This is a genomic window from Flavobacterium tructae (genome assembly GCF_001853485.1).
Lineage (GTDB): Bacteria > Bacteroidota > Bacteroidia > Flavobacteriales > Flavobacteriaceae > Flavobacterium > Flavobacterium tructae.
Map to the genome: position 1 here is coordinate 287,811 of NZ_MIKE01000022.1, position 115,343 is coordinate 403,153.

At 35.8% G+C, this 115,343-nt stretch carries 93 protein-coding genes (2 of these 93 cut by a window edge); 49 read left to right on the forward strand and 44 right to left on the reverse strand.

The genetic code is table 11. The features are described from left to right. Positions 1-205 carry the final stretch of a hypothetical protein gene (locus BHE19_RS09025; protein ID WP_083342498.1) on the forward strand. 269 nt of this gene lie to the left of the window's left edge, so the window shows 205 of its 474 coding nt (coding positions 270-474); its start codon lies off the left edge, out of view; it ends in the stop codon at positions 203-205. Positions 206-256: 51 nt separating this feature from the next. Here the strand turns inward: BHE19_RS09025 and BHE19_RS09030 are convergent, their stop codons facing one another. Next, the gene (locus BHE19_RS09030; protein ID WP_070906810.1) at positions 257-661 is read right to left on the reverse strand and encodes a hypothetical protein; all 405 of its coding nucleotides are present in this window, start codon (positions 659-661) and stop codon (positions 257-259) included. A gap of 171 nt (positions 662-832) precedes the next feature. On the opposite strand from BHE19_RS09030, the gene BHE19_RS09035 reads away from it, so the two are divergent. From BHE19_RS09035 to BHE19_RS09055, 5 genes are all read left to right on the forward strand, one after another. Continuing rightward, a complete protein-coding gene (locus BHE19_RS09035; protein ID WP_070906811.1) occupies positions 833-1,246 on the forward strand; it encodes a ribosomal maturation YjgA family protein in 414 nt (137 codons plus the stop codon). After that, positions 1,212-1,790: a non-canonical purine NTP diphosphatase gene (locus BHE19_RS09040; protein WP_070906813.1), complete on the forward strand. Its 579-nt coding sequence runs from the start codon at positions 1,212-1,214 to the stop codon at positions 1,788-1,790. The genes BHE19_RS09035 and BHE19_RS09040 overlap by 35 nt, the downstream gene beginning before the upstream one ends. A 204-nt stretch (positions 1,791-1,994) precedes the next feature. Then, positions 1,995-3,896 (forward strand): DEAD/DEAH box helicase, encoded by a 1,902-nt coding sequence (locus BHE19_RS09045; RefSeq protein WP_070906815.1) that lies wholly within the window; start codon positions 1,995-1,997, stop codon positions 3,894-3,896. A 249-nt stretch (positions 3,897-4,145) separates the two neighbouring features. Further along, a complete protein-coding gene (locus BHE19_RS09050; RefSeq protein ID WP_070906817.1) occupies positions 4,146-4,919 on the forward strand; it encodes a carboxypeptidase-like regulatory domain-containing protein in 774 nt (257 codons plus the stop codon). A gap of 197 nt (positions 4,920-5,116) precedes the next feature. Continuing rightward, positions 5,117-6,427, forward strand: coding sequence for a DUF389 domain-containing protein (locus BHE19_RS09055; RefSeq protein ID WP_070906819.1), 1,311 nt, complete (start codon positions 5,117-5,119; stop codon positions 6,425-6,427). Between the two features lie 266 nt (positions 6,428-6,693). Here BHE19_RS09055 and BHE19_RS09060 read toward each other — a convergent pair whose 3' ends face one another. Continuing rightward, positions 6,694-8,154, reverse strand: coding sequence for an aminoacyl-histidine dipeptidase (locus BHE19_RS09060; RefSeq protein WP_070906821.1), 1,461 nt, complete (start codon positions 8,152-8,154; stop codon positions 6,694-6,696). 178 nt (positions 8,155-8,332) lie between these two features. Between BHE19_RS09060 and BHE19_RS09065 the strand changes: the two genes are divergently transcribed. The 3 genes from BHE19_RS09065 to BHE19_RS09075 all read left to right on the forward strand — a co-directional run bounded on the left by BHE19_RS09065 (position 8,333) and on the right by BHE19_RS09075 (position 10,745). Continuing rightward, the gene (locus tag BHE19_RS09065; RefSeq protein ID WP_070906823.1) at positions 8,333-9,394 is read left to right on the forward strand and encodes a DUF3810 domain-containing protein; all 1,062 of its coding nucleotides are present in this window, start codon (positions 8,333-8,335) and stop codon (positions 9,392-9,394) included. 215 nt (positions 9,395-9,609) lie between these two features. Next, complete coding sequence (locus BHE19_RS09070) at positions 9,610-10,104, forward strand: RNA polymerase sigma factor (protein ID WP_017497354.1); 495 nt, start codon at positions 9,610-9,612, stop codon at positions 10,102-10,104. Between the two features lie 8 nt (positions 10,105-10,112). Next, positions 10,113-10,745, forward strand: a complete 633-nt coding sequence (locus tag BHE19_RS09075; protein WP_017497353.1) for a hypothetical protein — start codon at positions 10,113-10,115, stop codon at positions 10,743-10,745. Positions 10,746-10,862: 117 nt separating this feature from the next. On the opposite strand, the gene BHE19_RS09080 is transcribed toward BHE19_RS09075, so the two are convergent. Then, positions 10,863-11,672: a lysophospholipid acyltransferase family protein gene (locus BHE19_RS09080; RefSeq protein ID WP_017497352.1), complete on the reverse strand. Its 810-nt coding sequence runs from the start codon at positions 11,670-11,672 to the stop codon at positions 10,863-10,865. Between the two features lie 125 nt (positions 11,673-11,797). After that, positions 11,798-12,448 (reverse strand): NUDIX hydrolase, encoded by a 651-nt coding sequence (locus BHE19_RS09085; RefSeq protein ID WP_070906825.1) that lies wholly within the window; start codon positions 12,446-12,448, stop codon positions 11,798-11,800. A 90-nt stretch (positions 12,449-12,538) separates the two neighbouring features. Between BHE19_RS09085 and BHE19_RS09090 the strand changes: the two genes are divergently transcribed. After that, positions 12,539-12,976 carry a DUF4268 domain-containing protein gene (locus BHE19_RS09090; RefSeq protein WP_070906827.1) on the forward strand — a complete coding sequence of 146 codons (438 nt, stop codon included), beginning with the start codon at positions 12,539-12,541 and terminating at the stop codon, positions 12,974-12,976. Between the two features lie 179 nt (positions 12,977-13,155). Here BHE19_RS09090 and BHE19_RS09095 read toward each other — a convergent pair whose 3' ends face one another. The 14 genes from BHE19_RS09095 to BHE19_RS09160 form a co-directional block, all read right to left on the reverse strand. Then, positions 13,156-13,566, reverse strand: a complete 411-nt coding sequence (locus BHE19_RS09095) for a hypothetical protein (protein WP_017497349.1) — start codon at positions 13,564-13,566, stop codon at positions 13,156-13,158. 21 nt (positions 13,567-13,587) lie between these two features. Further along, positions 13,588-14,532, reverse strand: coding sequence for an NAD(P)H-dependent flavin oxidoreductase (locus tag BHE19_RS09100; protein WP_070906829.1), 945 nt, complete (start codon positions 14,530-14,532; stop codon positions 13,588-13,590). A gap of 12 nt (positions 14,533-14,544) precedes the next feature. Further along, the gene (locus BHE19_RS09105; RefSeq protein WP_070906831.1) at positions 14,545-16,146 is read right to left on the reverse strand and encodes a S8 family serine peptidase; all 1,602 of its coding nucleotides are present in this window, start codon (positions 16,144-16,146) and stop codon (positions 14,545-14,547) included. Positions 16,147-16,189: 43 nt separating this feature from the next. After that, entirely contained in the window at positions 16,190-17,377 is a 1,188-nt protein-coding gene (gene mnmA, locus BHE19_RS09110; RefSeq protein ID WP_070906834.1) for a tRNA 2-thiouridine(34) synthase MnmA, read from the reverse strand. Positions 17,378-17,481: 104 nt separating this feature from the next. Then, positions 17,482-19,224: a T9SS type A sorting domain-containing protein gene (locus BHE19_RS09115; RefSeq protein ID WP_070906836.1), complete on the reverse strand. Its 1,743-nt coding sequence runs from the start codon at positions 19,222-19,224 to the stop codon at positions 17,482-17,484. 309 nt (positions 19,225-19,533) lie between these two features. Continuing rightward, complete coding sequence (locus tag BHE19_RS09120) at positions 19,534-20,250, reverse strand: toxin-antitoxin system YwqK family antitoxin (protein WP_070906837.1); 717 nt, start codon at positions 20,248-20,250, stop codon at positions 19,534-19,536. Between the two features lie 99 nt (positions 20,251-20,349). Further along, positions 20,350-22,263, reverse strand: a complete 1,914-nt coding sequence (gene yidC / locus BHE19_RS09125) for a membrane protein insertase YidC (RefSeq protein WP_070906840.1) — start codon at positions 22,261-22,263, stop codon at positions 20,350-20,352. An 80-nt stretch (positions 22,264-22,343) separates the two neighbouring features. Then, positions 22,344-23,957 carry a CTP synthase gene (locus tag BHE19_RS09130; RefSeq protein ID WP_070906841.1) on the reverse strand — a complete coding sequence of 538 codons (1,614 nt, stop codon included), beginning with the start codon at positions 23,955-23,957 and terminating at the stop codon, positions 22,344-22,346. 618 nt (positions 23,958-24,575) lie between these two features. Further along, entirely contained in the window at positions 24,576-24,986 is a 411-nt protein-coding gene (locus tag BHE19_RS09135; protein ID WP_070906843.1) for a DUF4190 domain-containing protein, read from the reverse strand. 162 nt (positions 24,987-25,148) lie between these two features. Next, complete coding sequence (locus BHE19_RS09140; protein WP_070906845.1) at positions 25,149-25,385, reverse strand: DUF3820 family protein; 237 nt, start codon at positions 25,383-25,385, stop codon at positions 25,149-25,151. A gap of 393 nt (positions 25,386-25,778) precedes the next feature. Then, the gene (nagB, locus tag BHE19_RS09145) at positions 25,779-27,707 is read right to left on the reverse strand and encodes a glucosamine-6-phosphate deaminase (RefSeq protein WP_070906846.1); all 1,929 of its coding nucleotides are present in this window, start codon (positions 27,705-27,707) and stop codon (positions 25,779-25,781) included. A gap of 31 nt (positions 27,708-27,738) precedes the next feature. Beyond that, positions 27,739-29,112 carry a sugar MFS transporter gene (locus BHE19_RS09150; protein WP_070906848.1) on the reverse strand — a complete coding sequence of 458 codons (1,374 nt, stop codon included), beginning with the start codon at positions 29,110-29,112 and terminating at the stop codon, positions 27,739-27,741. 184 nt (positions 29,113-29,296) lie between these two features. Then, positions 29,297-30,172 (reverse strand): sugar phosphate nucleotidyltransferase, encoded by an 876-nt coding sequence (locus tag BHE19_RS09155; protein ID WP_070906849.1) that lies wholly within the window; start codon positions 30,170-30,172, stop codon positions 29,297-29,299. Between the two features lie 111 nt (positions 30,173-30,283). Continuing rightward, on the reverse strand, positions 30,284-31,375 hold the full coding sequence (locus BHE19_RS09160) for a mevalonate kinase family protein (RefSeq protein ID WP_070906850.1): 1,092 nt from the start codon (positions 31,373-31,375) through the stop codon (positions 30,284-30,286). 230 nt (positions 31,376-31,605) lie between these two features. Between BHE19_RS09160 and BHE19_RS09165 the strand changes: the two genes are divergently transcribed. Next, positions 31,606-32,646 (forward strand): LacI family DNA-binding transcriptional regulator, encoded by a 1,041-nt coding sequence (locus BHE19_RS09165; protein WP_070906851.1) that lies wholly within the window; start codon positions 31,606-31,608, stop codon positions 32,644-32,646. 142 nt (positions 32,647-32,788) lie between these two features. Here the strand turns inward: BHE19_RS09165 and BHE19_RS09170 are convergent, their stop codons facing one another. Next, on the reverse strand, positions 32,789-33,427 hold the full coding sequence (locus BHE19_RS09170) for a sugar-binding protein (RefSeq protein ID WP_070906852.1): 639 nt from the start codon (positions 33,425-33,427) through the stop codon (positions 32,789-32,791). A gap of 671 nt (positions 33,428-34,098) precedes the next feature. On the opposite strand from BHE19_RS09170, the gene BHE19_RS09175 reads away from it, so the two are divergent. From BHE19_RS09175 to BHE19_RS09235, 13 genes are all read left to right on the forward strand, one after another. After that, a complete protein-coding gene (locus tag BHE19_RS09175) occupies positions 34,099-37,197 on the forward strand; it encodes a SusC/RagA family TonB-linked outer membrane protein (protein ID WP_070906853.1) in 3,099 nt (1,032 codons plus the stop codon). 36 nt (positions 37,198-37,233) lie between these two features. Further along, positions 37,234-38,742: a RagB/SusD family nutrient uptake outer membrane protein gene (locus tag BHE19_RS09180; RefSeq protein WP_070906854.1), complete on the forward strand. Its 1,509-nt coding sequence runs from the start codon at positions 37,234-37,236 to the stop codon at positions 38,740-38,742. Positions 38,743-38,884: 142 nt separating this feature from the next. Continuing rightward, positions 38,885-40,297, forward strand: coding sequence for an aryl-sulfate sulfotransferase (locus BHE19_RS09185; RefSeq protein ID WP_070906856.1), 1,413 nt, complete (start codon positions 38,885-38,887; stop codon positions 40,295-40,297). 25 nt (positions 40,298-40,322) lie between these two features. Then, positions 40,323-41,312, forward strand: a complete 990-nt coding sequence (locus BHE19_RS09190) for a c-type cytochrome (RefSeq protein ID WP_070906858.1) — start codon at positions 40,323-40,325, stop codon at positions 41,310-41,312. Between the two features lie 139 nt (positions 41,313-41,451). Next, entirely contained in the window at positions 41,452-44,457 is a 3,006-nt protein-coding gene (locus BHE19_RS09195) for a glycoside hydrolase domain-containing protein (protein WP_070906860.1), read from the forward strand. 187 nt (positions 44,458-44,644) lie between these two features. After that, a complete protein-coding gene (locus BHE19_RS09200) occupies positions 44,645-47,740 on the forward strand; it encodes a DUF5107 domain-containing protein (protein ID WP_070906861.1) in 3,096 nt (1,031 codons plus the stop codon). A 301-nt stretch (positions 47,741-48,041) separates the two neighbouring features. Further along, on the forward strand, positions 48,042-50,222 hold the full coding sequence (locus BHE19_RS09205) for a M1 family metallopeptidase (RefSeq protein ID WP_070906862.1): 2,181 nt from the start codon (positions 48,042-48,044) through the stop codon (positions 50,220-50,222). Positions 50,223-50,927: 705 nt separating this feature from the next. Continuing rightward, positions 50,928-54,008 carry a SusC/RagA family TonB-linked outer membrane protein gene (locus BHE19_RS09210; protein WP_070906863.1) on the forward strand — a complete coding sequence of 1,027 codons (3,081 nt, stop codon included), beginning with the start codon at positions 50,928-50,930 and terminating at the stop codon, positions 54,006-54,008. Between the two features lie 13 nt (positions 54,009-54,021). Further along, the gene (locus tag BHE19_RS09215; RefSeq protein WP_070906864.1) at positions 54,022-55,719 is read left to right on the forward strand and encodes a RagB/SusD family nutrient uptake outer membrane protein; all 1,698 of its coding nucleotides are present in this window, start codon (positions 54,022-54,024) and stop codon (positions 55,717-55,719) included. Between the two features lie 93 nt (positions 55,720-55,812). Then, positions 55,813-56,433 (forward strand): hypothetical protein, encoded by a 621-nt coding sequence (locus BHE19_RS09220; RefSeq protein ID WP_070906865.1) that lies wholly within the window; start codon positions 55,813-55,815, stop codon positions 56,431-56,433. 105 nt (positions 56,434-56,538) lie between these two features. Next, a complete protein-coding gene (locus BHE19_RS09225; RefSeq protein ID WP_070906866.1) occupies positions 56,539-57,864 on the forward strand; it encodes a DUF3472 domain-containing protein in 1,326 nt (441 codons plus the stop codon). A 260-nt stretch (positions 57,865-58,124) separates the two neighbouring features. Next, positions 58,125-59,480, forward strand: coding sequence for a Gfo/Idh/MocA family protein (locus BHE19_RS09230; RefSeq protein ID WP_198288053.1), 1,356 nt, complete (start codon positions 58,125-58,127; stop codon positions 59,478-59,480). An 87-nt stretch (positions 59,481-59,567) separates the two neighbouring features. Beyond that, a complete protein-coding gene (locus BHE19_RS09235; RefSeq protein WP_070906867.1) occupies positions 59,568-61,424 on the forward strand; it encodes a beta-galactosidase in 1,857 nt (618 codons plus the stop codon). Between the two features lie 125 nt (positions 61,425-61,549). Here BHE19_RS09235 and BHE19_RS09240 read toward each other — a convergent pair whose 3' ends face one another. The 4 genes from BHE19_RS09240 to guaA all read right to left on the reverse strand — a co-directional run bounded on the left by BHE19_RS09240 (position 61,550) and on the right by guaA (position 67,671). Continuing rightward, positions 61,550-61,951, reverse strand: a complete 402-nt coding sequence (locus tag BHE19_RS09240) for an OsmC family protein (RefSeq protein ID WP_017497321.1) — start codon at positions 61,949-61,951, stop codon at positions 61,550-61,552. Next, entirely contained in the window at positions 61,951-64,065 is a 2,115-nt protein-coding gene (locus BHE19_RS09245; RefSeq protein ID WP_070906868.1) for a PBP1 and LysM peptidoglycan-binding domain-containing protein, read from the reverse strand. Before BHE19_RS09245 ends, BHE19_RS09240 begins: the two co-directional genes overlap by 1 nt. 94 nt (positions 64,066-64,159) lie before the next feature. Further along, on the reverse strand, positions 64,160-66,079 hold the full coding sequence (locus BHE19_RS09250; protein WP_070906869.1) for a LysM peptidoglycan-binding domain-containing protein: 1,920 nt from the start codon (positions 66,077-66,079) through the stop codon (positions 64,160-64,162). 62 nt (positions 66,080-66,141) lie between these two features. After that, on the reverse strand, positions 66,142-67,671 hold the full coding sequence (guaA, locus tag BHE19_RS09255; RefSeq protein WP_017497318.1) for a glutamine-hydrolyzing GMP synthase: 1,530 nt from the start codon (positions 67,669-67,671) through the stop codon (positions 66,142-66,144). A 219-nt stretch (positions 67,672-67,890) separates the two neighbouring features. Here guaA and BHE19_RS09260 point away from each other — a divergent pair, with 219 nt between their 5' ends. Then, positions 67,891-68,418: a hypothetical protein gene (locus BHE19_RS09260; RefSeq protein ID WP_070906870.1), complete on the forward strand. Its 528-nt coding sequence runs from the start codon at positions 67,891-67,893 to the stop codon at positions 68,416-68,418. Positions 68,419-68,696: 278 nt separating this feature from the next. On the opposite strand, the gene BHE19_RS09265 is transcribed toward BHE19_RS09260, so the two are convergent. After that, a complete protein-coding gene (locus BHE19_RS09265; RefSeq protein WP_070906871.1) occupies positions 68,697-69,410 on the reverse strand; it encodes a hypothetical protein in 714 nt (237 codons plus the stop codon). Between the two features lie 454 nt (positions 69,411-69,864). On the opposite strand from BHE19_RS09265, the gene BHE19_RS09270 reads away from it, so the two are divergent. The 15 genes from BHE19_RS09270 to BHE19_RS09340 all read left to right on the forward strand — a co-directional run bounded on the left by BHE19_RS09270 (position 69,865) and on the right by BHE19_RS09340 (position 82,990). Beyond that, positions 69,865-70,788 (forward strand): DnaJ C-terminal domain-containing protein, encoded by a 924-nt coding sequence (locus BHE19_RS09270; RefSeq protein WP_070906872.1) that lies wholly within the window; start codon positions 69,865-69,867, stop codon positions 70,786-70,788. Beyond that, complete coding sequence (locus BHE19_RS09275) at positions 70,778-71,083, forward strand: chaperone modulator CbpM (protein WP_017497313.1); 306 nt, start codon at positions 70,778-70,780, stop codon at positions 71,081-71,083. The genes BHE19_RS09270 and BHE19_RS09275 overlap by 11 nt, the downstream gene beginning before the upstream one ends. 163 nt (positions 71,084-71,246) lie before the next feature. After that, the gene (locus BHE19_RS09280) at positions 71,247-71,630 is read left to right on the forward strand and encodes a RidA family protein (protein ID WP_070906873.1); all 384 of its coding nucleotides are present in this window, start codon (positions 71,247-71,249) and stop codon (positions 71,628-71,630) included. A gap of 125 nt (positions 71,631-71,755) precedes the next feature. Next, positions 71,756-73,012, forward strand: a complete 1,257-nt coding sequence (locus BHE19_RS09285) for a voltage-gated chloride channel family protein (protein ID WP_070906874.1) — start codon at positions 71,756-71,758, stop codon at positions 73,010-73,012. 147 nt (positions 73,013-73,159) lie between these two features. Further along, entirely contained in the window at positions 73,160-74,164 is a 1,005-nt protein-coding gene (locus BHE19_RS09290; protein WP_070906875.1) for a DHH family phosphoesterase, read from the forward strand. 7 nt (positions 74,165-74,171) lie between these two features. After that, positions 74,172-74,813 carry a gliding motility-associated peptidyl-prolyl isomerase GldI gene (gene gldI, locus BHE19_RS09295; protein WP_070906876.1) on the forward strand — a complete coding sequence of 214 codons (642 nt, stop codon included), beginning with the start codon at positions 74,172-74,174 and terminating at the stop codon, positions 74,811-74,813. 16 nt (positions 74,814-74,829) lie between these two features. Then, positions 74,830-75,906, forward strand: a complete 1,077-nt coding sequence (locus BHE19_RS09300) for a peptidylprolyl isomerase (RefSeq protein ID WP_017497308.1) — start codon at positions 74,830-74,832, stop codon at positions 75,904-75,906. A 44-nt stretch (positions 75,907-75,950) separates the two neighbouring features. Beyond that, entirely contained in the window at positions 75,951-77,093 is a 1,143-nt protein-coding gene (locus BHE19_RS09305; RefSeq protein WP_070906877.1) for a peptidylprolyl isomerase, read from the forward strand. Between the two features lie 211 nt (positions 77,094-77,304). Continuing rightward, positions 77,305-78,204: an EamA family transporter gene (locus BHE19_RS09310; protein ID WP_070906878.1), complete on the forward strand. Its 900-nt coding sequence runs from the start codon at positions 77,305-77,307 to the stop codon at positions 78,202-78,204. An 86-nt stretch (positions 78,205-78,290) separates the two neighbouring features. After that, positions 78,291-78,647: a DoxX family protein gene (locus tag BHE19_RS09315; RefSeq protein ID WP_070906879.1), complete on the forward strand. Its 357-nt coding sequence runs from the start codon at positions 78,291-78,293 to the stop codon at positions 78,645-78,647. Between the two features lie 29 nt (positions 78,648-78,676). Beyond that, positions 78,677-79,384, forward strand: a complete 708-nt coding sequence (gene aqpZ, locus BHE19_RS09320; RefSeq protein WP_070906880.1) for an aquaporin Z — start codon at positions 78,677-78,679, stop codon at positions 79,382-79,384. A gap of 32 nt (positions 79,385-79,416) precedes the next feature. Next, a complete protein-coding gene (locus BHE19_RS09325; protein WP_017497303.1) occupies positions 79,417-79,659 on the forward strand; it encodes a GlsB/YeaQ/YmgE family stress response membrane protein in 243 nt (80 codons plus the stop codon). Positions 79,660-79,804: 145 nt separating this feature from the next. Then, positions 79,805-80,632 (forward strand): sterol desaturase family protein, encoded by an 828-nt coding sequence (locus BHE19_RS09330; RefSeq protein WP_070906881.1) that lies wholly within the window; start codon positions 79,805-79,807, stop codon positions 80,630-80,632. Positions 80,633-80,752: 120 nt separating this feature from the next. After that, positions 80,753-81,031 carry a DUF2805 domain-containing protein gene (locus tag BHE19_RS09335; RefSeq protein ID WP_017497301.1) on the forward strand — a complete coding sequence of 93 codons (279 nt, stop codon included), beginning with the start codon at positions 80,753-80,755 and terminating at the stop codon, positions 81,029-81,031. 99 nt (positions 81,032-81,130) lie between these two features. After that, positions 81,131-82,990 carry a M61 family metallopeptidase gene (locus BHE19_RS09340; RefSeq protein ID WP_070906882.1) on the forward strand — a complete coding sequence of 620 codons (1,860 nt, stop codon included), beginning with the start codon at positions 81,131-81,133 and terminating at the stop codon, positions 82,988-82,990. A 269-nt stretch (positions 82,991-83,259) separates the two neighbouring features. Here BHE19_RS09340 and BHE19_RS09345 read toward each other — a convergent pair whose 3' ends face one another. Together BHE19_RS09345 and BHE19_RS09350 are read right to left on the reverse strand one after the other, a co-directional pair. After that, the gene (locus BHE19_RS09345; protein WP_017498720.1) at positions 83,260-83,706 is read right to left on the reverse strand and encodes a hypothetical protein; all 447 of its coding nucleotides are present in this window, start codon (positions 83,704-83,706) and stop codon (positions 83,260-83,262) included. A 216-nt stretch (positions 83,707-83,922) separates the two neighbouring features. Further along, the gene (locus BHE19_RS09350; protein ID WP_070907139.1) at positions 83,923-86,250 is read right to left on the reverse strand and encodes a GH92 family glycosyl hydrolase; all 2,328 of its coding nucleotides are present in this window, start codon (positions 86,248-86,250) and stop codon (positions 83,923-83,925) included. A gap of 178 nt (positions 86,251-86,428) precedes the next feature. Between BHE19_RS09350 and BHE19_RS09355 the strand changes: the two genes are divergently transcribed. Next, entirely contained in the window at positions 86,429-87,052 is a 624-nt protein-coding gene (locus tag BHE19_RS09355; protein ID WP_070906883.1) for a M949_RS01915 family surface polysaccharide biosynthesis protein, read from the forward strand. Between the two features lie 359 nt (positions 87,053-87,411). On the opposite strand, the gene BHE19_RS09360 is transcribed toward BHE19_RS09355, so the two are convergent. From BHE19_RS09360 to BHE19_RS09405, 10 genes are all read right to left on the reverse strand, one after another. Then, the gene (locus BHE19_RS09360) at positions 87,412-88,017 is read right to left on the reverse strand and encodes a GNAT family N-acetyltransferase (RefSeq protein WP_070906884.1); all 606 of its coding nucleotides are present in this window, start codon (positions 88,015-88,017) and stop codon (positions 87,412-87,414) included. Positions 88,018-88,135: 118 nt separating this feature from the next. Further along, the gene (locus BHE19_RS09365) at positions 88,136-88,492 is read right to left on the reverse strand and encodes a hypothetical protein (protein WP_070906885.1); all 357 of its coding nucleotides are present in this window, start codon (positions 88,490-88,492) and stop codon (positions 88,136-88,138) included. A 192-nt stretch (positions 88,493-88,684) separates the two neighbouring features. Beyond that, positions 88,685-89,863: an AIR synthase related protein gene (locus BHE19_RS09370; protein ID WP_070907140.1), complete on the reverse strand. Its 1,179-nt coding sequence runs from the start codon at positions 89,861-89,863 to the stop codon at positions 88,685-88,687. A gap of 156 nt (positions 89,864-90,019) precedes the next feature. Beyond that, entirely contained in the window at positions 90,020-91,507 is a 1,488-nt protein-coding gene (locus BHE19_RS09375) for a carboxypeptidase regulatory-like domain-containing protein (protein WP_233431367.1), read from the reverse strand. Positions 91,508-91,598: 91 nt separating this feature from the next. Then, positions 91,599-92,969, reverse strand: coding sequence for a CsgG/HfaB family protein (locus tag BHE19_RS09380; protein ID WP_070906887.1), 1,371 nt, complete (start codon positions 92,967-92,969; stop codon positions 91,599-91,601). A 61-nt stretch (positions 92,970-93,030) separates the two neighbouring features. After that, complete coding sequence (locus BHE19_RS09385; protein ID WP_070906888.1) at positions 93,031-93,483, reverse strand: curli assembly protein CsgF; 453 nt, start codon at positions 93,481-93,483, stop codon at positions 93,031-93,033. A gap of 88 nt (positions 93,484-93,571) precedes the next feature. Continuing rightward, positions 93,572-94,306 (reverse strand): CsgE family curli-type amyloid fiber assembly protein, encoded by a 735-nt coding sequence (locus tag BHE19_RS22285; protein ID WP_083342502.1) that lies wholly within the window; start codon positions 94,304-94,306, stop codon positions 93,572-93,574. A gap of 4 nt (positions 94,307-94,310) precedes the next feature. Continuing rightward, positions 94,311-94,790 carry a hypothetical protein gene (locus BHE19_RS09395; protein WP_070906889.1) on the reverse strand — a complete coding sequence of 160 codons (480 nt, stop codon included), beginning with the start codon at positions 94,788-94,790 and terminating at the stop codon, positions 94,311-94,313. A 66-nt stretch (positions 94,791-94,856) separates the two neighbouring features. Continuing rightward, entirely contained in the window at positions 94,857-95,483 is a 627-nt protein-coding gene (locus BHE19_RS09400; protein WP_081603555.1) for a hypothetical protein, read from the reverse strand. A gap of 395 nt (positions 95,484-95,878) precedes the next feature. Then, complete coding sequence (locus BHE19_RS09405; protein WP_070906890.1) at positions 95,879-98,068, reverse strand: glutamine synthetase III family protein; 2,190 nt, start codon at positions 98,066-98,068, stop codon at positions 95,879-95,881. A gap of 429 nt (positions 98,069-98,497) precedes the next feature. Between BHE19_RS09405 and BHE19_RS09410 the strand changes: the two genes are divergently transcribed. From BHE19_RS09410 to BHE19_RS09420, 3 genes are all read left to right on the forward strand, one after another. Next, positions 98,498-99,514: a glutamine synthetase beta-grasp domain-containing protein gene (locus BHE19_RS09410; RefSeq protein WP_017498734.1), complete on the forward strand. Its 1,017-nt coding sequence runs from the start codon at positions 98,498-98,500 to the stop codon at positions 99,512-99,514. Positions 99,515-99,734: 220 nt separating this feature from the next. Next, complete coding sequence (locus tag BHE19_RS09415; RefSeq protein ID WP_070906891.1) at positions 99,735-100,700, forward strand: TerC family protein; 966 nt, start codon at positions 99,735-99,737, stop codon at positions 100,698-100,700. A gap of 180 nt (positions 100,701-100,880) precedes the next feature. Further along, positions 100,881-102,704: a T9SS type A sorting domain-containing protein gene (locus BHE19_RS09420; RefSeq protein ID WP_070906892.1), complete on the forward strand. Its 1,824-nt coding sequence runs from the start codon at positions 100,881-100,883 to the stop codon at positions 102,702-102,704. Positions 102,705-102,768: 64 nt separating this feature from the next. On the opposite strand, the gene BHE19_RS09425 is transcribed toward BHE19_RS09420, so the two are convergent. The 4 genes from BHE19_RS09425 to BHE19_RS09440 all read right to left on the reverse strand — a co-directional run bounded on the left by BHE19_RS09425 (position 102,769) and on the right by BHE19_RS09440 (position 106,364). Continuing rightward, a complete protein-coding gene (locus BHE19_RS09425; protein ID WP_026110203.1) occupies positions 102,769-103,293 on the reverse strand; it encodes a hypothetical protein in 525 nt (174 codons plus the stop codon). 102 nt (positions 103,294-103,395) lie between these two features. Next, on the reverse strand, positions 103,396-104,265 hold the full coding sequence (locus tag BHE19_RS09430; RefSeq protein WP_070906893.1) for an alpha/beta hydrolase: 870 nt from the start codon (positions 104,263-104,265) through the stop codon (positions 103,396-103,398). A gap of 91 nt (positions 104,266-104,356) precedes the next feature. Further along, the gene (locus tag BHE19_RS09435; protein WP_070906894.1) at positions 104,357-105,046 is read right to left on the reverse strand and encodes a response regulator transcription factor; all 690 of its coding nucleotides are present in this window, start codon (positions 105,044-105,046) and stop codon (positions 104,357-104,359) included. After that, positions 105,039-106,364, reverse strand: a complete 1,326-nt coding sequence (locus BHE19_RS09440) for a sensor histidine kinase (RefSeq protein ID WP_070906895.1) — start codon at positions 106,362-106,364, stop codon at positions 105,039-105,041. The genes BHE19_RS09435 and BHE19_RS09440 overlap by 8 nt, the downstream gene beginning before the upstream one ends. Before the next feature lie 192 nt (positions 106,365-106,556). On the opposite strand from BHE19_RS09440, the gene BHE19_RS09445 reads away from it, so the two are divergent. After that, on the forward strand, positions 106,557-108,554 hold the full coding sequence (locus tag BHE19_RS09445) for a S9 family peptidase (protein WP_394332174.1): 1,998 nt from the start codon (positions 106,557-106,559) through the stop codon (positions 108,552-108,554). Positions 108,555-109,052: 498 nt separating this feature from the next. On the opposite strand, the gene BHE19_RS09450 is transcribed toward BHE19_RS09445, so the two are convergent. Continuing rightward, positions 109,053-109,925, reverse strand: a complete 873-nt coding sequence (locus BHE19_RS09450; protein WP_070906897.1) for an AraC family transcriptional regulator — start codon at positions 109,923-109,925, stop codon at positions 109,053-109,055. 447 nt (positions 109,926-110,372) lie between these two features. On the opposite strand from BHE19_RS09450, the gene BHE19_RS09455 reads away from it, so the two are divergent. From BHE19_RS09455 to BHE19_RS09465, 3 genes are all read left to right on the forward strand, one after another. Further along, positions 110,373-110,786, forward strand: a complete 414-nt coding sequence (locus BHE19_RS09455; RefSeq protein WP_070906898.1) for a T9SS type A sorting domain-containing protein — start codon at positions 110,373-110,375, stop codon at positions 110,784-110,786. A gap of 512 nt (positions 110,787-111,298) precedes the next feature. After that, complete coding sequence (locus BHE19_RS09460; protein WP_070906899.1) at positions 111,299-111,706, forward strand: T9SS type A sorting domain-containing protein; 408 nt, start codon at positions 111,299-111,301, stop codon at positions 111,704-111,706. Between the two features lie 362 nt (positions 111,707-112,068). Further along, a complete protein-coding gene (locus tag BHE19_RS09465; protein WP_070906900.1) occupies positions 112,069-112,455 on the forward strand; it encodes a secretion protein in 387 nt (128 codons plus the stop codon). A 52-nt stretch (positions 112,456-112,507) separates the two neighbouring features. Here the strand turns inward: BHE19_RS09465 and BHE19_RS09470 are convergent, their stop codons facing one another. Next, on the reverse strand, positions 112,508-112,969 hold the full coding sequence (locus tag BHE19_RS09470) for a type ISP restriction/modification enzyme (RefSeq protein ID WP_083342503.1): 462 nt from the start codon (positions 112,967-112,969) through the stop codon (positions 112,508-112,510). A 302-nt stretch (positions 112,970-113,271) separates the two neighbouring features. Here BHE19_RS09470 and BHE19_RS09475 point away from each other — a divergent pair, with 302 nt between their 5' ends. Next, entirely contained in the window at positions 113,272-113,652 is a 381-nt protein-coding gene (locus tag BHE19_RS09475; protein WP_070906901.1) for a flagellar motor protein MotB, read from the forward strand. A gap of 234 nt (positions 113,653-113,886) precedes the next feature. Here BHE19_RS09475 and BHE19_RS09480 read toward each other — a convergent pair whose 3' ends face one another. Both BHE19_RS09480 and BHE19_RS09485 read right to left on the reverse strand, forming a co-directional pair. Next, positions 113,887-114,543 (reverse strand): fibrobacter succinogenes major paralogous domain-containing protein, encoded by a 657-nt coding sequence (locus tag BHE19_RS09480; protein ID WP_070906902.1) that lies wholly within the window; start codon positions 114,541-114,543, stop codon positions 113,887-113,889. 114 nt (positions 114,544-114,657) lie between these two features. Then, on the reverse strand, positions 114,658-115,343 hold the 3' portion of the coding sequence (locus BHE19_RS09485; protein WP_070906903.1) for a T9SS type A sorting domain-containing protein. The gene runs 919 nt beyond the window's last position; 686 of the gene's 1,605 nt are visible here — the last part of the coding sequence; its start codon lies beyond the right edge, outside the window — the gene reads right to left on this strand; it ends in the stop codon at positions 114,658-114,660.

The window sequence follows — 115,343 nt, forward strand, 5'->3', positions numbered from 1 at the left end:
TGGCTTTTATCGTATCAATTCAAGCGGTTTCTTTCATTTTGCATTAGGAGCCGGAGGAACTCAAATTCGTGCCGTTAACGGATTAACACTTGGAGCAAGCTGGACATTTGAAGTCAATCTTCCCTCTGTTCTTGGACCAAGAAACGAAGATGGTACCTACAATTATGACAATAGCAAAATCAGAGTTTATCTAATGTACCTCTAAAAACAAAAGCTTATACTTATAAAGAAATAAAAGCCCTATCCAATATAGTTATTATTTTAACAAATTCGGAAGGGCTTCTTTATTTATAACCTCTTTTGCCAAAACCGTATTGTCATCAGCCAAAAAGTAAGTATCGAACCTTACTCCTTCTTCGATCAATTCCTGAGGAATTTTATTCTCTTTTATCATTTTTTTCAACAAAACCGGAAATGACGAAACAGCTGCCGATTTATTCGATTCATTTTCTTTTAGATTGGTTTCAAACCTCAATTCAATTTTATCATCTTCAAGATAACCTCTTGCCGTAGTAAGCGTTATGTTTTCTTCATGAAAACTCTTAGCTGTACTCTTATTATAGGTAACGACATATTCCTGGAGTTTTTGCTTTGTATTTTTACAACTAACCAAAGACATTACTAAGGCCGCGGCAAATAAGGTTTGTATTATTTTCTTCATCCTGTTTTTTTATTTTTTTACATTTCAATAAGCTCTAAAAGCATCTCAAGATAATAATAATCTCTCTAATTTCTAAAACTGAAAGAAAACAACCCTCTTTAAACTTTTCGATTGTATCAAACGCTTACTATTTTACCACCTAATTCCTATCTTTGTTTCACTTAAAATGCCATGTTAAAATTGAAAAAGCCAAGAATCTACTACCTATTTGCATTTCTTTGTGTGATTTGCTGTGGAATTCTCTCCAGAAAAATTGCAGTCCTTCCACTCTATTTTGGAGATGCGCTGTATGCCGTCATGATGTATATATTAATCAGAATCTTATTTTTTAACCAAAAAACCTCCATTACTGCGATAATTTCATTGACCATTTGCTACGGAATAGAATTTCTTCAGCTTTATCAGGCAGATTGGATGATTACGCTTAGGAAAACTCTTTTTGGCAGATATGTTCTGGGACAAGGCTTTTTATGGAGCGACCTTCTTGCCTATACATTGGGAATTACAACTGCTTTTATCATCGAAAAAATTATTCTAAATTATACTACCTATGAAAATCGTATTCGCATCAAACAACAAAAATAAAATCCAGGAGATTCAAAGTATTCTTCCTGAAAACATAAAAATAGTAAGTCTCGAAGAAATTGGCTGTTTTGAAGACATAGAAGAAACAGCAGACACCATTGAAGGAAATGCCATTTTGAAAGCCAATTATGTAACGGAAAAATACGGATACGATTGTTTTGCCGACGATTCAGGCTTAGAAGTGACTGCTTTAAATGGGGAACCGGGAGTATATTCAGCCCGATATGCAGGCAAGCAACGCAATGACGATGACAATATGAATAAACTTTTAGACGCCTTAAAAGACCAACCAGACCGCAGCGCCCAGTTCAAGACCGTTATTACTTTAAACTTAAAAGGAGAACAGCATTTATTTACCGGAATTGTAAAAGGAAGTATCACTTTGGAAAAAACAGGAGATCAGGGTTTTGGGTACGATCCGATTTTTCAGCCTGAAAACTATACCAAAACATTTGCTGAATTACCCCGAGAAGTAAAAAATACCATAGGCCATCGCGGAAAAGCAACTCAGCAACTAATTGATTTTCTGAATTCAACCAAATAATTGTTTAAAATACAACATTTTAGAGTACAAAATTGATATTTCGTGACGTTTTTTTTTAGAGAATTCTTCATTTTTCGATAAAAATGATTTCACACTAAACATAACTTTTTGATAATCAAATCATAACAAATACATAATTCTTAAAAGAGCATTAGTTTATCTGAATAATTAACAGTAATTTTGCACCCTATTTTAAATACACATATGAATAAATTTGAACAATTAGGATTGAATGAATCGTTACTGAAGGCGATTTTAGATCTAGGATTTGAAAATCCGTCAGAGGTACAGGAAAAGGCGATTCCCCTATTATTGGAAAAAGACACAGATATGGTTGCGTTGGCTCAGACAGGGACAGGGAAAACGGCAGCTTTCGGTTTTCCGCTAATTCAAAAAATTGATGCTGACAACAGAAATACACAGGCATTAGTTTTATCGCCAACACGAGAACTTTGTTTACAGATTACCAACGAACTTAAAAACTACGCAAAATACGAGAAAGGTATTAATGTTGTAGCAGTTTACGGCGGGGCTAGTATTACAGAGCAAGCAAGAGAAATAAAAAGAGGAGCACAAATTATTGTGGCTACTCCGGGAAGAATGCAAGACATGATTAACAGAGGATTGGTTAACATTAAAAACATAGATTACTGTGTGCTTGATGAGGCTGACGAAATGTTAAACATGGGATTTTATGACGATATCTGCTCTATTTTATCAGATACTCCGGACGAAAAAAGTACATGGTTGTTCTCTGCAACAATGCCGCAAGAGGTTGCCAGAATTGCAAAACAATTCATGAGCGAACCATTAGAAATCACAGTTGGAACTAAAAATTCAGGTTCTGCGACGGTTTCTCACGAATTTTACTTAGTAAATGCACGTGACCGTTACGAAGCCTTAAAACGTTTAGCCGATGCTAACCCAGACATTTTCTCTGTGGTTTTCTGTCGCACTAAAAGAGATACTCAGGCTGTAGCCGAAAAATTAATTGAAGATGGATATAGCGCTGCTGCGTTGCACGGAGATTTATCTCAGGCACAACGTGACGGTGTAATGAAATCGTTCCGTGGAAGACAAATTCAGATGCTTGTTGCTACTGATGTTGCTGCACGTGGAATTGATGTTGATAACGTAACACACGTTGTAAACTACCAATTACCTGATGAAATCGAAACGTACAACCACCGTTCAGGTCGTACCGGTAGAGCAGGAAAATTAGGAACTTCTATTGTAATTGTTACAAAAAGTGAGTTGCGTAAAATTTCTTCTATCGAAAGAATCATCAAACAAAAATTCGAAGAAAAACCAATTCCATCCGGAATCGAAATCTGCGAAATTCAATTGTTACACTTAGCAAACAAAATTAAAGATACTGAAGTTGATCACGAAATTGACAACTACTTACCAGCAATCAACAATGTTCTTGAAGGTTTATCTAAAGAAGAATTGATTAAGAAAATGGTATCGGTAGAATTTAACCGTTTCATCGCTTATTACAAAAAGAACAGAGATATTTCAACTCAATCAGGTGAAAGACGCGAAAGAAACGATTCTGAACCAAGAGAATTCAACAACAACGGAGCAGTTCGTTATTTTGTAAACATCGGTTCAAGAGACAACTTCGACTGGATGTCACTTAAAGATTACCTGAAAGAAACATTAGACTTAGGTCGTGATGACGTTTTCAAAGTAGACGTAAAAGAAGGCTTCTCTTTCTTCAACACAGATCCTGAGCATACTGAAAAAGTAATGGAAGTATTAAACAACGTACAATTAGAAGGACGTCGTATTAATGTTGAAATTTCTAAAAATGACGGTGGCGGAAGACGTGACCATAACAATCGTGGTGGCGGAAGAAATTCCGGATCAAGAAGAGAAGGAAACTTTGCTCCAAGACGTGAAGGTTCAGGTGGCGGATTCAGAAGCGACAGAAACTCTGCTCCAAGAGAAGGTGGTTTCAGAAGTGAAAGAGGTTCTTCACCAAGAAGAGAAGGTGGTTTCAGAAGCTCAGCTCCAAGAAGCGAAGGAAGTTCAGACAGAGCTCCAAGACGTTCTGAAAGCTTTGGTGATTCTTCAAGACCAAGAAGACCAAGAAGAGATTAATACTTTAATATCTTAAAATACAAAATCCCAAATTCCGAACATAATTGGAATTTGGGATTTTTTTATTAAAATCTCCCCCTCTAAAAATGAGTTTTGTCATCCCTAACAATGTAATTCAAACTTCCTTCTCACTTTTTATTTAAATATTAAAAGCTACACTGTTGCCTTTGTTAATTTTCTTATAATTATATTCGAAGACTGCAAAATATTTAATCGTGATTTACTACTTTTAGAACTTTAAATCAGGATATGAAATATTTCGCAGTTTTCTTTTTTACACTATTATCAGCCGTCGGTTTCGCACAGGACACTGAGTCTACCGTTCCGCAAAGAGTTTCAGGCTACATTATCAACGACAATAGTAAACAACCTCTTTCTAATGTAAATATCATCAACACAAACAAAGTACGTGGTGCAAAATCTGATGCTAAAGGATATTTTGAAATTGATGTTCAGCTTAACGATACCATTCACTTCTCAATTTTAGGTTTTCAATCTTTAAGGGTCAGAGTAACCAATGACTGGATTAAAAATAAAGTAACCCGAATTCAGCTTACCGAAAAAGCAATTGCACTGGAAGAAGTAATTATTGCTCCTTTTAATTTAACCGGTTACCTTGAAGTCGATTCAAAATTAATTCCAACCAAAGAAAATTACCGTTATAGCATTTCCGGTCTTACACAAGGATATGAAGCCGGTGAATATTCACCAAACGCTTTTGGTAAAGTATTGGGTTCTATTTTCAACCCCGCCGACATGCTCTACAATTTCTTTGGTAAAAATGCAAAAGAGCTCAAGAAGCTGAAGGAAATGCGAAAGGACGATACGGTTCGCAACCTGTTAGAATCAAAATTTGACCGTGAAACTGTCTCTGTACTTTTAGGAATCAGCAAAGACGAAATCCCAGATATACTGCAACGTTGTAACTACTCCGATTCCTTTATACAAACAGCAAATGATTTGCAGATTATGGATGCCATTAGCGGATGTTATGAACAATATAAAGTATTAAAAAGGAATTAGAAAATTACTCTTAGCTTAAAATATACCAAATCCTCAATTTTTAAAATTGGGGATTTTTTTGTTCTGTAATCGAGTCAAATAACTTTATTAACCGTAGTTTCTTCAGATAATTAAAGGTTTTCATTGTTTTTTTGAGTAAATTAGACATTCTGCGACTATTGAGAATCCAGTTTACATCAAATAATACCGTAAAGACCATGACAGATATTACCCAAAAAATTTTAAATTTTATCGATCTTCAAAAAGGAGAAGAAAATAAAAAATCGGTAATCGAAAACATAACCGGCGCGGTTTCTTTTAGAGGATCAAACATCTGGATTCTTGCCTGTGCCATTATTATTGCCTCTGTAGGACTAAATGTTAACTCTACAGCGGTTATCATTGGCGCCATGCTTATTTCGCCTTTAATGGGACCTATTGTTGGTGCCGGTTTTGGTTTAGGAATGTACGATTTTGAACTTCTGAAAAAGTCCATGAAAAACCTGCTGATCGCAACAGTGGTAAGTTTAAGCACTTCGGCTATTTATTTCTATATTAGTCCGTTTAAAGAAGCGCAATCCGAATTACTCGCTAGAACTTCTCCAAATATCTATGACATTCTTATTGCCTTTTTTGGCGGTTTAGTAGGCGTAATTGCTGTGACCAGAGTAGAAAAAGGAAATCCAATTCCGGGTGTAGCGATTGCAACTGCTCTTATGCCGCCACTTTGTACTGCAGGTTACGGACTGGCACTTGGAAATTATACGTACTTTTTTGGTGCCCTTTATCTCTACACCATCAACTGCGTATTCATTTGCATTGCCACTTTTGTGATCGTAAAATTCTTAAATTACCCCGTTACAAAACAACTGGATCTACAACAGCAAAAGAGAGTGAAGTATGGGATTACACTGCTCATTTCACTATTAATTGTACCTAGCATCTATTTTGCCTATCAATTGTATATTCAAAAAAGCTACACTTCCAGAACCGAAATTTTTATACAAAAGGAATTCCTCGATAAAGACTATCCTATTATCTATAAAAAAATCAAATACAATACTACCCCCAGAAGAATTGAGCTGGCTTTTTTAGCCAAAAAATTTAATGATGGGGAAATTATCAATCTTAATAAAAAATTAACTGAGTATGATCTTCCCAATACTAAATTGATTATCAGACAAGATACCGTTAATTTAAGAAAGGATATTATGAATCAGATCAACAACAATCAAACTGTAGTCGATCAAAAAGACATCTTGATCAATAGTCTTCGAAATCAATTAGCACTATACCAATTCAACACTACACAGATCAACAACGAAGCAAAAATACTTTTTCCTGCTGTTACGTCTTTAAAAATTGGTAATTACAATATTGAAGAAGAGCCTAATAAATCTAAAATAATCCCTGTAGTTCTTTTTCAAAGCAAGAAAAAAATGGATTCAGAAACCAAACAAAAAATGAAACTATGGCTAAAAGAAAGACTTGCCAAAGATTCTGTTGAAGTATATCAGCAAAACAACTAATAGATAATAAAAATAATTCTTACATTTATCAATATGTCAATCAAATAACTAAAATAAAAAAATTATGTCAAAAGGTCAGGATGCTAAGAAAACAGCAAAAAAAGAACCGCTAAAAACGGCTAAAGAAAAGAAAGAAGAAAAAAGGGAAAAGAAAAATTCGCCTAAGCGAGATTAATTTTTAGTCGCAGTCTCAGTTTACAGTCTCAGCCGCAGTATTCAGTATTAAAGAACTGCAAACTGCGACTGTAAACTGCGACTGAATACTATTATTTAACAGGAATGTTCGAAAGGATTTCCAATACAAATTTCCAGTATTTCTGAGCTGATGAAATACTAGCTCTCTCATCAGGAGAATGCGCCCCGTGAATAGTCGGACCAAAAGAAATCATATCCATATCCGGATAGTTTGTTCCTAAAATCCCACACTCCAGACCTGCATGACAAGCTACTACTTTTGGTTTCTCGTTATTTTGTTTCTCATAAATTCCAACCAAAGTATCTAAGATCTCCGAATTTACGTTTGGTGTCCAACCAGGGTAAGAACCTGAAAGCTCCACTTCACAACCTACTAATTCAAAAGCAGAACGCAATGCATTAGCCAAGTCAAATTTTGAAGTCTCAACAGAAGAACGTGTTAAACATCCGATAGTTATTTCGCCATCTTTCACAATTACTCTCGCAATGTTATTTGATGTTTCTACTAAATCTTCCATATCGGCACTCATTCTGTATACTCCGTTATGAGCCGCATAAATAGAACGAATAATACCTTCCTGAACCCCTAAATCCATTACTTTCTCCGGTAAGTCGCATTTTACGATTTCAATAGATAAGTTAGGTTCGGTCGTTTTGTACTCCGCCTTAATGTCATTAATGATTTCCTGCATATCAAAAATATACGCCTCATCAAACATTTCAGAAATAATTACTTTGGCTACACTTTCTCTCGGAATTGCATTTCTTAAACTTCCTCCATTAATCTCCGCTACCTGTAATCCGAAATTTTCAAAAGCATCAAACAGCAAACGGTTCATGATCTTATTAGCATTCCCTAATCCTTTATTAATATCCATACCTGAATGGCCTCCATTAAGCCCTTTTACGGTAATAATATGTCCAACTGATCCTTCCGGAACTTCTTCTTCATTATAAGTTCTTGTCGCGGTTACATCAATTCCTCCGGCACAGCCGATATCAATTTCATCATCTTCTTCTGTATCTAAATTCAAAAGAATCTGTCCTTGCAAAATACCTCCTTTAAGATTTAAAGCTCCGGTCATTCCGGTTTCCTCATCAATTGTAAACAAAGCTTCTATAGCCGGATGCGGAATATCTTTGCTTTCCAAAATTGCCATAATTGTCGCTACTCCCAATCCATTATCCGCACCAAGTGTTGTACCACGCGCACGAACCCAGTCACCATCAACATACATATCGATTCCCTGAGTATCAAAATCAAAAACAGTATCTGCATTTTTTTGGTGCACCATATCCAAATGCCCCTGCATTACAATTGCTTTGCGATTTTCCATTCCCGGAGTTGCCGGTTTTCTGATGATTACATTTCGGATTTCGTCTTCAAAAGTTTCTAAACCTAAGCTGTTTCCAAAGTCTTTCATAAATTCAATTACACGCTCTTCTTTTTTTGACGGACGTGGAACGGCATTTAAATCGGCAAACTTATTCCATAGTGCCTTTGGTTCCAGATTTCTAATTTCCTGACTCATTATATTTTTGTTTGTAGTTTAACAATTAAGAGCTCCAAAGTTACAAAGTTTAAATGCTTTTTTCGTCACAAATTTCACGAATTAGCATTAATCTGATGGCTAAAAAACAAATTCCGCAAAACGCCTCTTTTATAGTTCTAATATTGTATTTATATTTACGTAATTCAAAACTAAAATTGTGAAATCGAAATACATCTTGCCCCTATTTCTTGTTGTTCAGATTATCCTCTTAAAAATTCTCCCCTTCTTTCCTGATTTTGTAGAAGGGCTCTACAGCAACAACTTATACATTAGAATTTCACATTTTTCCAGAACGCTTTTAGGCAAAGTTTCATTCTCTGTAGGCGATTGCATTTATGCTATTTTAATTTTATCAGCGATAAGCTGGTTTTGGAAGATTAGAAAAACATGGAAAACAGATTGGAAAGATCATATTTTAACGATGCTGGGTAAAATTTCCATTTTTTACTTTTTCTTCCATCTCCTTTGGGCCTTCAATTATTATCGCGAACCTCTATTTGAAAAAATGCAAATCACAAAGGAATATAGTGACGCCGACTTATTAGTTTTTACAAAGAAATTAATCTTAAAAACGAACGAGATTCAACTTCTTATAACTAAAAATGACAGCGCTAAAATTGTCTTTCCATACACTCAAGATGAAGCTTTTAGAATGAATTTAAACGGATATGAAAATCTGGCAAAAGAATACCATTATTTCAGCTACGAAATTCCGAGCGTTAAAAAATCGCTCTTTAGTCTGCCATTAACTTATATGGGCTTTGGAGGTTATCTTAATCCGTTCACTAATGAAGCACAGGTCAATGATTTATTACCTATGTATAATTTTCCCGTAACGACCTGTCATGAAATGGCACATCAAATGGGGTTTGCCAGCGAAAGTGAGTGCAATTTTATTGGGGTTCTGGCTTCGGTTAAAAATGATAATTTGTACTATAAATATTCCGGTTACAGCTTTGCGCTACGCTATTGTTTAGGCATCTGGCAGGTTAAAAATGAAACTATTTTTAAACAATTAAAAAAACAAATCCATCCGGGAATTCTAAAAAACTATCAGGAAAGCCAGGATTTCTGGAAACAATATGATACTTTTATTGATAAAGGCTTTCATGTTTTCTATGATAATTTTTTAAAAATAAATCATCAGAAAGACGGCTTGGAGAGTTATAGTAAATTTGTAGACTTGATGGTGAATTATTATAAGACCAGAGAATTGTAAAAAATCACTGGAAATTACACTGGGGTTTTTAGCCACAGATTATTAGGAATTAAAAAGATTTCCTTCAGATGCTTTTAGTTGAAATAAATAATAGTAAATAACCCTGACCTCAGATTTATGACAAAAATCTATTTAAATCTTTATAATCTGTGGCAAGCAAAAAAAAATAAACAGTACCTTGTAACAAAATAGATTTCAACACTACTAATAAATTTATGAGCGAAAATCTAGAACAGTCATTTGTTACGCAATTGCAGGCAAATCAGAATATAATCCACAAAATATGTAGATTATATACTGCCGGCGAAGATGCTCACAAAGATTTGTTTCAGGAAATCACTATACAGCTCTGGAAAGCGTATCCAAAATTTAGAGGCGACAGCAAATTTTCGACCTGGACGTATCGAGTTGCCTTAAACACCGCTATTACCTTATACCGAAAAACTAAACGAACCGTATCAACCGTAGAATATGAAAGTCATCAGCATTTTATAAAAGATGTTGATTACAATTATGAAGAAGAAGAACAGATTAAATTGATGTACAAAGCAGTTTATCAGCTTAATGACATCGAAAAAGCATTAGTTTTTATGTATTTAGAAGACAAAGATTATCAAGAAATAGCAGAAACCTTAGGAATCAGCGAAGTGAATGCTCGTGTGAAAATGAACAGAATTAAAGGGAAACTTAAAAAAATACTAAATCCTTAAAAATTATTATGAAAGAACTGGATTTATTAAAAAAAGACTGGAAAAAGAACTCGGATTCTTTTGAACAAATATCAGAAAAGGAAATCTACAAAATGATTCACAAAAAATCGTCTTCCATCGTGAAGTGGATTTTAATTATCAGCATTTTGGAAGTACTGTTTTGGACCATCTCGAACTACTTTTCAAATGTAGATGCTGATCTAAAGAAAATGAATCATCCTGAGATCATTCTGGTAATGGATATTTTATTGTATTTTAATTATATCGTAATTTTTGTTTTTATCTACTTTTTCTATAAAAACTATAAAACCATCACCACTACTGTTTCTACCAAACTGTTAATGAGCAGTATATTAAAAACCCGAAAAACGGTTCAGTATTATGTTTGGTACAATTTAGGTATGCTTGTGGTTTCGTCTATACTCAGCTTTTTCATCGGATATGTTTACAATCCGGATATGGCAATTATTAGAGAAAAATTAGCCTTAAATGGAAAAGCAATGCTGTTCTCAATCGGCGCATTGGTATTGCTTGTGCTGGTTCTTTTCGGAATCTTCTGGGGGATTTACAGATTACTTTACGGAACGCTACTGCGCAGGTTATATGCAAATTATAAGGAGCTTAAGAAAATTGATTTCTGATAAGAGGTGCTAAGAAACTAAGGCACTAAGGCTCTAAGAAACCAAGTTACTAAGTTTATTTTGAAACTTGAAACTTGAAACTTTGAACCCTGAAACAAAAAAAGCAATCTAAAATATCTAGTAATCCCATCTTCTCATTTTATTAAGCTCTTCCTGTACTTTGATTTCTTCTGCCGGAATAACTTTTAAAAATGAAGGATGTTGTTCGATTGCATATTCTACTTTTTCAACAATTTCTTCGATGGTATCGTTTTCATAATCAATTTCAAGAGGTTCTTTGATGATGAAAGACTGTAAAATTCCTTTCTTTTTCATTCGTAGTCCTTTTTTATCAAAAGAACGACGGAAACCGTCAATAACAATTGGAATTACTACAGGTTTGTGCTGTTTTATGATATGTGCCGTTCCTTTACGAACAGGTTTAAATGACTTAGTTGTACCTTGCGGAAATGTAATTACCCATCCATCTTCGAGTGCAATTCTGATATTTTCTGTATCGTTTGGGTTAACATCACGCTTTTCGGTAACATCAACACCTTTTGCACGCCAGGTTCTTTCTACTGTAATCGCTCCAACGTAAGCCAAAATTCTTGGCAATAATCCGGCCTGCATGGTTTCTTTGGCAGCAACATAATAAATATTCATTTTGGGCTGCCACAAATATCCGATATTCTTAATAGTATCCTGACGTCCGCTTAAACTTGCGTTAAACACATGAAACATCGCCACAACATCAGCAAAATAGGTCTGGTGATTCGATATAAACAAAACATTTGTATCCGGAAGCGTTTTAATAATTTCCGATCCTTCGATCTGCAATTCGTTAAAACCTCTATATCTTCGGTGAGTCATGGCTCCCAGAATACGGATCAACCATTTCTTGATGAATAATATATGTCCGAAAGGATTTCGTTTAAACAATCCCATAGCTGTCAATTGTATTATTTTATTAGGACGCAAACTTACAAAAATTATTCTTTTACCGATCCTTTAAAACAATTTCTAAAATAAACCGGTAGGACTATGAATATCAAATTGTTATTTTTTATCCTTTATACTTTTTCGCCAAAAGTCGTTTTTAAAACATCTCTCAGTTCACTCAATATCATGGCAGTTGCTCCCCAAACAATATGATTTTGTATGTTAAATGCGGGAACTAAAGCATTATTTGCATAAGAAGTTGATAATGTGACTTCAATAACAATTTCGTCATTCAAAAAAACAGAGAGGGGTAATTCTATAATACTCGCTACTTCCCTGATATCCGGATAAAATAAAAGCTCTTCTTTGGAAATACCTAAAAAAGGATGCACTAAGAAGTTGCTTGGCGGAATATACATAGGCGTAAAATGTTTGATTAGCTCTATTTTTTCAGGTGCAACGCCTATTTCTTCCTGTGTTTCACGCAAAGCAGTCTCTTCATAATTTGCATCAGTCGTTTCGTATTTTCCTCCAGGGAATGCAATTTGAGACGAATGAACTCCATTATATGCGTTTCGGACAATCAATACAAGATGTGTTTTATTGTTTTTTGGATAAAACAACATCATGACCGCTGCGATACGCGGATTTTTATCTTTCAAATCAAGATTCTTCAAGGCTTCGAGGCGTTCTTTTGGTGCCATTTTAATATGAGCCAACTCCGCCGGTAATACTGCCGGAATTAAATTAGGAACATATTGCAAAAAGTCTTGAAAATCCATAAGCAAAGTTTATTTTTGTACTTTTAAATAAAATATAAATATAGTCCAGAAAACGCGGTTCTACAAGTTTTCTAAAATCAAGTCTTAAAAATGTACAGTAAAGAAGAATCACAAAAGATAAAAAGAGAATTCTGGGTGGCATTCGCCGAAAAATACCCTCGCAAATGGGTACTTTATGATACCAAAATTAAAGATTTTTCCTTTAAATTTTATGTAGACAATAAAAAAGCACAGGTTCTAATTGATATCGAACAAAGAAGTGATGAAAAACGAAATGCCTATTTTGAAAAAATTGAAGCATTAAAAAATATTCTGGAGGAAGAATTCATTAAAGATTTGGTTTTCGAAAAAAACTATACGCTTGAAAGTGGTAAAACGATTAGTCGTATTTGGGTTGAGAAACCAGGTGTTGGTTTTAGTAACCGCAATAACTGGGATGCTATTTTTGATTTCTTTAATGAAAAAATGCATGCTCTGGAAATGTTTTATCTGGAATATGATGAGTTTATTAAGGATATTGATTCTTAATAAAAGACACTAAGATTCTGAGTTGCTAAGGTTCTAAGAAGCGTAATTACTTCATTATTATACTAAATCCGAAAGGTTTCAAAAACTTGTCGGATTTAATAAAAGATACTAAAGCTATGAGCTGTTAAGACTCTAAGAAAGTATACTAACTTAGAACCTTAGCAACTCAGAATCTCAAACTACACACTAACCATATTATACACAATAATATGATCGTCGTAGTTGATATAAAGCTGTTTGCGGAAATCCTGTTTTTTTCGCGTGATGATAGATAACTTACAGGCTTTGCCGTCATTGTCTTTGCACATAAAAGAATAAACAATATCAGTATCATTTTCTTCTCTCTCAATGTAATCCAAAATACTAAAAAGCTGTATTTCCTGCGAGTAAACCACAATTCTGTGTTTATTGGTATCCAGAATTACCGAAAGGTTAACCAAATCAAGATTAGACCATTCACCCCATTTCCCTTTTTCATTTTTTTCCAAAACACTAAAACCAGATGTTTTAAACTGGTAAGACTGACTAAAAGTTTGCTGTAAACCAAGTCCGAAAAAAAGTAAAAGTATAAAAGTGCGTGTAGGATTCATATTGTATTTCTTGGGGGTAATTTAGAACTCAAATTTAGCCTTTTCCTGGCAGGCAACTTCAAAATCGGACATCATTTGTTGAACAATTTGCTCTACCGGTAAAATTTCATGAATTAATCCTGCAATTTGACCTATTTCAAGTTCTCCCTCTTCAAGATCTCCTTCAAACATTCCTTTTTTAGCTCTTGCTCTTCCTAAAAGCTGCACCAAATCCTCTTTCGAAGGACATTTTTCATACAATTCCTGAACGTCCTGATAGAATTTATTCTTAATCAATCGAACAGGTGCCAGTTCTTTTAAAGTCAGTTGTGTATCTCCTTCCCTAACCTTAACGATCGTTTCTTTAAAATTATCATGCGCCGAAGATTCGATCGAAGCGGCAAAACGGCTTCCCACCTGAACTCCATCGGCTCCTAAAACCATTGCAGCAAGCATTCCTCTGCCTGTTGCAATTCCCCCGGCAGCAATAAGTGGTATCTGAACTTTCTCTTTCACCATCGGGATTAAAGTTAAGGTTGTCGTTTCGTCACGTCCATTGTGTCCTCCTGCTTCAAATCCTTCGGCCACGATAGCATCAACACCTGCCTCCTGCGCTTTCAAGGCAAAAACACTGCTGCTCACTACATGTACGACTGTAATTCCTTTTTCTTTTAAAAACGAAGTCCACGTTTTTGGATTTCCGGCGGAAGTAAAAACAATTTTCACTCCTTCTTCCACCACAATATTTATAATTTCTTCGATATTTGGATACAGCATCGGAATGTTAACTCCAAATGGCTTACTGGTCGCTTTTTGGCATTTCTGAATATGTTCACGTAAAACTTCGGGATACATAGAACCTGCTCCAATTAAACCTAAACCTCCCGCGTTACTTACTGCTGCTGCTAATTTATAACCGCTGTTCCAGATCATTCCTCCCTGAATAATTGGATATTTGATCTTAAAAAGTTGTGTAATTCTGTTCATTCAAAAATGTAGTTATTGTTTAATTATCTTTCCCGTTTTGTGAAGACCATCAGCATCAAAAGTATAAAAATACAATCCGCTTTTTAATCCTTCAACAGAAAGAATAGGGTTTTGATTTGTAATTTGTTTTTCGATTAGCTTTTGCCCCAGAACAGAGTACACAGAAACAGAAGCGGTACTGTTCTCAAACAAAAAGGAAATCGCTGTTTTAGTTGGATTTGGAAAAACAGAAAAAACTTCTCCTAAAGACTTGAAGTCTAACACTCCTAAAGCGGCTCCAAAATTAGGAATTCCGTAACCATAATTATTATTGGGTGTCGTATATCGATCAGAAGACTGCAGAATCATCTGCCTAATTTCTTTATTTGTTTTGGATGGAAAAGCCTGCCACAAACAAGCAATCATTCCTGCCATAATTGGACAAGAAAACGAAGTTCCGTTTATCATTGTAATATTTCCCCCGGTATCAGATACAACAGCTGCCGTACCTTGTGCCATAACATCCGGCTTAATTCTTCCGTCAGAACTTGGTCCTATAGAGCTAAAACCTGATCTAACTTTCGAAGAAGTTACAGCACCTACTGTAATTACCGAAACAGCATCTGCAGGTCCTCCAATATGAGGTTCAGTTGTAGCTCCTTCATTTCCAGCCGAAGCAACCACGATTATTCCTTTATTAAAAGCCATTTCGGCTCCACGGGAGATAAAGTTAGTCGTCCCGTTCATATCGCTATACGTGTGCGTGTAGTTTGGATTATCAAATTCAAAATACCCCAAAGAAGTTGTAATAATATCAGCTCCTACACGGTCTGCTTCTTCTGCTGCCTCTACCCAATACGATTCTTCTACCGGATTCTCGGTAGGGTCATATTCGGTGATGTATAAATAATAAGAAGCATCAGGAGCAGTACCTACCAGAGCATTTTCTTTATAACCGCCCATTGTTGAAAGTACCATTGTTCCGTGGCTGTCTCCTGAATAAAAATTAGCATTTCTATTCACATAATCGTACCCTCCTAAAATCTGATTATTATCGATTAATTTCTTAAATGGTAAAGCGGTATTGACCCCCGGAAAACCTGCATCTAAAACAGCAATTACTTTTCCCGAGCCGGTTTTATTCTGTTGGTGCAGCACTTTTCCATTCAGCATTTCTATCTGTCCTCCTGAAGTTCCGTAGGCATAATCCGTTTTTGATTTCAGTTTGTCTTTTACCTTACTTATCTTATTCTCGGCTACTTTTTTAGAAGTTGCATTCAGATTTTTATTGGCGAAAAACACTTTATCGACAAATGACAGTGCCGTAAGTGCAGTAATATCGGTTTGAGTTCCTCTAATATGAAGTGCATTTAACCATTTGGATTTTGCCATAATAGTTATTCCCGAACTCGATCTAACCTGATTGATGTAAGAGTCCTCTATAGGTGCATCGGTAAAATCTAACGCAATATTTTGATTGGCTCTCCGGTCTAAGGCACGCTGTGTCAAAATTGTAAGCGGAGCATTAAGAGATGCCTGTGCGTTGGGTTTATTTTTAAAGTATACCCATGCGTCTTCCTGCGAAAACACCGCGGAAGAAAAAATCAACAACAAAAAGACAAAATAGTGCTTCATGATTACTTTTTTAAAGGTGAAACCTCCGTAAAAAAGTATAAAGCTAAGAAATTACTCCCGAACCAACTAATTCATTCTCTAAATACCAGGCCACAAACTGACCTTCGGTAATGGCGGACTGAGCTTCCTCAAAGCGAACATACATTCCGTTTTCAAACTGATACAAGGTTGCTTTCTGTAATGGCTGACGGTAACGAATTCTTGCCATCACTTCCATTTGTTGTCCTTCCTTCAATTTCAAATCTTCGCGAACCCAGTGTACTTCAGAATTACCTACAAACAATGCTTTTTTGAATAAGCCCGGATGATTGCTTGTTAAGCCGGTATAAATGGTATTCGTATCAACATCCGTAGCAATTACAAATAACGGATCTGTAGTACCTCCAACATTTAAGCCTTTTCTTTGTCCGTTTGTAAAATAATGTGCTCCCTGATGTTTTCCCATCACTTTACCCATCGTTGGAAGATAATCCAGTTTTTGAGACTCTATTTTCAATTCGTCTTCCAGAGAAATTCCTGTTGGTTTTTCAATGGTATAGATTGGATCGTTTTTGTCAATTTGAACGATAAGACCTTCTTTTGGCTGTAGTTTTTGCTGTAAAAACTCCGGTAAACGCACTTTCCCAATAAAACAAAGTCCTTGCGAATCTTTCTTTTCGGCTGTAACCAATTCCATTTCAGCAGCGATTTCACGAACTTCAGGTTTAGTTAATGCTCCGATTGGAAACAATGCTTTGGATAATTGTTCCTGAGACAACTGACATAAAAAGTACGACTGATCTTTGTTTACATCATTTCCGGCAACCAATTGATAAACCGTTTTTCCGTCCACTTCAATTTCGCTTTTTTGGCAGTAATGTCCGGTCGCCACATAATCGGCTCCAAGACTTAGAGCGATTTTCATAAAAACATCAAACTTGATTTCGCGGTTGCAAAGTACGTCAGGATTTGGAGTTCTTCCTTTTTCATATTCGTTGAACATATAATCAACGATTTTTTCTTTGTATTCTTCGCTTAAATCAACTGTTTGAAACGGTATACCGAGTTTCTCCGCTACCAATAAAGCATCATTGCTATCTTCTAACCACGGACATTCATTAGAAATCGTAACCGAATCATCGTGCCAGTTTTTCATAAAAAGGCCAATAACTTCATATCCCTGTTGTTGCAATAAATAAGCAGCAACACTTGAATCTACTCCACCGGAAAGTCCAACAACTACACGTTTCATTCTAAATTGTTTATGTTTTTACAAGGCTGCAAAGATAAGCCCTATTTTTGAAAATTGCAGTAGTTTTTGATTAGTTTATACAATGCCGTTGTAAATAAAACTTATTACTTTCTCACAAATTTATAGGTGATTAATTTGCCTTCATGCATTTCGCTAAGAAAATAAATACCACTGGATAAATTTTCAACATTTAGGATATCCTCTACATTAGCCTTCACTTTAAATGTTGTTATAGTTTTCCCTAATATCGTAATGAGGTTTAAAGTCGCATCGTGATCTGACTTAATTGTTATAATCTTATTACTTGGATTAGGATATATCACAAAGTTTAAGTTTTTATCAAACGATAAGGTGTTCAGGTTAGTATTTGGAATAGTTCCGGAAATAGAATAACTTCCGATAGAACCATACGCCGAATACCCGCCATTAGTTTTATCTCCTGCACCAACCCCACTAATGCTGATAAAATACTTACCAGCCAAAAGATTTGCAAACATAAACCCATCTAGATTGTACGGATCGGAGTCCCAATACTGCCCGATTTCGACACCTGCCGAATTGTACAACTGAATCAAAATATGAAGATTACCAGTTCCCCATCTGCTTACTGTATTTGCTTCGATACTCACATCTCCTCCGCTAGTAGTAAAACTAAAGAAATCTTTATCGCTTTCTTTTTCTATTACACCATCTCTTTTAATAATTTCTCCTTTACTGCTTAGCGTCAGATTAAATGCTGAAGCTGTATTATTTCCATAATCATCAGTTCTGTAACCTATTCCCCAGCTTTTATCAGAAATAATTGCAACATCATCTTCGGTATTATTAGCATTATTATATTCACCTTTACTCCAATGCGAAACGGGTCTGACAAAAGACGTTCCCATAATCGGCCCCCAAGAAGTTCCGTTTAACCCTGAAAAATACCCTTCGCTAGGAGAAGTACGCCCATCATGTTTTAATGAAAAGAGATGCCCGATCTCATGAGAAGCTGTTTCTCCTGCTGCTTTACCAGTATTGACATTAAAACACCAGGCCGGAACATCATTATCCCATGTAAAAGATCCTATAAAAGCTACACCTCCTTCTCCAGGACTTGCAGTATCTGTGGGAGTGATTACAACACGTTTTCTTTTTGTTTTTGGATAGGTATTAAAAACAGCCTCATTTGTTGTAATATTTAAATTAAAAGGCCTGTAATCTTCTGCAACAACCTCAAAAGCCTGAAGTATAAAAGCATCACTCATTCCTGAAGGGAGAGCATAAATTGCTCCTCCATTATTCCAAAGGCTTCCCGCAGGCATCGTATGTCCATCAAAATCCAATAATACACATCCTATCCCACCAGGAAAACTTTCTAACTTTAACAGATCTGCATTAATTGTAGCGGAACTATTTTTTGCAGTTTTTGCTTCCTTTTGTGACAGAGTAGCATAATCTACACAAATCAAGGAATTAATATCCACTTTTGATACATAAGCATTTCCATGAACATCTGATGAGTATTTGTATGCTTCATTTGTTTTCTTAAGAATAATATGTCCTTCAAGTGATTTTTCCATTACCTTAAGGTAAAAAGAAGATCCGGAAACATTTTTAATCTCTCCGATTAAATATTCACTCGAAATGCTCGACTCTTTGTAGTTTATTTTTCCGCTAAAACTTTTTGAATCCGCAATCTGAAGCAAAACATTATTGCTTTCCTTTCTTCCGGCAGAGACCGTAAGCCCCTTCTTCAAGTTGCTAATAAAACTGCTGCATGAGCCTAAGGAAGTCTGAGAGACGGCCACATTACTAAAAAAAACAGTCAACACTAAGAGTAATAAAAAAATGTAGTTTTTTTTCATATATTTTTTCTTTTTTTGTGTGAAGAAGAAGCTTTACCAGATACTTCTATAATTAAAAGGTGAATTAGCGAAATCAAGATTCAGCATCGAATATAAATGTTTACTAACTAAAAAAACAGCAATAGTTCTTGTTTTTTTTTAACAAGAACAAAAAAATCATCAGATTCGAACGATATATTCCCAATTCACTCAATACAAACGCAATAAGAAAGAACCAGTCCTAAGAATTTGTTCTTCTCATTCTTCTATAGTGGTAAAATTCAAATTAATCCGGAAAACTAAATACCGCGGCATTCTAATTACAAATTATTACTCCGTTTTAGGTTTTGAATCGGCCTGATAACTACTTTTAGGGTCACTCATATTAACTTCCTTCGTTAATTTTCCTTTAAAGTAAAACTGCCACATCCCGGACTTCTTCCCTCTGGTAAATTTTCCTTTAGAAGCCACAACTCCATCAGAGTCATAAAAAACAGCATCGCCATTGTATTCGTTATTTTTAAAAGTACTCTGCTCTAAAAGAATTCCGTTTTGCCCGTACTTCTTATAAACACCCTCTTTCAAACCTTCTTTATAAGTCATTTCCTCGGCAATTTTAGAATCCGGATAATACACGATTCTCGCTCCTTCTAATTTTCCGGCTTTGTATTTTTCAAGCGTCATAATTGCTTTCGAAGCCTTATGATAGTATTTCCACTCACCTTCACGTGATTTTCCGATTTCCTTACCTTCGCTTACTTTATTTTTATTCTGATCGTAAAAAATGGTATAGGAACTTCCGTCATTAGCGGTAAAATCACGAGTTGCTACAACATCTCCTTTTTTGGTATCATCAAAAAATTTAAACACTCCGGTTTCTTTTCCGTGACTAAAAGTCCCTTCGTAACGAGGACGTTTAGATACTTCATAAGTTCCTTTCCAAACTCCCTCTTTTTTTCCGTTAGCATCTGATTTATTGACCTCTTGCGCTACTACAAAAAAGGTATTTAATAAAAGTAATCCGGCTATTATTTTTTTAGAAATCATATCTTTTATATTCTATTTTAAACTTTAACGATTCTGACTTTGATTAAGTATATTTCAGATATAAAAAAATCCCGAAGAATCGAGATTTTTTTATTGGTGTTATTTCTTTTTATTCTGAGCTTTTGCAGCTTCTTGCTGTTCCATTACTTCCTGAAGACGTTGTTGAAACTTACTTTGCTTTTTAGGCTCTTTTAATTTATTTTCCTGAATCTGAGCGTGAATCTTATCACTATCAACAATGTAATTTTTAATTACATACATGATACCGATTGTAATTAAGTTCGAAATAAAGTTGTACAAACTTAATCCGGCACCATAACTATTGAAGAAAATTAACATCATTAATGGCGAAACATAAATCATGATTTTCATCATTTTTGCCATATCCGGCATACCTTCTTGCTGAGGCGCTGCCATTTGCTGATCTCCAGATGTCATTTTCATGTAGAAGAAAATCGCAATTGCTGCCAAAATTGGAAACAAACTGATATGATCTCCATATAACGGAATATGGAATGGTAATTTTACCACCGAGTCAAAAGAAGACAAATCATCTGCCCAAAGGAAACCTTTTTGTCTTAACTCAAAAGCTGAAGGGAAGAACTGGAATGAAGCATACATAAAAGGAAGCTGAATCAATGCCGGAATACATCCTGCCATTGGGTTTACTCCTGCTTTGTTGTACAGTTTCATCGTTTCCTGTTGTTTTTTCATTGGGTCTTTTTTGAATTTTTCTCCCAATTCTGTAATCTCCGGACGTAAAACTTTCATTTTAGCCTGAGACAGGAATGACTTATAGGTAATTGGCGACATGGCCAATTTAATAATAATCGTAAAGATGATAATCGCAATTCCTAATGATAATCCAATTGTTGAGCTTAAAAATCCAAACAAAGGAATAAAAATCAATCGGTTAATCCAGCCAAAAATCCCCCAACCTAATGGAATAATTTTTTCAAAATTCTTATCGTAAGATTTTAAAATTTTATAATCTGCCGGTCCAAAATACCAGCTCATTTTATAATCTATTTCTCCATTAGAGAAAGCCAAAGGAACATTCGCTTTAAACTGTTTTGTATAAACAGTATCTATTTTTTCGTCTTTTACTAAGTTTTGAGAAACAAGCTGTGACTTTTCAAAAGAAGTATTTGTTTGTAAAATTGTAGCAAAGAAATGTTGCTTAAATGCAATATAATCTACCTTTTCAGGTGTTTCTTCTTTATGATCGCCCTGACCAACATAACTTTCTTTACCATCCTTGTAATTATAGTAAATTTCAGCATAACGGTTTTCGTACGAAATACTCTTTTCGTTTCTGTACGTTTTCAGATCCCACTGTAAATCTAATGGTTTTCCAGTATTTAAAACTTTGTTTAACCCCTGGGAACGAACATCAAAACCAACTAAGTAATCATTTGGTTTAAGAACATATTTGTATTCTAAGAATTCATTAGCACCTGCTTTCAGACGCATTGTTAAAATTTGATCTGCGCCATTTTTAGTTAGCGTAGGTTCAAAAAATAAATCTTTAGAGTTTAAAGTTCTATTATCAGCAGTTTGCAACTGAATGTTTAAATTAGCATTATTGTCTTTAATCAATTCAACTAATTGTCCTGAATTTTTTTCAAACTTTTTGAACTCTTTCAACGTAGCTTCTACTATATAACCACCTTTGTTAGCGATTTTAAGTTTAATCTTTTCGTTTTCAATAGTTGTAAAACCTTCTTTAGCAGAAGGCAGTGTAGCTGAATAAGCAAAACCACCTAATGTTTTTTGTAATTGTGCCAATTGCACTGTATCACCAGGAGTTGTAGCTGAAGCAACCGGTAAAACAGCTGTTTTAGTTTTATCCGCTTTCGCTTGTGCTTCTTGCTTGGCAATTAGTTCTTTTTTGGCTTTTTCAGCAGCAATCTCTTTATCAGAAGGCTGATTTTGGTACATAATCCAAATCAAAATTCCAAATATCAATACAAAACCAATGATTGAATTAAGATCAAATTTTTTTTCTTCCATTACAGTTTAAAAAGTTATTCGTTAAAAAGGTATTAGTGCTGAATTAGATTCAAACGTTACACTTTTCAGAATATTAATTATTATTTTTTATGCGCATTCACTGCAGCAGCCACAAAGTTTACAAAAATCGGATGTGGATTTGCTACTGTACTTTTGTATTCCGGATGGTATTGTACCCCAATGAAAAACGGATGATTTTCAAGTTCTACAATTTCTACCAAACCTGTATCCGGGTTTACCCCTGAAGCTTTTAAACCAGCATTTTGCAGTTCATCAGCATATTTGTTATTGTATTCATAACGGTGACGGTGACGCTCTGAAATTGTTTTCTGTCCGTAGATTTTATACGCCAGCGTATCAGGCTTGATATCACATTTCCATGCTCCTAAACGCATAGTTCCGCCTTTATCTGTCACTGTTTTTTGCTCTTCCATCAAATTCACCACAGGATGAGGCGTTTTGTCGTTCATCTCAGTAGAATTCGCCTCTTTGTAACCTAGAATATTTCTTGAATATTCGATTACAGACATTTGCATTCCTAAACAAATTCCGAAAAACGGAATGTTGTTTTCACGCACATAACGAACTGCTTCGATTTTTCCTTCGATACCTCTTTCTCCAAAACCAGGAGCTACTAAAACTCCATCCAGACCTGCTAATTTTTCTACAATATTTTCAGCATTAATATGTTCTGAATGTATCGAAATTACATTTACTTTGGTTTCGTTTGCTGCACCTGCGTGTATGAATGCTTCTAAAATAGATTTGTAACAATCCTGCATTTCTACATATTTACCTACCAAACCAATATTTACGGTATGTTTTGGATTTTTCAGTCTTTTCAAAAACGTATTCCAGTTTTTAAGATCAGGAGAAGCTTTTTTAGGCAAATCTAATTTTTTCAAAGCCACTACATCTAATCCTTCTTCAAGCATTAAATTTGGAACTTCGTATATTGTTGAAGCATCAATAGACTGAATTACTGCTTCTTTTTTCACATTACAAAACAAAGCCAGTTTCTGACGCAGTTCCTGAGACAATTCATGCTCAGTTCTACAAACCAAAATATCTGCTTTGATTCCGCTTTCCATCAATGTTTTAACAGAATGCTGTGTTGGTTTTGTTTTCAACTCACCCGCTGCAGCTAAATATGGAACCAATGTTAAATGAATAACGATTCCGTTATTTTCACCCAATTCCCAAACTAACTGACGAACAGATTCTATATAAGGTAATGATTCGATATCACCAACGGTTCCACCGATTTCAGTAATGACAATGTCATAATCGCCGGATTTACCCAACAATTGCATTCTGTCTTTGATTTCGTTAGTAATATGAGGAACTACCTGAACTGTTTTTCCTAAAAACTCTCCTCTTCTTTCTTTTTCAATAACCGAAAGATAAACTCTTCCTGTAGTAACGTTATTGGCCTGAGAAGTAGGAACGTTCAAGAAACGTTCGTAATGACCTAAATCTAAATCTGTTTCAGCACCATCATCTGTTACATAACATTCTCCGTGCTCGTATGGATTCAACGTACCCGGATCCACATTGATATACGGATCAAATTTCTGAATAGTTGTACGGTATCCTCTTCCTTGTAACAATTTTGCTAAAGATGCCGCGATAATTCCTTTTCCTAATGAAGAAGTCACACCGCCTGTAACAAAAATATATTTTGTTTGATTCATTCTGTTGTTGTTTGTATGTAGTTGTGTAAAAAACTTGGCAAAAGTACAAATTTAATTAGACAATTTATCAATTCAGGAATGAGATAATTTTTAATTTTTTAAGCACATTTTATTTTAAATACTTTACCAATCAATTATTTTATCAAAATGAATATTTTTTACCACTATTAACTAAAAATCCATAAGTAAAACTCAAAAATACAAAGCAATTGTATTCTAATAAGGAAGTATCAAATTGTAAAAACAGAAAAGAAAAGAAACTACACTTACCGAAATATCAAAGATTAATACGATTTTAAATATGGAAAAAGAAATGATGCCATTGATAAAAAATCTCGCAGCAAGCTGAAACAAAAAGAATCCAAAGATTTTTATACTAAATGGATTACAAATAATTGCTTCATGAAAATGAAACCTAAGTATTTCAGAAAAAGCCCTTGTGAGTCCACGGCTTTTACAATACATCAACGGCAATCCTTCGCAGGATGAACGCAAACCAAAATTTAAATATGGAAGAAAAAAGCAATAAAAAAAGACAAACATAATTATGACGATCAAAATTACGTTTATCCTTTTATAAGAATCTATTCCTTGATAAACTATCATTTATGCAAGAAATTATTTTACAGTAGTCTCAATTGTAGTAGTATCTACCTGTACTTTTATATCTAAAGAATCATCTGTTTTTATTTGTTCCACCTCAACAGAATCTAAAGCTCTTTTGATTTCATCTTTATGCTCTAAAGCAAGAGAACCTATTGAACCAACAAAAATAGCCACCCAGATAATAACAAAAACTGTTGCTGCAATTCCTAAATATAATCCGGCTTTTGGTAAAGAAGTCGATGCATTTTCTTTTTTTGCCTGATTTAAAGCAATTGCTCCAAATACAATTGCAAGAATTCCAAATAAAACTGCAATAAAACCAAAGCAAGGAATAAATGCTGCTAATACACCGATAATACCAAAAATTAAAGCGATAATACCTAATGACTGACCAGCATTTGAAGAAGGTAAATTATTTTCCATAAAAAATTGTTGTTGTTGTTGTTAGTTCTGACAAAAATAGAAAACGACTTACACAAACTGTAATTAACCGACCTAAGTTATCAACAATTAAATTAACGTACTTTTTCTGTATTTATTAATTTAAAAACGTTGATGATTCTAAAATATCAACTTATTTCTCAACTACTTAATAGGTTTCGGATATTGTTTTTTGATATTTCGGATCAGTTCTTCCAGTCCATTTAACTTTAATTCGTATATAAGTTGCAACTGTTGTCCCAATTCTCCTTTTGGAAACCCTTTGTTTTGATACCAAACGACATAATACTCGGGTAAATCAATTAAAAAATAACCTTCGTATTTTCCGAAAGGCATTTTGGTATGGGCTAATTTGATGAGAAGTTTTTTGTCTGATTCCATTTTTTTTTAAAGAAAAAAGAAGCAAGAGGAAAGAATATAGACCCATTCTCTTCTCTTGCTTCTTGTTGCGCAAAGCTATTATTATTTTTTTTCTTTTGCCACAGATTAAAAAATAGTTTTCAGTCGCAGTTTTTCTGTCTCGGTTTCAAACTTACTGTCACTGACAGTGTAAACTGCGACTGACAACTAAAACCTTAGAACCTTTTAATATTTTCTTTTGCCACAGATTAGAAGGATTAAAATGATTTTCTAATCTTTTTATTTTAGCGAAAACGATGTGACTTAAAAAAAATCGCCACGAATTCACGAATTATATTTAAACTAATTCGTGAGTTCGTGGCGAATATAGAAACTTAGTATCTTAGAATCTTAGCACCTCAGAGCCTTTGAACCTTAGTAATGCCATCTCACGAAAGCTTCCATCGCAGCATAGGTCGCCAAACCTAATTGTTGGTATAAAGCAGCTGTTTCAGCATTTCGGTCTTCGGCTCTTTGCCAAAATTCTCTGGCATCGGTTCCCTGGAAAACAACACCGTCTTTTTGAGACTGATGCTTGAAGATTCCGTGACGTTTTGCCAAAACCTGGTCCGGGCTCATTGGCACCGCCATCTCTACTTCGTCAATTCCCCATTCCTGCCATGCTCCACGGTACAGCCACAACCAGCAATCGTCCATAAATGATTTTGGTTTCAGCGCTTTTACGGCTTCAAAAATAGCGTCCAGACATACTTTATGTGTTCCGTGTGGATCCGCTAAATCTCCTGCTGCGTAAATTTGATGCGGTTTGATTTTTTCAATTAAATCCATCGTCAATTGAATATCTTCTTTTCCGATTGGTTTTTTCTCGATGGTTCCGGTTTCATAGAATGGTAATTCCATAAAATGAATCTGATCATCGGTTAAACCTACAAAATGACTGGTTGCTCTCGCCTCTCCTTTTCTGATTAATCCTTTGATGTAACGAACTTCAGGAATATCAATTTCGCTGTTCTTTTTATTGGTTAAGAAAGTCGCCGCTTTTTGGTAAATATTATCTGCCTCTTCGCTCTTGATTCCGAATTTTTCATTGTAATCAATTACGAATCTTGCAAAACGCAAAGCTTCATCATCGGCTACGGCAATATTCCCAGACGTTTGATACGCCACGTGTACTTCATGTCCCTGCTCTTGCAAACGCATGAAAGTTCCCCCCATACTGATGATATCGTCATCAGGATGCGGACTAAAAATCAATACTCTCTTCTTAGCCGGTTCTGCTCTTTCCGGACGGTTGGTATCTTCCGCATTTGGCTTACCACCCGGCCATCCTGTAATTGTATTTTGAAGTTTGTTGAATATTTTAATGTTAATATCGTATGCAGGACCTGAATCAGCTAATAAATCGCTCATTCCGTTTTCGATATAATCAGCATCGGTAAGCATTAAGATTGGCTTTTTAAGCTGAAGTGCTAATCCTAAAACAGCTTTACGAGTCAGTTTATCCGTCCATACTACTTTTTCTACCAACCAAGGTTTATTGATTCTGGTAAGTTTAGAAGAAGCTTCTTTGTCTAAAACAAATACCGCATTGTTATGCTCCTGTAAGAAGGAAGCTGGTACACGATTGGTTACTTCATCTTCTACCGATTTCTTTACAATATTTGATTTTCCTTCTCCCCAAGCCAATAAAATTACCTGCTTAGCTTCCATAATCTTTTTTACTCCAAGTGTTATAGCAGTTCTTGGCGTATTACTCAATCCGAAGAAATCTTTACTTGCCGCAACTCTGGTAATATGATCTAAAGCCACTAAACGTGTTTTAGAGTTTTGTAACGATCCTGATTCGTTGAAACCTATATGTCCGTTACCTCCAATTCCAAGAATCTGCAAATCGATACCGCCAAGAGCTTCAATCTTTGCTTCATAATCATGGCAATAATCTGCGATTTGTTCTTTAGTTAAAAGTCCGTCCGGAACGTGGTAATTTTCAGGTAAAATATCGACATGATCAAACAGCAATTCTTTCATAAAACGAACGTAACTGTTGATCGAATTTGGTTCCATTGGATAATATTCATCCAGGTTAAAACTAATTACATTTTTAAAGCTCAAGCCTTCTTCTTTGTGTAAACGAACCAATTCAGCATATAGTCCTTTTGGAGAAGAACCTGTTGCTAATCCTAAAATACAAGGTTTGTTTTCTTTTTGTTTGGATTGAATTAAAGCCGCAATTTCCTGAGCTACTTCTTTTGATGCATCGCCGGAATTTTCAAAAACGACCGTATTGATGTTTTCGAAACGTTTTTCGAACCCTGTTGCTTTGTCGATTTTACTTTTTAACATGATATAGTTTTTTAATTTTACTCGTTACATCTTACCACTTTCGATATTTATGTCCTTTTACTGCATAGAAAAGAATCATTAAATAGGATGGCAGCAGCATTAAATAAGCAATCTGGTTCCCGCTTTTTGATACTCCCACGGTACCATTTGCCGTATTTGCTGCATTTATATTTTCTGTGATCATTCCGTAGAACAAAGGAAAAATTGCTCCTCCGATGATCCCCATGATCAAAATTGCACTTCCAATTTTAGTATAGCCTCCCAAATCCTCTAATGCCATCGGCCAGATTGCCGGCCAGCAAAGCGCGTTGGCCAAGCCTAATAATGCTACTAAAAGTATCACCACCGGTAAGTTTGGAATCCCGGGTAACTGAATCATTATTTTTGGCGAAATCAATACTATTGCCAACACTAAAATTACTCCCAAAACTCCGGATCCTTTCAAAGCTGTTACTTGTGAAAGGTATTTTGGAATTAATGTGATCCCTAATATATACCCTACTACCATTGCCGACATGGTAAACGAAGTTAGTTTTAAATAAAAATTCCCTTCAGTTCCATATACGCCTAATTGTTTTCCGAATCCTCCAATAGAATCTCCGGCCAAGACTTCGGCTGCTAAATACAGCATCAAAGTGATTACTCCTAAAACCAATTGCGGGCGTCTGAAAGCATTTCTAATTTGCTTAAAAATACTCAGATGTGCTACATTTCCTTCTTCATCCAAATCAATTTCCGGAAGTGGAGACAGTTTTACCAAAAGTGCTAAAACCATTATAATCAATCCCATATAAAGATAGGGTCTTTGCAATTGTAATGCAAGTGAATTTAAAGCATTTGTTTTTGAAACGGCGTCTAAAACCGCAATCTTATCTGCTGTAAACTCCTGCATGTTAGACAGTACCAATGCCGTTAATATCAATGGCGCTACAAAACCTGCCAGTTTATTGGCGATACCCAGCACACTAATTCTGGCTGCTGCACTTTCTCTTGGTCCAATTACTACTACATAGGGATTTGAAGCCGTCTGCAAAATTGCCAGACCGGTTCCCATCACAAACAAAGCAATTAAAAACAGTAAAAAGGTTCGGCTTTCAGCGGCCGGATAAAACATAAATGCTCCGGCTGCAATGATTAATAATCCCAAAGAAATACCATTTTTATACCCTACCTTTTCAATGACCCAGGACGATGGAACTGCCATTACAAAATAGGCAATATAAAAAGCAAAAGTTACAAAATAGGCTTGAGAAGAAGACAACTCGCACGCTAATTCAAAAAAAGGAATTAAAGGTCCGTTTAACCAGGTGACAAATCCCAATATAAAAAACAATGCGGTAAGAATAATCATCGGAATGATTGAACTCCTCTTTTCTATATGTATTGCAGTCTCAATTTTTGACATAATTTTATCGGTTGATTGTTAATAGATTAGTTGTTTGATTCCTCTAAAATAACACCAACACTTTTTGCAAATATATCGCAATTTACCCGCAATTCAGTGCGTATTTTTTGCAATTTTAAAACAAAAGTAGTCTAATAAGTTATACTTATCTGTAAATTAGATATCAATATTTTGTTAATTTTTCCTAAATACTCCAGTCTAAAACCGGATAATATTGCTTCAAATACTCTTTCACATCAGCAATATCTTCTTTAGCAGTCAGATCAGGAACATGCTCTGAAAACGGAATACCTATTGTTGTATTTGGATTTTCTTTTACGGCATTTAACAGCACTGTAGGCAGCTCTTTTTCGTCGCGCTCGGGATGAACGGGGCAATTCTTCAAATGAGTATATAAAGTGCTTCCGTTGAATTTAAAAGCATTCATACTTACTCTGATTTTTCCTTCTACATCTTTATAGTCGGCTAAAACATCGGCTGAAGGCTTTTCTAAAATATCCAACAACTGATTGTTCTGATCTAATTTAGCAATGGCGAAACGCGAAATCCTTTCGGAAGGAAATTCCAAAGCATCGCGATCGTAAGCAATAAAAGCATTTGGACTGTTGGTCTCTCTAAGCGCCAGTAAAGCTGCTGCCGAATACAAGTTGTCACTGTTGCAAACCGAATACTGCTGTGTGTTTAATTCCGGAAACTGTTCTACCGCCTGAAACAAAGCATCTGCCGTACCAAAGGGCTTCACTCTGCCTTCGGGAATGTATTGTACAGCAAATGAAATAGTAAGCCCGTGAAAATCGTTATCGGTATTCTGACTACCGTAAAACTCTTTAAAAAGCTCTCCCTGCTCGCCAATGATAATGTAGATGTTTTTATATCCTGCTTTTTTAGCGTTCAGCAGAAGATAATCCAGCAAAGGCCTCCCGCTTGCTCCAACTCCAATTAGCCCTTTACTTCTTTCATTTGCCTGCGCAATTTCTTCCGCAGATAAATTGTTTGAAATGGCTTCTTTTTTCATGCGCGAGGATGCTCCACCCGCAAGAATAACTAAATTGTTATGCATATTTATATATTTTCATTTTGAATTTCCTTAAATTTATTTAGGTCTTGAATTGTTTTATGTTTCAGGTTTCAAGTTTCAGGTTCCTAAAACTCACAGCTCACAGCTCACAGCTTAAATCTCAACATTTTCAATAACCCTTACACCCGGATCAACAGCTACGGCATAGGCTTCCTGAGCTCCTGCTTCGAGAATGGCTTCGATCACCAGATCTTCTTTTTCCGGATTTGCGATAACGACTATACTTCCGCCTCCGCCTGAACCTACAATTTTTGCTCCGTAAGCACCCGCGCGCAAAGCAGCATTGACCATAGCATCAATTCGGGGTACGGTAATTTTTAATAAATCACGTAAAACTTCATGATGCTGATTCATCAATCCGCCTATTTTTTTAAGATCTAAAACCGGTTTTTCAAACTCTTTCAGAGCTTCTTTGGTATAATGATAGTTTTTTAATGCCGCTTCAAAGAAAGGAATCAATCGGTCCGGTAAACAACTTCTGTATCGGTCCAGGTCTTCTATTTTGGAAGCATGCAGATCAAAATCCGGGAAATTTTGCTTTACGATATCAATAGAAATTAAAGCATTTCCTTTTAATTCTCCCAACAAACCAATTGTTTCTTTTGGAACTCCCGAAACTCCTGTTATCAGGCCTTTCAAGCTCGTTCCTATTACTTTATACGAAAAGGGATCTTTGGTATTGATGTACACAATATTCCCCACCCCAATGCTAAAATGATCCATCATTCCTCCCGGTTCTCCATGTTCCAATACTTCAGATTCATAACCCAATTTGGAAATAAACTCAGGTGTAACTTCACGATCAATACCATAAGCATCGATCAAAAAACGAATCCATGCCATTAACAAAGCCGAAGAACTAGAGGTTCCGGAGTTTATCGGAATATCTCCCGTGATCGTAATGTCGTATCCAACGTTTGGCACACAGCCGTACCTGCGCAATACGCGTAAGGAGGAGGCAAAATAATCTCTGGGCTCTAATTTGTCGAAAGTGGCGTCAATATCAATGGTACGGGTCTCATTAATATCAATCATATTTAAAACAAAGGTCTGAGTCAGATTTTGTTCGGCAATTAGTTGTATATTCCGATCGATTGCACAGGCGATAACCGGCAATCCTAAATAATCCTGATGATCTCCAAAGAGACAGGTTCTGCCCGGGGCTAATGAGGTAATTTTTTTCACTTGAAATTTTTATAATAAAACACTGTAAAACAATATATTACAATGAAATTTGGTTAAAAATTGGTTTTATTCTTTTGATTTTGATTCTACGAAACTATTGATTATATTTTTATAAAACAAGAAAAAACAAAAAAATGTGCTCGAACACACTATTGAAATGTTCTCGAGCACACTAATTAATTCTTACAGGATTTTTAAATAATCAAATCAAAGTTTCTATATTTGCCAATATGGATAAAAAGTACACCATTAAGGATATAGCAAAAATGGCCGGAGTTTCGAAAGGGACTGTCGACAGGGTTTTGCATAACAGAGGAAAAGTTTCTCCTACAGCACTGGACAAAATAAATGAAGTTTTAAACGTCATTAATTACGAACCGAACTTAATTGCACGAAATTTAAAGAACACCAAAGTTTACAGAATTTGTGTTTTGCTGCCTGATCCGGAAATTGACCCGTACTGGCTTCCTTGCATTAATGGAATTCAGGATGCTAAAACTGAATTTAAAGCGTATAGTGTTATTATCGAAACACACTTCTTTAATCCGGAAAGCACCAAATCGTTCTTAAGTGCTCATGATATCATTATCCAAAAATCGCCTGATGCTGTTTTAATTGCTCCGTTGTTTCACAAAGAAACGGTAGAAATTGTAAAGCAATATGACGATTTAAACATCATCGTAAACACATTCAACAACCAAATTGAAGGTGAATCTATAAAAAGTTTTGTTGGACAGGATTTGCATAAAAGCGGTCGTGTAGCTGCCAGCCTAATGAATCTGATTTTGACGGAAGGTCAGATCGCCATCATACACATTGACGAAAGCCTTAAGAATGCGGTACACATGCAGGAAAAAGAAAAAGGCTTTAAAAGTTACTTTGACGAGAAAAAGATTAGCGGTTTTTCACTCACTACTCTAAAACTAAAACATCAGAATGTGGAAACTAAATTTTCTGCGTTTTTAGATGAAAATCCAAATCTGAAAGGTATTTTTATCACGACCTCAAAAGCGTACCAAATTGCCTCTATACTGTCTACTGTAAAGGATAAAAAGATTGCGATTATAGGTTATGATTTAGTGGAAAAAAATGTGAATTTCCTGAATCAGGGATTGGTTCATTTTTTAATTCATCAAAATCAAAAAAGACAGGCTTACTTAGGGGTGAGCACTTTAGTTGAACACTTTTTATTCCGAAAAGATATTCCGGAAACGATTTTACTTCCGATAGATATTATTAATGTAGAAAATGCTTCTTTCTACGTTTCTTAAATAACGCTCCACTGTCGAAAAATTTCACAGAGTTACACAAAGGTTACACAGAGATACACAAAAAATGCTTTAAAATAACTTCGTGAAGCTTTGTGATTCCTTTGTGTAACTCTGTGGAAAAACTATCTCATTCCGGAAACCTCTACTCCATCAAAATAAATTTCCCAAAAGAAGAAGCAATATGAAAATTAGGAGTTTCGGTATTAGGATTCACCCAGGAAATCCAGATGGGTTCATACTGTCGCTTTTCATTCTCCAAAAACTTAGCTCTAAAAACACCTGCTTCTATAGTATTGTTGTGTATTAAATTCAATTCTTTTAAGGATTTTATACTGATTCGTCCTTCAACTGTAAAAGAAATTTCATCTTTTAAGGTTTTAATCTCAAAATCAGTTTTAGGCCATTTCCAGTCAAAATCAAATTCCTTGTTGGGACGCGCTCTAAAATCCATTAAACGCCCGGCGGTATCCATTTCCAGACAATAATAAGGATCCAAGGATTCGCTGGTTCTAAAAAACAATTCTACACGATCTGAATTTCCAATACTATCAAAACTATCGTCTTTTTGATCGATATAGATCCCGGTATCAAAAACTCTGAAATTAAAAAAGAAATTTTCAAGATCCCAGAGCGCTCTGAATTCTATTTTTAAAAGTGGATCACTTTTCCATGGCGAGCAAAAATCAGTTAAGCAATTTGCGTTTTCCCAAAATGGTACCATAGGATTTTGCTCTTCTTTTTCCTGACTTTTATCTTGTAAAACTACCTGATATTCTTTCACTACTATTTATTTTTTATTTTGTTAATTTTTTAACATTTCAAAGTCTGAAAAGTTGCTTCAATTCTAATCTCCTTTTATTTTTTTTTGAATCATGAATGTAGGTTAAAATTTAATAAAATAAAATACTGTCTTTTTTAACTTAAATTAAAATAGAAACAGATTTTACGTCTTTAACAAACAAGAAACAAAGCAGACGATTAACTATTATTTTAACAATAATACATTCAATATATCAACACAATGCAATTTTATCAAAAAATACATCAAAACAACAAACATTATTTCTATCATCCATATTCGTTATAATCTCACAAATTTAAGTAAAAAAAAGTGTTTCAATTAAAAAAATGTGCTCGAGAACATAAAATCAATGTGTTCGAGCACATTTTTATTCATTTTTCTTGTTTTATAAAAATATAATCTATAGCTTCGTTTCATAATAATCTTAAAACCAAGTTAATTAATACATTTTCAGTCGTTTTTCACCTCCCAAAAAAAACAGAAAAACGAAAAAAATACCACATACAAAAAGAGTAAAACAGAACGGCAATTGTTTTTAAACCATTTCGTCAGAAGATAAATTATAAATCAAAAATTATCTCATAAAAGAATTCCAAAAGCTTACAAACGAAAAAAAACAAATAAACATTAACCAAACTCAATTTTTAAGTATGAAATTTTTAACCAAAAAAAGACCAGAAGATTTTAGGCTAAAAAATCTTCCCGGTGCAGAGATTAAACTCACACTTTTTTTAGTATTCGTTTTTACCGTCCAGGTTTCAGCAACCTCAGCCGTAAGAATAAATCGCAGAACTGATATTGCATTCTTTTTTGAAAAAACAGTGAAGGGTAAAGTGACAGATCAAAACGGACTTCCTATCGCCGGAGCAAATGTTGTTGTAAAAGGAAGCCGCACAGGAGTACAAACTGATTCAGACGGAAGTTTTGCCATTACTGTTGCTGATAATGTAACAAAACTTATCATTTCCTACGTTGGTATGGAAGATCAGGAAGTAACTGTTGGAAGCTCACCTTTAAAAATTGTCCTCAAAGAGGCAGGGCAAAAATTAGAAGAAATAGTTATAGGATACGGAAAAGCTAAGAAAAAGGATCTTACCGGTTCTGTAAGTTCTATCGGCAAAGACAATTTAAACTTAGGAGGTACTATTTCGAATGTTGGTCAGGCTCTGCAAGGGCGCGCTTCGGGAGTTCAGGTACAGCAAAACAGCTACGCTCCGGGAACCAATCCTTCGATTGTTATTAGAGGAGGAAATTCTCTTAACAATTCTAATTCGCCTTTGTATGTTGTCGACGGTTTCATTACCAGTACAGGAGCCTCTATCAGTCCGAACGACATTGAAAACATTCAAATTCTAAAAGATGCCTCCTCTACCGCTATTTATGGCTCAAGAGGTGCAAATGGGGTGATCCTGATTACGACTAAAAAAGGAAAATCAGGTAAAATGCAGATTGAAGCCGAAATCTCAGATGGTTTTCAAAGCATTATCAAGGAACCTTCTCTTATCAACGGACAGCAGTATGCCGACATTCAAAATGCTATTGCGAAAGAGAATGGAAGACCTCCTGTTTTTTCTTCCGATTTCCCGGTTGCCAATACGAATTGGTTTAAGGCCGCAACACGCCCCGGAGAAGTAATAAACAGAACCATTACTTTTAGCGGAAGCGACAAAACCTCTAAATTTTTCCTTTCCGGAAACTACATCAAACAAACCGGAGCTATCGAAAATACTGATTTTAAAAGATACAGTGTGAGAATGGGAGGCGAAAAAAGATTTAATGACAAACTAAACGTAGGAACTAACATCTATGGAGCTGCCAGCGAAGGAAACAATAGCGATTTTGGAGATAATATTTTGTCCCCGTTGTTTTCTATCCAGACTGCCCCACCAACTATTCCAATTTACAATCCCGACGGGTCTTATTACAAATTTCAGGGAAAAGATAATGCTTTGGCACTTTTATTAGAACCAACCGATCATATCATCAACAGATTGGTTAACGGAAATATGTTCTTAGACTATGAAATCATTAAAGGACTTACCTATCATTTTGGAGCGGGCGCGGAATGGCAGGAAAATATTGAAGGAAGATACACACCACGAACTTTGGTTGCAGGAGCTGCTTTAAAAGGATCAGGATCTGAAGAAAACAAAACTTATTTCAGATGGAGTACGGAGCAATACCTAACCTATAAATTCAATATTAAGGAACATTCGATGAGTGCCATGATTGGTACGTCTAATCAAAAAGATACGTATGAATTTTTGAGAGCAGCCGGAACCGGTTTTTCTAACGATGCATTAACCTATCACAACCTTGACGCAGCAGCGGTTTATTTGAAACCTGAGACTGAAAAAATCGAAACGAAGCTAACTTCCTATTTTGGGAGGCTAAATTATTCTTTCAGTGATCGATATCTGGCTGCATTTACCCTAAGAAAAGATGGTTCTTCCCGTTTTGGAAGCAATAACTCTTTCGGAATATTCCCTTCAGGAGCAGTAGCATGGAAAATATCTAACGAATCTTTTATGCAAAACTCCAAAACGGTCTCTGATCTTAAGTTAAGAGTTAGCTATGGAGTTACAGGAGCGGATGGTATTGGAGATTATGCCTTCATGCCAACCTTAAGAGCCTGGGGAGTAACTATTGGGGACGGAAATTTTGTTAATGGTACAGAACCTGCCAATTTAGCCAATAAAGACTTAAAATGGGAACAAACCACTCAGACTGATATTGGATTGGACATGGGACTTTTTAATGACAGAATAACCGCAACAATTGATGTGTATAAAAAAAGGACTACTGATGCCCTTATCAGAGTCCCTATTGGCGGATGGTGGGGTTTTAACACACAAACCATCAACTCCGGGGTGATTGATAACAAAGGTATTGAATTGGGAATTACCAGTACTAATTTCAGAAACGATCATTTCTTGTGGACGACCTCACTAAATGTGGCTTACAACAAACAAGAAGTAGTTTCACTTGCCGATAATGTGTCTATCATCAGTCAAAATACTTCTAATCCAAGCGGAACGGTTTCGGGACGCGAATTTACGAGACTGGAACCGGGCAGAGAAATGGGCGTTTTATATGGTTTTAAATATGCCGGAGTAATCAAAACCGGAGAAGTATATGCTCCGCAGCCTTTGTCTAAACCGGGTGATCCAAAATACGAAGACTTAGACGGAGACGGTGCAATTACCGTAAACGACAGAACTTACTTAGGCAATTCAACACCTCATTATACTCTTGGGCTTAACAATGATTTTAAAATTGGAAACTTCGATCTGAACATCTTTTTTCAGGGAGCTTTTGATTATTCGGTTTACAACATGACCCGAATGGTTGGAGAGTCAACAACCAGTACAGATGCTTTAAACCGCTGGGTAGCCGGTACCAATGAAAATACGGATGTTCCAAGAGACGGCTATTACAAAAGTACTTATGGAAGTTATGTCAATTCAAAATTTGTAGAGGAAGCTTCTTACCTGCGCCTAAAAAACCTTTCGATCGGATATACTATTCCTGAAAGTGTCTTAAAACCACTCAAATTTGTGGACAATATCAGATTGTATGCCATTGGACAAAACTTACTGACGATCACGAATTATTCCGGAAATGATCCTGAGGTAAACGGGCATTTCACCAACGATACTACCAAACAAAATCTGGGAGGAGGAATCGATTTCAATTCATTCCCGGCTTCACGCACCATCATTTTGGGTATTAAGGTTGCCATTCATTAGTCTAAAAGCTTTTTTAGTAACATAAAATTTATTAAAATGAAAAAATATACAATCATATTCCTCTTACTGACGGCAGGTTTGCAATTTTCATGCAATGACGATCTTGATCCTACCGTATACAGCAGTTTGACCGATACTAATGGATTTCAAACCAAATCGGATGCTATCGCTTCTATTAATTCTATTTATGGAAGATTAAAAGGCCCTTCTGTGGGAGACAACTTCTCGTACTGGGCAACAAGACATTTTGCTTTAACTGATATTGCCACAGATTTAGGGCATTGTCAGTATGGTGGTGACCCGGGGCAATTATCTTTAGGGCTTTGGAATTCTGCCAACGGTCTGCTTCTGGAAGATTGGAATGCCATGTACAAACTGGTAGCCAACGCCAATTTTGCGATTTTTAATATTTCAAAAATGAGCGGCATTACAGAACCAGAAAAAACTCAGTTTATAGCCGAGGCCAAATTTTTAAGAGCTTCTGCTTATATGGATTTAACAGACGCGTGGGGACCTGTTATCCTTGTAACAGAAGCCAACTTAGACAATCCAAACTATCTGGAACAGACTCCCCCTTCTCCGGTTGAAACCATAGAAACTCTTTTAATTAAAGATTTGAATGATGCCGCTGCTGTTTTACCAGTGAACTATAAGAAAAATGCAATTTATGAAAGTAATGATGTAGGACGTGCTACAAAAGGTGCAGCGTTGACGTTATTGGCAAAATTATATTTGCGAAATCATGACTGGCAAAAAGTAGCCTCGCTTACACAACAAGTCATGAACCTCAACGAATACAGCCTGTTCCCTACTTATTTGGGGCTTTTTAAAGAAAGTAACAAATGGTGCAGCGAAAACATCTTTTCTTCTCTTAGTGATGCCAATGTAAACGGAACCGAACTTCTGAACCACTTTGGTCCTATCGATCATCCGGTTGTCGAAAACAGATGGCAGTATTATACCGTAAACTGGGACTTCTACAACACTTTTGGAAATGAAGACGATCGAAAAAAATGCTTCTTCCCGGAGTTTATGGGTACTGATAAATTGCTTCACAAACAAGCACCTTCCTTAGGAGCACAGCCACCAAAAGGAGAATTTTATATGCCTGACGTATCGACCCGAAAATATGCCGATGATGAAACCACTACTTATTATGATGGTCACAGCGTAAACATATTGCGTTATGCTGATGTATTGTTGAGCAGAGCCGAAGCCTTAAACGAAATAAGCGGCCCGACTGCAGAAGCCATAGACCTTATCAATCAGGTAAAAGGAAGATCACATGCCAAACTGTTGGTTTTATCCGATTATAATAAAACTTCGTTACGAGATGCTATTTTACAGGAAAGAGGATGGGAATTGTTCTATGAAGGAAAGCGCCGTCAGGACTTAATCCGAATGAATAAGTTTGATGTTCTGGTAAATGCCTATCATGTAAGAGTTGGAGAAACCGCACCTATCACCATGCCTAAAAACAAATATTACACCTATCCGCAAAGTCAGGTCGACTTAAATCCGAACCTGAGTAATGCCGACAGATAATGAAAAACAGATCGGGAACAAACGTTATTTTCACGTTCTGTTCCTGATTTTTAAGTATTAATAGTATGATCCCGAAAAACGTTGAACTACAATTTAAATAAACTTGATACAACTTTTCTGTTTCCTAAAAGACCCCTTTCCGATGATTAAAAATGCAATAGTTAAAGTATTTCTTATTTGCTTGCTGCTAACTGTGTTAAGCTGTTCTAAAAAACAGGGAACTCCTGTCACGAACATCAACATTGGTATTCATGGCAACAACGAATTGAAAATTCAGATCGATGTGACCACGAATGAAAATGTTCAGGTCTATGCCGAGTATTGGCCTGCTCAAAAAGACACAAAAAATAGAATAAGCTCTCCAGTTTCAAAAGCTGGTCTGTCTCATTCTTTGGTCCTTTGCAACATTACTCCTGAAACTCAATATCATTTTCAGTTAATCACGAGTAATGGAAAGGAAAAAGACAGCAGTAAAATATATACCTTCAAATCGAGAAAATTACCGGAATGGTTACAAAAACAATTCAAAGCCAACTGTCCGAAACCTGAACTGGTGCCGGAAAATTTCAAAAAAGGATTTATGCTTTTGGCCAAAAGAGAAACTCCGGGCGTTGCTTATATTGTAGATTATAAAGGAAACTTAAGATGGTATCATACCGTTGAAGGAACCGGGTTTAAAGTTACCCATTTTACCAAAGAGCAAAGTATTATTGCTATTCTGGGAAAAAATGACGAACCCACAAGTTATGGAAGTGAAATTCTCGAAATTAATTTACAAGGCGACACGCTAACCCACATAAAAAAGGGACAAGGCGATTTAAAACAGGTGATTCATCACGAAATCATTAAAAAATCTGCTAACGAAATTGTGACTTTATTTGTCGATCAAAGAATAACCGATTTAAGTTCTATTGGCGGAAAACAAAAAGATACGATTAATGGCGACGGGATTCTGATTCTGGACAGAAAAGGAAAGCAACTATGGAAATGGAGCGTTTTTGACGATTTAGATCCAATGAAAGACAAAAAACTACTCAAAACCAAGAAAGACTGGATGCATGCCAACAGTTTAAACTATGATAAAGACGGTAATTTCCTGATCTCGTTTTACAACAACGGTCAAATCTGGAAAATAGAGGCCAAAACCGGAAAGGTACTCTGGAAATTAGGGAGAGGAGGAAATCTTAAAATGTCGCAAGACACCGATTTCTCTCAGGCACACGCCGCCCACATCAATCCCGAAGGCAGTCTGATGTTTTTTGACAACGGAGTAGACAAAAAGCAATCTTCTGTTTTTGCTCTTAAAGTAGATGAAAAGAATAAATCCGTTCAACTGGATTTCCACGTACAATTACCAAAAGACGTTTACAACGACAGAATGGGAAGTGCTTATATGATCAATAAAGAACTCATTTTGGCTTGTTGTTCCAAAAGACATATTACGGTTTTGACCAATAAAAAAGGAGTTTTACTGTGGGCATTAGAATCTGAAATACCGCCCTATCGCGTACAATTTATTCCCGAAGAAAACTTAAAACCTTTTCTATTGAATTAAAGGCAGTCTTTAAAAAATAAAAAACATGAAAAAAACAATTCTTATCGGACTTTTTGCAGCATTGCCAATTGTTGTTTTCAATTCGTGCAATACTTCCAATTCGCAGACCTTAGCCAGCAAAACTGCCGACGATGATTCGTATATTACCATTGACACCTCAAAAATTCCGGACGATCCATTTGGAGAATCTGTTCGTTATGGAAGAGAGTTAATGCTAAAAACCGCTTATTATATTGGTCCAAACGGAATCAAAGGAAAATATTTAGGCAACAAAATGAATTGTACCAACTGTCATCAGGATGCAGGAACAAAACCTCACGCCTTTAATTTAATGGCATCACACGACAATTATCCGCAGTATCGCGGACGTGAAAATAAGGTCCTTACTCTGGCCGAAAGGGTTAACAATTGTATCATGCGTCCACATTCCGGGAAACCGCTTCCGCTGGACAGCAAAGAAATGGTCGCTTTTTTATCCTACTTTAAATGGATCAGCAAATTTGTTCCGAAAGATGGAGATTTTAAAGGTGCCAAAAATCTGGAAATTGAATTTCCGGATGTAGCCGCGAGCCCGGAACGAGGAAAAGCCCTTTTTATCGAAAATTGCGCCCGCTGCCACGGAAACAACGGAGAAGGTCAGTACAATGCCGATAAATCAGGCTACACCTACCCGCCTCTTTGGGGACAATACGGATATCAGCCCGGTTCAAGCATGCACAGAGTAATCAAACAGGCACAATGGCTAAAAAGCAATATGCCATACGATAAAGTCAGTCCGGGAAAACCATATCTCACCGACTTGCAGGCACTCGATATTGCGGCCTATGTAAATGATGATTCCGTACACGACAGACCAAACCCCAAAACATTTGATTACCCTAATAAAATGGGGAAACCAATTGACTATGCACACAGCCCTTTCAGTGATAACTTCTCAGAAGAACAACACAAATACGGACCTTATAAACCCATAATTGCCTATTGGAAAAAAAATGGATGGAAAGCGGTATATTAGTATGGTTAATCGGTTAACCGTTTAATCGTTTAATTGTTTATTGTCCGAAACCTGTAACTCTAAAATATAAACCGTTTGTAGCTTATCCTCTATAACTCAAAACTAATAACTCAAAACCCACAACTCACATAATAAAACAATGAAAGCAAACCTAAAAAACAAATCCATTTTGAGTAGACTATTGATGCTGTGCCTATTCGTTTTCAGTATTTCGTTAACCGCCCAAATAAAATATTCGGACGGTAACGACAGCTGGAACCCTAACTTATTAGGGAATCACAGAGTTGCAGTAAGCTTTACCGGCACCGGAAATGTAGCCAAAGCTACGATCGAATGGCGCAGAAGAGACGAAAAACCCGAACTGAAAAAAATCATTGTTCAGGATGCTTCAGGCAAAACCATTTCAAACGTAAAAACAACTGACATTAACAGAGAAAACGGTACTATTTTCTTCGAACCAATTTCAGGCAAAGGAACGTATTATGTGTATTATATGCCCTACATCGACGAAGGTGACGCTAACTATCCAAAAGGAGTTTACGCTAAACCTGAAGATAAAGCAGACGCGCAATGGCTTGCTAAAATCAAATCCAATTTAGCTGATAATTGTACCGTTACCGAAATTCAAAGTGTAAATGCTTTCAATAGTTTTTATCCGATGGAAGTAATCGCAACTGCGGCCGAAACTAAAAATCTTATCGCCAAAAACAGCGGCAGTTCCTTCCTGGTTTTCCCGGAAGACCGCTTGTATTCGATCCGAATGAAAAATGATTTGCCACAAAGATGGATTCAAAAAGGCGTTCAAAATACCTTTTCGGACACGGCGCTAAGAGGTGAATATCTGGCCTTTCAACTGGGCGTTTATGCCTTGCAGAATCTTGACAACGTCAAAGTTACCTTTTCGAATTTAATCAGTTCTACCGGAGCCATCATCGAATCGAAAGACATTAACTGTATCAATACTGACGGAACAAAATACGATGGAGCTATTTTTACAAATACCGTTTCGGTTTCTAAAGGAAAAGTACAAGCCCTATGGTGTGGCATCAATGTTCCGGAAACTGCGGCGGCAGGAACCTACAGCGGTAAAGCTACCGTAATTGCTGATGGAAAATCAAAAGACATTGTGCTTCAGATAAAAGTAACCAATGAAATTACTAAAAACGGTGGCATCTATTCTCCTGAGAAAATGACACGTTTGAAATGGCTGAATTCTACTTTGGCACAGGAAAATACGGTTATTGCTCCTTACACTCCATTAACTGTAAAAGATACCGAAATCTCCTTATTGGGCAGGAAATTAGTTTTGGGTTCCAATGGTTTTCCAACGCAAATTCAAACGTATTTCACACCCGAAATGACAACAGTTGGTTCAAAAGCCAATGACATTTTAAGTGCTCCGTTAGCTTTTCATTTTTTGGATGTCTCTGGTAAAGAATCATTACAATGGAAGAACGCAGGCCTTAAATTTCTGAAAAAAGAAAGCGGAACCGTTTCCTGGGAAAGTACTTCTACTTCAAAATCACTTCAGATGGATGTAAATGCTTCTTTAGAGTTTGATGGCTTTTTAACGTACACTGTAAAAATTACGGCACTTGAAGATGCCGCTTTTAATGATATCAATTTCCAAATGCCTATTCAGCCCTCTTCTGCAAAATACATGATGGGATTAGGTCAAAAAGGAGGCGATCGTCCTTCCAATTTTGACTGGAAATGGGATGTTGCGCACAAAAATCAGGATGGGGCCTGGATTGGAAATGTAAATTCAGGATTGCAATTTTCGTTACGCGACGAAAAATACAGCCGTCCGTTAAACACCAATTTTTACTTGCAAAAACCTTTATTGCTTCCCACTTCCTGGGGGAACGAAAATAAAGGAGGAATTACCATCACTCCCAATCCAAAATCGGTTTTAGTGAATGCATACAGCGGCGCCCGAAACATGAAAAAAGGAGATGTTTTGTATTATAATTTCAATTTACTAATCACGCCTTTCCACACCATAAATACCGATTTTCAGTGGGATACTAAGTTTTATCACAAATACAGCGATATCGATACGATTGCCAAAACAGGAGCAACAGTAATTAATATTCACCATGCCAATGCCATCAATCCATACATCAATTATCCTTTCATTGAATTTAAAAAAATGAAAAGTTATATCGATGAAGCACATGAAAAAGGATTAAAAGTTAAGATTTACAATACTGTCAGAGAGGTTTCAAACAAAGCTTACGAAACTTTTGCCTTAAGAAGTTTAGGACATGAAATTTACTCTCCGGGTAAAGGAGGCGGATTCTCCTGGCTACAGGAACATGTGGGAGACGATTATATTGCAGCCTGGTTTGTACCTGAAATTAAAGACGCTGCAATTGTAAACAGTGGCATGAACCGTTGGCACAATTATTATGTGGAAGGAATGAACTGGCTGACACAAAATGTGGGTATCGATGGTGTTTATCTTGATGATGTTGCTTTTGACAGAATTACCATGAAACGAATCAAAAGAGTCCTTACCAAAGATGGACATCCTGGAATTATTGACCTCCACAGTGCTAATCAATACAACAAAAGTGACGGATTTAACAACAGCGCCAATTTGTACATGGAGCACTTTCCATACATCAACAAACTGTGGTTTGGAGAATATTTTGATTACGAAAAAAACAATCCTGACTTTTTCCTGACCGAAGTGAGCGGAATTCCTTTCGGGTTAATGGGTGAAATGCTACAGGACGGAGGAAACCCGTGGAGAGGAATGGTTTACGGAATGACCAACAGAATGCCATGGAGCCATAATGCCGACCCAAGACCTATCTGGAAATTATGGGATACTTTTGGAATTAAAGGTTCTGAAATGATTGGGTACTGGAGCGAAAACTGTCCGGTAAAAACGGCTAACGACAAAGTACTGGCAACGGTTTACAAAAAAAACGGAACCGCTTTAATCTCTATCGCAAGCTGGGCCGATACGGATGTAAAAGTGAAACTTAATATCGACTGGAAAAAATTAGGAATCAATCCGGCAAAAGCAACTATAACCGCCCCTGAAATTCTGAATTTCCAACCGGCACAAACCTTTAGCGCAAAAGACGAAATACCGGTATCAAAAGGAAAAGGCTGGCTATTAATTGTTAAATAAGGGAGATGTGGGATGTAAAATGTGAGATTATGACCTTTACCAAAGTAAACCTGACAGATTTTAAAAATCTGTCAGGTTTTACAAGGCAAAAAAATAAAAATCAAACACTTAAGAACAAATCCAAAATTTACAACTAAACTCACAGTTAACATTTTACAACTAACCTCTAACATTTCACACCAAACATATGAAACTTAGACCCTTTTTATCAGTTTTACTCCTTGGAAGCCTGTTTGTCAACGCACAAAATAAACCGACCATAAAAGAATACAAAAAAGTATTCACCACCTACCCGTTTTCAGACCCTGATCCCATTCCGAAGCCGGATACCAAAGTGTATCCTTATTTTCGATTTGACGGTTTTACGGATAAACCTGTGCAAAAAGAATGGAAAGTAATCGAACTGGAAAATGATTACATCAAACTCATGATCCTTCCTGAAATTGGCGGAAAAGTTTGGTCGGCTGTGGAGAAATCAACAGGAAAGGACTTTATTTACAACAATCATGTGATTAAATTCAGAGATATTGCCATGCGCGGCCCCTGGACAAGCGGTGGTGTTGAGGGTAATTATGGTATCATCGGACACACTCCCAACTGCGCTACTCCCGTTGATTATATCACGCTAACCAGAGCAGACGGAAGTATAAGTTGTGTGATTGGCGTATTGGATCTGCTAACGCGAACATCCTGGAAACTGGACATCAATTTACCCAAAGATAAAGCCTATTTTACTACCAATTCCTTCTGGTTCAATTCCACTGAAACCGAGCAACCTTACTATACCTGGATGAATACCGGTATAAAAGCTGCTGAAAGTCTACAATTCATTTACCCGGGACAAAGTTATATCGGACACAATGGCGAGCACAATTCATGGCCCATTGACAAAGAAAATGGTAAAGACCTTTCGTTCTATAAAAACAATAATTTTGGCGGTTACAAATCGTATCATGTCTTTGGCAAATACGATGATTTCTTTGGCGGATATTACCATGACGAAGATTTTGGAATGGGAAGATATGGCAATCACGACGACAAACCCGGCAAAAAAATATGGATCTGGGGACTGTCTCAACAAGGAATGATCTGGGAAAAATTATTAACCGATACCGACGGTCAATATGTAGAAGTTCAAAGTGGAAGACTATTTAATCAGGCGAGTGAAGGCAGCAGTTTAACCCCTTTTAAACAGCGTTCCTTCGCCCCTTATCAAACGGATTTATGGACCGAATACTGGTTTCCGGTGAAACAAACCAAAGGATTTGTGAAAGCTAATAATTATGGCGCCGTAAACGTAAAAAACGAAAACGGCTGGTTGAAAATCTATTTTTCTCCGCTTCAAAAACTCAACGAAAAACTGGAAGTTTTTGACAATGGCAAAAAAATCTATTCCAAAGATATTTCGGTAAATACATTACAATCTTTCAAAGATTCTATTCAGATCGCTGTTGATCCAAACCAATTAAAACTAACACTTGGCGAAAATAAACTCGTGTGGAATTCGGCTCCGGAAGATGGAAATCTAAACCGTCCATTGGAAATTCCTAAAGATTTTGACCATAACTCGGTGTACGGATTGTACCTGCAGGGAAAAAATTACCTTAGTTTTAAAGATTATGTCAAAGCAGAAGAAAAACTAACAGCCTGTCTTCAAAAAGATCCCAACTACGCTCCTGCTCTTGCTGATTTAGCGATTTTACAAATTCGTAAATTCCAATACCGCGAAGCTGTCCATTCAGCAAGTAAAGCTTTGTCTATCGATACCTATCATCCTGCTGCCAATTATTATTACGGATTAGCTAACCTTCATTTAGGCAATACTACCGATGCCAAAGACGGTTTTGATATCGCAGCAGCAAGCGTTGAATTCCGAAGTTCTGCTTATACCGCTTTAAGCAAAATTTACTTTAGGGAAAACGATCTTGCAAAAGCAGCTGAATATGCCGAAAAAAGTTTACGGAACAATCAGGATAATTTAGAAAGTCTACAATTACTTGCCGTATTATCTCGTCTGCAAAATAATAAAAGTAGAGCAGTCGAAATTCTCAATATGATAAATAACGTTGATCCACTCAATCATTTTGTTGGTTTTGAAAAATATCTTTGGGATTTGTCAGAGGCATCAAAACAGCATTTTACGGCTTTGATTCAAAACGAAATGCCACAGCAAACTCATCTGGAGTTAGGAATATGGTATACGCAATTAGGTCGTAAAGAAGAAGCTTTAAAAGTACTTTCACTTGCCCTTCCAAATGCTGAAATTGTATATTGGAAAGCTTATTTAGAAAACAAAGTGGTTGATTTAAGCAAACTCCAACCCGAAATTAGTTTCCCTTTCCGTGGAGAGACAGCTGAAATTCTGGAGAAATTAATCAAAACGAACAATCAGTGGCAATTAAAATATCATTTGGCTCTAATCGAATGGAATCGCGATAATGTATCAAAAGCAAAAGAGTTGTTTTTGCAATGCGCCAATCTGCCTGCTGATCCTGCTTTCTATGGGGCCAAAGCTTCATTATTTAAAAATGAGACTCCATTGGTTCTGTCCAGTCTGCAGCAAGCAATTAAATTAGACGGTCAAAGCTGGAGATATCCTAAACTTTTAACCGAATACTACATAGCCCAAAAAGAATTTGATAAAGCACTGGCAACCGCAGCACCTTTCTACAAAAAACATCCTCAAAATTATTTAATGGGGATGCTGTATGCCAAAACACTGCTCCTGAACAAAAAATACGCTGCTGCCGATGCTTTTCTGACCCAACTGGAAATCCTTCCCTTTGAAGGCGCTACTGCAGGACGTCAATTGTATCATGAAGCAAAATTGATGCAGGCTTTGGCCGAAATGAAAAACAACCAGTACAAAAAAGCATTACAATTGATTTCGGATGCTAAATTATGGCCGGAAAATTTAGGAGTAGGAAAACCCTATGACGAAGATATTGACGAAAGGCTCGAAAATTGGCTCAATTATCAATGTTACATGAGCTTGGGTGATGCCGACAAAGCCAAAAGCGCTTTACAAAACATTATTGCTTTTAACCCAAAAGTTGACAATATGGTTATGAATTTTCTTCCGGCTAACCAACTCATTACGGCCTGGGCAATCGAGAAAACTTCTTCGGCACAAAAAGCGGAGGAATGGCTGCAAAAACAAGCCATATTATATCCTGACAACAAAATTGTACAATGGACTTTTGAAACATTTCGTAAAAAACAATCCAATATTTTAACCGAAGAGGAGAAAGACGGTGAAGTTCGAATTATAGAAAAACTATAAAATACTTCGGTTAAAATTGTATTTTTCGAAATAAAAATGCGAGTTTTATGGCGACTGAAATGTCATTTTAAAACGTTCTTAGCTCCATTTCAAGTTTAAAACAATAATAAGGTCTATCCGTGACTAATACCAAGGTGGTAAAATTAGCCACAGATTAGAACGATTTCCACAGATTGCTTTAATAATTACGTATAAAATCTGTGCGAATCTTCATAATCAGTGGCAGAAAAATATTCCTGATACACCTTAAGGACAATCATAAACAATAATCAATCAAAATAATCATTCTAAAAACCAAAAAATGAACAAACAATTTTTAAAGTATTCCCTTTTTAGTCTTTTCCTTGTTGCCGGGCAAAATGCGATGGCCCAAAACAGTGATCAGACCAAAAACCCATTATCTGTTTATCAGGTTACCCCATTAAAAGTAAATGACCTTGTGCACACCAAACTGGACGTATCTTTTGATTACGGAAAACGTTATTTATACGGAAAAGGATGGCTGACTTTAAAACCTCATTTTTATGATACTGATTCTCTTAGACTCGATGCTAAAGGAATGGATTTCAAAACTATTGCTATTGTCGATGGTAAAAAAACGATCCCATTAAAGTACACCTACGACAATGAACAGCTTTCTATCACCCTAAACAGAAAATATAAAAGCACCGAAAAATACATCATTTTCATTGATTATACCGCAAAGCCGGACGAACTTAAAGTGAAAGGAAGTCTCGCCATAACAGATGCAAAAGGTTTGTATTTTATCAACCCTGATGGAAAAGGCGACAAACCGATTCAAATCTGGACACAGGGTGAAACAGAGGCCTCATCAGCTTGGTTTCCAACCATTGATAAACCCAATCAGAAAACAACTTCTGAAATTTCCATGACGGTTGATGCCAAATACACTTCGCTTTCAAACGGAAAATTAATCTCCCAAAAAGTGAATAAAAATGGTACGCGTACTGATACCTGGAAAATGGATCTGCCGCATTCACCCTACCTTTTTATGATGGCTGTAGGTGATTTTAAAATTTACAAAGATTCTTATAACGGACAAGAAGTAAGCTATTACCTGGAACCAAAATATGCACCATACGCCAAACAAATTTTTGGAAAAACTCCGGACATGATGAAGTTTTACGGCAAAATGCTTGGGGTAGAATATCCATGGGGAAAATATGCTCAGATTGTAGCAAGAGACTACGTTTCGGGTGCCATGGAAAACACTTCGGCAACCTTACATGGTGAGCACGTACAAAAAACCGAAAGAGAATTACTCGATGATAATCAGGAAAGTACTATTGCACACGAACTTTTTCATCAGTGGTTTGGAGATTATGTTACCGCCGAATCCTGGTCGAACTTAACCATGAACGAATCTTTTGCCACTTTTGGTGAAGTCCTTTGGCACGGTCACGATGAAGGGCAGGATGCCGAAGACCGCTCTCGTTATGAAAAACTACAAAACTGTCTGCGTTCTTCCAAAGAAGGAGTTAGTCCGCCACTGGCGCGTTTTCACTATGGAAACAAAGAAGATATGTTTGACAACATTAGCTATTCTAAAGGTTCAATTATCTTGTATGCTTTAAAAAATCAAATGGGTAATGCTGCCTTCTTTAAATCTTTAAATAAATATCTAACGACCAATGCATTCAAAACAGGAGAAAGTCACCAATTGCGTTTAGCAATGGAAGAAGTAACCGGAAAAGACTGGAGTCCGTATTTCAACCAATGGTACTTTCAGGGTGGAAATCCGATTCTAAATATTGAATACGGTTATGCCGATGGAAAAGCAACAATGGCAGTAAAACAAGTTCAGGAAAGCTCGGTACAGACCTTTACCCTTCCGTTAAAAGTTGATTTTTATGTTAATGGAACCAAAGTCAGAAAAGATATTTTAATTGACAAAAGAGAGCAGAATTTCAGTTTTGACCTGCCTTCAAAACCGGATTTCATCGATCTTGATCCGGACAAAATCTTAGTGGGTAAAGTCATTGACAACAAAAAGATATCCGACTACCTGTATCAGTACAAAAATGTCCCTACATACTACAACCGAATTGAAGCGATAAAGTTTGCGGCAAAAGATAAAAGTCATGAGGCACAGCTGATTCTTTTGGCTGGTTTACAAGATCAGAGAGACGATTTAAGAACCCGCAGTATCCGTGCCATTGATTTAGCAGACAATTCTATAAAAGAAGCTGCGCTTAAAACCCTATTGAACATTGCCCAAAATGATAAAAAAACTTATGCGAGAGCTTCAGCCATTATCAAACTTGCCGGAACGGGTGATGCCGCTTACAAAAATTTAATGATTGAAAGTACTAAAAACCAATCTTACAATGTGGCCGCAGCAGGAATCTTAGGATTGTCGAAATATGCGCCGGAAGAGGCTGATAAAATAAAAGCAGCTTTAGACGAAGATACCAGAAATCACATAACGCCTTTACTTAAAGAATTTAACAATCAAAAGTAAGTAACTAATATCTTAATGGTTAACCTTACTTAAAATAAAAAGAAACAAGGTTTTATAATTAGTACTTAAAAATATTGTTTCTATGCCTCTCTGATTGGATTAGAGAGGCTTTTTTTTATCCAAAACAGAAAAATATACTCTTTAAATTAAAATGCTATCAGAAGACTTTCATTGTATCTTTTCTCACCCTCTAAAGCTCTTTTAAATCTTCCGGAATTTCTTATTTTGAAAAATCCAATTTCACTGCTATAAATCAGCTAAAAAAATAGGAATTTTATAGTTTTTTCACTTCATAACAAAGTAATCCAAAAAAACATTATTTACATAAATAAGACCTCTTTTTAAACGAATTAATTCTTTTTACAAAGAACAATTACAATTACACATAAAATTCTCACTTTTTACTTCAGTCTCTATTTTTTATTTACTACATAGCTCATCTTTTTTCAGAGTCAAATTTAGGTGATTCCGTAAAAAAATGTGCTCGAGAACACAAATTTCGTGTGTTCGAGCACATTTTTTGTGTTTTTTCTTGGTTAATAAAAATATAATCAATAGTTTCGTCAAGTAGTTAAAACATGATATAAGATTTTTCCTTCTTTAAAAAGTCTTTTTTGAGATAAAAAAGAGTTAAAAATCAACACCATAATTACAACAAAAAAACAACCGCAAAAAAACAATCATTAACCAAAACCAAACAAGAGTATGAAAGATGCACTCTCAAAAAAACCTAAAAATTTAAGGTTGCAGACTGTACTTGACAAAAGTTTAAAAACAACATTGTGTACTTTGTTGTCCGTAACTTTTCAAATTACAACTGCTGCTCCCTCAAAAGAGATTCCTTTAAACAAAACCAGCTTACTGGCCTTCCAAAAAATAGCGAAGGGTAAAGTTGTGGATGAAAAAGGAATTCCAATTCCCGGTGTAAATGTTATTATAAAAGGATCCAAGACCGGTGTTCAAACTGATATCGACGGAAGCTTTGCCATAGAGATACCAAATGCCAACACCATTTTAGTCTTTACTTTTCTGGGAATGCAGGATCAGGAAATCCCTGCCGGAAATGGCACGATCAAAGTGACTATGAAAGAAGCCGGGCAACAAATGGACGAAGTTGTAGTCGTGGGGTACAGCAAAGTAAAAAAAGAAAGCTTAACTGGGTCATTACAGACTTTAGACAATAAAAAATTATTAGATGTTACTACTCCGGCTGTTGAAAATCTATTAGCAGGAAAAGCAAGCGGAGTTTTTGTTAGTACCAGCGGAGGTCAACCCGGAGGTGCATCAAAAGTAGTGATCAGAGGTAGAGGTACCGTAAACGGAAGTACTGACCCTCTTTGGGTTGTGGATGGTGTAATTGTGGGAAACAGTTCTCCTCCAATGAATCCATCAGATATTGAAAGTCTTACTGTTCTTAAAGATGCTGCTTCTACAGCTGTTTACGGTTCCCAAGGTGCCAATGGTGTCATTGTTGTTACTACAAAAAGCGGTAAAGCCGGTAAAGCAACCTTCAATTTCTCTGCCAAAACCTCTTTGGCTACCTTAGATTCAGGGAACTTCAAAATCATGAACGGTGCTGAGTTGTACGACTTATACAATTCTTATCCAAACAAGCAGATCTTTCAAAACGCTTCGTGGTGGACACCCGAATTAAGAAACAGAAATTTCGATTGGTGGGACAATGCCACGCAAACTGGGCTCGCAGAAGATTATAATCTATCAATCAGCGGTGGAGGAGAAAACTTCAAAAGTTATGTTTCCTTAGGTATTTATGACGAAACCGGGGCTGTGAAAGGCTACGATTATAAAAGATACAATGGTTTGATGAAATTTGAATACAAACCCAACAGCTGGTTAACCATCAGACCTCAGGTCAATTTAACGAGACAAACCACTTTCGACAAACAACACTCTGTCGGTGATATGTATCGCAACCTGCCATGGGACAGCCCTTACTTGTCTGATGGAACTTTGGTTGGAAACGCTCCTAATCCAACCTGGGTCAATACTACAGGATCTAACTATTTGTACGACTTACAATGGAATTTTTCTGAATCTGAAAATTACAACGTACGTTCAAATTTTGATTTCGACGTTAAACTTACAAAATGGCTGACTTTTGCCTCCGTAAACAATTATATTTTTGGTAACTCGAATTCAACTTCATATCAGGACCCAAGATCTGCTCCCGCTTTATCCGTAAAAGGCAGAGTTATAGATTACTACAGTACTTTCAACCGATTATATACCAATCAGTTATTAAAATTAAACACCTCATTTGATAAGCATCAGATAAACGCTGTTGCGGGTTATGAATGGAATGAATACCGTTCTAAATTCAGTAATGCGGTGGCAACCGGAATCCCTCCCGGAATTATCGTAACAGATCCAGCCGCTATCCCGGAAAAAGTAGACGGAAATCGTTCAGAGTGGGCGGTACAATCGTTATTATCAAATGCGAACTATTCTTATGACAATAGGTATTTGGCACAACTTTCTTTCCGTCGTGACGGAGCTTCTAATTTTGGAAAAAATGCACAATATGGTAATTTCTTTTCTATCAGTGGTGGATGGAATATTCACAATGAAGCTTTCTTTAAAGCCAAATGGGTGAACAACTTAAAACTAAGAGCAAGTTATGGTTCTGTAGGAAACCGTCCAAACAGTTTATACGGGCATCTTCCTTTATACTCTTTCTCTCAAAGCTATAATCAAAATCCGGGAGCCCTTATTTCGCAACTGGCCAATCCTGATTTAAGCTGGGAAAAAACGTTTACAACAGGTGTTGGTGTGGATGTAAGTTTCTTTGACAGAGTAAACATTACTCTTGATTACTACAATAAAAACACCTCCGATCTATTATATGCGGTTCCACTTCCGGGTGTGATTGGGGTTACCAGTATTTGGAGAAATGTTGGTGAGGTAAACAACAAAGGTTTTGAAGCGTCTATTAGTGTAGATATCATTAAAACCGAAAACCTGAAATGGTCAGTTGATGCGAATATTGGTACTAACAAAAACAAAATTACCAAACTTTATGGTGATCGTCAGGAAATCATCGCAAGTGATGGAAGCGGAGTCGCAGGATCAGCTAATAAATTATGGAAACCAGGCTATGATGTAGACAGTTGGTATCTGGCAGAATGGGCAGGTGTTGATCCGGATAATGGTAAACCGCAATGGTATACTACTAATACAGCTGGAGAGCGTGTAAAAACCTATAGTTATGCAGACGCTTTCAAAAACAGAAAAGCAATTGGTTCTTATACACCGGATTTCTTTGGAGGCTTCTCTACTACTTTGAATTACAAAAACTTTGACTTTTCAGCTATCTTCAGTTATTCTGTTGGAGGGCAAATTTACAACTATGCGAGATCGGAGTTTGACTCAGATGGAGCTTATACCGACAGAAACCAAATGAACTTGCACACTGGATGGAGCCGTTGGGAAAAACCAGGTGATATTGCTACCCACCCACAGGCTATTTATGACAATAATACAAACTCAAACAAAGTTTCTTCCCGTTTTCTAGAAACCGGAACGTATCTAAAGCTGAGAAGTGTTTCACTTGGTTACAATTTACCTCTTAAGAGTATCAACATAAATAGCTTAAGATTATTTGTAACCGGAGAAAATTTATTTACAATCTCTCATTTTTCAGGTGTAACTCCTGAGCTTTCTCCCAATTACAATAGTGCAACCGGTCAATATGTAATCTCAGGTACGGCTACGCAAATTTACCCTCAAACGCGTAGAATTACACTTGGACTTAATCTAACACTTTAAAAAAAGCACAATCATGAAAAAGATATTAATATTAGGTGTCGCAATTAGTTTTCTATCCTCATGTGAGTTAGACAGAGAACCATTTGCATCCTATACACAAGAAAAAATACAACAAGATAAGGAAGCTTCTATCGAGGTTTTACTAAACGGATGTTATGCACAGTTAAAGGACTGGTCAGATGTGATGCACCGTGTGGGGGAATATCCCGGAGATAATATTATGATAAGAGGGACTTCTACAGATTCTTTTTATTCTTTTATTTCGTATCAGCATCTTCCGGACAATGGCCGATTATCTGCTTTCTGGAACAACGGTTACAAAATTGTTTCGCAATCGAGCGATTTGATCAAAATAATACCCGAAGGAGAAAACCCGGCTGTTGATCAGCAATTAGGAGAAGCTTACTACTTAAGGGGTATGATTTATTTTTACTTAACGCGTACTTACGGAAGACCCTATGCGCAATCGCCGGAAACCAACTTAGGAGTCCCTATTGTAAACGGAGTTCCTGACAATATTAACAACATAAGGTTACCGGATCGTTCTACTGTAAAAACAACTTACGATCAGGCAATCAGCGACTTAAAAAAGGCAGAAGCCTTAATGACGGTTAGCAAATCTGCTGCCTATGCTACTAAAGAAGCGGCTCAGGCCATGCTTTCAAGAGTGTATTTATATATGAGCGGAACCTATGAAAACCCAAATCAGGAATATGCAACACTTGCTATAGAATATGCCAAAAAAGTAATCGCCAGCGGAAGATACAACCTGTTAAGCCGAGATAACTTCATGAAATACAACACCTTTGCTCCGGATTCAGGTTCGCAAACTGAAACAATTTTTGCCGTAAAAAGAGTCGCTACAGAATATTCAGGATACGACCATTATTACGGAATTGGTGGAATGTATGCTAATCTTCAGGGACAAGGATGGGGCGAAATGTATGCCAGTGGAGAATATCTTGATCTGTTACGCAAAGCCGGATATAAAAAAGATGCTCGTTGGGCCTTTATTGATCCGCAATACACCAAAGATGCCAGCGGAAATAAAACAGAATCATTTCGTTTTATCGTTGATGTCAAGGATGCAGGTGGTACACAAACTGGTTATAATTATATTCAGCAGCCTTTAAAAACAAAAGCTGACGGATCGTACTATATCACCATTTCGAATGCAGATTATAATCTTACTGAGATTAATGCTGCAGAAAAACAATATGCTATCACATATCAGGGTAAAACCTATACAGGTGAGAAAGACTATATGATGCTTTTAAACCGTGTATATCCAATGTTCTACATTACAAAATGTTCATTGCAGGATAATGATTCACATCTGCACTCACCTATCATTTCAAGATTAGCCGAAATGTACCTGAACATGGCCGAAGCTTATGCCAAAAAAGGAGATTATGGCAATGCCCTGACCAACCTTAACATTATTAGAGAAAGAGCTATTGTTGGCGGAGGTTATGCGTCCTTAAACAGTACAAATGCCGTACAAAGAATCGACGAAGAACGTCAGTTAGAATTGGCTTTTGAGGCACATCGCGGTTATGATGTGTACCGAAACGGACAAACGATGACACGTCGTTACCCTGGTCCACATTTACCAATGATTGATATTCCGGCTAGTAGCCCACGTGTGATACAATATATCCCACAATCGGAAATCAATGCTTATCCTGGAACTTTAACACAAAACCCATAGTTTTTTATTTATTGTTTGTTTTGAAACCTCTCTAATTTGGTCCATTAGAGAGGTTATTTATAATAATCCTTTTAACCTATTAAACCTTATTATATGAAAAAACTCCTATGCTTACTTTCCTTATCCCTTCTTATTTTCAGTTGTGTCAATGAAGAAATTTCAGAACAACCGCTATCATCAAATCAAGCTTCGACTTCACAATCAAGCGCTAAAAAATCTACTGCCTTAACTGCAAAATCAAGTAGTATACAATACTCCCTTTTTCAGGTCACACAAGAATTTAATTCAGGAACTGAAGCAGTAATTGTTGGAGAAATATATTGTTCTCAAGCTGTTGAGGCTAAGTTTCAATTTGGATACCACGGAAATGTACCTACTAAATATGAAGTTAGAATGCCTGGTGTTCCATTAATAACTTCTGCCTTCGGACCTTCTAATCGAACAATAACTACACAATTGCTTCCCGGAATTAATACATTCTCGGTTACTGTCAAATTTTCAGGCCCAAATCAATACGCTAATGCAAAGCTTTCTTTACTTTCAATAAATAATGATACCTCTTTAAATGCGGAAGGTGATATTGACTTAACAGCTCAAGGATATAGTGAACAAAAAGCAGTAGATGGTTCATCAAACTCTATGCATGCTATTTGTAGCAAATGTGGAGCCCTAAACCTGAAAGATGCTTTAAAATGTATTAGTTGTGGTAAATAATCATTTTAAATATTTTTTTGTTTGTTTATACCTCTCTAATTAAAAGAGTTAGAGAGGTTAATTTAAAAAAAGGAGAATACATTTATAATAACTTAATCTCAAAAAATGAAAAAAATAGTATACCTGTTTTTTGCTTCTTTTCTAGTTTCGGTTTCCTGCGTTGGCAGCAATGATGATGTAACATCGGAAAATGAAACCATAGAAAATCCAAAGACAACAATTTCTCTGCCTCTTGGTGGAAATGCGTATAGTTCTAAACATTTAGACGGAAAAAATACCATTACCGACAATGGCATCGAAAACTGGACAGATTCCAACGAGTTTTTCACCGCTTATTTCAGAATTTCCAAACCCGGAACCTTTCAAATTACGGTAGAAGAATCTGTTGAAGTGTATGGAAAATCCGAACTCGAATTTTCGATTAATAATGAAACCAAAAAAGTAAACTTCACCACTTCAAAAAAGGCCGTTATCGCAGGAACCTGGAACCTTAAAAAAGAAGGATATATTGCTGTTAAAATAAAAGGAATCAGTAAAACCGGCGATCGTTTCCCGTCTATTAGTCGTTTAACGATTGCAAGTGCTGATTTTGACGGTAAAATCTCCTATGTACCCAACAACGAAGGCGACTTCTATCACTGGGGACGTCGCGGACCTTCTGTACATTTAAACTATCAGACTCCCGAAAACACCAACACCGAGTGGTATTACAATGAAATTACTGTTCCTCAAAACGAAGACAAAATTGGGTCTTATTTTATGGCAAATGGTTTTGGCGAAGGTTACTTCGGAATTCAGGTAAACTCAGCCACAGAAAGAAGAATTTTATTCTCGGTCTGGAGCCCTTTTACAACTGACGATCCCAACAGTATTCCGGAAACTCATAAAATTAAACTGCTGAAAAAAGGCGAAAATGTATACACAGGCGAATTTGGTAACGAAGGTTCAGGCGGACAGAGTTATTTAAAATACAACTGGAAAGCAGGAAACACCTACAAGTTTTTACTTCGAGGACTGCCTGTCGGTAATAACACCACCACATATACCGCTTACTTTTACGCTCCCGAATTGAATAAATGGCTATTGATTGCCAGTTTCAATCGTCCTCAAACCAATACCTATTTGAAAAGATTTCATTCCTTTCTGGAAAATTTCATCCCGGAACAGGGAGATCTGTCCCGCAAAGTCCTGTTCAACAACCAATGGGTTTGTGATGAAAAAGGCAACTGGTCAGAAATTAATTCGGCACGTTTTACAAACGACAATACAGGGGCAAAAGAATACCGAATGGATTTTGCAGGCGGAACGGAAAATGGTTTCTTTTATTTAAAAAACGGAGGTTTTTTTAATGACTATACCACGCCAAAAACTATTTTTACAAAACCATTAACGAATAAAAAACCGGAAATAAATTTCAATACATTACCCTAAAATTATGATGAACAACCATGGCAATGCTAAAATGATAAAATTAGCCACAGATTAGAAAGATCCGCACAGATTTCTTTACTAATTGCGTATAAAATCTATGTGAATCTGTAAAATCAGTGGCAAAAAACATTCTCGTTATGCATTTCACCCAACGGTTTACTAAAAATACAACACAACAATAATCCCCGATAATCGGATTTTAGATTATCAATCATTTCAAATCAAAATAACACATTATGAAAACTAGTATTTTAAAATTCATGTTAGCCGCCTGTATTCTGTTTGGAGGAACAAACGCATCGGCACAAATGATTAAAACCAAAACACCTGCCCGTGCAAAAGGTCAAACCGACGTTTTGCGTTTGGCAACAACACCACTACCTACCGTTCGTGTTGCCTTTATAGGTCTCGGAATGCGTGGTCCGGGAGCAGTAGAGCGCATGACACATATTCCGGGTGTAGAAATTGTCGCATTATGCGATATGACACAGGAAAACACTTCTAAAGCAAACGAAACCTTAACCAAAGCAGGTTTTCCTAAAGCTCAGGAATTTTACGGTGACGAAAATGCCTGGAGAAAAGTGACGGCTTTACCAAATGTTGATTTAGTGTATGTTGCCACCGACTGGAAACACCATGCTATCATTGGTGTACAAGCGATGAAAGACGGTAAACACGTAGCCATAGAAGTTCCCGGAGCAATGACAATGGAAGAAATCTGGCAGCTTATTGATACTTCTGAAAAAACTCGTAAACACTGTATGCAACTTGAAAACTGTGTATACGATTTCTTCGAACTTACTACCTTAAACATGGCACAGCAAGGTTTATTTGGAGAAATTCTTCATGCCGAAGGATCTTACATTCACGGACTTCAGCCTTTCTGGGGAGAATACTGGAACAACTGGAGAATGGATTACAACATCAAACACCGTGGTGACATTTATGCTACGCACGGTATGGGACCTGCTTGTCAGGCTTTGAACATTCACCGTGGTGACAAAATGAACTTTTTAGTTTCTATGGATACGAAAGCGGTTGGAAATCCGGCATACATCAAAGAAAAATCAGGAAAAGAAATCAAAGATTTCAGAAATGGTGATCACACTATGACTATGATTCGTACTGAAAACGGAAAAACAATCCAAATCCAGCACGATGTTACCTCTCCTCGCCCGTACAGCAGAATGTACCAATTAAGCGGTACAAAAGGTTTTGCCAACAAATACCCATTAGAAGGATATGCATTAGACGGCAAAGAACTAGGTGACGACGTAAAACCAAATCACGAAAAATTAAGCGCACACTCTTTTGTTCCTGCAGATGTGAAAAAAGCATTAATGGAAAAATACAAACACCCAATTGTAAAAAACATCGAAGAGCAGGCTAAAAAAGTAGGCGGTCACGGCGGAATGGATTTCGTAATGGATTACCGTTTGATTTACTGTCTGCAAAAAGGACTTCCGTTAGACATGGACGTTTACGACTTAGCTGAATGGTCTTGTTTAGGTCCATTAACAGAGATTTCTCTTGACAACGGTTCAGCTCCTGTAGAAATTCCGGATTTCACACGTGGGGGATGGAACAAGTTGAAAAAATTAGAATTTTCAGAATAAAAATTTATTGGTTAGTTAGTAGAAACAAGAGGGCGCGATTTATAGTGCTCTCTTGTTCATTATAGTCAACACTAATTTGAATTAAAGATGAAAAAAATATACCTTACCTTTCTGTTTCTTTCTCTTACCCTTTGCGCAACAGCCCAAGAGAAACAAAGTTTTGCTATTGCCAATGGAAATTTCCTGCTCAACGGAAAATCCATACAAATTCATTCCGGTGAAATGCACTACTCCCGCATTCCACAGCCTTATTGGCGCCATCGCTTAAAAATGATGAAAGCAATGGGTTTAAATGCGGTCGCCACGTATGTATTTTGGAATTATCATGAAACGGCACCCGGAATCTGGGACTTCAAAACCGGAAATAAAAACCTGGCCGAATACATCAAAACAGCTCAGGAAGAGGGTTTATTCGTGATTTTACGTCCGGGGCCGTATGTGTGTGCCGAGTGGGAATTTGGAGGTTATCCCTGGTTTTTACAAAATGTTCCTGATATGGTTATTCGTGGAAACAACACCGCCTATCTGGCCGCAACTAAAGCCTATTTTTCCGAACTGTACAATCAGGTTAAGAATTTACAAATCACCAAAGGAGGCCCGATTATCATGGTTCAAGGGGAGAATGAATTTGGCTCGTATGTCGCACAACGCAAAGATGTTCCTCTTGAAGAACATAAAAAATACAGTGCAGCCGTTTTTCAACAATTGAAAGACATTGGTTTCGAAGTTCCGTTTTTTACTTCAGACGGAAGCTGGTTATTTGAAGGCGGAGCTTTACCGGGTGCTCTCCCAACGGCAAATGGAGAAAGTGATATTACAAAACTAAAAAACGTAGTCAACCAATTCAATAACGGGCAAGGACCGTATATGGTAGCAGAATTTTATCCGGGCTGGCTGGATCATTGGGCAGAACCTTTCCCAACACAAACTCCTCAGGAAACTGTTGACCAAACACAAAAATATTTAGACCATCAGGTTTCATTCAACTACTATATGGTTCACGGAGGAACTAATTTTGGCTTTACTTCCGGAGCCAATTACGACAAAGAGCATGACATTCAGCCCGACATGACTTCTTACGATTACGACGCTCCCATTAGCGAGGCAGGTTGGGCAACCCCAAAATACAATGCGTTAAGAGCCATCCTCAAAACCAATGAAACTCCGGCTGTTCCGGCAAAAATACCCGTGATCACAATTCCGAATATTGCCTTAACGAAAGTCGTTGACTTAGCCGATTTAAAGTCTAAAATCCCTCCTGTAACGGCAGACAATCCTTTAACCTTTGAACAGCTCAATCAGGGAGACGGTTATGTTTGGTACAGCAAAAGATTTACACAGCCTATTAGCGGGAAACTGGAACTAAAAGGCCTACGTGATTATGCCATAGTGTATGTCAACGGAAAAAAAGTAGCAGAATTGAACCGCTATTACAAAAAATACGATTGTGAAATTGAAGTTCCCTTTAACGCAACACTAGATATTCTGGTAGAGAATATGGGGCGTATTAACTACGGTTCTCAAATTAATGCCAACAATAAAGGAATCATTAGCCCTGTAATAATCAATGGCGAAACCATTACCGGAAACTGGAAAATGTACCCGTTACCAATGGCTCAGGAACCGGATGTAACGGCTTACAAAAACTCAGGAAAAATCGACCGTCCTACGGTATATCAGGGAACCTTTAATCTGAGTAAAACCGGAGACACCTTCCTGGACATGCGCGACTGGGGCAAAGGAATTGTTTTTGTAAATGGAATCAACATTGGGCGTTACTGGAGCGTTGGTCCACAACAAACACTATATGTTCCGGGTTGCTGGCTTAAAAAAGGCAAAAACACTATTCAGATTTTCGAACAAAAAAACGGGAAAATTCAGAAGGAGGTAAAAGCAATTAGCACTCCAATTTTAGAAGATTTAAAACCCGAAAACGGACAATAATACCGGAAAACATTAGAGTAAAATAGAAATAAAATTGGTATAAAATTCTCTGTTTAAAAAAAATCCCAAACTCCAACAAAAATTGGAATTTGGGATTTAAAATTTTAAAATATTGGATTTTAAAATTACTTCCAGTTAAAAGTAATTTTCTTTTCAATTTCAGGATTCAGACTTAAAAACACCGGACAGGTCATTGCAGCGCGTTCCAAAATGGTTTTGCTTTTCTCATCGGCATCCCCTTTCATTTCAAAAGCGATTTCGATGGCTCCTATACGTCTCGGTTCTGCATTCATAATCTTCGTTACTTCGGCAGTTGAATCGACTAAATTCACATTCAGATCACGGGCTTTAATTCCCATAATAGTCATCATACAGCTCGCTAAAGCATTGGCAACAGTATCTGTGGGAGAAAAAGCTTCTCCTTTTCCGTTATTGTCTACAGGCGCATCCGAAATGATTTCACTTCCGGATTGCACATGGATTGATTTTGTTCTTAAATCGCCTAAATAGGTTACTTTTGATGTCATTAATTTGCTACTTTTAAAGTTAAATCATTATCGTAATATAAGATGTAAACACCTTTGTTGGCGTGTCCTCCATCCTCTTTTTTGTAAAATTGAAATTTGTTGTCAACCTGTTCAGTTGTCATTAAATCGGCTGTTTCCTGATAAGTTTTTCCCTGAACCAAACGCATCATGGTATCAAAAGTAACATCAAATCCTCTTGTAGCATAGGTATTTGGATTTACTTTATTTTTCAATCGGTACTCTTTTTCAAAAATCAAAACAGACTGTTCATCACTATCACGGGTAACGGACGGATACATCAATTTCAACTTAATTAAACTGTCAAAACTAATCTCGTCTGAATCCAGTGTATTGTTTGGCTCTAAAACTACCAACTGTATCTGACAGGTTTTTTGAGCATCTGTCAAAGCTTTTATAGTCGTTCTAACCATTGCTGTATTGGCCGATTCCATAACTACATAGTTCATTCTGTTAGGCAATAACAAACTTTTTAAATTGGCCACATCCAGAGCTCCGGTTTCAGTCAGATTAGCAAACACAACTCCTTTTTGGTTTTGTTTGATATAACTGATCACTGATTCTTTCTTTTTGTCTACAACTGCAACGATGTTTCCATTCTTCCCTCTCATATAATCAAAAACGGCATTTCGCACCACATCGTTTGATGGAATCGTCTGATACAAATTATCAATTGGGTTGGCTTTGTCTTTTGATAATGGAGAAATCACAGGAATATTATACAAACGCAATGTATTGGCAGTAGATTCGGCATTACTTTGATAAAAAGGTCCCACTACAGCATTGGCATCTTGTAATTTATTCTGAGCCATTAAACCTGAAACATTAGAACTGTTTTTCGTCTCCTGAGAATCATAAATTGCAACATCAATTGGCAGCTTTAAAGTTCTTGCTGAATCGATTGCCATCAAAGCTCCCGAATAAAAGTCAAGCGTCATGTTCAAAAATTTATCGCTCTTAATTCGACTGGCAGCACTGATAGTATCCCCCTGCATTTTCGCTAAATTGAATGGCAATAATAAAACTAATTTCTTACGTTCGTTCTCCCCTCTTTTTTTAGTCAGTTCCACCACTTCCGGATTCGCGGAAACAGTTTCGGATTTCACTTTATCTACCACTTTAATTCCTGCTGTATTTTCAGCTGGCTTTTCAATGGTCTTTTCAATACTTTTTTCAACTTCTTTTTCAGCAGGTTGTTGGTGTACGATAATTGGTGTTGGCGCCACATATCCTGCCGGAACTTTTAAAACCATTCCCTCTTTTACACCTTCAGAAAGTGCCGGATTTAAGGCCGTTAATTCTTCCTGAGTAATATGAAAAGTATGCGTTAAACTATAAAAAGTTTCTTTTGGTTTCACCTGATACTCCATATAAGAAGTTGCTTTTTTCGAAGTTTCCACTGCTTTTTTTGTTTCAGCCGGTTTTACAACAGCAGCCGCAGACGGAGCAGAAGTTTCTACTTTAGGAGCAGTTCCTTTGATCGTCAGACGATAACCAACTGGAAGGTTTGAAACAATTTCAGGGTTACGTTTTTCTAATTCTTCAATGGTCATTCCATATTGTTTTGCAATTGAAAATTTAGTTTCTTTTGCTACCACATCATGGTAAACATACTTTTCCGGTACTGCCGATTTCGGTTTCGCTGAAGTTGAAACAGTTGTTTTCACCGCACTTCCTTTTGACGGAATCTCAAGAGTTTGTCCAATCTGCAAACCATCTTTCACCAAAAAAGGATTAGCTGCTTTTAAAGCTTCATCCGTAACATTATATTTTTTCTCAATGCCAAACAAAGTTTCTTTTGGTTGTACTTCATGCGTAATTGTTTTTCCTGAATTTGAACTTTTCACCGGAGCAATATCATTTTTAACTGCTGTTTTAGCACCGCTTGTCGGAATCAATAAAACGGTATTGGGTTTAACTCCATTTCTGGCATCCGGATTTAGGGAATAAATATCATAAGGCGTAACCTTAAATTTAACAGCAATCTGGTTAATAGTTTCTCCGCTTGAAACCGTATATTTTACCACCTTTTCTTGTGAAAATGCGGAACTGGTTGCAAAAAAAATCAGAGACAATAATGTTGAATAATATTTCATAATAAAGCTTAAAACAATTTAATTCCTAATTCAAAAACAAGTTACAAAATTCTCTGTAAAACAAAATCCCTGCCACTTGTTTTTTCTGCATTGCTTATTCCCTAAGATCAATCTCGACCTTAGCAATACTCACCTCTTTATATAACTCATCTTCCTCTTTTTTCTTGCATTGATATAGTACTTCTTCCATATTTTGGTACTTATCGGAGTACACATAGTACGAAAGACTATTAATATTAAAAAAGAAACTGGCGTTAAAATCGCCGGAATCAATGAGTTTCATAATGAGCTTATCCCTTAGCGTTGCGTCTGTAAATATACCCAAAACTAAGTAATAGCCGTTTGAAACTTCGCGAAGATTATCAAAAACTTCCACCTTTATCGTTTTGTCCCTTTTAAGCGGATTTTCCTTTAACTCCTGTTTCATTTCTTCCGATGAGATAATTTTTGAATCGCCAATGAATCCGTTTTTTTTCTGATTTTTAATTGCCTGATCCTGATACTTTTTCAATTTCAGCAAAGCCACTTTATCATCAAAATTTCGGGCTTCCATGCTATAGTAGGATGCTTTACTAATATGTCTCTTCACTTCGATCTTCTTCTGATTATCCAGTGAGTCAATTTTAGCAATCAAGAGCTGATTCTTTGCATCACCTTGTTCCTGCTCTATTTTGTACTGCTTTATTTCTTCCAATGAAAGACGTTGCTGCAATGAAACCGGATTATTATTTTTTTCACTTTCGCGGATTTTTTTCTTGTATTCCTGGTTTTCGGCTACAGCGATTTTTTCGACTTTATGCATTAAACCGGCATAGACTTTTCGGTTTTCTGCCAACTCTTTTTTTAACTGAGACGATAATTCATTCGTTTTCCCAATACTTTCGTAAGATTGTTTTTCCAGTCTTTTTGATTCGTCAACATTTAAAATATCCAGTCTTTTCAAGTCGACCAGATCATCATTCATAGTACGAACCAGCGAATCCAGTTTCGCCATTAAAACATCCTGCACATTTTTATTAGCCTCCAGCACCAATCGCAATTTTTCAACTGAATTTTCTTTTGAGCCATTCATGTCATTCAGATTGATTTTCAAATCATTAATTTTTATAATTTTCTGATTCATTTCTTTCTGAACAACCAAACGGTCTTTCAAATCTTCCAATTCGACTGTTTTGGCTTTTGTTTTTTCCACCACTACCTGCTTTTCGGCCAGAGCAATCATCAGTTCTTCGCTTTCATTTGTCGGCTTTACTCCTTTTGTATTAATGGCCAGCTTATTTCCAACAATCAGTCCGTTTACGATTTCAGGATTCTGCGATTCCAGCTGATCAATCGAAATTCCATACTTTTTAGCGATCGAAAACTTCGTTTCTTTAGGCTCGACCACATGAAAAACAGTTTCCTGATTGATGACACGAACTCGTCCGTCTAAAGTTTTTCGTTTATTCGGAATTGCAATAGTCTGTCCTACCTGCAATCCATTTTGAAGAAGATTTTTATTCCCATTTTCCAAATCCAAAACCGAAACATTATACTGTCTCGCAATACTAAACAAAGATTCTTTTGCCACAACCTGATGGCTGACTTTTGAAGAAATTGTACTTTCAGTTTGAGAAAGGTCTCCGGAACCTTGCGGAATCATTAATTGCTGACCAATCTGAAGTCCGTTGGTAAGAATCGCCTGATTGGCATTCTGAAGAGCTTCCACCGAAATGTTATACTGTTTTGCTAAACCAAAAAGAGTTTCTTTTGCGCCAACAACGTGAGTAATCTGCTGACTGGAATTTGGTTTTTCAGAGGAATGAACAGGAATCCTGATCATCTGATCGTCTTTGATTCCGTTTTGTGATTCGGGGTTGAGTTTGTAAATTTCTTCTACTGAAACCTTGTACTTTTGGGCAATAAAGTAAGCAGTTTCTCCCTTTTGAATCCGATGCTCAATAATTGAATCTTGTGCAGTTATTTTGTTAAAAGACAAAACAAACACAAGAGAAATCGTTAAAAATTCTCTCATAAATAGTAGGTTTAAAAAATTAAGGCGTTACAAATGTAACGCCTTAATTTTAAAAAATAGTACTATTCCCACTCAATTGTTGCTGGTGGTTTTGAGCTGATATCGTAAACCACACGATTCACGCCTTTTACTTTATTGATAATATCGTTAGACACTTTCATTAAGAAATCATACGGTAAATGAACCCAGTCGGCCGTCATACCATCTGTTGATTCTACAGCTCTAAGCGCTACTACTTTTTCGTAAGTACGCTCATCGCCCATTACACCAACGCTGTTTACCGGAAGCAAGATTGCTCCTGCCTGCCAAACTTTGTCATACAATCCCCATGATTTTAATCCGTCGATAAAAACGGCATCCACATCTTGCAGAATCTGAACTTTTTCCGGAGTAATATCTCCTAAAATTCTAATTGATAATCCTGGTCCCGGGAAAGGGTGTCTTCCTAATAATTCAGGATCTATTCCTAAAGTAGCTCCTACTCTTCGAACTTCGTCTTTGAACAGCATTCGAAGTGGCTCTACAATTTTTAATTTCATATAATCCGGCAATCCACCTACGTTATGGTGCGATTTAATGGTTGCCGATGGTCCTTTTACCGAAACTGACTCAATAACATCAGGATAAATAGTTCCCTGTGCCAGCCATTTTACATCTTCGATTAAGTGTGATTCATCATCAAAAACTTCGATAAATACACGGCCAATTGTTTTACGTTTGGTTTCAGGATCACTGATTCCTGCTAATTCTGACAGAAAACGATCGCCTGCATCTACTCCTTTTACGTTCAATCCCATTCCTTTGTATTGATTCAATACATTTTCGAATTCGTTTTTACGCAAAAGTCCATTATTAACAAAAACGCAATATAAATTTTGTCCAATTGCTTTGTTTAATAGCACTGCAGCAACAGTAGAATCTACTCCTCCTGACAATCCTAAAACCACTTTATCATTTCCTAATTTCTCTTTTAACTCCGCTACCATTTCTTCTACGAAAGCTCCTGGTGTAAAGTTTTGAGGAACATCAGCGATATCTACTAAAAAGTTTTTCAGCATTTTTGACCCATCGGTAGAGTGAAAAACTTCAGGATGGTACTGAATAGCATAAGTAGTTTCACCTTCAATTTTATAAGCGGCAAATTCTACATCATGTGTGCTTGCTAATTTTACAGCATTCGTTGGTAAAGCTTTGATACTATCGCTATGGCTCATCCAAACCTGGCTGTTTTCAGAAACTCCGTTGAAGAAAACTTCATTCTCTTTAATATAAGACAAATTAGCTCTTCCATATTCTCTGGTGTTCGAAGCTGCTACTTCACCTCCGCTAAAATGAGCTAAGTATTGTGCTCCGTAACAAACCGCCAACATTGGAAGCTTGCCTCGAATTTGAGATAAATCAGGATGTGGAGCATCTTCTGCACGAACAGAAAAAGGGCTTCCTCCTAAAATTACGGCTTTATAAGGTGATAAATCACTAGGAAAGTGATTGTAAGGGAAAATTTCGCAGAATATATTTAATTCGCGAACTCTACGCGCAATAAGCTGAGTATATTGCGATCCGAAATCTAAAATAAGTACGTTGTGTTGCATGCGCAAAAGTACTTTTTATATTCGAATTTGAAAAATGGAATTTTGATTTTTTTTTCTTTAAAGGTTCTAAGGGGCTGAGTTACTAAAATTCTGAGGCTCATTTTTACTATAAAAATAAAAACTTAGCATCTCAGAATCTCAGCAACTTAGTATCTTCGCAAAAAAATCCAAAAACTAATTTATTTCGTACGTAACGAAAAACCCAATTAAAATTTAACTATGAAATCAAAATTAATTGCCCTTTCTCTCTTTTTGTCTTTGTTTTTAAGCTCTTGTGATGCTGTAGATAATTTATTGACTTTTACGATTTCAAACGAAACTTCTATTCAGATTAAGAGCACTTCCCCTATCAATTTACCTTCGGAAATTATCACTCCTGATGTCACTACAAATTCTTCTGCCGAGTTTGAGAACAATAAAACCAAAGCCAGTTTAGTAAAAGATGTTAAACTGAAATCGCTTAAACTAATGATCACAAATCCAACCGATAAAACATTTACGTTTTTAAAATCGGTTCATTTGTATATTTCTACGACAGATTCTGATGAAATAGAACTTGCGTATCAGGATAATATCAATGCCTCCACTAACAACATCGATTTGATTTGTACCGATGCAAGACTGGACCAGTACATTAAAGCAGATAAATACAAAATCAGAACAAAAGTTACTTTGAAAGAAACACTTACTAAAGATGTAACCGTAAAAGCAGAAATGAAATTTAGAGTGACAGCAGATCCATTTTAGAAAAAGGTTCTGAGGTTCTGAGATGCTAAGGTTCTGAGTTTTTATAGAAAGACTTGGAACCTTTGTTCCTTAACCCCTTAAAATCTCAAAAAAACTGCTTTGAGGTTACCCCAATAATCATGTAGTTATCATGTATTAAAAAACTTAGAACCTTAGCATCTAAGCCCCTTAGTATCTTTAAAAAAACTGTTGTAAGGTTATCCCAATAATCACGTAGTTATCATGTATTAAAAAACTTAGAACCTTAGCATCTAAGCCCCTTAGTATCTTTAAAAAAACTATTCTTTTGTCACAACAATCGAAGCCTTAAATCCTGCGGCAAGGTTATCCCAGTAATCATTGGTTACCAATTGTCCTTTATCATCGTAGACTTGGATTTCTGCAGTGTTTCCGCCCAATGTACCGATATTTAGAGCTTCAAAATCTAATTTATTAAACCCTGCTGCGAGGTTTATTTTTACTTCTTTAAAATTGGACCCCAATAATATCTGACTGGCAATTACGGCATCATTTGATGAAACTTTGACCAAATCGCCATCGATGGCTCCAAAGTCTCTTAATTTTATAATGAAATATTGTGATTTTGTTCTAAAATCCCCCAGAGAGATATTTCTTTTTATTAATGTTCCGCGTCCTTCTTTTAAACCGGCATCTCTTAAAGCTTTGTCTAAATCTTTCTCCATTTTGGGCACGTAACGATCTCCCGGATTGGCAAAATCAGTTTCGGTAGACATGGTAAACTTGCTTTTCTCTGCCCCAATCTGAAATTGAGATTTTGGAGTAATACTGGTATTATCAAAAACATTAGGTGTTTTAATCCCCGGCATGTCCAGATTTTCACCCTGAGGGTCTTTTATTTCCGGAATTGGAGTCTTTTTGGGTTTTGCTCCAAATTTAGGCGCTGCAATGGGCTTGAATTTAGTTCCAAATTCCTTTTGCGCCGATACGGTAACAGCAGTAAAAAATAATATGAAGAATAAAATGTGTTTCATTGAAAAAGTATTATCGAATCGGCTTTTATGTTTGCTTTAAAATCGGGATCTGGAATCACAAAAATAGCATAATATAGTTAAGCACTACAACTTTAAGACTTTTATAACACTATATTATGCCTTTTTTTGGAATCAAAAAACCTGCCAAAAACTGCAAATTCTAAATCCTAAACTCAAAATTCCAAATTCTAATATTGCAAATCAATCGGGGGACTTCTGAAACTATGTAAATGTTATTTTTTTAATATTCGAAAAACATCGTTTTGATAATTAGCAACTTATTCCTAACTTCAATCTTTCAAAGAGAGATACTAAAAATTAAACTCATATCGTAAATCGAACACCTCGGAACTTCGATTATTTTTCAATTTAGAATAATAAATCAAAAAACACACCTCTGTTCCGGCTGTTTAAAACATCTGTCGAAATAGCTAATTTATTAAATTTTCAATCCATGGATTATATTGATTATTACAAAGTATTAGAAATCACAAAATCTGCAACTGAAGCTGAAATCAAAAAGGCTTATAGAAAACTGGCACGAAAATACCATCCTGATTTAAACCCCAATGACAAGGAAGCGGAGAAAAAATTCAAAGAAATAAATGAGGCTAACGAAGTTTTAAGTAATCCCGAAAATCGTAAAAAATACGACAAGTACGGAAAAGACTGGAAACATGCCGACGAGTTTGAAAAAGCAGGTTACGATCCTAACCAACAGCAATATTCCCGACAACAGCAAGGCAATCAAGGCTACACTGATTTTGGCGGCGAAAACTTTTCCGAAAGTGATTTCTCTGATTTCTTCAATTCTATGTACGGTTCTTCAGGGAGAAGTTCGAGAGGTCAGGCAAAATACAGAGGTCAGGATTTTAATGCCGAATTACAGTTAGATTTAGCATCCGCTTACACGACTCACAAGCAGAATCTAAGTGTTAATGGAAAAAATATCCGAATCACCATTCCGGCCGGAGTCGAAAACGGACAGATTATTAAAATTCCAAATCATGGTGCACCCGGTGCAAACGGTGGTCCAAATGGCGATTTATATATCACTTTTTTAATTGATAATGATTCCGATTTTAAGCGGGAAGGCCATAATCTATATGCCGATGTTGAACTGGATTTATACACCGCTATTTTAGGAGGAGAAATTTTTGTAAAGACTTTTGACGGAAAAGTAAAAATAAAAGTCCCGGCCGAAACTCAGCCCGGAACTAAAGTAAAATTAAAAGGCAAAGGCTTTCCGGTATACAAAAAAGAAAATCAGTTTGGTGATTTATACATTACTTACACTATAAAAATTCCAACCCAACTGTCTGCCAAAGAAAAAGAATTATTTGAAGAACTAGCTAAACTAAGAAATCATGAGCAGTAAAAACTTAATCCATATCAAACAATTTTGCGTGTATCACGAAATTGAGAACACCTTTATAACGGAGTTGCATAATTACGGTTTGGTAAAAATTATACTACTTGAAGAAGACGAATATTTCCAACCGGAACAATTACCAACTGTTGAGAAAATGATACGCCTACATTATGATTTAAAAATTAATCTTGAAGGCCTGGATGTAATCGCAAACTTATTGAGCAAAATCGAAGGATTGCAGCAAGACCTTACCGCTACTCAAAATAAACTTCGTCTTTACGAACAGCATCAAATCGAGTAAAGAACAATTTGACGCTTTAAAATATCACAAAAAAGAAGGAATTCCGAAATGATTTCAATTCAATCGTACTCTTTTTCATTGGCATATTTTATAAATTGCGACTCTATTAACCAACCCGAATTTGCCTTAAAAACAAAAAAGTAAATTCAATAAACCAAAAGAAATGAAAAGAGAAAACATCTTAACAGGATCTCCTTGGGAAGACAAAATGGGATATTGCCGTGCCGTAAGAATTGGCAACATCATTGAAGTTTCAGGAACCGTAGCTATTGTTGATGATGAAAAAGTAAAAGCTAATGACGCTTATGCTCAAACCTACAACATCCTGGAACGTGTTGAAAAAGTTTTAGAAGATTTAAATGTTGGAATGAAAGATGTGATCAGAACGCGAATTTTCACTACTGATATTTCAACTTTTGAAGAGGTAGCAAGAGCGCATTCCTCCTTTTTTAAAGATGTAAAACCAACAACCGGGTTCTATGAAATCAGCAAACTGGTTGCTCCCGAATATTTAGTTGAAATTGAATTTACGGCTGTTGTACAATAATTTTTAAGCTGCGAATTCATGATTTTTATTTAGCCACAGATTAAGGGATTAAAAAAGATTATTTTTGTCTCAATAAAAATTCGTTTTATTCTTGAATTCGTGGCTAAAAAAAACTTAGTTTATTAATGGCTTTTCAAAACCTAAAAAAAACACTGCTTACTATTTTCAAATGGATTCTCATTTGTGTCCTAATAGGTATTTTGTCCGGATCTGCTTCTGCATTTTTCTTACTTTCACTTGAATGGGTTACGCAATTTAGAATTCATCATGACTGGATTATCTGGCTTTTGCCTGTTGGCGGCCTACTTGTTGGATTTAGTTATCATTATTGGGGAGAATCCGTTGTAAAAGGCAATAATTTATTACTTGAAGAATACGAAAATCCTCAAAAAGTCATTCCGTTTAAAATGGCTCCTCTCGTGCTTTTAGGAACCTTACTAACCCATTTATTTGGAGGTTCAGCAGGACGTGAAGGCACAGCAGTACAAATGGGAGGCGCTATCGCCGATCAATTTACTAAGCTTTTCAATTTGGATAATACCGAACGCAGGATTCTGATTATCCTCGGAATCAGTGCCGGTTTTGCTTCTGTTTTTGGAACTCCGCTTGCAGGTGCCATTTTTGCCTTGGAAGTTTTGTATTTTAGTAAAATTAATTTCAAGAGTATCCTCCTTTCTTTCTTAGTTGCTTATGCCGCTTATTTCACTGTCGAATTCTGGCCGGTTAAACATACCCATTACAACATTCCGGTTGTTCCTGAAATTAGTCTAACCACTTTATGTTATGTCATTTTAATCGGTCTTTTGTCCGGTTTTGCGGCTCTGCTTTTCTCGAGAAGCACTCATTTCTGGGGTTCCCTTTTCTCCAAAAACATCAAGTATCCTCCACTCCGTCCTTTTATCGGGGGAATTGTTTTGTCTATTGTCCTTGCAGGTTTCGGACTCACAAAATTCTCTGGCTTGGGAGTTCCGGTAATTGTCGATTCCTTTACAAATGCTAATCCGTGGTACGATTTCCTGCTTAAAATTCTATTCACCGGATTTACTCTCGGTGCAGGATTTAAAGGCGGTGAAGTAACTCCATTGTTCTTTGTAGGAGCAACTTTAGGGAGTGCTTTGTCTCTGATCATTCCGTTACCCATTGCTTTTTTAGCGGGTTTGGGATTTGTAGCAGTATTTTCGGGAGCCACGCACACACCTATTGCCTGTACCATTATGGGAATGGAACTTTTTGGAATTCAGCCTGGATTGTTCATCGCCATTGCATGCGTTATAGCGTATTTCTCCTCCGGTTCTATTGGAATTTACAAATCACAAATTGTAAAAGGAGCGAAGTATCAGTTGTATCAGAGACTACAGCGAAAAGAACTGGAAAACCTCTAGTACGCTATAAGCTATAAGCTTTAGACTTTAGACTTTGGACTTTAGACTTTGGACTTTCGACTTTCGACTTTCGACTTTGAACTCAGCACAATTAACTTATAAAAAATGATTTCAGCATTACATTAAAAAAATGTAAATTCGCACACTATGAAAATACAAGACATTCAAGCGATACAATTATTACTCGCAACCCCAAAGAAAATTGCCATCATTCCTCATAGAGGACCTGACGGTGATGCTATGGGTTCAACCTTAGGGTTATACCATTTTTTATTAAAAAACAATCATCAGCCAACAGTAATTGCTCCTAATGATTTTCCTAATTTTTTAGCCTGGCTTCCAGGTTCTGAAACGGTTAAAATATTTGAAAAAGATACTGAAAACTGTACCAAAATATTAGAAGAAGCCGAGCTTATTTTTACACTGGATTTTAATGCTTTTCATCGTACAGGTGAGATGGAACATACTCTTGCGAAGCTAACCGCTCCGTTTATAATGATCGACCATCATCAGAAACCGGATGATTACGCGCTTTATACGTACTCTGATACCTCGTTTGGATCTACCTGTGAAATGGTCTATAATTTTATTTCTTTCTTAGGCAAAAAAGAAGATTTAGACAAAACCATCGCCACTTGTATCTACACAGGAATATTAACGGATTCCGGCTCGTTCCGCTTTCCGGGAACAACAGGAAATACACATCGTATCATTGCTGAACTAATCGATTTAGGTGTCGAAAATACTCAAATACCCGTTTTGTTGTTCGACAACAGTTCTTACAGTCGTTTGCAATTGTTAGGCCGTGCGTTACAAAACATGAAAGTTCTGGAAGAACACAAAACCTCTTATACTTCGCTTACTCAGGACGAACTGGATGCATTTAATTATGTAAAAGGCGACACCGAAGGTATTGTTAATTACGGATTAAGTATAAAAGGTATTGTTTTTACTGCTATTTTTATCGAAAATAAAGACGAGAAAATCATTAAAATCTCTTTCCGTTCACAAGGAGGATTTGACGTAAACCAGTTTGCCAGAGATCATTTTAATGGTGGTGGACACAGTAATGCAGCGGGAGGAAAATCAGAGACTTCAATGGAAGAAACTTTGAAAAAATTTGAAGATTTAGTAAACAAACTAGAAATATAACCCAAATATGAACTACTTAAAACAAAGCAGTTGCGCCCTACTTTTTGCTGTTTTATTGGTTAGCTGTAAACAACATGAAGATGCCAGAAGACCTATTTCTCAGGCTTCCGGTACTTTTATGAAAAAATCAGCCGATCGAAATAAAAAATTAGTAGCCAATGAAGAGGATGTTATCAAAAAAATAATCAAAAGCAATCCGAAAACAAAATACTATGCCACCCGAAAAGGATACTGGCTGTATTATGATGAACGAAATGAAACTGATCTCCAGACTCCTAAAAAAGGAGATATCGCTTATTTTAATCTGGAAGTAAAAGATATCAATGGCCAAATAATCTATTCTGAAGCCGATCTTGGTCCGCAAACCTATTATGTAGACAAGCAAGACATTATGATGGGATTACGTGACGGTATAAAAATGATGCATAAAAACGAAACCGTGACTTTCTTATTTCCTTCGCATATCGCCTACGGATACCACGGAGACAATAAAAAAATAGGACCTAATCAATCCTTAATGTGCACTGTTACACTTCGTAACTTTGTACCGGATCCAGCTGCTAATCCAACAACTACAGCGGCACAAACCCCTAAAACAGCAGCTCCTAAAACTGTAGCTCAAACTAAAAAAGATACCTTAAACCCATAAAAACAACCTTTTAAAAATGAAAAAAAGTATTCTACTAGTATTACTTGCCGTTAGTTCATTATTCTCTTGTAAAGACGAACACAGCAACCTGCCTGATGGTTTATATGCGGATATTGAAACCAATAAAGGACACATTATTGTTGAATTGGATTATAAAAAAGCACCTGTTACAGTAGCTAATTTTGTAACCTTAGCTGAAGGTAAAAGTGAGTTTGTTACTAAAGATTACCTAAAAGGAAAACCTTTTTACGACGGATTAAAATTTCACAGAGTTATTGAAAATTTCATGATTCAGACCGGAGATCCTGAGGGAACTGGTTCAGGTGATGCAGGATACCGATTTAAAGATGAGATCACCGATTTAAAATTTGACAAAGCCGGTGTTTTAGCAATGGCAAACAATGGTCCGGCTACAAACAGCAGTCAGTTCTTCATCACACATGTTGAGACTCCATGGTTAGACGGGAAACACACTATTTTTGGTCATGTGGTTGAAAAAGGACAGGAAGTTGTTAATCAGATCAAACAAGACGATAAAATTGTTTCGGTTAAAATTATCAGAAACGGTGAAGCTGCCAAAAAGTTTGACGCTATAAAAGTATTTCACGATTATTTCTCTGAAATTGCTAAAGAAAAAGGGAAATACGCGGGCGTACAAAAAGAAAAAGTAGCGTATTTAGCTTCTATCAAACCCAAAGCGACCAAAACCAATTCAGGGTTAGAATTTGTAATCACTGAAAAAGGAACAGGTAAAAAACCGGCTACAGGAGCTCAATTGTACATCAATTACTCCGGTTTCTTAGAAGATGGTACTTTATTTGATTCAAGCGTAGAAGAAGTTAATAAAGCGTTCGGAAAATTTGATGCTGCAAGAGCCGAAGCACACGGATACCAGCCAATTCCTTTCCAGGCAGGCCGTAAAGACGGAATGATTCCCGGTTTTATTGAAGGAATTGAACAACTTTCATTTGGAGACAAAGCAGTACTTTTTATTCCTGCACATTTGGCTTACGGAGCTACCGGTGCTGGCGGAGTAATTCCACCAAATGCTAATATTATTTTCGAAATTCAATTATTAGAAAAACCACAATAATTTTTTTTAAAGAAAAACCATCATAGACTTAAATTCGGAACAACATGAAGTTTAAATTCCTATTTTTATTTTGCCTGGCAGTTGTAAATATTCAGGCTCAGGCTACCAAAAAACCAGTTGCTAAAGCAAAGCCAAAAACAGCAGCGACAGCAGCAAAGATAGCCCCTAAAGCCAATCCTGGCGAAGGTATTTTTGCTACAATAGCCACCACAAAAGGAGATATCGTGGTTTCTTTAGAATATGTAAAAACACCGGTAACTGTGGCTAACTTTATCTCGTTGGCAGAAGGAACGAACCCAAACGTTAAAGTGGAAAAACTTAAAGGTAAACCCTTTTACGACGGATTGAAATTTCACCGAGTAATCAATGATTTCATGATTCAGGGTGGAGATCCTGACGGAAATGGTTCAGGAGGTCCGGGATATGCATTTAAAGATGAATTTGTAGAAGATTTAAAATTTGAAAAAGGCGGAGTTCTAGCAATGGCCAATTCTGGTCCCGCTACAAACGGAAGTCAGTTTTTTATCACACACAAAGATACACCATGGTTAAATGGTAAACATACTATTTTTGGCCATGTGGTTTCAGGAATGGACAACGTAAATAAAATTGTTCAGGACGATATCATGACAAAAATTACCATTACACGCAAAGGTGCTGCAGCCAAAAAATTTGATGCTGTAAAAGTACTTGCTGAAGATGCGAAAAAACAAGAGGCTAAAAAAGCAGAATCTCAAAAAGTGATTACTGAAAAAGCAGCTTATTTTGCCGCTACAAAAGCGAAAGCTACTACAACAGCTTCCGGTTTAAAATATGTTGTTACACAAAAAGGAACAGGCGTTAAAGGAGCGGAAGGATCTAACATTTACTTTCACTATGCAGGATATTTTGAAGATGGAAATCTTTTTGACAGCAGTATCTCTACCGTAGCAAAAGCTTATGGTAAATACGATGCCAACCGCGATGCCCAAAAAGGATACAAAGCATTCCCTTTTGTTGTAGGTAAAAAAGACGGAATGATTCCTGGCTTTATTGAAGCTTTAGACATGATGACAGATGGAGAAAAAGCTATATTCTTCCTTCCTTCTAATTTAGCTTACGGAGAAAAAGGTGCCGGAGGTGTAATTCCGCCAAACGCCACTTTAATCTTCGAAATCGAAACTTATAAAGAACAGCCCGTAAAGTAATTCAAAGTACCTTAACGGACTTAAAAGCAACCACCACGATGTATTTCATGGTGGTTTTTTATTTTATACCATCCTGTCAAATCTTCAATTTTAAACCTCACAAAAAGAACGAAATAAACGCAATCACAACGTTTCTGAATATTTTCTATTAAATCCTAAACAAAATAGCTTACCTTTGCCGGCTTAAATTTTTTAAAATAAACAGATTAAGATGTCACAAAACAATGTATTAAAAGGAGTATTTTTAGTAGCCTTAGGAGCTACAACTTATGGAATGTTAGCCACTTTCGTAAAAATGGCCTACACAGAAGGATATACTACTGCCGAAGTAACTACCTCTCAATTTGTATTAGGAATCATTGGTATTTTACTAATCAATACATTCCAAAAACTAAAACATAAAGACAATGTTGTGAAAGCAACGCCAAAAAACATATTCAGCTTAATGCTTGCCGGTACTTCATTAGGAATGACGAGTTTGTTTTATTATTTGGCAGTAAAATACATCCCTGTTTCAATTGGTATCGTTTTACTAATGCAAACAGTCTGGATAGGAGTTTTACTTGAAATGATCTTAGAAAAGAAATTACCTTCCAAACAAAAAGTTTTTTCAGTATTTATTGTTCTTATTGGTACTGTTTTAGCCACTAATATTCTACACAACGAAATCGAACTGGACTGGAGAGGGCTTGTTTGGGGAATGCTGGCAGCTGCCTCTTTTACCACTACTATGTTTACCGCCAATCGCGTTGCAACCGAAATCTCGTCGGCACAACGTAGTTTGTACATGCTGTTTGGAGGTGCCATTATCGTATTTTCATTTGCCTTGGTAACACAGGTTACTCCTTTTAACCTTGCTATTTTTGCAAAATGGGGAATAATATTGGCTTTATTCGGAACTATCATTCCTCCAATGTTAATGAATCTTGGATTTCCATTAACTGGAATTGGTCTTGGAAGTATCGTTTCTGCCCTTGAGTTGCCAGTTTCAGTAACCATGGCCTACGTTTTATTAAATGAAGAAGTAATTCTTTCACAATGGATTGGAATTATTCTAATCATTTTAGCCATTGTTATTATGAATGTAAATTTCAAACGCAAGAACAGCTAATTTAGAAACACTCTAAAAAAAAGCCTCTTGTAGTGCAATAATTGTTAATTTTTTTATAAATTCGTGATAAACAATCCTACTTTATCATGAATTTACCCTGGCATTTATATTTAATGGCTTCGCTTTATATTATTGCCGGATTAAATCATTTCAGAAAACCGGGAATGTACTTTAAGATCATTCCCCCTTTTTTTTCAAATCCTAAATTAATAAATATTTTAAGTGGTGTTGCCGAGGTCATCTTCGGCATACTCCTTCTGATTCCTGTTACCTCTCATTTTGGTGCATGGGGAATTATAGCTACTTTAATTGCTGTATTCCCTTCCAATCTCTATATGTATCAGAATAAAAAAGCAAGTTTTGGTTTACCCAAGTGGATTTTGTTTATACGCTTGCCCATTCAGATTGTTTTGATTTTGTGGGCATACCAATATACTTTTTAACAATCAACTATTAATTAAAACTATTTATTATGAAAAAATTATTTGCAGAGTTTTTTGGAACTTTTTGGCTGGTTTTTGGAGGTTGTGGAAGCGCAATTTTTGCAGCCGGAATTCCCGACTTAGGAATCGGATTTGCAGGTGTTGCACTGGCTTTCGGTTTAACAGTACTTACAATGGCTTATGCCGTAGGACATATTTCAGGAGGCCACTTTAATCCGGCCGTTTCTTTTGGTTTATGGGCAGGCGGCAGATTTCCTGCAAAAGATTTAATTCCTTACATAGTCGCTCAATGCGTTGGTGCTCTTGCGGCCGCAGGAACTTTATTCACCATTGCATCAGGAAAAGCCGGTTTTGCCATTGATAATACCAAAGCAGGAGCTTTTGCCTCTAATGGTTTTGGAGCCTTCTCCCCTGACGGATATTCCCTGCAATCTGCTTTTATCGCTGAGTTTGTACTAACATTATTTTTCTTATTAGTAATTTTAGGAGCTACAGATAAATTTGCCAACGGAAGATTTGCCGGTGTTGCAATTGGTTTTGCTCTAACCTTAATACACCTAATCAGTATCCCAATTACCAATACTTCTGTAAATCCTGCAAGATCATTATCTCAGGCCATTTTTGTTGGTGGAGAGCCGCTTTCTCAAGTCTGGCTGTTTTGGGCTGCTCCGATTCTGGGTGCTATTGTAGCGGGTTTCATTTATAAAACCTTACTGCAAAATCACGCCGAAGCTTAATCAACTCCTCTTTAACCTCAAAAAATTATCATATGGAATTTTTATATTTTTTACTTATTGGTGCAATATCAGGATGGCTTGCAGGTCAGATCTGGAAAGGTGCAGGTTTTGGATTATTAGGTAATATCGTCGTAGGAATTGTTGGCGGTATTATTGGAGGCTGGATTGCCGGTAAATTAGGTATCGGTGGTGGCGGACTTCTTTGGCAAATTATAATTGCTGTTGGAGGAGCCTGGGTCTTACTGTTCATAATCAGCTTAATCAAGAAAGCATAAATCTTTGCTTATAACTATCAAAAAGAGAAAATCAAATATACTTCTATTCGGTTTTCTCTTTTCTTTTTTCAGAAAAACTTACCTGTATTTGTTTTTCTTCAACAATCTGAATCACCCTTATTTTGTATCACTCTAATATAGCCTTATGAATGATATTATTGCCTATTTCAGTACAATTCCGTCCTCCCATAGAAGCTTAATTCTGGTTGGCGGAATTACCTTTTTTTGGATGATTGAAAATACCTTTCCCCTGTTCCGGATGCACTATCGAAAATGGCAACATGCGGGAATCAATTTTTTCCTGACTTTCACTACCATAATTATCAATTTTGTTTTAGCTTTTATTTTAATTAAAACAGCAAACTGGACGACTGAAAACCACTTTGGACTATTACAATGGTTACCCGCTTTACCGCTTTGGCTTTACACCATCATTGGTTTGTTATTGCTGGATTTAATTGGTGCCTATACTCCTCATTATGTACAGCACAGGTTCAAAATTTTATGGCATTTTCATCTTGTTCATCACACCGATACCTGGATTGACACTACATCCGCAAATCGGCATCACCCCGGTGAAAGCATTATCCGATTTATCTTTACAACTCTTGGGGTTTTGATCATCGGAAGTCCAATGTGGATGGTTTTTCTATACCAAACCTTGTCTGTTATTTCTACACAGTTTACGCATGCCAATATAGCATTGCCTCAAAAACTAGACACTTTACTAAGTTATTTTATCGTTTCTCCCAATATGCACAAAGTACATCATCATTACGTTCTGCCGTATACAGACAGTAATTATGGCAACATTTTTTCGGTTTGGGACCGTCTGTTTGGTACTTTCACCACTTTACCCAAAGACAAAATAATTTATGGCGTAGATACCCACATGGCCGTTGAAGAAAATAACAATTTGAAAAATCTATTAAAAATACCGTTTCAAAAATCGAGATCCGCAAAAAACAGTTAAAATCATTAAAAAAAACAGCATTCATCGAACCAACTAATTATTTTTTTTATTAATATTGATACTTAAATTGAAAATCAATCTATTAATCATTAACCTCTATTTTGAATTAATTTTCACGTGATGAAAAAGAGTAACCGCAAAGAATTGAATTGGGAACAAACTGAAAAAATTGTTTCGTTAGCCTTAGAAGAAAAAAATCCATTTGAAATCATAAAAAAGGAATTTGGATTGGCAGAAAAAGAAATTCTGGAAATCATGAAAAAGAAAATGCCCCTTGAGAAATTTGAGATGTGGAAAAAAAAGGCAATTGCAAATAAACCAAAACCAAAACCAGTTAAAATAGACGATTTTGACGAAGATTTGGATGGCAAATATTATATAAAAAACAAACTAGATTAAGATAGAACTCCTGAATTTCAGGAGTTTTTTTTTATTTTTAACCGAAATGTAACTTTTTTACCTTTTGTGTGTCAAATAGCGATAACCAAATATGAAGAAATGAAGAAAATAATTTACACCTTAGCGCTTGCAGTCACACTTTGGAGCTGTAAAACAGGTAGTTCCTCCAGTACAGCAAAAAACAATGTAGTAGACGTAAACATTAATCTTGTTGATGTAAAAGACGACAAAGTTCTGGTAACGGTAACCCCTCCGCAAATAAAAACTGACGAAGTAATTTACAGTATCCCAAAAACGGTTCCGGGAACTTATTCTACAGATAATTACGGTAAATTTTCAGGTGATTTTAAAGCCTTTGATGCCAAAGGAAATGAATTAACTGTAAAAAGGATTGATGACAACTCCTGGTCTATTTCAGATGCAAAAAAATTAAAAAAAGTGACCTATTGGGTAGGAGATACTTTTGATACTGAAAAAGGAACGGGATTTGGAAATGATGACGTATTTTCTCCTGCCGGAACAAATATCAATGCGGGCGTTAATTTCTTAGTTAATACACACGGTTTTGTAGGTTACTTTCAGGATAAATTAGAAATTCCTTATAAAGTTACAGTAACACATCCTGAAACACTTTGGGGAGCCACTTCAATGACAGATGAAGACGCCAGCAAAACAAGTGACGTTTTTACCACTTCCCGCTACGCTGTTTTAGTCGAAAATCCGATCATGTACTCTAAACCTGATTATACGACTTTCAACGTAAATGGAATGGATATTTTAATCGCCGTTTATTCTCCAACCGGAAAGTTTACAGCCGAAAGCATTACTCCAGAAATGAAAACGATGATGACGGCACAAAAGAACTTTTTAGGCAAAGTAAATGCTAACAAAAAGTATACTGTTCTTTTGTATCTGTCAAGTATGGCTAAGGATGATGCCCACGGTTTTGGAGCATTGGAACACCCAACGGCTACAACAGTTGTTTTACCGGAATCTATGCCTAAAGAAAAACTGGTAGAATCAATGAAAGATGTAGTTTCGCATGAATTTTTTCACATCGTAACTCCGTTAACCATTCACTCTAAAGAAATTCAGTTTTTTGATTACAATGCCCCAAAAATGTCGGAGCATTTATGGATGTACGAAGGAGTAACAGAATATTTTGCCAACCTGTTTCAAATCAATCAGGGGCTAATTAACGAAGCTGAATTTTACACGCGTATTGCCGATAAAATTGAGCAGTCTAAACGTTTAAACGATACCATGTCGTTTACCGTAATGAGTAAAAATGTACTGAATCAGCCTTATAAAGATCAATACTTAAATGTATATCAAAAAGGGGCCTTAATTGGAATGTGTATTGACATCATCATTAGAGAAAAAAGCAATGGAGAAAGAGGAATTCTGGATCTAATGCACAAATTATCGAATGAATATGGTATTGAAAAACCATTTAATGATAATGAACTTTTTGCTAAAGTAACTGAACTGACTTATCCTGAGGTTGGTGAATTCCTAAATAAATATGTGGCAGGAACGACTCCTATTCCTTATGACTTTTATTTAGCAAAAGTTGGTGTGACCAAAGCTTCAGAAAAAGCTCCGGCACCAGTTTTCATTAAAGGTCAGGCGCCTTATATTGGAGTTGACAAAGCTACCAAAGCCATAAATGTTCGTTCTAATATCGATTTGAATGTGTTTTTTACTAATTTAAATCTTAAAGGAGGCGATATCATTCTTGCTGTAAATGATAAAGCGTACAATTTCGACAACATTTATGATTTGATTGGCGAAAGTGATAACTGGAAGGAAAATGATCCAATTACGATTAAAATAAAACGTGCCGGTGTTGAACAAACGATCAAAGGAACCGTAAAAGTTCCGTTTGAAGAAAAAGAGACTTTTAAAGCAACAGACGCTTCAAAAGAAAAACTAAAAAATGCATGGTTGAAAGGATAGTTCTTTTCGACTCAAACACAAAAAAACCGACAAGAGATTGCCGGTTTTTTTTATAATTATCATTGTGAGCTATCAAACTAAAACGTTAACATCGTACGTCAGAGTGAGCGAAGTCGAAGTCTTCAACAGTATGGATTTAGCGTGTGGGACTTCGACTTCGCTCAGTCTGACATTATGTGCCTATATACTTCACGCGGTCTGACCTTACATACCTATATACTTCGCTCAGTGTGACAACTGTTTGTTCTTTAGGCTACAAATCTTTTTAACTACTTCTTCTTTACCGGAAATTTCCAGTCAAATTCGTCTTTATCGTTTATGATTGCACCGATTTCAAACTTCACCACTTCGTCAAATTCTGTTTGAAGGATGAACCAGTTGTCTTCATTAAAGTAATTCTCGAAAGTATCAAAAGTTTCCTGATTGTATTTTGTAATTCCTTTTGTTGCTAAATCTTTCTTTACATCAGCAATTTTTCTTCCGATTAGTTTGAATCCAAAAACTTCTAAATCGCTGCTTGAAGCTACTAAATAACCTAATTTCAGGTCTTCTTCCTGATAAAACGTCAATCTGATCTTTTGTGCATTGTATACAAAAATCACATTATCATCTTCATCTTTATAATTTTTATCAGGCTTTCCTAAAGCAGCTGTAACATCGTTCTGCTTCATTCCGAAAAGCAATTTATCAATTCCTGATTTTAGATTTATTTTCATGTTTACTTTTATTTAAAGTGCAAATTTCGGGAAGTTTTTTGTTGTTTCGCTATTAATTGTAAAATTTTCTCGAATTTAAACCTTGCCCTTTTTTAAGTTCTTTTTTGAGTGTCAGGCTGAGCGAAGTCGAAGCGCATTTTACGTCGTGAGAACCCTTCGATTCCGCTCAGGGAAACGGTGTTGGCTTCGACTTCGCTCAGCCTGACATATATAAAATTAATATTGTTTCTTATTCGGTTTAGCGCTCATATAAAACGTGATCTTTCCTCCATTTATTATATCAGCATGTTTCAGAAATGGCCTGTCTAATTGTTTTCCATTCAAAATCACCTTGCTCACAAACACATTTTTATCGGATTGATTGGTGGTTTCTACTTCGAATTTCTTTCCGTTTTCCAGATTAAAAGTCGCCTTTTTCACTAACGGACTTCCTAATGCATACTCATCAGAACCCGGTGCTACAGGGTAAAAACCTAAACTGCTAAAAATATACCAGGCACTCATTTGTCCAAAATCATCGTTTCCTCCTAAACCGTCAGCTCCGTTTCGGTACATTTTTTTCAGGATCATCCTGATTTTGTCCTGAGCTTTCCATGGTGAATTCGTCCAATTGTACAAATAAACGACATGATGAGAAGGTTCGTTTCCATGAACATAATTCCCAATGATTCCGTCTCTGGTGATGTCTTCTGTGTTTTCAAAATATTTATCCGGCAAATGCATGTTGAATAAAGAATCCAATCGAACTTTAAATTTCTCATTTCCTCCCATCATTTGAATCATATCGGCAGGATCCTGCGGAACATACAAACTGTAATTCCATGAATTCCCTTCAATAAATCCCTGACCATGTGTATCTAAAGGATCAAATTCTTTCTTAAAAGTTCCGTCATTTAACTTTGGACGCATGAACCCCGATTGCGCATCGTAAACGTTTTTGTAATTTTTAGATCTTGTGATAAATTCATTATAGATTTCGGTTTTACCTAATTTCTTTGCAGCCTGTGCAATCGCCCAGTCATCATAAGCATATTCGAGTGTTTTTGAAACCGAAGCACCATTTTTATCTTCTGGAACATAACCTTTTGTCATATAATATTCCAATCCGTCATAATAAGGCACTTTTGCTGTTTTCACACAAGCTTCAAGTGCTTTTTCAGGATTGAAATTGATATTGCCTTTTATAATGGCATCCGCAATTACCGAAACGGAATGATACCCGATCATGCACCAGTTTTCATTGGCATAATGCGACCAAATTGGCAGCATCTTGTGTACACTCTGATCAGAGTGAGCCAACATGGAACTGATCATATCTGAATTTCGGGAAGGCTGTACTATATTGAATAATGGATGCAAGGCGCGATAAGTATCCCATAAGGAGTAACTGGTATAATTCTTAAAGTTTTCGGCTTTATGTACGTTCATATCCAAACCTTTGTAGTTCCCGTCTAAATCTATGTATTCTGTAGGTCCTAAAAAGGCATGGTACATTGCGGTATAAAAATTCACTAAATCTTCTTTCTGAAGGGTTTCTACCTGAATTTTGTTCAACTCGTTATTCCAGACTTTCTGACTTTGCTTTTTTACTTTCTCAAAATCCCAACCCGGAACTTCTTTTTTCATATTTTCAACTGCACCGGCAGAACTTACAGGAGACAGAGCCATTTTTATTTTTATTTTCTCTCCTTCTTCCGTGTCAAAATCAAAGAACAATTTTAAGTTCTGACCTGCCATTTCGGGAAAGTTTTTGGTTTGATCAAATCTTCCCCAAAAGCCTCTGTACACACTTTTCTCCAATGGGGCCTGTCCATAGTTTTTAATGGGTTTGCTAAAACTCATTGCAAAATATACGGTTCTGGTTCTCGCCCAGCCGTTGGTCTGACGATATCCGGTAATCAAAGTATCGTTCTCTACCCGAACAAATGTCCATACATTCTTTTTATCGTAATTGTAAATCCCCGAAGTCAAATCTAAAATGATATGTGCATCATCTGATTTTGGAAAGGTGTATTGATGTATTCCTACGCGGGTTGTCGCCGTAAGTTCGGCTTTGATTTTATGATCTTCCAAAAGTACACTGTAGTAAGCAGGCTCTGCTTTTTCGGTAGCATGAGAAAATGCCGATCGATAACCGGACAATGGTTTTGAAGCAACACCGGGATTTAGCTGTAGCTTTCCGGTTGTGGGCATAATTAAAAAATCGCCCAAATCAGAATGTCCAGTTCCGCTAAAATGCGTATGACTAAAACCTACAATCGTTTTATCTTCATATTGATATCCGGCACAATACTTATAGACATCTCCGTTGTATTTTCCATTTGTACTGTAGGCAATTGTATCGGTTTCAGGACTTAACTGTACACTTCCAAACGGAACTGTTGCTCCCGGATAGGTATGTCCCATTTTGGCGGTACCAATCATAGGATCAACATACTGAATCAGATCTCGTTTCTCAATTGTTTTTTTCTGAGCATTGGCGGTATAACCGAATATTAAAAAGGATAATCCAAAAACAAAATTTTTACAATTTATTCTATTCATTAGTTTTCTTTTAATCATTACTTTTTACTTAAAAACAGCAATTGGCATTTTACTAAATCGATTTACCAATACTTTCAGATTCGAAAAATACAACAAAATATGCTTTTTAAAAAATATAAAATGATCTGATCTCAAAAGCTTTTAAATATCTTTGGTACTGTCAAATGTTACTCTATTCATGAAAAACGCTATTTTATTCTGCATCCTTTTTTATACCATTTTCGGTTTTGCACAAAAAACAGAAAGTCATAAACTAACCCAAAAAGAAATCGCTCAAAGGGAACTTGACGGTGTTTCGGAATTTCCAATTTACAGAGCACTCGAATGCTCTGATAAAAGCGGTGTGTATGAATTACTTCTCTGCGAAAATCAAAAAAACATTTCAAAAAAAGACACCTTAAACACAAAGATTCAGGCCATTTATACACTGAATGATCATGGCGGTTTTCTTGAAAAATGGAGAATTAATGATTTACTGGAAGACAGCGATCCTAAAGAAACAACTATCTATTTTTGGACAAAATACTGCAGTACGACAGATCTGGACGGTGATGGACTTATCGATCCGGTGATTGTTTACGGTACGAGAACGGAATACAACGAGATAAGGCGCGTTAAAATTATTACAATCTCTCACAATAAGAAATATGTAATCCGTGCTGTAGAATGCGATCTTGATTATTGCAGAAGCTTTAAAAAGGATTCAACCTGGAATTTACTTCCTCTAAAAACAAAAACCTACCTTAATTCATTAGTTGAAAGGTTAAGAAAAGAGCAAAATTTACTTTTGAAAGACGGGTAAGTAGATCGTTATGGGTTTGAATTATGAGTTATGAATTGTGTTTAAAAGTTCCGTAGGAACGACATATTTTGTAGCAACGGATTTCAATCCGTTGAAAAAATCACACGACGCGTTCAAAAGTTCCGTAGGAACGACATATCTATAGCAACGGATTTCAATCCGTTGAAAAAATATACGACACGTTCAAGAGTTCCGAAGGAACGGCACATATTATAATGGCGGCATTTTTCAAAAACAAAATATACGTTTGCGATGGGTTTGTAAAATGAACCGAACCGATGGTTCTTCTTTTGCTTTTGCGTCATTTTGACCAGATTAAAATCCGGCCCTACAATATGGGTCGAGGCTAGCGCCTCTTTTTAAAGCTTATGCTTTAAATTTTCCTTTACCTCATCAAACCATTCTTTTTGCAGGATGCTCAACACAATAGAATCACGACGAACATCACTATTAGCGGTTGGCATATGACTTCTTAAAACGCCTTCAACTTTGCAGCCGATACTTTTCATGGCGGCAATACTGCGTTCATTATTATTATCGGCACGAAACTCTACACGCTCCACACCAAGGGTTTCAAAGGCAAATTGCAACAATAAAAATTTACAATGTTTATTAAGCCCGGTTCCTCTAAAAGCCGATCCGTACCAGGTATATCCCAGCTGTAGTGATTTATACTCCAGATTCATGTCGTAGAAACGTGTTGAACCTGCATACTTTTGTGTTTTTTTATCGAAAACTATAAACGGAAATTCTTTTTGATTCTCTCGTCCTTTTATCGCCAGTTGGATATAATTGATCAAATTTTCTTTACCGTCTGCACCTACTAAGGAGTATTTCCAGGTTTCGGGTTCGTTAACAGAGATTTCCAGTAAATTATCGGCATCTGATTCTTGCAAAGGACGTAATAAAACAGAATCGTCTTCTAAAATTATAGTATCGGAGAAATTAAAATTTGATGTGGTCATGAATTCTTTTTTTGAGCTGCTCACTATAAAGTATTCTATTTACTTTATCTAAAAACTATTTCACAGAGAGACACTACGTTTTGCACAGAGATTCGCAAAGTTTTACAAAATTGATCGTTTATTCATTCATTTCGTCATAGCGCTCGGGAACTTGCGGATCGTATAACGGACATTTGAATTCTTCCATCAGGGAAACCAGTGTATTCATGGTTTTTCCTTCGGTTCCGTAACAATCGATTTTGATGCTTTGTGGTGTAGTAATTACCTGGAAAGCACCTTTTCCTGTACTGTTTTTCCAGCTGTTTTCGTCCACTCGCTCCCATTGGGAAAAAACGGAATTGATTCTGTTTATAATGACCTCAACAGGAAGTGTTGCAAGACCGTCTACTTCTTCTTTTTCTACAAGGGCTTCATAAACTTCATGATGGTTCAGATAAACCTCTTCTAAATATCTCCAAAAAAGTAATTCATACATAGCTTGATGTTTTTTTTAGCCCCGATAGCAGTGAAAATCCTTTTGTGACGGGGTTCGGCACAAAAGATTATAACGAATAGCGGGATTAGCTCCTAAAAAAGCTAATGATTAATAAAAAAAGGCTCTGTTGTAAACTCCGGTATAAAAACCTTTGCCACTCAGAACCTTTGACCTTTTGTAACTCAAAAAATATTAATATTCAAATGTTCCGTACTCGCTGGTAATGGTAAGCTTTTTAGTATCTGCTGCTTCTACTCTACCCACGATTTGCGCATCGACATTGAATGATTTTGAAATTGCAATAATATCTTGTGCAATATTTTCGGGAACATAAAGCTCCATACGGTGACCGCAATTGAAAACCTGATACATTTCTTTCCAGTCGGTTTTAGATTGCTCCTGAATTAATTGGAACAATGGCGGAACCGGAAACAAATTGTCTTTTATAATGTGTAAGTTCTGAACGAAATGTAAAATCTTTGTCTGAGCTCCTCCACTGCAATGTACCATTCCGTGAATATCAGCTGGTGTATAGGTATCTAAGATTTTCTTGATAATCGGTGCATACGTTCTGGTTGGCGAAAGTACCAACTGTCCTGCATTTATTGGACTATTCGCGACAGCATCGGTTAAATTTACCTGACCTGAATAGATTAATTCTTCGGGCACTGCTGCATCATAACTCTCCGGGTATTTTGCTGCCAGGTATTTTCCAAAAACATCGTGACGGGCAGAGGTCAATCCGTTACTTCCCATTCCCCCGTTATAGCTTTTCTCATAAGTTGCCTGTCCAAAAGAAGCCAAACCAACAATTACGTCACCGGCTTTTATGTTGGCATTATCTACCACATCGCTGCGTTTCATGCGTGCCGTTACCGTTGAATCTACAATAATGGTACGGACAACGTCACCAACATCGGCAGTTTCTCCTCCTGTTGAATGAATGGTTACTCCAAACGATTTTAGTTCGTTGATTAATTCTTCTGTACCGTTGATGATTGCTGAAATAACCTCAGCAGGGATTAAGTTTTTGTTTCTTCCAATTGTTGAAGAAAGCAAAATATTATCGGTTGCTCCTACACACAATAAGTCATCAATATTCATGATTAAAGCATCCTGAGCAATTCCTTTCCAAACCGAAATATCACCGGTTTCTTTCCAGTACATATAGGCTAATGATGATTTTGTACCGGCACCGTCGGCATGCATAATCAAACAGTGCTCCTGGTCTTGCGTTAAATAATCAGGTACAATTTTACAAAATGCCTGTGGGAATAAACCTTTATCAATATTTTTTATGGCGTTGTGTACGTCTTCTTTTGATGCCGAAACACCTCTTTGTGCGTACCTTTTGCTAGAATCTGAACTCATGAAACTTAGTTTGTGTTGATGTGGTGCAAAGATAATCCCTTTTTTTAATTCTTTGATTGATTCGTATGCCTGATTCGCAAAAAAAATCGGCAGGCTTTTAGGCACTGCCGATTTTTTTCTATAAAATTGGTTATCAAAAATTGAGTTTTTAGTATTTTACCTCCAATCCGGCATTGAGGCGTTCTGGAATAGTGTTGTTCTCGAACCATTACTATTGCTGCTGGAAATAGTAACTTTTTGTATCATGTTGGCTGATAAACCATCGTTTGATGTATTGACATAAATCAGCTCTGCTTCATTTGGAGAGAATTTTACATCGAAATCATTAAATCCATTTGGTTTTTGACTTGCCAGTTCGGTTGAAGTATTGTCCGCAGCTGTATAAATAAATATTCTGGAGTCTAATCGTCTGTAAGTCGAATTTTCGAATCCTGAAACATCTCTCGTATAGGCAATTTTACTATTGTCTACAGAAATACTAATACCACTTGCTCCACCCGTTACTCCGGAAAGCACCTGATACAATACATCACCAGCGGTATTGATCACATATATCTCAACATTGTATCCCGACATATCGTTTACTTTGAGTACAATTTGTGACCCGTCCTGACTCCATTCACATTCTGAAATGAATTTTCCGTTTGGCGTTTTAAACAATTGAATCAATCCCGATCCGTCAGAATCAATACGATACAGTCTGTCAAAATTTGGATAAATAATTTGTCTTCCGTTAGTGCTCCAGCAATAATTAACATACTCCATATTAAATCCTGCTATAGGTATAAAGTTTGTAATTTTTTTGACATCAGTACCATCCGGATTCATTGTAAAAATTTGATTCAAAGATCCGTCAGAACTTATATAAGCAATTCTGTTGATGCTTAAATTTTTTCTCGGTCTGTAGCTGTTTACTTCGGCAGATGATAATTGAAGTTCGTTTCCCGCTTCATCAGCTGTATAAATGACATTGTTATTTTTTACTTTTTTAACATACAAATATCTCGGATTTGGAAATGCTAAAGTCGTAAAGGAGTTTGTTACACTATTTATTGGTTTATTAATTCCATCATCGGCTGTTACCTGCCAATAGTATTTCGTGCTAAAACTTAAACCTGAAATGTTAAGTTTTGTGTCTTTTAAATTGGCATAGGTTTTAGTTTCGTCTGTTGTTCCGTTTTTCACTGTCACGGTATAGGTCATCGGATCTGATTCCGGATCTTTTGCCGTCCATGTTAAATCCAGTGTTAGCGATTGCCCTGTAGCGTTGTCTGTAGGTGCGGTTAATATGGGAACATCTGGTGGTTTGTTGTTGGCAGTAGAGACTTGTAACTCAAAAATAATCTGAACTGTTATATCTTTCTCCACAGTGGCAGGTTCAAATCTGGCGGTAAAACCATCTTTTTGGGCCTGAAAAGAATATTTTCCCATTGTTATATTATCTATCTCGAAATATCCGTCTTTATCCGAAAATACGGTACTCGTAGTTGGGCTTGAAGAAATACGTGCGTTTTCTATTCCTTCATATGTTCGGGCATCTACTACTCTTCCTTTTACTGCTCCCGTTCCTGTTTCATCGATTTGATCTTCACTACAAGAAACCAAAAGCATAAAGCATATCAATATTTTTAGTCCTATTTTCATTGCGGTCTTGATTTTGTTAAACTTATACTGATTTTTTTTCTCAATTTGTTATTGAAAAAATATCACTCTTTGGTATTACACCAGCGAACTATTATTTCTTGTGCTTGGAACTTTTTGGGAAGTAATAAGTGAGTCCCAAACCAAGTCTCCAGTAATAATCATCTCTTTTACCTCTTACGATATAATCAACATTGTCGCTAAAGGTCATATTATATTCTGCGAATAATTTTACTCCTAAACTACTAGTCGCCATATATTCTAAACCACCTCCAAACTGAACTTTGCTATGAAAATTTTTGTAGTCCTTATTAAATTCAAATCCGTAACCACCAAAAACAAATGGAGTCAGGATATCGCGAGGTAATATGATGAATTCCAGATTGAGATCTGTAGATATATATCCCAATTTGTCTCTTCCTTTATTCGCAATTTTGAATGCATTGGCCGAGGCACTTATATTAAAAGCCGGAGTGAAAAAAAACTTCACCGCTCCTCTAGTCATTGGTGCCGGCTCCGGACTTTTATAATCGCCTTGTATAATGGCTGTTCCTCCGGCAACCTCTATACCAAAAAGGCCTCTTTTATCTTCTAAATTTCTATCGTATAATTGTGCCAGATCGGCTTCGCTTTTTTCTACATCATAGGCTGATATAAAAGCATCGATTTGATTTTGAGGCGCATTCACTTCCCAAAGCTTGTCTTTGATTCCTTGTACAATAAGGCCTTCAACGGCTTTTTCTATGACTTCGGTAACTGCCAGCTGAATGGGTTCATTTCTTGTAAAACCGGTTTCTACTTCCAAAAGTCGATTTAGATTTACGTATCGAAATAAACTGGCGTCTATACTTTGTGATAAGATGGTCTTAGAAACATAAACAGTGTTTAATATTTTTCCGTTTGAGGTAGAAACCAATCTTAAATATACCGTAACCCGATCTTGTCTGTATCGTGTAGAACCTCCGGCGCCAAAATATCGGGCTCCAAAACCTCCGGTAATAATATTGGTGTCATAGGAAATAATACCCCCTTCTAATAAAACTCCTGCAAAGAGTAAAGGCGTCAATACTGTTTCACCGCCTTCTTTTTTTGCTTCATATTCCTGACGTGTAGACCGGATAATGTTTCGTTCGTTTAATAAATTTCCCAGATTCTCACGTTCTATAGGAACAAACCATTTTGAATCTTGAAGTGCTTTTATTAAAATAGAAGTAGCACCCTGAGTAACTGCTGTGCTAAATGTGCTTCCAACTTCAGTCGCTTTGTATTGACCTGTCTGGTCTTTAAATTTATACACCCCTACCACAATCTGTTCTTTTGGTTTTGGCATATCGACTAAGTGTTCAGTTGCAGAAGTGTTTTCTCCAAAAACAGCTTTCTGAACTCCTACGGGTTGATTAAAATAAGCGCCACATCCTGAGAGTAGGCAGGTTATTAACAGTAGAAAAAGGAGAGTTTTATTCATAATTAGTTATTTTTTAATAATAAAACATGAACTTACTTTTTATAAAAATCGAATACCAGAACTATTTACCCGGTATAATAACTTGCGTTTGCTCGCCAGTTTCAATATCCAGAATATTGACAACCATTCCTAAGTTAGAATTGTAAATATCCACAGACAGCGTTCCGAAGACATAATTACCAGGAGTAAGTCCTCCACCGGTACCGCCTCCGGTACCACCTCCAGAACCTGTACCTGACCCAAATTGACTATCAAATAATGAATTTGAAATTCTATTGAGCAATTGGTTATTTAAAGTACTTTTAAAACGCTCCAGATCTGTTGGCTGCTTGTATCCGCCATTTGCAGAAGTATCTTTATAATCATTTTGTGCCTGCGCAGAACTAAGCATCCATTGATAATTAAAAGTTTCACCACCGCTAAAAGCTGGATTTATAGGCTTATAAGCAAGGTCCTGTGCGAAAGAAACGGTACAAAAACCCAACACAAATACGAATGAAATTAAATTTTTCATATTGCTGTTATTTAGTTTCCTACATTAAAAAAAAAAGAAAAACTCCTCTACAAAAATTACTTCTCGATTATTAATATTGAGTTATTTATTAATACTGAGTTATTATTTTATTCTGTTTTTCGATGTCTTTAAAATACTTAAATGCTTTTGATGCTGCAGATTCTGCCATGTATTTTAAAAAATCTTCGTCCGGACGTGAAATAAATTCTTCCACTATTTCTCCATCTATCAGAATAGTAATTTTTGTTGTACGTCCAAAAGTCAATTCCTCTTGAACGGTCACGATTTTACTTGTATTAATTCTTAGCTTTGAATATTGTGCATAAAAAAAATCATAAAAATCATTTCCCAGTTTTGTTTTGGTATCATTAGCAACAATCCCGATCATTTCAATTCCATCTACGGGAATTGGTTTAGCGGCATCTGATACTTTATCTTCTCCAAAAACAACACGGTCTTTACCTATCAATTCATTTTTTTCATCATAAATCAATAGCAATATTATAATCTCGTCTTCTGGTGTAAAATTGACTTGCGTTTTAGAAAGTTCAACTTTTTGAATCGGTTCTAATGTGACTCTGCCATCCTGAGCATTATTTGATTTATTCGAGTTTTTTTTATTTTTTTTAAATACAGTCAATTTATAAGATATATTTTTAAACTGCGATTTTAAGTTTTCTGCAGTTCCCGTAATAGCAAGTAAATTTTCTATTTCTTTTACTTCTATTTTGGCTTTTACTTCTATGTGAACTTCCTGAGAAAATCCAGATTCAGAAAAAAAAATAGCAAAAAATGCAATTAGTAAGTTCAAATACTTTTTCATGACACTAGCGATTGAATATGTAAATTGTCCCCGAGTTTCCCGTTTGATTAATTATTAAATCTTTAGATATCGAATTTGAACCGGTACTGATTACCGATAAATTATTGCCATACTGATTGATTCCCATGGAAGTGATTCCGCGTGAGTACATCGAAAAATCACTTATATAATTATTATTGCCTGTTTGTGTGTAGGACTGATTGATTTCATCAGCATTTTTGTAGACATTCATGTAGTTGTTGTTGCCTGTCTGTTGTGCGGTAACATAAGCATTACTGCTTATAATGGTTAAATTGGCTTGATTGTAATTTCCAATTTGAGCAACTGTTACGATGTTGTTGCTTTTAATATATTGACTTATCGTTTGATTTTGATTGCGATTGTATGCTTCATTTAATAAATAGTCACTTCTATTCACATCGATTACCTGAGCGAATAAAATCCCGGTGATTAGTAAGGATACAAAAGTGGCTATACGTTTCATGACCTATTGTAATTAAAAAAAAGGAAGAACTTAATAGCTCAAGCTCTTCCTTTTTCTGGTTTATTCTTAGTTAGATTGAATTACTACACTTCCATTTAAGAAACCTGTTTGAGTAACTGTGCTCATATGATCATTTCCAAATTGTGCAGTAGCTGCAAAGTTACCGGCTCCGTATTGTTGAATACTAGAGGTGTTATCCCAGCCTAATTGTAGAGTAGCTGCATTGTTAAACAGTCCTATTTGATCGGTAGATGCGGTGTTGCCATATCCGAATTGAAGAGTCAAAGCGTTATTAGCAAGACCAAATTGATTAGTAGTAGCTGTATTAAAGTTACCAATCTGTAACACATCAGAATTGTTGTAAGCTCCAATTTGAGTAGTAACTGCAAGATTACCAAACCAGATTCCTTGAGTGATACTAGAATCGTTATTGTCTCCGATTTGTGTTACGATAGCAACATTTCCTCCTCCTAATTGTCCAACAGTAGACTCGTTATCATCTCCGTACTGTCCTACAATTGCAACGTTGGCAATACCTATCTGGTCAACATCTGAGCTATTAGTTGCTCCTACCTGAACTACCAGTGCACCATTTAATAAACCTGTTTGGTCCACATCACTCATGTTACCTTGCGCAAAAGCTGCGACTCCTACAAACAGCATCGCGGAGATGCTTAAAATTACTCTTTTCATAATAAATATATTTAATTGGTTATTAATACATTTTATTATGTAGGTCAGCGTGATTTAGGGAAATCATGCAATCAAAATCTCCATTCGAAAATAAAAATTAAAGCCTTATTTTCTTTCTTTCATGATCAAAATTAGAAAACTTATCGCCAACCAAAACAGGTATAAATACCTATTTTCCAATATCTTAATTACTTTTCGATGAAGTGTAAAACTATCTCGATGAACTACTTTAATGCTTTTTTTCGTTGGCAAGAAAAAAGCTACTTTTCATAATTTAGTCACAATTCAATTTAAACATTTGTTAAAATAACGACATAATGATATTATTTTAACAAAACCATAAAAAAAATCCCATCTCAATAAAGACGGGACTTAATCGGGTATATTCTAAAATATTACTTCGTAAATAACAGTTCTCTGTACTTCGTTAGGGTCCAGCTTTCATCATCTACTAATAATTCTAATTTATCACAATGATTACGAATGTCCTCAAAATAAGGCTTTACATTATTGCAATAAGCTTCGGCCATTTTTTGTGCATCAGTCAATTGGTTTGCCGTTCTTCGTTCACTCGTCATTGCCAATACTTTAGAATTGATTCCTTCAATGTGTCCTGAAATTTCTTTAATCAGAACTATTTGCTCTTTTGCAATAGTTTCAAACTCCTTACCAAAAATTTCTTTTAATCCTTTTACATTTTCGATTAAAGTATTTTGATAGCGGATAGCCGTTGGAATAACATGATTTCTGGCAATATCCCCTAATACTCGTCCTTCAATTTGGATTTTCTTAGTGTATTCTTCCAATTCAATTTCGTAACGGGCTTCTGCTTCTACGTGATTTAAAATTCCTAACTCGTCAAATAACTCCAAAGCTTGCTTTGAAACCTTAGCTTTAATAGCTTCCGGAGTCGTTTTAAAATTACTTAATCCTCTTTTAGCGGCTTCTTTTTCCCAGGCATCGCTATATCCGTCACCTTCAAAAAGTATTTTTTTAGACTGCTTGATGTATTCTCTCAAAACATTAAAGATAGCATCGTCTTTTTTCATGTCTTTAGATTCAATCAAAGAGTCTACTTCAGTTTTAAAGTCTCTTAACTGTTTGGCCACAATAGCATTCAGAGTAGTCATCGCGTTGGAACAATTGGCATTTGAACCTACAGCTCTAAACTCAAATTTATTTCCGGTAAAAGCAAAAGGAGAAGTTCGGTTACGGTCTGTATTGTCTAAAAGAACGTCCGGGATTTTCCCAACTACATTTAACTTTAAGTCTGTTTTTTCTTCAGGGGACAATTTCCCGGTGGTTACACTTTCCAATTCTAATAATACTTTAGACAATTGTGCTCCAATAAAAACCGATATAATTGCCGGTGGTGCCTCATTAGCTCCCAAACGATGATCGTTGCTCGCTGTTGCGATAGATGCTCTCAATAAAGTTTCGTAATCATTAACCGCTTTAATTGTATTGATAAAGAAAGTTAAAAACTGTAGATTACTCATTGGCGTTTTACTCGGACTCAATAAATTAACTCCTGTATCTGTTGCCAATGACCAGTTATTGTGTTTTCCTGAACCGTTTACTCCTTTAAAAGGTTTTTCATGAAACAATACTTTAAAATCATGACGCTCCGCTACACGCTGCATCACATCCATTAATAAAGAGTTATGATCTACAGCCAGATTGGTTTCTTCAAAAATCGGAGCCAATTCGAATTGATTTGGCGCTACCTCATTGTGACGAGTTTTTACCGGAATCCCCAACAACATACATTCCTGCTCTAAATCTCTCATATACGTTAAAGCACGTGTTGGAATAGAACCGAAATAATGATCGTCTAATTGTTGTCCTTTTGCCGAAGTATGTCCCAGTAAGGTCCTCCCTGTCATCATTAAGTCAGGACGTGAATTGGCTAATGCTTTATCAATTAAAAAGTATTCCTGTTCCCATCCTAAAGTAGCAGTAACTTTCTTTACATTTTTATCGAAATATTTACACACTTCCGTCGCTGCCTCATCCATAACAGATAGTGCTCTTAATAATGGAATTTTATTATCGAGCGCTTCTCCTGTATAGGCGATAAATACGGTCGGAATACATAAGGTTGTACCATATATAAATGCCGGAGAAGTTGGATCCCACGCGGTATACCCTCTTGCCTCAAATGTATTTCTTATTCCTCCATTCGGAAAACTTGATGCATCAGGCTCCTGCTGTACCAATTGAGCTCCTCCGAATTTCTCTACAGGGTCACTTCCGTCATAAGAAGTTTCAAAAAAAGCATCATGCTTTTCTGCTGTTGTGCCTGTAAGTGGCTGAAACCAGTGTGTATAATGAGTTACACCTTTTGACAATGCCCATTCTTTCATCCCCATGGCAATATAATCGGCCAGTTTTCTGTCTATCTTAGTTCCGTGTTGAATGGCATCTCTCACTCCTTTTAAAGCATCAGAAGTCAAAAACTGCCTCATCGCTTTCTCATTAAACACATTTGAACCAAAAATATTTGACTTTCTGTCTATTTCTTCAAAATGTACAGGCTTTCTGTTGGAAGCTTCTTGTAAAGCTTGGAAACGTAATGTTGACATGTATAGTAGGTTTAAAAATTCGTAATTATTTTCATTAAAAAAGTGAAACAAATATAATCAATAAAAACCCCTGTTTGAAACATAAACCAGAGAATTTTATTCGATGATTTTTCAACATTAAGCGGTTTTTTCAAAGAATAATGAATTTGATTCGAAGAAATATAACAAAACACCGCAGTATTATTCATTAAATAAACATTTTTTCATAATTCCTTAAACTAAAAATTTAAAAAACATCCTTGATTTTTACGAATTTGCCTTTTTAAGGTATTAAAAATTACTTTTTTCAAAATATACCCCCTCACAAATTAATCTTATCTAAAAAATAATACTACTTCAAACAAAATAGCCCCCTAATTTTTAGGAGTAGAAAAATAAATCTATATTTGTCCCAACAAAAAAGAAACAAGAAAATTAATTTATATTATTATGGCTAAAATTAAGTTAGAATACATTTGGTTAGACGGATATGAACCAACCCAAAATCTTAGAAGTAAAACTAAAGTTGAAGAGCATGAAAATTTCAAAGGAACATTAGAAGAACTAGGAAACTGGTCATTTGATGGTTCCTCTACTAAACAAGCCGAAGGTGGATCTTCTGACTGTCTTTTAGTTCCTGTTGCAATATATCCAGACCCAACCCGTATCAACGGATGGTTAGTAATGTCAGAAGTTATGTATGCTGACGGAAAACCACACCCTTCTAACGGTAGAGCTACAATTGATGATGATAATGATGATTTTTGGTTCGGATTTGAACAAGAGTATTTTATCATGGATACCAAAACTCAGCTTCCGCTTGGATTCCCCGTTGGAGGTTACCCTGCTCCACAAGGAATGTACTACTGCTCAGTAGGTGGAAAAAATACTCACGGAAGAAAATTAGTCGAAGAGCATGCTGATCTTTGTATCGCAGCCGGAATTAATTTTGAAGGAATCAATCAGGAAGTTGCCTGCGGACAATGGGAATTTCAATTATTCGCTAAAGGTGCTAAAAAAGCCGGAGACGAAATCTGGGTTGCTCGTTACTTATTAGATCGTTTGACTGAAAAATACGGTTACTATATTGAATACCACCCAAAACCACTTGGAGATACAGACTGGAATGGTTCAGGTATGCATGCTAATTTCTCTAACGAAGTACTAAGAACATGTGGAGACCAAGCTACTTACGAAAGAATCTGTGAAGCTTTCAGACCTGTTACTGCAGAGCACATTGCAGTTTACGGAGCTTACAACGACCAACGTTTAACTGGTAAACACGAAACCGCTTCTATTCACGATTTCTCTTATGGCGTTTCAGACAGAGGATGCTCTATCAGAATTCCATTAATGACCGTACAAAAAGGATGGAAAGGCTGGTTAGAAGACAGAAGACCTGCTTCAAACGGTGATCCTTATAAAATCGCTGCAAGAATTATCAAAACTGTAAAATCAGCATTGTAATTCAGATTTAGAACATATATAAAAGTGCTAACGTAATGTTGGCACTTTTTTTATGGAATTGCCTGTCCTATCAGTCAAAAAGACAAACGTTGTGTAAATTTTGAAAGTAACTTTTTAATACTTAACGCTCTGATTCTGCCCAAAAATGACAGACAGGATAAATAATTATAATTGATATAATTTAAAAACTATCTTTGTGAATCACTAAAAAAACACCCTAATGGTTTGGATTTTCTTTTTAATAGCAGTTGCACTTATTCTCGCTTTAGACTTAGGCGTTTTCAACAAAACCCCACATATTATCAGCACCAAAGAAGCAAGTAAATGGACACTGATCTGGGTAACCCTATCCTTTCTTTTTTCAGGAGTTATCTATTGGCTCTATACTACAGATTACATCGCAAATCCTGACAATCTGAAACCCGCCGTTGCTTCCATGAAGTTTATAACCGGTTATCTGATTGAGTTATCTTTAAGTGTGGACAATATTTTTGTGATCGCCATTATTTTTGCATCCTTCAAAATACCACAAAAATACCAGCATCGTGTTTTATTCTGGGGAATTCTGGGAGCCGTTGTTTTCCGTGGACTAATGATTTTCTTTGGTGTAATGCTGATTAATAAATTTGCATGGACTACTTATTTATTTGGAGCCTTTCTGCTTTTTACCGCAATCAAGATGCTGTTTACAGGCGAAGATGAAGATTTTCAGCCCAAAGATTCTTTCATTTATAAAACATTAGGAAAAATCATTCCGATCACTTCCCATATGGAGGGCGAAAAATTCTTCATTCCCACAAAAACAGCAAAAAAAGCAGCCACACCATTATTTGTAGCGCTGATTGTGATTGAATTCATGGATGTGCTTTTCGCCGTAGACAGTGTACCGGCAATTCTGGCTATTACTTCTGATCCTTTTTTAGTGTTCAGCTCTAATATTTTTGCCATACTGGGATTACGTTCGATGTACTTTTTCCTAGCCAATATGCTGGCAAAATTCAGCTATCTGGAATACAGTCTTATTGCTATTTTAAGCTTTGTAGGATTAAAAATGCTGCTTCACGATTTCATTCACGTACCGGAATGGGCGTCTTTAGCCTTCATTGCTCTTTCCCTTTTAGCGGGTATTCTGGTATCTTTAAAATTTGGAGCAGAAAAAGAACTTACTGATACAGATAAGGAATAGCACTTCTAAATAGTGTCAATAAAAAAGGAGATCATGATGATCTCCTTTTTTTATTTTATACTAAATCTCAAAACCCCTATTGTGTTAAATTATAGTATTACACTTATAATTTAACTTTTTAAAATTTCAAAAATATAATATTAATCCTATTTTTAACTTTATTATAATTTAAAAAAAATCATGAATAAAAATTACATTTATCTTAGTTTATTGCTCTTATTTAGCACAATAATGTTTGGACAAAAAGTTACACTTGCACCTACCATGGTTAATGGATTAAGTGTCACCTCGGGGCCAATAAATTTAGGCGGAATTTCCTATTCCTATATATCACTATCTGTTAAAGTAGAAATCCCTAACAATGTTGCAGTTGGAGATCAGGGCACTTTAAAAATTTACTTTTCAAAATTATCCCCACAAAATGTTAACATTGCTATTGGAGGTGACGGAGGCCAATTATATTTTGGTGGCGGGCAATTTGCCACCAGAAATTTTAATATTAATCTTAGCTGGGGAGATTTTTTAACCTCCGGAGGATTTGTTTATGCTGAATATAAAAATCCAGCAGGAGCAGCCTACAAAAGTTCAAATATTGCCGTTATAAAAAATCCAACACTTAACGGAGGAGGAACAGTGATACCGCCTGCGGATGCACCTGATCCTACGAAAATCTCTAACACTTTATGTTGTAATCAAATTGTAAGATTAGGAGACAAACCTACACCTATAACTGGTTCACAATATTCTAATCCTTACAAAGATCAACCTTATGGAATAAACTCTTCTTGGGAAGCTAATGGAAATGGGAGTGTACGATTTAAAAACTTTGATAATGTAAATCAAATTCTGGAAATTGATCATATCACTGAAATAGGCAATTTTAATGTCATCAGAAGTTTGGGGTATAACCATACTAGTGAGAAACCGAATAAAAGCAACTCAGTAGCTATCACGGTTGTTCCTTCTCCAATATTCAGAAATTCAATTTCAGCTAATGAACAAGTAAATTCAGAAGGATTTATTGAGTTATCAAGTTTAAAAAAACTAGCTATTTCTGGAGAAAATTCAATAGTAAACTTAAAAGTCTTAGAAGATCCATTTTATGTTGTTCAAATGAGAGACCCTGGTGCAAAGGTAGATAGTTATAAATGGGAATACACTACTATTGATAAGGGAATGATAGAAAGATGGACTACCATAACTAATGAAAGCTCTCCAAACTTAAGTTTTTCCGATCCATCACAATTTTCAAATTTTGAAGACACTTATTATCTTATTAGAAGGATAGCTATTTATAAAAATATTTCACAAATTAGTAATCAAATAAAGGTTTTAGTTAGGGGATTGCGTTACAACAATACAATTTGTTGTGATCAAATTTTAAAAATCACATCTCCAAATAGTTTCGAAAATTTACAACTTATCACGGGATCCACAGCCAGTCTTGACAATCCTTATCCAGAGGGTTATGATTTCCGAATTTATTTAACAAATTATCAATGGCAAAGTCAAAGCTTAGAAGGAGACTATCCTACTACTTCATGGTCAAACATCCCGGGGGCGACTTCTAAAGATTATATTCCTTCACTACCTCTTACTATTATTACTGATAGAAGAGGGAGATACAGTTTCAAATCGACATATAAATTTAGACGAATTGCTACAATGAATTATGTAGTTTTAGTTAATAGCCAAAATATATATGGAGTAGTTACAAGCCACAGTAACGAAACTTATTTAGACGGTACTGCTTCTCAACCTTATATACAACTTTACCCAAATCCAACTTCTTCAATTTTAAACATTGAAAGTACATCAGATATGCTAAATTCTAAAATTACAATCTCTAACGTTATGGGTAATGTAGTAAATTCAAACAACTTTTCAGTATCAAACCCCAAACTAATAAATATAGATGTCGCGAATCTTCCAACGGGGACCTATTTTATTACAATTGAAAATGAACATGTTGGCACAATTCAAAAAACATTTATCAAACAATAAAAAAATGAATATTCATAAAAAAAGGAGATCGTGACGATCTCCTTTTTTTATGACATTCTAATGATTAGTTTAGCTTTTTAACCTTACTATCATCAATGTTGTATTTTTTAATAACAGCATTGTAATCAGAGTAATCTGCTTTATTTACTGATTTACCAGTACTTGAAAATGCTCCCGGCACAATTACAATTCTAAAAGTTTGATTTTTTATAAACTCAGGTGTTAAAGCTAAATCATAATTCCCGCCTGCAAAAATAGTGAAATCGCTTTTACTAAAATCAAAATCATAATCAAAATCACCCTTTGAAGTATAAACGGTTCTTGGGATTTGCTGCCAGATCGGAGTAGTTGGATTAACTGTTCCCGCCAATCTGTAAATTAAAATCACATCAGAATCAAAAATTACTGGATTCAGTTTTTGATAGATATTGTAACCGTCGGTAGCGTTATAAGAAAAATTAACATTTTGAAGTTCAAACACTTCTGCTTCTGGTCCTGGAGGTCCCACTGGTCCTTCTGGTCCTTCACAACTAGAAAATGTAATCAGTCCAACGACTGCAACTGCGAATAGGGTAAGTATCTTTTTCATAATTTCTGTGGTATTATTTGTTTTTAGAATATACATATATAAAGGTATTCCAAAAATCAAACCAAAAAAAATATTTGATACCGTTCTTATTCGATTTTTCTATTATTTTTTCGTAACCTGCTGATTTTTAAGCAGTATTTTATTAAAAAATAAAACGTGATAGGGTAGTGAATTCTCCCAATACTCCCAGGTATGTGCTCCTGCACGTTCGGTATAATCGTGATCTACTTTGCTGTAAACCAATCTTCGATGTAGCTCTCTGTTAGGTTCTATCAAAAAATCATCTACACCACAATCTATAATCAAAGGGAGTTTATTTGCTTTAAGTTTGTCCAACATTCCCAATACAGCATATTGCGCATACATTTCAGAATTATCACTTTTATCCCCAAAAACAGGCTGCATTAATTTCACCACCTGTGCCGATGCATCTCTTTGTAGCATTACTCCCATATCTACTGCCCCACTCATACTTCCGGCAGCACAAAACAAATCAGGATGCTTGGCCGACAGATACAAAGCGCCGTGACCTCCCATAGAAAGTCCCGTGATTACCCTTCCGTTCCTGTTGCTTATCGTTCGATATGTTTTATCTACTTTTTGAACAACCTCTTGCGTAATAAAGGTTTCGAACTGACTTCCTTTGTTTACCGGACTATCCAAATAAAAACTAAACGTTTCTCCTTCGGGCATGACTATGATTATATTGTACTGATCGGATAAATTTTGTACTAATTTCTTATTGGGCGTGTTTTTCAACCAATCGCTAAAATGTCCGTAAGCACCATGCAATAAATACATCACCGGAAATGCCGTTTTACTTTTGGCATACGAATTAGGCAAAACAACCGCTGCTTTATAGGTTTTACTCATGGCTGTACTCGCAACTTGCAGGGTATCAACTTTTGCGGCATAACCTACCGCATTGATGCATAATAGCACTACAATCAATAGAAATCTGGCATTTTTCATACTTGAAACATTTTTTGTTTTAGAGGACAAAAGATATTACTTTTTTCTTATTGAATTCTGTTTTTATAAAAAAATAAGGAATATTCTGATTTCAATCGATAATCAGGCGATACCCCTGAGCTCTTATATTGATGATACTGATCTTAGGATCCTCTGAAAGATTTTTTCGCAGTTTTGAAATAAAGACATCTAAACTTCTTCCATTAAAAAAACTATCATCTCCCCAAAGCTCAATAAGAGTTTCTTTTCTTGGGAGCGTTCTGTTTTCATTTGTGGCAAGACGGTAAAGTATCTCTCCTGATCTTGGAGAAAGGGTAAGAACTCTTTTTTCATGAATTAATTTATAATTCTCCGGATCGTATTCATAATCACCAATGATGATACTTTTCTTTTTATATTCACCAGCAGTACGAAAATTCTTTTTCAGAAATCTGTTAATCCTCGCAGTAAGTTCTTCCACACTGAACGGTTTTCGGATATAATCATCAGCCCCCATAGAAAAGCCCTGCAATACATCCTCTGTCAGTACACGTGCCGAGAGAAGAATTAGGGGAATATCATTTCCGTCTTTTCTTATTTGCTTTAATAAAGAATAACCATCAAGCTTTGGCATCATAATATCTGCTACGATAAGATCAAACGACTGATCTCTGAGTGCTTCAAGTCCTTCAGCGCCATCAAGCATCCATTCTACTTCAAATCCTTTTTTTCTAAGCAGAATTGATGTGATTTCTCCTAAATCAGGGTCATCTTCTAAGTATAATATTTTAGTTTTACTCATGAGCCGGTATTTTAATTTCGATACTGGTTCCTTCTGTTTTTTGTTTCAAAACTCTAATGCTTCCGCCTTGTTTTTTCAAGGATTCTCGCACAAAACTCAATCCTAAACCAAATCCTTTTACATTATGGGTGTCATCATTCATGATTTTAAAATATGGTGCAAAGATTTCTTCTTTATATTTTTCAGGAATACCAATACCGTTGTCCTGAATTCTGATGATCACAGTATTGTTCATTTTCCCGGCGGAGATTATAATTCTGGGAGCTCTTTCAGAATATTTCAGAGAATTATCGAGTAAATTCAAAAATATCTGTTTCAGCTGAATCCGACTGCCTTTGATCTGCACATTTTCATCAACATCTTCAAAAACAATCTCTGCCTGTTTTTTTAAAACTATATGCGTTAAATCCTCTTTCACCTCCTGTAATAAAGCGAGTAAATTCACAGAGGACAAAACTAATTTTTCTTTACTATCGCTGCTTCTTGCGTGCTGAAGAATAGAATCTACAAGAAAAGAAAGCTGATTCACTGCTCTATGAATGGCCGCTGTATATTTTTTTACCGCTGCGGGCTCTTCTCCAAGTGTATAAGTTTCCAGAGCTTCTGTTGCAATCATGATGGTTGAAATGGGTATTTTTAGTTCATGCGTCATATTGCGTGTGAAAATCTCCTTATTCTGCAATAAATTCCGATTAAAAATCAAACTTTTGAAAAGAATGAAAATAGTGATCAAAAAAAGAAAAACATAAAATATCGAAAAAAATATAATTTCTTTTATTTCGTAAATTACGACACCTGCCATATTAACAATATGAATGCGGTATTTGTTATTCTCTTGTTGAAATGAGTTTATTGTTTTTGTAGTGTTCCGGTCTGTAATCACAATCCCTTTGGGATAGGTTCTTTTAACATCATTACCTTCAAAATATACTTGAATTTCAGCCTCTTTTTTCAGGAATGCCTTCAATCTCTTTCTAACGGAAGTATACAAAAAATAGTCAAGCTTTTCATGCTCATAAAGCAATCCGTTATTTGAAACTTTTAAATACTGCTTAACCACCTCTGCTTTTGGTTCTGAAACAAATACCTCAACTTTTTTGTTTTTAGATTTGTTTGCCTTTTCAATTTTTTGTTTTAAAGCAGGTTCCTTAAACAGATTCATAAGCAATATCTGAGTAGCCTCAGATTGTACCCGTTCCAGAATTTCTTCCTTTTTATTTTTATAATTCACCTCAATCCAATACCCCTGAAAAGTCAAAACAACAAGAATGGTCAGCACAAATAATGGTTTTCCAAAACTAACAAAGAATTTGTTCATATAGCCTTCTTTTAATTCTTTCGAAATTACACATTAACAAGGAACTATAAAAGCTATGATAACACTATTTAACACTATATAACAGTCTGATAACCCACATTCTAATGTCCGTTCCCGAGATTTGCCAAAGAAAAATTAAGCTATCATTCTTTTATCGAATCGATTAAACTTTAAAACAAATGCATTATGAATATGAATCTTAAAGTCTTAACTGCTGTATGTATTGTCATATCAGCAATTACAGCAAATGCACAAAGCACTACTACAAAACTACCAGGTGATGCTTCATTGCCTTCTTCTAAAGAGAGCCTTGAGAAAATGGTCTCTTTTGATAAAGGAAATTTCAAATACAAGGTAGAAGATTATTTCGCAAAACCAAACGCTTCGTCTTTCAAAATTTCACCGGACGGGCAATACCTGTCTTATAAAGAAAAAGATAAAAACAAGAAAAATCATGTCTATGTAAAAGAACTGAAAACAGGAAAAATTACAAAAGCTATTGTCGAGAAAGAGAACCTTATTGGAAGTTATGGCTGGCTGGACAAGAACAGACTATTTTACACACAGGATAAAGGAGGTAACGAAAACAACCATCTTTATGCTGTAGATATCGATGGTAAAAATCTAAAAGACTTAACTCCTTTTGAAGGGGCAACCTTAAGATCCGTAAAGATCATCAAAGACACCGAATTTGTTATTGTAACGCTCAATAAAAACAACAAACAAATCTTTGAACCTTACAGAATAAACTTCAATACCGGAGAAATGACTCAGCTTTATGAAAATAAGGACGTTAATAGTCCTATCAACAGTTATCTTTTTGATAAAGAAGGAAATATGAGAGGCTATACCGTTCTGGAAAATGGTGTAACCACTAAAACATACTATAAAGATTTAGAAACAGGCAAATTTAACCTTATCCAATCAACAGACTGGAAAAACACCTTCAGTATTATCGAACTGAATGATAATTCTAAGAATAAGGATGAAGCCTATGTAGTGACCAACCTTGATAGCGACAAAGAAAGAATTGTATTATACGACCTAAAGAAAAATACAATTGTTAAAGAAGTTTATTCGGACCCGGTTTATGATGTAAGCTCTATAAGTACTGCCCGTAAAAACAGAAACTATGAACTGGATTATATTAGCTATACTGGCGTAAAAGAAATAACTATACCGGTAAGTAAATTTTATAAAGAGGTTTACAGCAAACTGTCATCACAATTTAAAGATAAGGATTTCTCAATTGCATCTTCAGATAACAATGAAAGTAAACTTTTAGTTTTCGTAACAAGCGATAAACTCTATGGAAGATATTATGAATACGATACAAAAACAAAAAACATAAAATTGCTCTATGATCTTATGCCCCAGCTGAAAGAAAAAGATATGGCAGAAATGAGACCTATTGAATTCAAAAGCAGAGATGGTTTAACCATTCACGGATATATAACATTACCAAAAGCCGCTTTAGAAGGAAAGAAAGTCCCTTTAATTGTTAATCCTCACGGAGGGCCACAATCGATTAGAGATGATTGGGGTTTTAATGCTGAAGCACAACTGTTCGCCAGTAGAGGATATGCTACATTACAAGTTAATTTTAGAATTTCCGGTGGATACGGGAAAGAATTTCAAGAATCAGGCTATAAACAAATTGGAAGAAAGGTTATGGATGATGTAGAAGACGGAGTAAAATATGCGATAAAACAAGGTTGGGTCGATCAAAGTAAAGTGGCCATTTACGGAGGAAGCCATGGAGGATATGCTACCTTAATGGGATTAATCAAAACACCTGATTTATATTCCTGTGGGGTAGATTATGTAGGGGTTTCCAATATTTTTACCTTTTTTAACTCGTTTCCGGAATACTGGAAGCCTTACAAAGAGCAACTAAAAGAAATATGGTATGATTTGGATAATCCTAAGGAGGCTGAAATAGCTAAAGAAGCTTCTCCAATATTTCAGATTGATAAAATCAAAAAACCTTTATTTGTAGTACAGGGAGCAAATGATCCGAGAGTAAATATCAATGAGTCTGACCAAATTGTAAAAGCGATGCGCGCAAAAGGTTTTGAAGTTCCTTATATGGTAAAATACGATGAAGGACACGGGTTTCATAAAGAACCTAGCAAAATAGAACTCTATAAATATATGTTAGGCTTCTTTGCTGAAAACTTCAATAAGTAAAAATTCCGCAAAGAGATACAATATAATTCCGCAAAGAAGCACAAAGGACACGCAGAGATACGCAAAGACTTAAAAAACTTTGTGACTCTCTGTGCTTCTTTTCGTGAATCTCTGTGTGATCTCTTCACGAGTCTCTGTGAAACAACAGAATTCCACAAAGAGACACAAAGGACACGCAGAGATACACAAAGACTTAAAAAAACTTCGTGGGTCTCTGTGTGATTTCTTCGTGGGTCTCTGTGTGATTTTGAAACAACAGAATTCCACAAAGAGACACAAAGGACACGCAAAGACACACAAAAGATTAAAAAACTTCGTGTATCTCTGTGTTTTTTTTCGCGAGTCTTTGTGTGATTTTGAAACAACAGAATCCCGCAAAGAGACACAAAGGACACGCAGAGATACGCAAAGACTAAAAAAAACTTTGTGAATCTCTGTGCTTTTTTTTGCGAGTCTTTGTGTGATTTCTTCGTAAGCCTCTGTGCAACAACAAAAGTTTTACTGAATGACAATTTTATGTTCATTGCGGTATTGAGACGCACTTTTACCGGTGTACTGTTTAAAAGATTTACTAAAGTGACTAAAATTATTGAATCCGCTTTCATAGCAGACTTCATTAATACTCATAGGTTTCTCCGCCAGAAGCTTTGAAGCATGTACCAAACGATATTCATTTACAAATTCGGTAAACGTTTTATTGGAGATTTTTTTAAAGTAACGACAAAAAGAAGGTGTTGTCATACTTATCAGATTCGAAACTTCATCGATGGCAATCGATTCCTGAAAATGATCTTTCACATAATTAAAAATTACATTCATTCGATCATTATCCTGAGTCTGCAATTCTAACGAAAATCCATCGGCATTTAGTACGGTATATTCTTCTGATGAATCTAACTCATCCAAAATACTTAAAAGCGTAAGCAAACGTTCAAACGGAAGCTGATTTTCCATCATCTCGATTCTTTTACCTACATTTTTCTTCGTTTCTCCTCCAAAAGCGATACCTCCTTTTGACTGATTCAAGACATTTCGAACTTTTTTCATTTCGGGTGCCACAAAAAAATCATTGCCCAAAAATTCAGGTTTAATATGAATGACCGTTTCGTCTGTATTCCCCGTCATTTCATTCGTAAAACCACAATGTGGCAGGTTGGCCCCTATCAAAAGTAAACTGCCATTGGTGTAATACGAAACATGGCTTCCTATTTGTCTTTTACCCGCTCCCCCATTGATGTAAACCAGCTCAATTTCGGGATGATAATGCCATAAATGTGCCTTACTGTTCGTTTTTTCCGCATGTTTGGTATACGTAAAGGAGCTTCCGTAAGAATTAGATATCACTTCAAGAGCAGGGGCAATCGTCTTCATGATAAAGTTTTTAGAAAATAATAGCGAATTTAACAAAATCACCTAACATAATTCATATTTTAACCTATAACGGTTTCGTAAATGAGAATATATCATAAAAATCCAAAAAACACTAAATTCAAAATCACAATTATTCCCGTATTTTTTTTATAGTCGTTTTTTTTCCAATCTTTTTTTTAATATATCCTATTTAATCAGGTCTTTTTATAAGTATACAATATATATGTAAGAATTATAGACATATTCATAGATTGTTCAAAATTTAAAATCATTGAAAAATAACAATGCAATTAACAAAAAAACCTCTAATAATTCAAATTTTAACCTATAACGGTTTCGTAAATGAGAATACAGCACATAAATTGGCAAATAGAGTTGCGAAAAAAAATCCGGTTCTAAAGTAATTTAGCTTCAGAGAAATGAACTAATCATTTAAAGCGAAAAGCTATGAAAAACATTTTAAAATTAAGTTTAGTCTGTGCGGTACTCTTTTCAGGAATAAGCACTTATGCAATTGATGAAAATGGTAACAACAACTTTAACCTTCACGTATTAAAGGGTAATGGAAAGCTAATTACGTTTGCTCTAAACCAAGTGCAAAAAGCCAGTTTGAGTATTTATGACCAAAACGGTTCACTAATCTACACTGAAAATGCTTCAGGTAAAGAAGGAATTTTAAGAACCTTTAGTTTAGAAGAATTTCCGGAAGGAACCTATTTCTTAGAAGTAGAAGACAGCGTTAAAAAAATAAGACATGAAATTACAATTACAGATGATAAATCAATATTATCTGCAAAAGCAATTTCATCTACCTATAAAGCAGATTACTCTGCTCAAAATTCAAACGTAGCAGTACGTTAAAAAAGTTTATGCTTTCATAAAGTATAAAAATGAGGTTAGATAGTTAGTAAAGTAAAAACGTGATTGTTTTAAAACAGCTCTTTGTGGTTATTGAGCTGTTTTTTTTTGCTTATAAACTAATGGTTTAACCGCAAGGTGTGCAAGGTTTTTTTTCATATCTTTTTTATACAAACGCAAAGTTCGCAAAGCTAATTATTGATAAAGCCTTGCGAACTTTGCGGTTACTACACGTAATTTGTGATATAAAACTTCGCGCACCTTGCGATTAAATCCTAAAACACACATTTTGTAAGAAAGACAGGCAAAACCACATTGCCTTAACTTTATCAAAACATTAAAATATAATCGTAGAATTAACACTAACACTCAAAATAATTCAAATTTTAACCTATAACGGTTTCGTAAATGAGAATATAGCATAGAAATAAGAAAACAGAGTTGTGAGAAAACCATTGTTTCATAAGTAATTTAGCATCAGATAATTAGAATTATTAATCTAAAAACTAAAAGTCATGAAAAAGATTTTAAAATTAAGTTTAGTATGTGCAGTACTTTTCACTGGAATGAGTACCTATGCAATTGACGGGAATGAAGATTTTAATCTTCATGTATTAAAAGCCAACGGAAAGCTAATTGCATTTGCCCTTAACAAAGTGCAAAAAGCAAATCTGGCAATTTATGATAAAGACGGTAGCATACTTTATACTGAAAATGCTTCAGGTAAAGATGGAATTTTGAGAACTTTTAATCTGGAAGAACTCCCGGCAGGAACCTACTTTCTGGAAGTTGAGGATAACATCAAAAAAGTAAGACATGAAATTACTATTACTGAAGCTACTACGGTACTTTCCAGAAAAGCAATTTCATCGAGTTATAAAGCAGGTTTTTCTGCTAAAAAAACAAGCGTCGCTGCACGTTAAAATTTTACCCCTTACCCAAAAAAGCGAATTTATTTAGTTAGTGAAAATAGTACGTTTTAAACAGCTCTTTGTCGTTATTGAGCTGTTTTTTTTATGTCCTTCTCTCATCTCAAACAACTGATTTTTATATTTTTAGAAAAATATTCTTAATAATTATAAAAGAGTAGTTTTCACACTCGAAAAAAAAATCAAAATAAAAACATCCATCATCCCAGTAAATACGTACATAGTTCACGTAAAACACAGAAACATCTTTAATTCAGCAATTTAAGTATTGAAAAAAGTAAGTTTTTTGCATAAAATTAAATTTCTATTTGTAGTTTTACGCGTTGCAAAATGAGTAATAAACAATTAAAAAAGACATGACAAATTTAACGAAGGTGGGCTTAGTTGTTGCCGTATTTCTAACAACAATTTTTACGTATGCATTTGATGGAAAAGGGGATTATATTTTGAATATAAAAACCGGAAATGGAAAAGTAGTTAGTTTTACTTTAAACTCCATTGAGAAATCAGTTTTTACTATCTATGACGAAAACAATAATTTGGTTTACACAGGAGAAACTGCTTCAAACCAGTTAGAAACGTCAAAAACTTTAAGTTTAGAGGCATATCCTGCCGGAACTTACATCCTGGAAGTAAAAGAAAATGGTAAAGTTGCCAAACATGAAATCACGGTTTCTGCTAAGAAATTAAAAACTGTAAAGATGGACGAATCAGTGAACAAAAGCCCTGCTTTCCGTCGCTAATTGTTTTTACTTGAAATTGAAAAGCATCAGCGGGGCTGATGCTTTTTTTTGTTTATTCCTTTTCTTTCCCTCGTAATTCCTCTCCTATTTGAACTAATTTCCAAAATACAGCAACATCTTGTGGTATAGGAATTTTTAGTTTGCCTACTTTTAAATCTTCGCTATAAAGTGACGAATGCAAAATAGCATAACTTAAATCTAAAACATCAATTGCCGTAAAGCTTTGTTTAAACTCAGGTCGTAATTCCAGACTGTGAGCAAAACAAACATTTCCGGTTTCTTTCTCATCCATAAACAGCAAGCCGTAACAATTGGCAATAAATTGAAAAATTTCGGGATTTAATGTCACACTAGTATTCTCTGCTTTTTGAAAAAGCATCTCCAGCCTGAAATAGCTTTGGCTGTTCTCTAACGCTGTTTTTAAAATAAGCTCTTCCAACTCAGCATTAACACGAAGCCCAACTCTATTTTCTACAAGACGCAAATTATTTATTTTATTTAAATAGTCTTCCATTCGCATACTCTCACTCTCTAAATCTTTATAAAGTTAGATTATTTTTTAGCGCAACTAAAATAATTTCAAGCCTTAAACGTTTTTATATCCATAAGAAATTATTTACCAGACAAGATTTTGCCATTGTTTTCGACTCTAATTTTATCGATAAAGTCAAAAAAACATCGCCAAAACGCATGTTATATTACTGATTTAGATATATTTGCAAAAAACACAATCAGCTAACATTAAATAATTCTCTTGCTTTTAAATTGTTCAAAAAAAATAAAAATAATATCAAGTCCCCATTTAAATCCATTTTCATGAAAGAAAAACTAGCTATTGTAATGCTATTGACTCTGTTTTCTATTCGTGTCTCTGCTCAAAGCGAAAAATTGTATCAAACCGATAAAGTAAGCGACAAATATGCCTATGTTGATGTGATGAAAACCTACGAAAGGGTTGCGGCAAAAGGCTACAAATCTGTTGATTTATTTCAAAAATTAGGAAACTCCTCTTACGCCAAATGTAATCTGGATAAAGCAGCCAAATGGTACCGCGAACTTTTCGCCCTCACCACCGATTTAGAACCTGAATATTATTACCGCTACGCAGAATCGCTGCGATCGATTTCCCTATATCAGGAAGCCGACGCTCTTATTGAAAAATTAAAAACAAAAGTTCCGGTAAAAAAGAAAGCTTAATAGAACATTGATATAAATAAACCTTTCATTTTTGGGAGGTTTTCTTTTTTACCTTTTATAAGATTCTCCACAATCTTGTCATTTCGACGTAAGGAGAAATCACAATCGAAACTCTACAAAGATTGTCAATTTACTTTGCGGAAATACTAGTGTGATTTCTCCCTTCGGTCGAAATGACAACTGTACTCTCACTCAATACCCAATAAATGGCACGTGCTCGTGAACACTTTTTTCTTAATTATTTTTAATAAATCTTACATACATTCCATTCTCTGATGTATGTGCGGTAACTTCTCCATTTACTGAATTGTCGCCGTCCATTAAACCGATAAAATCATTACTGTTTTTACTTATCTGTACTTTTGTACCCCAAAATAACACACAATAGTCTAATGGATAAAAATCAATTTCATTTACAGTACTCCTATAACCGCCAGGGACAGCATTAAATTCAGAGCTATTATCTCCATCCCAATTTTTAGATTTTAAATGCAATCCTGCATTGTCATATCCACCTAAAAATGTAATTATTTCTTTCCATTCTTTATGCGTCGGAATATGAAATCCGTTGGGACATAAACCTCTTGGATCATTGACAGCGAATCCATTATAAATTTTACCAATTTTTTTCTTATTCTTTTCATTACTTTCATGATAGCACCAAGCTGGTTTTTTTAATTTACCATACTTTCTCCATTCCTGCATTGTTTTTGCTTCAGGTATTACGTCACCATTTCTAAAACGACTTACATTTAAGTTTTGATTTGAAATAAAATATTTATCAATTTTAATTACTGTGTATTTATTCCCATCAATATCGGTGGTGATATTATTTTGAATTTTATTTGGGATTAATAACAATAAAATGAATGATAGAAATAATTTTCCCATTTTTTAGTTATTTGTAAATTATTGAATTCTATTGGTTTTACAAAATGTAATCACTATAGCGGAGGCTTTCTTTAAATGGTTAATTTTTCATTTTAATAGAAACTTCCTTAACTTTTAGTTTTTAATAATTTTTTTATTAATTAAAGTTCCATTCCATTTTATTTGAGCGGTATAAATTCCTTTAGGCAAAGATGATATATCAATTTGAGAGGAATTTGACAGCGTTTGAAGTAATTTCCCATTTAAGTCAAAAACACTTATGTTTTCAACTTCATTACTACTGTCCACATTTAACTGCATAAAATCAGATGAGGGATTTGGATAAAAAACAATCGCCTTTTTTTGAGTCACATCGATTGTGCTCAAATTATTGGCGTACTTCCAAAATCTATTATCTTTAGAATAATATAGAAAGTCTTTATAAATAAAAGGATTTCTAATATCGTTTAATGCACTAATATTTTGAACAGTTTGCGTACTAGAATTGAATATCCATCCTTTTCTGATATAGTTTTTATCTATCCCTGACAGAATTAAATTTTCCTCATCATTAATTTTTATAATAGAACCATTCGTATTAGCTAAATTAGTTACAGGCAATGTCAAATCATTTGATGCTGATAGCTCCTTAATATTTACAACAGTGTTATCAGTAAGACTTAACGATACTAATTCTGTACCTGCAGTTTGATTTGAAGTAGTAAAAATGAGAGAATTTCCTATATTAACTAAATTTGATGCAAAAAAATACTCATTCGCATTTTTTTCATATACTGTAGTAATGGTTTTGTTTACTATAT

What these genes read in the sequence shown, in the direction of transcription:
- BHE19_RS09030 (WP_070906810.1), bottom strand. Translation starts at nt 661, where the DNA reads ATGAAGAAAATAATACAAACCTTATTTGCCGCGGCCTTAGTAATGTCT.
- BHE19_RS09035 (WP_070906811.1), top strand. Translation starts at nt 833, where the DNA reads ATGTTAAAATTGAAAAAGCCAAGAATCTACTACCTATTTGCATTTCTT.
- BHE19_RS09040 (WP_070906813.1), top strand. Translation starts at nt 1,212, where the DNA reads ATGAAAATCGTATTCGCATCAAACAACAAAAATAAAATCCAGGAGATT.
- BHE19_RS09045 (WP_070906815.1), top strand. Translation starts at nt 1,995, where the DNA reads ATGAATAAATTTGAACAATTAGGATTGAATGAATCGTTACTGAAGGCG.
- BHE19_RS09050 (WP_070906817.1), top strand. Translation starts at nt 4,146, where the DNA reads ATGAAATATTTCGCAGTTTTCTTTTTTACACTATTATCAGCCGTCGGT.
- BHE19_RS09055 (WP_070906819.1), top strand. Translation starts at nt 5,117, where the DNA reads ATGACAGATATTACCCAAAAAATTTTAAATTTTATCGATCTTCAAAAA.
- BHE19_RS09060 (WP_070906821.1), bottom strand. Translation starts at nt 8,154, where the DNA reads ATGAGTCAGGAAATTAGAAATCTGGAACCAAAGGCACTATGGAATAAG.
- BHE19_RS09070 (WP_017497354.1), top strand. Translation starts at nt 9,610, where the DNA reads ATGAGCGAAAATCTAGAACAGTCATTTGTTACGCAATTGCAGGCAAAT.
- BHE19_RS09075 (WP_017497353.1), top strand. Translation starts at nt 10,113, where the DNA reads ATGAAAGAACTGGATTTATTAAAAAAAGACTGGAAAAAGAACTCGGAT.
- BHE19_RS09080 (WP_017497352.1), bottom strand. Translation starts at nt 11,672, where the DNA reads ATGGGATTGTTTAAACGAAATCCTTTCGGACATATATTATTCATCAAG.
- BHE19_RS09085 (WP_070906825.1), bottom strand. Translation starts at nt 12,448, where the DNA reads ATGGATTTTCAAGACTTTTTGCAATATGTTCCTAATTTAATTCCGGCA.
- BHE19_RS09090 (WP_070906827.1), top strand. Translation starts at nt 12,539, where the DNA reads ATGTACAGTAAAGAAGAATCACAAAAGATAAAAAGAGAATTCTGGGTG.
- BHE19_RS09095 (WP_017497349.1), bottom strand. Translation starts at nt 13,566, where the DNA reads ATGAATCCTACACGCACTTTTATACTTTTACTTTTTTTCGGACTTGGT.
- BHE19_RS09100 (WP_070906829.1), bottom strand. Translation starts at nt 14,532, where the DNA reads ATGAACAGAATTACACAACTTTTTAAGATCAAATATCCAATTATTCAG.
- BHE19_RS09105 (WP_070906831.1), bottom strand. Translation starts at nt 16,146, where the DNA reads ATGAAGCACTATTTTGTCTTTTTGTTGTTGATTTTTTCTTCCGCGGTG.
- mnmA (WP_070906834.1), bottom strand. Translation starts at nt 17,377, where the DNA reads ATGAAACGTGTAGTTGTTGGACTTTCCGGTGGAGTAGATTCAAGTGTT.
- BHE19_RS09115 (WP_070906836.1), bottom strand. Translation starts at nt 19,224, where the DNA reads ATGAAAAAAAACTACATTTTTTTATTACTCTTAGTGTTGACTGTTTTT.
- BHE19_RS09120 (WP_070906837.1), bottom strand. Translation starts at nt 20,250, where the DNA reads ATGATTTCTAAAAAAATAATAGCCGGATTACTTTTATTAAATACCTTT.
- yidC (WP_070906840.1), bottom strand. Translation starts at nt 22,263, where the DNA reads ATGGAAGAAAAAAAATTTGATCTTAATTCAATCATTGGTTTTGTATTG.
- BHE19_RS09130 (WP_070906841.1), bottom strand. Translation starts at nt 23,957, where the DNA reads ATGAATCAAACAAAATATATTTTTGTTACAGGCGGTGTGACTTCTTCA.
- BHE19_RS09135 (WP_070906843.1), bottom strand. Translation starts at nt 24,986, where the DNA reads ATGGAAAATAATTTACCTTCTTCAAATGCTGGTCAGTCATTAGGTATT.
- BHE19_RS09140 (WP_070906845.1), bottom strand. Translation starts at nt 25,385, where the DNA reads ATGGAATCAGACAAAAAACTTCTCATCAAATTAGCCCATACCAAAATG.
- nagB (WP_070906846.1), bottom strand. Translation starts at nt 27,707, where the DNA reads ATGTTAAAAAGTAAAATCGACAAAGCAACAGGGTTCGAAAAACGTTTC.
- BHE19_RS09150 (WP_070906848.1), bottom strand. Translation starts at nt 29,112, where the DNA reads ATGTCAAAAATTGAGACTGCAATACATATAGAAAAGAGGAGTTCAATC.
- BHE19_RS09155 (WP_070906849.1), bottom strand. Translation starts at nt 30,172, where the DNA reads ATGCATAACAATTTAGTTATTCTTGCGGGTGGAGCATCCTCGCGCATG.
- BHE19_RS09165 (WP_070906851.1), top strand. Translation starts at nt 31,606, where the DNA reads ATGGATAAAAAGTACACCATTAAGGATATAGCAAAAATGGCCGGAGTT.
- BHE19_RS09175 (WP_070906853.1), top strand. Translation starts at nt 34,099, where the DNA reads ATGAAATTTTTAACCAAAAAAAGACCAGAAGATTTTAGGCTAAAAAAT.
- BHE19_RS09180 (WP_070906854.1), top strand. Translation starts at nt 37,234, where the DNA reads ATGAAAAAATATACAATCATATTCCTCTTACTGACGGCAGGTTTGCAA.
- BHE19_RS09185 (WP_070906856.1), top strand. Translation starts at nt 38,885, where the DNA reads ATGATTAAAAATGCAATAGTTAAAGTATTTCTTATTTGCTTGCTGCTA.
- BHE19_RS09190 (WP_070906858.1), top strand. Translation starts at nt 40,323, where the DNA reads ATGAAAAAAACAATTCTTATCGGACTTTTTGCAGCATTGCCAATTGTT.
- BHE19_RS09195 (WP_070906860.1), top strand. Translation starts at nt 41,452, where the DNA reads ATGAAAGCAAACCTAAAAAACAAATCCATTTTGAGTAGACTATTGATG.
- BHE19_RS09200 (WP_070906861.1), top strand. Translation starts at nt 44,645, where the DNA reads ATGAAACTTAGACCCTTTTTATCAGTTTTACTCCTTGGAAGCCTGTTT.
- BHE19_RS09205 (WP_070906862.1), top strand. Translation starts at nt 48,042, where the DNA reads ATGAACAAACAATTTTTAAAGTATTCCCTTTTTAGTCTTTTCCTTGTT.
- BHE19_RS09210 (WP_070906863.1), top strand. Translation starts at nt 50,928, where the DNA reads ATGAAAGATGCACTCTCAAAAAAACCTAAAAATTTAAGGTTGCAGACT.
- BHE19_RS09215 (WP_070906864.1), top strand. Translation starts at nt 54,022, where the DNA reads ATGAAAAAGATATTAATATTAGGTGTCGCAATTAGTTTTCTATCCTCA.
- BHE19_RS09220 (WP_070906865.1), top strand. Translation starts at nt 55,813, where the DNA reads ATGAAAAAACTCCTATGCTTACTTTCCTTATCCCTTCTTATTTTCAGT.
- BHE19_RS09225 (WP_070906866.1), top strand. Translation starts at nt 56,539, where the DNA reads ATGAAAAAAATAGTATACCTGTTTTTTGCTTCTTTTCTAGTTTCGGTT.
- BHE19_RS09230 (WP_198288053.1), top strand. Translation starts at nt 58,125, where the DNA reads ATGTTAGCCGCCTGTATTCTGTTTGGAGGAACAAACGCATCGGCACAA.
- BHE19_RS09235 (WP_070906867.1), top strand. Translation starts at nt 59,568, where the DNA reads ATGAAAAAAATATACCTTACCTTTCTGTTTCTTTCTCTTACCCTTTGC.
- BHE19_RS09240 (WP_017497321.1), bottom strand. Translation starts at nt 61,951, where the DNA reads ATGACATCAAAAGTAACCTATTTAGGCGATTTAAGAACAAAATCAATC.
- BHE19_RS09245 (WP_070906868.1), bottom strand. Translation starts at nt 64,065, where the DNA reads ATGAAATATTATTCAACATTATTGTCTCTGATTTTTTTTGCAACCAGT.
- BHE19_RS09250 (WP_070906869.1), bottom strand. Translation starts at nt 66,079, where the DNA reads ATGAGAGAATTTTTAACGATTTCTCTTGTGTTTGTTTTGTCTTTTAAC.
- guaA (WP_017497318.1), bottom strand. Translation starts at nt 67,671, where the DNA reads ATGCAACACAACGTACTTATTTTAGATTTCGGATCGCAATATACTCAG.
- BHE19_RS09260 (WP_070906870.1), top strand. Translation starts at nt 67,891, where the DNA reads ATGAAATCAAAATTAATTGCCCTTTCTCTCTTTTTGTCTTTGTTTTTA.
- BHE19_RS09265 (WP_070906871.1), bottom strand. Translation starts at nt 69,410, where the DNA reads ATGAAACACATTTTATTCTTCATATTATTTTTTACTGCTGTTACCGTA.
- BHE19_RS09270 (WP_070906872.1), top strand. Translation starts at nt 69,865, where the DNA reads ATGGATTATATTGATTATTACAAAGTATTAGAAATCACAAAATCTGCA.
- BHE19_RS09275 (WP_017497313.1), top strand. Translation starts at nt 70,778, where the DNA reads ATGAGCAGTAAAAACTTAATCCATATCAAACAATTTTGCGTGTATCAC.
- BHE19_RS09280 (WP_070906873.1), top strand. Translation starts at nt 71,247, where the DNA reads ATGAAAAGAGAAAACATCTTAACAGGATCTCCTTGGGAAGACAAAATG.
- BHE19_RS09285 (WP_070906874.1), top strand. Translation starts at nt 71,756, where the DNA reads ATGGCTTTTCAAAACCTAAAAAAAACACTGCTTACTATTTTCAAATGG.
- BHE19_RS09290 (WP_070906875.1), top strand. Translation starts at nt 73,160, where the DNA reads ATGAAAATACAAGACATTCAAGCGATACAATTATTACTCGCAACCCCA.
- gldI (WP_070906876.1), top strand. Translation starts at nt 74,172, where the DNA reads ATGAACTACTTAAAACAAAGCAGTTGCGCCCTACTTTTTGCTGTTTTA.
- BHE19_RS09300 (WP_017497308.1), top strand. Translation starts at nt 74,830, where the DNA reads ATGAAAAAAAGTATTCTACTAGTATTACTTGCCGTTAGTTCATTATTC.
- BHE19_RS09305 (WP_070906877.1), top strand. Translation starts at nt 75,951, where the DNA reads ATGAAGTTTAAATTCCTATTTTTATTTTGCCTGGCAGTTGTAAATATT.
- BHE19_RS09310 (WP_070906878.1), top strand. Translation starts at nt 77,305, where the DNA reads ATGTCACAAAACAATGTATTAAAAGGAGTATTTTTAGTAGCCTTAGGA.
- BHE19_RS09315 (WP_070906879.1), top strand. Translation starts at nt 78,291, where the DNA reads ATGAATTTACCCTGGCATTTATATTTAATGGCTTCGCTTTATATTATT.
- aqpZ (WP_070906880.1), top strand. Translation starts at nt 78,677, where the DNA reads ATGAAAAAATTATTTGCAGAGTTTTTTGGAACTTTTTGGCTGGTTTTT.
- BHE19_RS09325 (WP_017497303.1), top strand. Translation starts at nt 79,417, where the DNA reads ATGGAATTTTTATATTTTTTACTTATTGGTGCAATATCAGGATGGCTT.
- BHE19_RS09330 (WP_070906881.1), top strand. Translation starts at nt 79,805, where the DNA reads ATGAATGATATTATTGCCTATTTCAGTACAATTCCGTCCTCCCATAGA.
- BHE19_RS09335 (WP_017497301.1), top strand. Translation starts at nt 80,753, where the DNA reads ATGAAAAAGAGTAACCGCAAAGAATTGAATTGGGAACAAACTGAAAAA.
- BHE19_RS09340 (WP_070906882.1), top strand. Translation starts at nt 81,131, where the DNA reads ATGAAGAAAATAATTTACACCTTAGCGCTTGCAGTCACACTTTGGAGC.
- BHE19_RS09345 (WP_017498720.1), bottom strand. Translation starts at nt 83,706, where the DNA reads ATGAAAATAAATCTAAAATCAGGAATTGATAAATTGCTTTTCGGAATG.
- BHE19_RS09350 (WP_070907139.1), bottom strand. Translation starts at nt 86,250, where the DNA reads ATGAATAGAATAAATTGTAAAAATTTTGTTTTTGGATTATCCTTTTTA.
- BHE19_RS09355 (WP_070906883.1), top strand. Translation starts at nt 86,429, where the DNA reads ATGAAAAACGCTATTTTATTCTGCATCCTTTTTTATACCATTTTCGGT.
- BHE19_RS09360 (WP_070906884.1), bottom strand. Translation starts at nt 88,017, where the DNA reads ATGACCACATCAAATTTTAATTTCTCCGATACTATAATTTTAGAAGAC.
- BHE19_RS09365 (WP_070906885.1), bottom strand. Translation starts at nt 88,492, where the DNA reads ATGTATGAATTACTTTTTTGGAGATATTTAGAAGAGGTTTATCTGAAC.
- BHE19_RS09370 (WP_070907140.1), bottom strand. Translation starts at nt 89,863, where the DNA reads ATGAGTTCAGATTCTAGCAAAAGGTACGCACAAAGAGGTGTTTCGGCA.
- BHE19_RS09375 (WP_233431367.1), bottom strand. Translation starts at nt 91,507, where the DNA reads ATGAAAATAGGACTAAAAATATTGATATGCTTTATGCTTTTGGTTTCT.
- BHE19_RS09380 (WP_070906887.1), bottom strand. Translation starts at nt 92,969, where the DNA reads ATGAATAAAACTCTCCTTTTTCTACTGTTAATAACCTGCCTACTCTCA.
- BHE19_RS09385 (WP_070906888.1), bottom strand. Translation starts at nt 93,483, where the DNA reads ATGAAAAATTTAATTTCATTCGTATTTGTGTTGGGTTTTTGTACCGTT.
- BHE19_RS22285 (WP_083342502.1), bottom strand. Translation starts at nt 94,306, where the DNA reads ATGAAAAAGTATTTGAACTTACTAATTGCATTTTTTGCTATTTTTTTT.
- BHE19_RS09395 (WP_070906889.1), bottom strand. Translation starts at nt 94,790, where the DNA reads ATGAAACGTATAGCCACTTTTGTATCCTTACTAATCACCGGGATTTTA.
- BHE19_RS09400 (WP_081603555.1), bottom strand. Translation starts at nt 95,483, where the DNA reads ATGAAAAGAGTAATTTTAAGCATCTCCGCGATGCTGTTTGTAGGAGTC.
- BHE19_RS09405 (WP_070906890.1), bottom strand. Translation starts at nt 98,068, where the DNA reads ATGTCAACATTACGTTTCCAAGCTTTACAAGAAGCTTCCAACAGAAAG.
- BHE19_RS09410 (WP_017498734.1), top strand. Translation starts at nt 98,498, where the DNA reads ATGGCTAAAATTAAGTTAGAATACATTTGGTTAGACGGATATGAACCA.
- BHE19_RS09415 (WP_070906891.1), top strand. Translation starts at nt 99,735, where the DNA reads ATGGTTTGGATTTTCTTTTTAATAGCAGTTGCACTTATTCTCGCTTTA.
- BHE19_RS09420 (WP_070906892.1), top strand. Translation starts at nt 100,881, where the DNA reads ATGAATAAAAATTACATTTATCTTAGTTTATTGCTCTTATTTAGCACA.
- BHE19_RS09425 (WP_026110203.1), bottom strand. Translation starts at nt 103,293, where the DNA reads ATGAAAAAGATACTTACCCTATTCGCAGTTGCAGTCGTTGGACTGATT.
- BHE19_RS09430 (WP_070906893.1), bottom strand. Translation starts at nt 104,265, where the DNA reads ATGAAAAATGCCAGATTTCTATTGATTGTAGTGCTATTATGCATCAAT.
- BHE19_RS09435 (WP_070906894.1), bottom strand. Translation starts at nt 105,046, where the DNA reads ATGAGTAAAACTAAAATATTATACTTAGAAGATGACCCTGATTTAGGA.
- BHE19_RS09440 (WP_070906895.1), bottom strand. Translation starts at nt 106,364, where the DNA reads ATGAACAAATTCTTTGTTAGTTTTGGAAAACCATTATTTGTGCTGACC.
- BHE19_RS09445 (WP_394332174.1), top strand. Translation starts at nt 106,557, where the DNA reads ATGAATCTTAAAGTCTTAACTGCTGTATGTATTGTCATATCAGCAATT.
- BHE19_RS09450 (WP_070906897.1), bottom strand. Translation starts at nt 109,925, where the DNA reads ATGAAGACGATTGCCCCTGCTCTTGAAGTGATATCTAATTCTTACGGA.
- BHE19_RS09455 (WP_070906898.1), top strand. Translation starts at nt 110,373, where the DNA reads ATGAAAAACATTTTAAAATTAAGTTTAGTCTGTGCGGTACTCTTTTCA.
- BHE19_RS09460 (WP_070906899.1), top strand. Translation starts at nt 111,299, where the DNA reads ATGAAAAAGATTTTAAAATTAAGTTTAGTATGTGCAGTACTTTTCACT.
- BHE19_RS09465 (WP_070906900.1), top strand. Translation starts at nt 112,069, where the DNA reads ATGACAAATTTAACGAAGGTGGGCTTAGTTGTTGCCGTATTTCTAACA.
- BHE19_RS09470 (WP_083342503.1), bottom strand. Translation starts at nt 112,969, where the DNA reads ATGGAAGACTATTTAAATAAAATAAATAATTTGCGTCTTGTAGAAAAT.
- BHE19_RS09475 (WP_070906901.1), top strand. Translation starts at nt 113,272, where the DNA reads ATGAAAGAAAAACTAGCTATTGTAATGCTATTGACTCTGTTTTCTATT.
- BHE19_RS09480 (WP_070906902.1), bottom strand. Translation starts at nt 114,543, where the DNA reads ATGGGAAAATTATTTCTATCATTCATTTTATTGTTATTAATCCCAAAT.